Raw genomic sequence first — 115343 nt, forward strand, 5'->3', positions numbered from 1 at the left:
GGGCCGCGGACGCCCTTCGCCACCCGGACGACGTACGAGCGAAGGCGCATGCCGTGCGGGTACTCCTCGCCCGGCACCTGCTCCTGCACCGGCAGGATGGCCTCCAGCTTGCCGATGTCGACCAGGACGTTCTTCGGGTCGCGGCCCTGCTGGACGACACCGGTGACGATGTCGCCCTCACGGCCCGCGTACTCGCCGAGGGTCGCGTCGTCCTCGGCGTCGCGCAGCCGCTGCAGGATGACCTGCTTGGCGGTGGTGGCGGCGATCCGGCCGAAGTCGGACGGGGTGTCGTCGAACTCCTTGGGCTCCTGGCCCTCTTCGAGGTCCGCCGGGTCCTCCGTCGCCCACACCGTCACATGGCCGCTGTCGCGGTCCAGCTTCACGCGGGCGCGACGGAAGCTTCCTTCGGTGCGGTGGTAGGCGATGAGGAGGGCCGACTCGATCGCCTCGACCAGCAGGTCGAAGGAGATCTCCTTCTCCCGTACCAGACCCCGCAGGGCACTCATGTCGATGTCCACGGCTACGCCTCCTCCTCTTCCTTCATGTCCTTGTTGTCGTTGTCATTGCCGGTGTCACTGCCGCCGTCGCCGCCCTTACGACCGAACTCGACCTGGACCCGCGCCTTGGCGATGTCGGCGAAGGCGAGCCTGCGGGCGGTGGCCTTGCGGCCCTTCACTCCGGGCACTTCGAGGTCGAGGCCGTCCTCGTCCACGGCCAGGATCCGGGCGACGAGCTCGTCGCCATCGGTGAGCTGGAACTTCACCAGACGGTCCGTGGCGCGCACGTAGTGGCGGTGCTCGGTGAGGGCGCGCTCGGCGCCGGGGGTGCCGACCTCCAGGGTGTACTCCCCCTGGCCCATGGCGTCCGTCTCGTCGAGGGCGGCCGAGAGCGCGCGGCTCACATCGGCGATGGCGTCCAGATCGGCGCCGGTGTCGGAGTCTACGACCACGCGCAGCACACGCTTGCGCCCGACCGAGTCCACTGCGATCTCTTCGAGATCCAGGCCCTGGGAGCGTACGAGCGGTTCCAGCAGTTCTCGCAGCCTCTCGCTCTGGGTGGTGCTCATCCGGGTGACTCCTCGGCCGCGTGTGCTGTTGTGGGATCGTCGTGTGTCAGGTCAAAGGGTATCCGGTCCCGGAGGGTGTTGCCGTCCACCACGGGCCGCTCCGCACGCCCGGTGCGACGCGGACAGGACCGGGCACGATCCGGTTACGAGCCGATCGCACGTACGAGGACAGGGCGCAGGTACGGTGATCACCGGGCCCGCGCCCACCCCCGCCCGCCGTCCGAGTGCCCCGCCCTCCCTCTCGCCCCCGCCCTTCGTGCCCTCGCGGCCAACCTTTCCGAGGACGTCTGCCGTGCCGTCGTATCTCACCCCTTCGTGGTCCCGCCCGGGGCCGCGCCGAAGGAGCCTGCTGACCGGGGCCGCCGGCGCGGCCGGCACCACGCTGCTCGTCGGCTGCTCCGGCGACAGCGGCGACGGACGCCCGTCCGCCGCCGACAGGCTGCGCGCGCGTGCGGCGCGGGACAGCGCCGGGCTGCTGCGGCAGTACGACGCCGTGCTCGCGGCCCACGCCCCGCTCGCGGACCGGCTGCGGCCGCTGCGCGCGGAGGTGGCGCGGCACGAGAAGGCGTTCGGCGAGGACCGCGCGACGGCGTCTCCCCGGTCCCCCCAGTCCCCCGGACCTTCCCGGCCGCCCGCTCCCATCTCCGTCCCGGACGACCCGAAGGGCGCCCTGCGGTCCCTGGCGGCGGCCGAGCGGGAGCTGGCCGGGCGGCGCGGCAAGGAACTCCTCGACGCGCCCGCCGAACTCGCCCGGCTGTTCGCGTCGGTCGCGGCGGCGGGTGCCGCGCACGCCTACCTGCTGACGGAGGACGACAAGTGAGGACACCGAGCACACGGGCTCAGGCGGCCGCGGCCGCCGCCGTGCGCGGGTCGCAGGACGACCCGAAGGGCGGCTCGGACGACTCGAAGGACGAGCTGAAGGCGCTGCAGGCGGCGCTGCGGGCCGAGCACGCGGCCGTGTACGGCTACGGGGTCGTGGGCGGCCGGGTCGGTGACGCGCGCCGGGCGGAGGCCCGCACGGCCTACGACGCGCATCGCGCGCGCCGGGACGAGCTGCGGCGCGCGGTGCGCGAGGCCGGCGGCGAGCCGGAGCCCTCGGCGGCCGCGTACGCGCTGCCGTTCCCGGTGCCGGACTCGGCGGCGGCCGTGCGGCTCGCGGCGGAGCTGGAGGAACGGGTCGCCGGGGTCTACTCCGACCTGGTGCGGGCGGCCGTCGGGGCGCGGCGCGGGGCGGCGGCCGAGTCGCTGCGGGAGGCGGCGGTGCGGGCGGCGCGGTGGCGCGGCGGGAGCGTAGCCTTCCCTGGGCTCGCGGAGCGGTCCGCCGGGTCCGGCGGCGGCTCGGGGACCGGGGCGCCGCGGGAGTGACCGCGCGGCCCACGGCAGGGGTGAGCACGCCCCAGGCGTGAACACGCCCCAGGCGTGAACACGCCATCACGTACGTACGCATGCCTTCGGGCAGTAGGGACACGAACGCCTTCGGGCGGCCGGGAAGGGAACACCTCGCGCATGGCTTTCGAACCGCCGCCGCGCCTCGTCCGTGCGCTCGGCGAGACGCCGCGCGACGCCGCCACCGACGACTGGCTGCACCGTCTGCCCGATCTTGCCCAGGAGGCCGTGGCGCGGCGGGAGCTGACGGTCGAGCGGGTGCAGGTGCCCGGCGGGCGCAGCAGCCTCGTCGTGCTCGTGCGGACGCGGGAGGGTACGCCCGCGGTGCTCAAGCTGGTGCCGCCGCGGTCGCGGCCGGACAGCGAGCGGGCCGCGCTCGGGCACTGGGGCGGCCTTGGTGCCGCGCGGCTGCTGGACGCGACGGAGGGCGACGCTTCCGGCTCGTCCGCCGATGGCGCGCTGCTGATCGAGCGGTTGCAGCGCGATGTGTCCGTGCGGTCGTTGCCCGAGGCCAAGTCGATGCTGGAGGCGGCGGGGACGCTGCGGCGGCTGTGGGTGCCGCCGCCCGCGGGGCACCGCTTCGAGACCGTGGCGGAGCGGACGGGGCGGCAGGCCGAGGCGATGGCGGACCGCCCCGACCCGGATGCCGAGCCCCTCGTGGCGGCCGCGCTCGCCGCGCGCGAGGAACTCCTTGCTTCCGTGCCCGAGGGGGCGGAGGCCTTGCTGCACGGGACGTTCCGGCAGAGCAAGGTGCTCGCCGGGGAACGGATGCCGTGGCTGGCCGTGGGGCCCGATCCGGTGGTGGGTGAGTGCGCCTTCGATCTGGCGCGGCTCGTGCGGGACCGGGTGGAGGATCTGATCGCTTCGCCGTCGGGGGCGGGGGTTGCGCGGCGGCGCGTGAAGCGGCTTGCCGAGGCGCTGGAGGTGGATCAGGAGCGGTTGCGGGGGTGGACGTTGTTCCGGGCCGTGGAGTCCGGAGTACGGGCCCTGCGCGTGGGGCGGCCCCAGGACGCGGAGCTGCTCCTTGAGTTCGCGGGCTGGCTGTAGGCCCGCGTGGGACGCCCCAGGCCCGCCCCTTCCCGAAACTGGGGCTCCGCCCCAGACCCCGCTCCTCAAACGCCGGAGGGGCTGAAATTGTGCGGCTAAGTCTTAGCCCGTCCGGCGATTGAGGACGAGCCGCGAAGCGGCGATCAGCGGGGGTCCAGGGGGCGGCAGCCCTCTGGTACGGGAAGGGGCGGGACTGGGGAGCTCCCAGCCGGGTCCCCTACGCCGACAGGCGGGCGATTGCTTCCGCTGCCGGGAGTTCCTCGCGGGCACCCGTGCGCCGGTCCTTGAGCTCCAAGACCCCTTCGGCGGAGCGCCGCCCCGCGACGAGGATCTTCGGGACACCGATCAGCTCGGCGTCGGTGAACTTGACGCCGGGCGAGACCCCGGCCCGGTCGTCGACGAGCACCCGCACACCCGCGGCGTTCAACTTCTCGGCGACGTCGAGCGCCAGCTCGGTCTGCACGGCCTTGCCCGCGGCGACGACGTGCACGTCGGCCGGAGCGACCTCGGCGGGCCAGCACAGCCCCTGCTCGTCGGCGGACTGCTCCACCAGGGCGGCGACGGCGCGGGAGACCCCGATGCCGTACGAGCCCATGGTGACGCGGACGGGCTTGCCGTTCTGGCCGAGGACGTCGAGCTGGAAGGTGTCGGCGTACTTGCGGCCGAGCTGGAAGATGTGGCCGATCTCGATCGCGCGGTCCAGCTTCAGGCCGGCGCCGCAGGCGGGGCAGGGGTCGCCGGCCTCGACCACGACGACGTCCAGGTAGTCGTCGACCTCGAAGTCGCGGCCGCAGACGACGTTGCGCGCGTGCGTGTCGGCCTTGTTGGCGCCGGTGATCCAGGAGGTGCCGGGGGCGACGCGCGGGTCGGCGATGTAGCGGACCTTCTCCAGGCCCTGCGGGCCGACATAGCCGCGGACGAGGTCGTCGCGGCCCACGAAGTCCTCGGCGGTGACCAGTTCGACCGTGGCGGGCGCGAGGTGCTCGGCGAGCTTGCCGAGGTCGACCTCGCGGTCTCCGGGCACGCCCACGGCGACGATCTCGCCGTCGACCTTGACGAGGAGGTTCTTGAGGGTGGCGGAGGCCGGGACGCCCAGGTGCTCGGCGAGGGTCTCGATGGTGGGGGTGTCGGGGGTGTCCAGCTCCTCCACCGCGGAGTGATCATCGACGGACACCGGCTTCAGGGCGAAGGTCACGGCCTCGGTGTTGGCGGCGTACTCGCACTCCGGGCAGTCCACGAAGGTGTCCTCGCCCGCGGGCGCCGGCGCCAGGAACTCCTCGGACGCCGAGCCGCCCATGGCCCCGGACACGGCGGAGACGATGCGATAGTCCAGGCCGAGGCGCTCGAAGATGCGCTGGTAGGCGCCGCGGTGCAGGGCGTACGCCTCGGCAAGACCCTCGTCGGAGGTGTCGAAGGAGTACGAGTCCTTCATCTGGAACTCGCGGCCGCGCAGCACACCGGCGCGCGGGCGGGCCTCGTCGCGGTACTTGGTCTGGATCTGGTAGAGGATCACCGGCAGGTCCTTGTAGGACGAGCACTGGTCCTTGACGACCTGGGTGAAGATCTCCTCGTGGGTGGGGCCGAGGACGTAGTCGGAGCCCTTGCGGTCCTTCAGGCGGAACAGCAGGTCGCCGTACTCCTCGTAGCGCCCACTGGCCTCGTAGGGCTCCTTGGGCAGCAGGGCCGGGAGCAGGACCTCCTGGCCGCCGATGGCGTCCATCTCCTCGCGGACGACACGGGCGACGTTCTCGTAGACCTTCTTGCCGAGCGGCAGCCAGGTCCAGATGCCCGCGGCGGTGCGGCGTACGTAACCGGCGCGGACGAGCAGCTTGTGGTTGAGCGTCTCCGCGTCCGCCGGGTCGTCGCGCAGTGTCTTGACCATCAAACGGGACATGCGCTGGACCTGGGCCATGGTGATCTCCTGCGTCTTCCTGACGGGGGCGTCTCGTGCCGTGCATCGGCCTTCGGCCTCGTCCTCAAACGCCGGACGGGCTTTAACCCCTGCTGCTACGAAAGTGTGATGGCCGCAGGTTAGCCGGGGCACGCACGCACGTGGAAATCGATTCAGCCACCGGGCCGCCTGAGCGGCAGCGGGGCGCCCATCACGGCGTACGGCTTGGGGGCGCTCGGGAAGAGGACGCCGCGGGCCAGGTCGATGTAGCCGAGGGAGCGGTACAGGGCGCGGGCGGGGCTCTCGGTGTCGATGGCGGAGAGGATCGAGCGGGGCTCGGCCGCGGTGTCCGTGATGGTGGTGATGAGGGCGCGGCCGATGCCGCGGTTCTGGTAGCCGGGCCGCACGTGCAGCTCGGTGATCACGAAGGAGTCGTCGAGCCAGCCGTCCAGGCCCCAGCCGCGCAGATAGGGCTCGACGACCGTGGACCACCAGTGCCCGCGGTCGTTGGGCATGCCGTAGACGAAGCCGACGAGCCGCCCGTCGCGGGTGGTCGCGCCGAGCGCCCGCGCGCCGGGGTGGGTGAGGTGCCGCAGGACGATCTGGCGGCGCACGGCGATCTCGTCGTCGCTGAGCCCGAAGGCGAGGGCCTGCACGCGCAGCGCGTCGTCCACGCGCCCGGCCAGGTCGAGCGGCCCGATCACGACGTCGTCAGTCATGCGCGAACCCTACTTCGGAGCACGTCGCGGGCAGTACGGAGCGGACGCGGCGGGCGGGCGCGAGGGACTGGATCAAGACGCGCGCCGAAGCGGCGGCGGCCGGAACAGGAGCGGCACCCGTCAGAACAGGACGCTCATGAAAGCGCCGACCTCCTTGAAGCCCACCCGCCGGTAGGTGGCCCGTGCCGCCGTGTTGAAGTCGTTGACGTACAGGCTGACGACCGGCGCGACGTCCGCGAGGGCGTAGCGCAGGACGGCCGCCATGCCGGGGGCGGCGAGCCCCTGCCCCCGGTACTCGGGCGCCACCCACACGCCCTGGACCTGGCAGGCCCGGTCCGTGGCGGCGCCGATCTCGGCCTTGAAGACGACGCGGCCGTCGGCGTCGAGGCGGGCGAAGGAGCGCCCGGCGCCGACGAGTTCGGCGACCCGCGCCTGGTAGAGGAGCCCGCCGTCGCCGGCCAGCGGCGAGACGCCGACCTCCTCGGTGAACATGGCCACGCACGCCGGCATGATCGTCTCCATCTCGTCCTTGCGGACGCGGCGGACGTACGGATCGGGCGTGATGTCGTCGGGCAGCCGGTCGGTGACCATCAGCGGCTGCTGGCCGCGGACCTCGCGGGCCGGGCCCCAGGACGGTTCGAGCAGCCGCCACAGGAGGGCGGTCGGCTCGGCGGGGCCGACGATGGAGGAGCAGCGGCGGCCGGCTCTGCGGGCGCGGTCGGCGAAGCCGCGGACGGCGCGCGGGGTGGCGCAGATCGGGACGAGGTTGGCGCCCGCGTAGCAGAGGGACTCGAGCATGCCGTCCTCGTACCAGCCCCACAGCTCGCCGCCGAGCCGCCACGGGTCGAGGCCCGCGACGCGCACCCGGGCCGTGACGAAGGCGTTCGCGACCGGCTCGCGGTCGAGCACGGCGAGCGCTGCGTCCAGGTCACTCGGATCGAGGACCCTGGTGGTGGTCTGGGTCAACACGTGCGGGGGCCTCACCATACGGTCTGCTGATCTCCGCACTGTACCTGGCGAGGTTCCGCGATGCCGCCCGGTCGCGGTGGGCCACCGGGCGGCCGCGGCGGCCGGTCAGCGGCGGGACACGTGGCCGTGGCCGACCTGGATCTCGTCGATCTTGAGTTGGCGGTGGAAGTTCGGGGCGTCGGCCGCGGCCCAGGTGGTGGCCACGTCGAGCTTCAAGTAGCGGGTCCTGAGGCGGTCGCCGAGGTCAATGAAGCGGATGCCGCGGGCGCTCTCCAGGACCCCGGCTGTACCGTCTGCGAGCTGCCGCCACCGTTTCCCGTCGTCGCTCACGGACACCGTGTAGTCCTTGACGCGCGCGGAGTCCTCCGGCCTGCCGAAGGTCGAGCGGTTGTGGGTGGGCGACCACTCGCGCTGGTTGATGCCGAGGTGGGTGGCCTTCTTCCGGCTGCCGAGGTCGAGCGTGTACGAGGCGGGCAGCTTGCCCTTGTTGTCGGTGTACGTGGTGAAGTCGCCGTCGGTGAGGGCGGGTTCGCTCGCCTTGACGGACCCGGTGGGGTAGAAGCCCTCACGCCCGCCGGTGGTCTCGACCTTGAAGACGGTGTCGTACGCGTCCCAGTTCTTGACGGACCGGATGGTGAGGCGGCCGTCGCCCTGGGAGAACGGCAGGGGCTTGCCTGTGCGCAGGTCGGTGATCTTCTTGACGCGGTGGCCGTTGTCGCGCAGCCGGACCCGGTCGCCGGTGGCGGGCCGGGTGGTGACGTGGACGTACTGCGTGGTGGGCTTGGCGCGGCTGATGGTGACGTAGCCGTACGCGCCGTCGTTCCAGGCGCCGGGCTGCATCCCGCCGTACATGTAGCCGCCGCCTTCGACGCCGTGCAGGGACTCCCAAATGGGCGGCAGGTAGTCCTTCATGAAGTCGGTGAACTTCTGCTGCTGGGGCGGGAACCGGCCGTCGACCATGGCCTGGAGGTCCATCAGGGACTTGATGGACGTACCCGAATTGGCCACGTACCGGCCGACGTTGAGGCCGGTGTCGACCGGGCGGTCCTGGCCGTCGTACCACCAGGCGCCGGTGCTCGGCACCTTGTAGCAGGACTCGGTCAGGCGCGGCATGGGCGTCCAGACGGCCGAGGGCTGGTCGTAGGGCGGGGTCATGCCGGTCTTCTGCTCGTGGGACACCATGTCCATGATCGCGGTGTCCTCGTTGTTGTTGCTGAGCGTCATGTCGGGGCGCTGCTCGCGGATCTGCTCGTAGAGCTTGTGCTGCTCCCAGTACTCGTTGTCGTTGTCGATCCAGAAGCCGGACAGCTTGGGGTAGTTGTCCATGACCTCGAAGAAGTTGTCGTACGAGAACTCGCCGAAGCCTGGGCGCTGCGTGAGGTCGATGTCGCGGCCCTTGTGGGCGGAGTAGGCGGCCGAGTCGAGGGTCTCGACGCCCTGTTCGTCGTGCCACTTGGGGTCGTCGGTCATGTAGAGGATCGTCTTGACGCCCTTGGCCTCGCCCGCCTTGACGAGTTCGCCGAGGAAGTCGCGCTTCGTGGCGCAGGTGCCGGGGATCTTCGAGGGCCAGGGGCGGGCGTAGCCGAGCCGGGAGTGGAAGGTGGCGAGGACGATGTAGCTCGCCTTGAGCTTCTTGGCCTCGTCGACCCAGTAGTCGGGGGTCCAGCCGCCGTCGGTGACGGCCTTCTCCCATGCCGCGCAGTCGTAGTGCTTGGGGCTGGTGAACATGCCCCAGTGCAGGAAGAGTCCGGCGGTGGCGTTCTTGAGCATGGCTTGGCGGGGTGGGGCGGGGGGTAGCTGCGTGCGTTGGGCGGCGGTGCCTGTGCTGACTCCGGTGCCGGCGCCGGTGTGGGCACCGGTGGCGGCGCCGGTGGCGGCGCCGGTGCCGGCGAGGAGCAGGGACAGGGTTGCGACCCATAAGGCCCAGAGTCTGTGGCGGCGGGCGCGGGGGGTGGCGGTCATACGTGGACCTCGGTTCCATCGACCCAGTCATCGGATGAAACAGTGCGGGGTACGCCCTTTGGGGCGGGTGCCCGAACAAGGTCCTGCGATACATCGGAGCTGTCAAGGTGTTGTGCGGGTCGCCGGGGGCGGCAACTGTGCCGCCGCTGCGCGGCGGCTTCTCCCACCCACCCACCCGTGACTGTCGGCCCCGGCGGAACCCCAGGGCAACGGTCGGCCAACGAACTGTTGGACCCGCAGGAGGGGACGCCTAGATAGCCCCGGGGCCGGAGAACTGTGAACCCCGAGGGACGCCCAGGCAGCCCCCGGGCCGGGGACCTGTGGGACACGAGGCACGCCCAGGCAGCCCCCAGGCCGGGGAACTGCGGGACCCGGAAGAGGCCTAGGCGCGCCGGGACGGCCGAGCCCGGAGCCGCAGAACCGGAGAACGCCACCCACCTTTGGCCCACCCCACGTCCCACGGTCAGGGATGGGTGGGCGGGTGGGAGAAAAACCCCGAACCGAAGCCGCAGGCTCCCCGGCGCACGTCGCCCACCCTTGGCCCACCTCACGCCCCAGGGTCAGAGGATGGGTGGGCGGGTGGGAGAAAACCTGACGAGCCGCAGCCGTGGGACCCGGCGTACGCCACCCACCCTTGGCCCACCCCGCGCCCCGCGGTCAGGGATGGGTGGGCGGGTGGGAGAAAAACCCGCCGCGCCAGCGGCGGCACCCCCACGGCGGGAAAGCCGAACCCCCGCCCAAGGCCCAGGGGCCAGAACTAGCTGATCGTGACCTCGGGCTCGCCCGACATCACGCCGTCCTTCTCCATCTGTTCGGCGATCTTCATCGCCTCGTCGATCAGGGTCTCCACGATCTTCGACTCGGGCACCGTCTTGATCACCTCACCCTTGACGAAGATCTGCCCCTTGCCGTTGCCGGACGCGACACCCAGATCAGCCTCACGCGCCTCACCCGGCCCGTTCACCACACACCCCATCACGGCCACCCGCAACGGCACCTCCATGCCCTCCAGGCCCGCCGTCACCTCATCCGCCAGCTTGTACACATCCACCTGCGCCCGCCCGCACGACGGACACGACACGATCTCCAGACGGCGCTGGCGCAGATTCAGCGACTCCAGGATCTGGATACCGACCTTGACCTCCTCCGCCGGCGGAGCCGACAGCGACACCCGGATCGTGTCCCCGATGCCCTCACTCAGCAGCGCACCGAAGGCCACCGCGGACTTGATGGTGCCCTGGAACGCCGGACCGGCCTCCGTCACCCCCAGGTGCAGCGGGTAATCGCACGCGGCCGCCAGCTGCCGGTAGGCATTGACCATCACCACCGGGTCGTTGTGCTTCACCGAGATCTTGATGTCCCGGAAACCATGCTCCTCGAAGAGTGAGGCTTCCCAGAGGGCCGACTCGACCAGGGCCTCCGGCGTCGCCTTGCCGTACTTCGCCAGCAGCCGCTGATCCAGCGACCCCGCGTTCACCCCGATCCGGATCGGCGTCCCCGCCTCCGAGGCCGCCCGCGCGATCTCCTTCACCTTGTCGTCGAACTGCTTGATGTTGCCCGGATTCACCCGCACCGCCGCACACCCGGCATCGATCGCCGCGAACACATACTTCGGCTGGAAGTGAATATCCGCGATCACCGGAATCTGCGACTTCCGCGCAATCGTCGCCAACGCATCCGCATCATCCTGCGTCGGACACGCCACCCGCACGATCTGACAGCCCGACGCCGTCAACTCCGCGATCTGCTGCAACGTCGCCCCGATGTCCGACGTACGCGTCGTCGTCATCGACTGCACCGACACCGGCGCATCCCCGCCGACAGCCACCGAACCGACCTGGATCTTGCGGCTGACCCTGCGGTCGGCGAGCTTGGTCGGTACGGACGGGATTCCGAGAGAAACGGCAGTCATCTGGCGTGCATCCCCAAGGTGTGGATCAAGGTCCCGAGTTCGGCGGGCACCGGGCTTCGCGGCTTCGCTAGTACATCGCTCATTCGCGGGTTCGAGATTACGGCAACCCACCGGAAGCAAGCACATCACGCCCCGATGTCCACCCATTGGTGGGCGGGCCCGCACATACGCGGGCGGTCGGCCACACAGGGTGCCCGACCGCCGCAAACATCACGTGACTAGGAAATTCTCACCGGGTTAACCACATCCGCGATGAGCACCAGGATGGTGAAGCAGATGAAGATCCCGGCGACGACATAGGCGACGGGCATCAGCTTCGCCACGTCGAAGGGGCCGGGGTCCGGCCGCCGGAGCACCTTCGCCGCGTTGCGGCGCAGCGACTCCCACAGTGCACCCGCGATGTGCCCGCCGTCCAGCGGCAGCAGCGGCAACATGTTGAACAGGAACAACGAGAGATTGAACCCGGCGAGCAGGAACAGCATCATCGCGACCTGGTTCTGCGGCGGGATGTCCAGGGTGAACACCTCACCGCCGACGCGGGCCGCGCCGACGACGCCCATGGGCGAGTCCTGCTTGCGCTCGCCGTCGCCGAAGGCCGCGTTCCACAGGTCGGGGATCTTCGAGGGCAGCGCCACGATGGACTCGACGCCGTTCTCCATCATGTTGCCCATGCGGTCCACGGACTCGCCGAAGGACTGCTGGACGATGCCGGAGGCGGGCGTGAAGCCGAGGAAGCCGGCGTAGACGTACTTGCCCTCCACATAGCCGCCGTCGCCGTCGGTCTTGCTGACCTGGTTCTTGATCAGGTTCGCGTGCAGGTCGACGCGCTTGCCGTCGCGCTCCACGGTGATCGTGGCGGGGCCGATGGTCTCGCGGATCTTCGACTGCAGGACCGACCAGTCGCCGACGTCCTTGCCCTGGAAGGCGACGATCTTGTCGCCGGCCTTCAGGCCCGCGGCCTTGGCGGGCGCGGGCTTGTCGCCCTTCGCGCAGGTGTTGCGGTTCTGGCTCGCCTCGATCACGCAGTCGGAGACCTTGCCGACCGACGTCGTCTGCGTACTGATGCCGAAGGTCATCATCACGCCGAGGAAGATCACGACGGCCAGGATCAGGTTCATGAACGGCCCGGCGAACATCACGATCACGCGCTTCCAGGGCTTGCGCGTGTAGAACAGGCGGGTCTCGTCGCCCGGCTTGAGCTCCTCGAAGGCGGCGGAGCGCGCGTCCTCGATCATGCCGCGCCAGGGCGACGTGGAGCGTGCCTCTATTTTTCCGTCCGGGCCCGGCGGGAACATGCCGATCATGCGGATGTAGCCGCCGAGCGGGATGGCCTTGACGCCGTACTCGGTGTCGCCCTTCTTGCGCGAGAACAGGGTCGGGCCGAAGCCGACCATGTACTGGGGCACGCGGATGCCGAACATCTTCGCGGTCGACAGGTGGCCCAGCTCGTGCCAGGCGATCGAGAACAGCAGCCCGATCACGAAGACGACTATGCCGAGGATCATCATCAAGGTCGTCATGCACGAGCCTCCGCGGTCGTCTGGTTCCTCGTCGCCGCCGTCGCCGACGAGGTGGTCGTGGCCGTCAGTTCACGGGCCCGGGCGCGCGCCCAGGTCTCCGCTTCGAGGACGTCCGCCACGGTGAGCGAGGTTCCCGCGCGCGGTGTGCCGTGTTCGGCGACGACCTGGGTCACGGTCTCCATGATGCCGTTGAAGGGCAGCGCGCCCGCCAGGAAGGCGTCCACGCATTCCTCGTTGGCCGCATTGAACACCGCCGGGGCCGTGCCCGCGAGCTCCCCGACGTGCCGGGCGAGCCCGACCGAGGGGAACGCCTCGGTGTCGAGGGGGAAGAACTCCCAGGTCGAGGCCTTGGACCAGTCGAACGCGGGCGCCGCGTCGGGCACCCGCTCGGGCCAGCCGATGCCGATGGCGATGGGGCCGCGCATGTCCGGCGGGGTCGCCTGGGCGAGCGTGGAGCCGTCGGTGAACTCGACCATGGAGTGCACGTACGACTGCGGATGGACGACGACCTCGATGCGGTCGAAGGGGATGTCGTAGAGCAGGTGGGCCTCGATCACCTCCAGGCCCTTGTTGACGAGGGTCGCGGAGTTGACGGTGATGACGGGGCCCATCGCCCAGGTCGGGTGCGCGAGCGCGTCCTTGGGCGTGACGTCGGCCAGGTCGGCCTTCGTCCGGCCGCGGAACGGGCCGCCGGACGCGGTGACGACCAGCTTGCGGACGTCGGCGCGGGTGCCGGAGGCGAGTGCCTGGAAGAGCGCGGCGTGCTCGGAGTCGACCGGGATGATCTGGCCGGGCTTGGCCAGCGCCTTGACCAGCGGGCCGCCGACGATCAGCGACTCCTTGTTGGCGAGCGCGAGCGTGCGGCCCGCCTCCAGGGCGGCCAGCGTGGGGGCCAGGCCGATGGAGCCGGTGATGCCGTTGAGGACGGTGTGGCACGGCGACGCGGCGACCTGGGTGGCCGCGTCCGGGCCCGCGAGGATCTCCGGCAGCGGCTCCCCCGCCCCGTACTCCTCCCGCAGCGCCTCGCGCAGCGCCGGTACGACGTCCTCGCGGGCCACCGCGACGGTCCGCACCCGCAGCCGCCTGGCCTGCTCGGCGAGCAGCGCCGGGCGGCCGCCCGCGGCGGACAGGGCCGTGACGCGGAAGCGGTCGGGGTTGCGCAGGACGAGGTCGACGGCCTGCGTGCCGATCGAGCCCGTCGAGCCGAGGACGACGAGGTCCCGCGGGGCGTCTGTCGCGACGGGGTCGAAGACGAGGTGCGGGTCGGCGAGGGGTGCGGGGCTTTCGCTCATCCCTCCATTGTGGCCGCTGGCACCCCAGGATCCGACAGCGCCTCTCGGGCCTGTGCCCCGAACCCTCGCGGGGCGCCCCAGGCCCGCCCCTTCCCGAACCAAGGGGGCTTCGCCCCCCTGGCCCCCTTATCGGCGCTTCGCGCCTCGTCCTCAATCGCCGGACGGGCTAGAAGGGTGGGGGTCGCGGGTGGGTGGGACAGGCCCCCGCCGATCGCGCTTCGCGCCTCGTCCTCAATCGCCGGACGGGCTAGAAGGGTGGGGGTCGCGGGTGGGTGGGACAGGCCCCCGCCGATCGCCGCTTCGCGGCTCGTCCTCAAACGCCGGACGGGCTCAATAGCGGTGTCAGCGGATCGGGCGGTGTACGTTCTCCCGTCGCGCCGGGCCCGGTGTCGCGTCCGCGATCCATGGACCGTCCCCGCTCGGGTCGACGACACCCTGTTCCAGCCAGGTGTACGTGCCCGACAGGACGCCCTTGACGACCTTGCGGTCCAGGTCGTCGGTGTTGGTCCACAGGCGGCCGAAGAGTTCGTCGACGCGGATGCGGGACTGGCGGCAGAAGGCGTCGGCGAGCTGGTAGGCCTCGCGGCCGTACTCCTCGGTGGAGCGCAGGAGTTCGGCGCGTACGCAGGCCGCGCTCATCGCGAACAGTTCCGCCCCGATGTCGACGATCCGGCCGAGGAAGCCCTGCTTGGTCTCCATCCGGCCCTGCCAGCGCGACATCGCGTAGAACGTGGAGCGGGCCAGCTTGCGCGCCGCGCGCTCGGCGTACCGCAGATGAGCCGACAGGTCCGGGTGGCCCGGCGGGTTGAAGTCGGCGTACGAACGCGGGAGTTGACCCGGGCCGGCGACGAGCTTGGGCAGCCAGCGGGCGTAGAAGGCGCCCGCGGCGGCGCTGGCCCTGGCCTTGTCGGAGAGGGTCTTCTCCGGGTCGATCAGGTCCCCCGCGACCTTCAGGTGCGCGTCGACGGCCTCGCGGGCGATCAGCAGGTGCATGATCTCCGTCGAGCCCTCGAAGATGCGGTTGATGCGCAGGTCGCGCAGGACCTGCTCGGCGGGGACGGCGCGTTCGCCGCGCGCGGCGAGCGATTCGGCGGTCTCGAAGCCGCGGCCGCCGCGGATCTGTACGAGCTCGTCGGCCATCAGCCAGGCCATCTCGGAGCCGTACAGCTTGGCGAGGGCGGCCTCGATGCGGATGTCGTTGCGGTCCTCGTCGGCCATCTGGGAGGAGAGATCGAGGACCGCCTCCAAGGCGAAGGTCGTCGCCGCGATGAAGGAGATCTTCGCGCCGACCGCCTCGTGGTACGCGACGGGCTTGCCCCACTGCTCGCGCGCGCTCGACCACTCGCGGGCGATCTTCAGGCACCACTTGCCCGCGCCGACGCACATCGCGGGCAGCGAGAGCCGCCCGGTGTTGAGGGTGGTGAGCGCGATCTTCAGGCCCGCGCCCTCGGGGCCGATGCGGTTGGCGGCCGGGACGCGCACCCGGTGGAAGCGGGTCACGCCGTTCTCCAGGCCGCGCAGGCCCATGAAGGCGTTGCGGTTCTCCACGGTGACGCCCTCGGAGGCGGCCTCGACGACGAAGGCGGTGATGCCGCCCTTGTGGCCCTCCGACTTCGGCACCCGCGCCATGACCACGAGCAGGTCGGCGACCACCCCGTTGGTGGTCCACAGCTTCACGCCGTCCAGGACGTAGTCGTCGCCGTCCGGCACGGCCGCCGTCGCGAGGCGGGCCGGGTCGGAGCCGACGTCCGGCTCGGTGAGCAGGAACGCGGAGATGTCCGTGCGGGCGCAGCGCGGCAGGAAGGCGTCCTTCTGCTCCTGGGTGCCGAACAGCTTCAACGGCTGCGGTACGCCGATCGACTGATGGGCGGAGAGCAGCGCGCCGAGCGCCGGGTTGGCGGAGCCGACGAGCGCGAGCGCCTTGTTGTAGTACACCTGCGTGAGGCCGAGCCCGCCGTACTTGGTGTCGATCTTCATGCCGAGCGCGCCGAGTTCCTTGAGGCCGTTGATCACCTCGTCGGGGATCAGGGCCTCGCGTTCGATGCGCGCCGAGTCGATCTTCGTCTCGCAGAAGTCGCGCAGCTTGGCCAGGAACTCCTCGCCGCGCTGGGCGGCGTCGCCGGCGGGCAGCGGGTGCGGGTGGATCAGGTCGAGCCGGAAGCGCCCGAGGAACAGCTCCTTGGCGAAGCTGGGCTTGCGCCAGTCCTGCTCGCGGGCGGCCTCGGCGACCTGCCGGGCCTCGCGTTCGGAAACTGTGGGCTGTGTGGAGTGTGGTGCGGACAAGAGGCTCACCTCGCCGCGAGTCGGGATCATGGGACCGGATGGACCGGATGGTTACTCACCGGTGCTACTGGATCGTTGGTACCCGATTCCGGGCATTGTCACCAGCCTTCGCGCAGTTGTCATGTGCCTCGTGGCGCCGCGGCGGCCCGTGAGACGGGGGCATGCGAAACGGCCGGAGCCCCCGCACAGCGGGCTCCGGCCGTTCGACGTCGGGTGGTGCTGTTACAGCTCCAGGCCCGTGAGGACCATGACGCGCTCGTACGTGTAGTCGTCCATGGCGAAGCGGACGCCCTCGCGGCCGACGCCGGACTGCTTCACGCCGCCGTACGGCATCTGGTCGGCGCGGTAGGAGGGCGCGTCGCCGATGACGACGCCGCCGACCTCGAGGGCGCGGTGGGCGCGGAAGGCGGTCTGCAGGTCGTGGGTGAACACGCCTGCCTGGAGGCCGTACTTGGAGTCGTTGACGGCGTCGTACGCGGCCTGCTCGCCGTCGACCTTCGTCACCGTCATGACCGGGCCGAAGACCTCCTCGCAGGCGAGGGTGGTGTCGGCGGGCACGTCGGTGAGAACGGTCGGCGCGTACGCGGCGCCGTCGCGCTTGCCGCCGGTGAGGAGCTGGGCGCCGGCCCGCACGGCCTCGTCGACCCAGGACTCCACCCGCTTGGCCGCGTCCTCGCTGACGAGCGGGCCGACGTCGGTCTTCGGGTCGGAGGGGTCACCGGTGACCTGGCCCTCGACCGCCTTGACGATCTTCGGTACGAGCCGGTCGTACACGGACGCGTCGGCGATGACCCGCTGCACGGAGATGCAGGACTGGCCGCCCTGGTAGTTGGAGAAGGTCGCGACGCGCGCGGCGACCCAGTCGAGGTCGGCCTCGGAGGAGAAGTCGCCGAGGACGACGGCGGCGCCGTTGCCGCCCAGCTCCAGGGTGCAGTGCTTGCGCGGCACCGAGTCCATGATCGCGTAGCCGACCTTCTCGGAGCCGGTGAAGGAGACGACCGGCAGACGCTCGTCCTGGACCAGCGCGGGCATCTTGTCGTTGGCGACGGGCAGCACCGACCACGACCCGGCCGGGAGGTCGGTCTCCGCGAGCAGCTCGCCGATGAGGAGCCCGGACAGCGGGGTCGCCGGGGCGGGCTTGAGGATGATCGGCGTGCCGACGGCGATGGCCGGGGCGATCTTGTGGGCGCACAGGTTCAGCGGGAAGTTGAACGGCGCGATGCCGAGGACGACGCCCTTGGGGAAGCGGCGCGTGAAGGCGAGCCGGCCCTGGCCGCCGGCGTCGGTGTCCAGGCGCTGGGACTCGCCGCCGTTGAAGCGGCGGGCCTCCTCCGCGGCGAAGCGGAACACCGAGACGGCGCGGCCGACCTCGCCGCGCGCCCACTTGATCGGCTTGCCGTTCTCGGCGGAGATGAGCTGCGCGATCTCCTCGGTGCGCTCGACGAGCCTGCGGCTCACGTGGTCGAGGGCGGCGGCGCGGACGTGCGCCGGGGTCGCGGCGAACTCGTCGCGCACGGCGTGGGCGGCGGCGACGGCCTCCTCCACCTGGGCGTCGGTGGGCACGGCCGCCTTGCCGACGAGGCGCCCGTCCCAGGGCGAGGTGACGTCGAGCGTGGTCTCACCGGTGGTCTGGCGACCGGCGAGCCAGAAGGCGTGGATGGAAGTCATGAGAATCCCGGCCCTTCCGCGGAGGTTCGTTCTTCTTACGGATGTACGGGGTCCACCGTAGGGGTGGAGGTTTCTGCGGTGGGTTGTCCGAGTCGGCGTACTGGGCACCCCCGGCGCACCGGAATGTCAGGGCGCCACCTGATGGGGCTGCGCCCCTTTCCCCCCTTTTCGCCGCTCCGCGGCTCGTCCTCAAACGCCGGACGGGCTTTTTCCCCCCACCCACCCGCCCTTCCTAGGGCTGCGCCCCGGACACCCCCTAGCCCGTCCGGCGTTTGAGGACGAGGCCGTTCAGGCCGATGGCGGGGGTCCAGGGGGCGGCAGCCCCCTGGTTACGGGAAGGGGCGGGGCTGGGGCGCACCCGCGAGGGCCCCGCCCTCAGTCCGTCGGTGTCGACGTCGTCTTCAGGGCCAGCCACAGCTCCATGCGGACGTCCGGGTCGTCCAAGGAGCGGCCGAGGATTTCCTCGACGCGGCGCATGCGGTAGCGGAGGGTGTGGCGGTGCACGCCGAGGTCCGCGGCAGCGGCGTCCCACTGCCCGTGCCGCGAGAGCCACGCCCGCAGCGAGGCGACGAGGTCCCCGCGTCCGGTGGCGTCGTGCTCGCGAAGGGCGCGCAACAACCCGTCCGCGAAGGCCCGCACCGCGTCGTCCGCGAGCAGCGGCAGAACGGACCCGGCGGCCAGCTCCTCGTGCTCCACGAGGCACCGCCCGCGCCGCCGCGCCACGGACAGCGCCTGCTCGGCCTGCTTGTAGGCGGGGGCGGCGGCGATGGGCCCGGCGGGGGCGGAGAGCCCCATGAGCGGCCCGGGGTCCTCGGCCTGCTCACGGCCCTCGGCCCGCCCGGCGTCGACGTACGCGGCGTACTCCACGGCGGCCAGCTGCGCCGCGCCCCCGTCCGCGACGAGCAGCACGAGCCGCTCGCCGTAGGGCACGACGAGCAGCGCCTCGCCGAAGCGCGCCGCGGCCGACTCGACGGCGTCGACGAGCCCCGCCGACCAGGTGCCCTCGGCCGCCCCGGCCCCTTCGCCCGCGGCCTCCGCCGGGCCCGCCGACTCCGCGACGACCAGGCGGAACGGGGCGTCGAGCAGCCCGCCGTACAGATCACCGGCGACGGCCCGGGCGTGGTCCGGCTCCCCGGCGAGCAGCATCCGCAGGACGGCGGAGCCGATCCGCGCCTCCGCGGCCTGCAGCGAGCGCGACCGTTCGGTGGTGAGGGTGAGCAGGGCGATCGCGGAGTGCACCGCGTACCGCTCGGCGGTGCCGAGGGTCGAGGCCGTGCCGACGGCGAGCGCGGCGCGCGGCCGCCGCCCGGTGCCGAGGGTGTGCAGCTCGACCCGGTCGTCGGCGCCGGCCACGACGAGGCTGGAGGGCGCGGGGCGGTCCCGCAGCCGCTCGACGTCGGCGGTGAGCCGGGCGGCGCGGCGGGCGGCCCACTCGGGCGCCGTGGCGACGAGGGCGCCCGAGGCGTCGTACAGCGCGGCCCAGCCGTCGACCTGGGCGGCGAGCGCGCCGAGCAGCCCCTGCGCGCCGTCGCCGAGTGCCTGCTTGGTGAGCTCGCGCTGGGCGGCGAAGCCCGCGGTCACCGCGCGGTACTGGTCGGCGGCGATCGCCGCGGACACGGCCTTGCTGATGGCGAGGAAGGGCGTGCGGCGCGGCACCTCCAGGAGCGGAAGCCCCTCCGCCCGCGCCGCCTCGACCAGCGCCTCCGGGATGTCCGGGTAGTTCACGCCGACCGCGAAGCCGAGCCCGACGACGCCCGCGCCGACGAGCCGCTTCACATAGCGCCGCATCGCCTCCGGGTCCTCCACGTCCAGCCGCAGCGCGGTGATCAGGAGCAGCTCGCCGCCCTCCATGTACGGCACGGGGTCGGCGAGCTCGCTGACGTGGGCCCAGCGCACGGGGACGTCCAGGCGGTCCTCGCCCGCGCGCACGGTGAGCTTGAGCGCGGAGTGGTGGACGAGCGAGGCGAGCGTGGGCGGCATGGGACCTTCAGGTCGTGACGGCGGCGGAGTACGCCGGGTACGGCGGAGTCCGGTCGGCGAGGACCGGAGGGGCGGAGCGCGGGCGGACTTACGTGATCTTTTGGCCGCCGCGTATGACGGCTACCGTCAATTCTGCCTCACCGTACGGTCGCCACGGGCAGCTTGCAGAGTATGGACGGCAGCCTTTAACGCACGCCGTGGGCGCGCTCGCGGCGTCCTCGCGCCCCTTGGCTCACGCCCCCTCGGCTCACGCCCCTCTTGGCTCACGCCGCCTCGGCTCAGCCCCGCAGATCCACCAACAGCGGCGGCGCGTGCTCCCCCCGCACATCCGTCAGCGAAAGGACCGCGTGCCCCGGCGGCACCGCGTGCGCCAGTTCGGAGGCCGACCAGCGCTCCCGCTCGACCTGGCGGACGGTCACCGCGCGGGCGGTGGGCGCGCGGCCGGTGATCACGCGGCGCAGGATGTGCACGGCCTTGCCGGCCGGGGTCTCGGCGATGATCTGGCGGTCGGTGACGTCCCGTGCCTCCGTCCACTCCTTGCCCCAGACCTCCGCGAAGTCCTGGCCGTCCCACGGGGTGAGCCCGGACAGGGCCATGCGGCAGCCGACGGCGCCCAGCAGGGGCGTACGCAGCGGCCGCGGCGCGTCGTCGAGCGTACGCAGCGTCATCACGACCCCCGCGTTCGCGGACCGCAGGCGCTGGATGCGGCGGACCGCCTCTGGGGTCACCGTGCCGGTGGCGTCGTCGAGGACCAGGCAGGCGAACAGGGAGCGGTCCTCGCGCGCGGCGGCCGACGCGGTGAACTGCGCGAGCACGAGGCGCGCCAGGATCCGGGAGGCGTCCGCGTGCCCGCGTTCGGGCAGGTCGATGCGGACGCGCACGGGGTGGTCGAGGGCGCGCAGCGAGAACGGCGTGGACTGGCCCGAGGTGTCGAAGAACGCGGCGAACGCGGGCCGGTCGAGCAGCGCGATGCGGTCGGCGAGGACCGCGCCCGGGTCCCCCGGGTGGCCCAACTGCCGCTCGCGGGCGTCGAGTTCGCGCAGCATGGCCTCCTGCCCCGCCTCCTGGAGTGCCTTGCGGAGCTCGCCGAGCGGTCCGGGCACGCCGTCGAGCAGGGCGCGCAGTTCCGGTACGGAGGGGAAGCGGCCGTTGACCGCGTGGAACGGGCCGAGGAGCTGGGCGAGGACGGTCGTCGAGCGGCGGCTGTCGGCGCCGGGGTGCGGGTCGACGAGGTCGCCGACGAGGGCCTCGGCGAGCACGGCAGCGGCCTCGTCGGGGTCGGTCGTGCCGCCGTAGAGGTCGAGGTCGTACACGGAGTCCGGGTGCCCGACGCGCACCACCACGTCGTAGTCGTCGCCGGGTCCGAGGCCCGCGCCCGCCGCGCCCACCACGACGACCGCGGCGCGCCCGGCGAGGGCCTGCAGGCACAGCGCCTCGGCGAGCGGCCACACCACCGTGCCGGTCTTGCCGGACCCGGCGGGCCCGACCGCGAGCAGCGAGGTGCCGATCAGCTCGGGTCCGAGCGCGAGGCCCGTGCCCCGGTAGGCGTAGGGGTTGCGCGGATCGTCCACGGTCGTGCCGAGCCGGACCTGCGCGGTGGCCAGGTCGTGCGTCGCGCCCCGCTGGGGCAGGTCGCGGGCGCCCGAGGGATGCGGGCAGGCGGCGGCGCCGTCGCGGACGACGGCGTCGGTGAAGGCGGCGAGCGGGCTGTTGCCGGAGCGGACGGAGCGCCAGGCGCGGGCGATGCGGGCGACGTCGATGTCGCGCATCAGCCCGGCACGGGCATCGGCGGCGAGCCGGTCGGCGGCGGCGCCCGCGCCACCGGCGCGGAGCTTGGGCCACTCGGCGGGGTCGGCTTCGGGAACGGGCTGCGGCTCCGCACGCTCCGGACGACGCAGTCGCGGTGCGACGAAGCGGCGCCAGACCTCGTCCCAACGGCCGATCCGGCCTGCGCCGATCATGATGGCGAGCACGATCAGGAGGGTGTACCCGTCCCACACTACGAGGTTGACGATCTGGCTCTCGCTGGTGCGCCAGGAATCCGGCGTAAAGAGCTCAAGGGGGACGATCCACCAGCTGCCGAGGTATCCGTTGTTGAGCAGCGACCAGATCAGCCAGCCCACCAGGAACGCGATCAGGGCGCCGGTCAGCAGTTGCCGGGTGGGCACGACTTCCGGCTCCTGCTCGGGCCGCGGGGTGTGCCCGAAGCGCCAGACGCCGGGCGCCGCCTGCGGGCGCGGGGTGCGCAGCCAGGCGAGGAACGATTCGCCGTCGGTGCCGGGCGCCGCGCCGGGCGCCCGCGCCGGGCGCGGCGGCAGGGACACCGACTGCGCACCCTCGGCGGAGCCGCCAGGCGGCGGCGCCTGACGCGGCACCGGTGCGGCGTGCGTCCCGCGTGCGTCGTGCCTGCCGTCGGAAGTCATGGCCCTTGCCCCCTGACCTGCCCTGTCCAGTGGTTCGCGGCTCAATCTAGTGCCCGCGCCCCGCAGTTGTGCCGCGTGCACGCCGAACGCGCCACGCGGCCCGCGTGCCCCCGCCCGGCGAGCGGCCGTGACACGCCCCTGTTCACCGGTATGTCCACTCCGGACAACCGCCACGCGCAACATCTCCCCCGTGGAGCATGCCCGCCCCCCTTCCCCGCCCCTAACCTGCGGAGAAAAGCCAGAAGCGTCCGAAACGAGCGTCGGAGAAGGCGCGCGTCGCACGCGTCCGCACGAACCACCCCCAGGAGCCCTCATGACCGACCTTCCGCAGGAGCGCCGCGTCGTCACCGCCATCCCCGGGCCGAAGTCCCAGGAGCTGCAGGCCCGCCGTACCGCCGCGGTCGCCGGCGGCGTGGGCTCCGTGCTGCCCGTCTTCGCGGCCCGCGCCGGCGGCGGCATCATCGAGGACGTCGACGGCAACCGTCTGATCGACTTCGGCTCCGGCATCGCGGTGACGAGCGTCGGCGCCTCCGCCGAGGCCGTCGTGCGCCGGGCCTCCGCCCAGCTGCAGGACTTCACCCACACCTGTTTCATGGTCACTCCGTACGAGGGCTACGTGGCCGTCGCCGAGGCGCTCGCCGAGCTGACGCCGGGCGACCACGCCAAGAAGTCCGCGCTGTTCAACAGCGGCGCCGAGGCCGTCGAGAACGCCGTCAAGATCGCTCGCGCGTACACCAAGCGGCAGGCCGTCGTGGTCTTCGACCACGGCTACCACGGCCGCACCAACCTCACGATGGCGCTGACGGCGAAGAACATGCCGTACAAGCACGGCTTCGGCCCGTTCGCGCCCGAGGTCTACCGCGTCCCGGTGGCGTACGGCTACCGCTGGCCGACCGGCGCCGAGAACGCCGGACCCGAGGCCGCCGCCCAGGCCATCGACATGATCAGCAAGCAGGTCGGCGCCGACAACGTCGCCGCGATCATCATCGAGCCGGTGCTCGGCGAGGGCGGCTTCATCGAGCCCGCGAAGGGCTTCCTGCCTCAGATCGTGAAGTTCGCCAAGGACAACGGCATCGTCTTCGTCGCGGACGAGATCCAGTCCGGCTTCTGCCGCACCGGCCAGTGGTTCGCCTGCGAGGACGAGGGCATCGTCCCGGACCTGATCACGACGGCCAAGGGCATCGCGGGCGGCCTGCCGCTCGCCGCCGTCACCGGCCGCGCCGAGATCATGGACGCCGCGCACGCGGGCGGCCTGGGCGGCACCTACGGCGGCAACCCGGTGGCCTGCGCCGGCGCGCTCGGCGCCATCGAGACCATGAAGGAGCTCGACCTCAACGCCAGGGCGAAGAACATCGAGTCCGTCATGAAGGCCCGCCTGGCGGCGATCGCCGAGAAGTACGACATCGTCGGCGACATCCGCGGCCGCGGCGCGATGATCGCGATCGAGCTGGTCAAGGACCGCGCCACGAAGGAGCCGAACCCGGCGGCGACCGGCGCGCTCGCCAAGGCCTGCCACGCCCAGGGACTGCTGGTCCTGACCTGTGGCACCTACGGCAACGTGCTGCGCTTCCTGCCGCCGCTGGTCATCGGCGAGGAGCTCCTGAACGAGGGCCTGGACATCATCGAGGCCGCGTTCGGCGAGATCTGATCCAAGCCTGGCGGAATCCTGCCGGTCCCGCTGCCGGTCCCGCCGGGTCCCGCCGCCGGTCCTGCCGGATTCCGCCGGGTACGTCCCCCGCGTACCCGGCCTGTCTGGACCATTGGAGCGGGGATCAAGCTCCTGACGTGTGCGGACCTCACGCGGTGTGGAAGCCATGACCTGGGGTGACGGTCAGGGCCTGTGAAGAACGTGTGGGAGCCCCATGACGGCATGCCGTTCCGGCTGTTGGCCCTTCAACTCCTGACGTACGGTTTCTGCAGATGAGAGAAACACCCCGCTCACGGGAGACCGTGGGCGACACCGGGTCGGAGCCTCCCCAGCCCCGCCCTGGACGTGCCTTCGCGCACACACCTGGAGCCAATGGCTCCGGAACTCCTCACCGATCGGATGGCCGCCCGCCCCAAACCCCCCGGGGCGCGCGGCAGCCCGGTCATATCGGCCGCCTCGGAACTACCCCCCCTGTTCCGAGGCGGCCGACCACTTGGCTCATGCCGACCACCTGGCTGCTGCTCGGCAGCGTCCTCCTCTTCGCGCTGTGCACCTGGCAGGCGGCCGTCGACAGCCCGCTGCGCCACCTCGACGAACGCGCCGGCCGCGCCCTCACCGACAGCCGCCTGCCCGAAGCCGCCGCCGAACTCCTCGCGGACCTGGGCAACATGACGGTCGCGGTGCCGGTGCTCGCCCTGGTCGTCGCGTACACCGCCTGGCGGGCCCGCCGCGCCGGCGCCTTCCGCTGGTGGCTGCCGCCCCTGACCGCGGTCCTCGCGATGGTGGCCGTCCCGGTCCTCGTGGTCCCTCTGAAACTGGCCGTCGACCGCCCGGGTCCGCCCGGCACGGACGGCAGCGGCTACTACCCCTCGGGCCACACGGCCACTGCCACGATCGCCTACGGCGCGGCCGCCCTCCTCCTGCTCCCCCTGCTGACCGGCACCTACGCCCGCCGTGAACTGGTCATCGGCTGCGCCCTGTTGAACGTCGGCGTGGGCCTCGGCCTGGTCCGCAGCGGCTACCACTGGCCGCTGGACGTCCTCGGGAGCTGGTGCCTGGGCGGAATCCTGCTCCCTGTCATGGTGCTCGCCCGCGCGCGATACGGTCGGGAGCCGACCGAGGAGTGATCGCGGGATCACGGACAAGGGGGAACGCATGGCCGACGAGCCGGACCGGGTGGCCGTCACCTACGAGCGCGGGGACTACGCCCTCACCCGCTCCCCCGGCCACGTACTCCTGCCGGTCCACGGCCGCATGATCCACCACAACCCGGCCTGCCGCTACCTCACCGACTCCGGGACGCTGCCCCACTTCCCCGACCCCGACGGCCTGCTGTGGCGCCGCCTCATCGACTCCGCGCCCTCCCAGGACACCGCGGGCCGCGCCGCGTTCGCCAAGTCCATCGCCCTCACCGGCGGCAAGGGGCAACCGATCACAGGGGTGTGCGAGTGCGTGCTCATGCCCGTCTCGCCCACCCAGGCCGAGACGCTGCGGCCCTGGCCCCTGGACGAGGCTATCGCCGCCTTCGACCGGAAGCGGCACGCGCCGCTGCTCGCCGAGATGGCCGCCCAGGCCGAGGAGATCCGCCGGGCCTTCCCCTGGGAGGACTGGCCGACGCTGCCGCTGGAGCGGTTCGCGCTCGGGCTCGGCGACAGCGCGCAGACCAAGCCGTACTGCTACCTGGTGGAGTTCGGCACGAACGCGCTCGGCTCCATCGCGGGCGGCTCCGCGCGCAAGCACCTCATCTACTGGCGGAACCAGGACGGCAGTTGGTGGCACGACTCGCGGTACGCGAGCGCCGAGGAGGCCTGGGAGCAGGTGCGCGCCGGCATCGTCGAGGCGGTCACGGCCGCCCGCGAGGGCCGGATGGCCGACATCGACGCGATCGACGCGATCCGCTCGGGTCCGGCGCTTGTCGCCAAGACGCTGCGCGTGTACGCGCCCGAGGCGGCCCTCGCCCTCTACGCGCAGGGCTGGGTGCCGCACCTCGTCCAACGCCTGACCGGCGAGCCCGTGCCGAAGCTGGAGAGGTTCGCGCTGCAGGCCCGGCTCAAGGACGTCATCGACGCCGACGAGCGCTTCGCGGGCTGGTCGTACGACGAGGTCGTGACGTTCCTGTTCTGGTGGGCCGACCCGCACCGCACCCAGCAGATCGTCAAAATCGCCGCGGGCCGGGACGGGAGCCTGTGGGAGGCGTGCCGCGCGGGCGGCTACATCGCCGTCGGCTGGGACGAGGTCGGCGACCTGCGGGCGTACGCGGACAAGGACGAGTTCGCGGCCGCGTTCACGGCGGCGTACACCGAGCGCTACAACGGCCACCGGCCGAAGATCTCCGCGAAGGCCAACGAGGTGTGGAAGCTCCTGAGCCTGCGCCCCGGCGACCTCGTCGTCGCCAACACCGGCGCCAGCCAGGTGCTGAGCGTGGGCCGGGTGACGGACGAGGGCTATGTGTGGCGCGCGGACCTCGACGATCACCGGCACACCGTCGGTGTCGACTGGGACGACCGGTACGCCACACGCCTGGACGAGCCGGAGCGGTCCTGGGCGACCGTCACCGTCAAGGACGTGCCGGCCGCGCTGTGGACGAAGATCCGGCGCGCCAGGACCGCGGGACCGCGGGCGGACCGGGACGAGGCGGGGGCGGACGCCCTGCCGGAGGCCGCGGCGGCCGTCGCGCCGCAGCCTCTGGACGCCGAGCTGCGGACCGTCGCCGACGCCCTCGACCGGCGCGGCCAGGCCGTCCTGTTCGGCCCGCCCGGCACCGGCAAGACATACACCGCCCTGCGCTTCGCGGTGCGGTGGCTGGGCGAGCTGTCCGGCCTGCCGGACGTGGACGCGTACGCCGAGCCGGGCACACCGGCCTTCGGCGCGGCGCTCGACGCGCTCACGGCCGCCGGGCGTCTGACGACCGTGACGTTCCATCCGAGCTACGGGTACGAGGACTTCGTCGAGGGCTACCGGCCGGTGCGGGCGGGCGGCATCGACGGCCACGCGGGCGGGCTCGCCCTGGGCCTCACCGACGGCGTGTTCAAGCGCGTGTGCGCGGCCGCCGCGGCCGACCCGGGCCACCCCCACCTGGTCGTCGTGGACGAGCTGAACCGGGGCCATCTGCCCAAGATTCTCGGCGAGTTGGTGACCCTCCTGGAGAAGGACAAGCGGGGCCGCTCCGTCACGCTGCCGCTCAGCCAGGAACGCTTCACGATCCCGCCGAACGTGTACGTCATCGGCACCATGAACACCGCCGACCGCTCCATCCGCGCCCTGGACGCGGCCATCCGCCGCCGCTTCGCCTTCCTCGAACTCCTCCCGGACTCGGGGCCGTTGCAGGGCTGCCACGTCGAGCAGCTCCATCTGGCGGACCTGCTCGACGCCCTCAACCAGCGCATCCGCACCCACCTGGACCGCGAGAAGCAGATCGGGCACGCCTTCTTCCTGCCGGGCGGCGCGCCCGTCGACTCCGCCGCCGAGCTGGCCGCGATCGTCCGCAGCGAGATCCTGCCGCTGCTCCAGGAGTACGCGTACGACGACTACACCCTCCTCGCGGCCTTCCTGGGCGACGATCTCGTCGACTCCGGCACGCACACCCTGCGGGATCTGAGCGACGAGGGCCTGGTCGCGGCGCTGTACACGGAGCTCCAGGTCAAGGGCGGGTCGCAGTAGCGTGCCGCACCCATCGGGCAGCGCGCACAGACCCGTGGTGGCCGTGCGGGAGTACGGCACCGCGGTCGTCGACGGGGTCGAGCTCAGCGCCGCCGACCGCCGTCTGTGCGCCACCACCGCGCTCGCCGACCGGCTCTCCGTGCGCGAACTCGCGGGCGGGCGCCTGGAGTTGACGGCGTACCAGCACGTCGGGGTCATCCAGCTCGACGCCTGCGAGATCCGCGTCCGGCCCAAGCACCTGGGCGAGGACCTGGACGTCCTGCGGATGCTCACGTACGCCGCCGACGGCACCTGCCCGCCGCTGGACGCGCTCCGCACGGCCGCCGTGGGCGCCCCGAATCTGCGGGACCTGGTGGCGCTGCTCGTCACCGAGCACGCCGAGCGGCTGCTCGCACACGGCGTGCGCCGCGACTATGTGACGTTCGAGGAGGACCTGCCCTCGGTACGCGGACGGCTCCTCGTGGACCGTCAAGTGCTGCGCCACTACGGGCGGCTGGACCGGCTCGCCTGCCGTTTCGACGAGCACGACGCGGACATCCTCGACAACCGCCTGTGCGCGGCCGCCACCGACCTCGCCGCCCGCACGACCCGCGCCCCGGCCGTGCGGGCCAGGGCGCGGCGCGCGGCGGCGCAGTTCGCGCACCTCGCGCCGGGGCCGCTCGGCGACGTGCGGACGGCGCTCGCCGGGCTCGACCACCACCGGCACAACGTGCGCTACCGCGCCGCGCACCGCTGGGCCGCGCTGCTGCTCACCGGCGGCGGCATCGGGGACCTGTTCGCCACCGGGCCGCTGGCCTCGCGCGCGTTCCTCGTCGACATGAACGCCCTCTTCGAGTCCTTCACGACCCGGCTGCTCACGGACGCGGCGGCGGGCACCGGGTATGCCGTCCAGGACCAGTCCCGGCAGCGCGGCGTCCTGCACGACGAGCGCACCGGGTCGCCCTACAGCGAGGTCCGCCCGGACGTGATGATCACGGGCGCGGCCGTGCGCCTGCCGGTGGACGTCAAGTACAAGCTGTACGCCGCCGGCGCGCGCGGCGGGAAGCTGAGCACCGCCGACCTGTACCAGGCCTTCCTCTACGCGCACGCGCTCGCCCGGCAGCCGGAGGACCGCATGCCGACGTGTGTGCTCGTCCACCCCGGCGGGCCCGCGGCGCCCCGGGAGAGCGTCGCCGTGCGGCGGTGGGACGGCGCGACGTCGGCCCGGGTGCGGTCGCTGCCGCTGGATCTGCCGGGCGTGCTGCGGGAGTTGGGCGGGCCGGGGCGGGCGGAGGCGCTGGGGCGGGTGTGGGACCAGGTGCTGGCCTGACCCCACGCGTAGCCGTCGGCTAGCCGAAGTAGGCGTCGAAGTTCTTCGAGAACTCCCAGTTGTTGAAGCGGTCCCAGTTGATGGACCAGGTCATCAGGCCCTTCAGGGCGGGCCACTTGCCGTGGGGCTTGTAGGAGCCGCAGTTGGTGTTCTTGGTCAGGCAGTCCAGGGCCTTGTTGACCTCGCCCGTGGAGACGTGGCCGTTGCCCGCGTTCACCGAGGCGGGCATGCCGATGGCGATCTTCTCCGGGGGCAGCGGCGGGAAGACGTTGGCGGTGTTGCCCTTGACCGGGAAGCCGGCGAGCAGCATGTCGGTCATGGCGATGTGGAAGTCGGCGCCGCCCATCTGGTGGTACTGGTTGTCCAGGCCCATGATCGGGCCCGAGTTGTAGTCCTGGACGTGCAGCAGGGTGAGGTCGTCGCGCAGGGCGTGGATGACCGGGAGGTAGGCGCCCGCGCGCGGGTCGGCGCCCCACTGGCCGGGGCCGTAGTGCTGGTAGCCCAGCTGCACGAAGAACGTCTCCGGGGCCATGGTGAGCGTGAAGCCGGAGCCGTACTTGGCCTTGAGGGACTTCACGGCGGATATCAGGTTCACGATCACCGGGGTCGTGGGGTTCTTGAAGTCGGTGTCGTTGGCGTTCAGCGAGAGCGAGTGGCCCTCGAAGTCGATGTCGAGGCCGTCGAGGCCGTACTCGTCGATGATCGCGGAGGCCGACGAGACGAACGTGTCGCGGGCCTGCGTGGTGGTGAGCTGCACCTGTCCGTTCTGGCCGCCGATGGAGATGAGGACCTTCTTGCCCTGGGCCTGCTTGGCCTTGACGGCGGCCTTGAACTCGTCCTTGGTCTCGACGTTCGGGCACTCGGCTTTCGGGCAGAGGCTGAAGCGGATGTCGCCGGACGTGGCGGAGGTGGGCTCGCCGAAGGCCAGGTCGATGACGTCCCAGCTCGCGGGGACGTCGGCCAGGCGCGTGTAGCCGGAGCCGTTGGCGAAGCTCGCGTGCAGATAGCCGACGAGAGCGTGCGCGGGCAGCGCCTCGGCACGGGCCGGGGCGTCCTCGGGCCGCGGATCCGCCGCGCCGGGCGCGGCGAACAGGCCGGACGCCGCGAGCGCGAGAGCCGCCGCCGCGGTGAGAAGTCGGGGTCTGCGCAGGGCTGAGCCGAATCGTGAGCGGTCCACAACTGCCTCCGGCGGTGGGGGGATTGGGGAGGTGTTCGAGCGGGACGCGCTCAAGATGGTCCAGACCAATGCGGTTGTCAAGGTTTCGGGCAGCACCGCCTTCCGTCACGGAGGGCCCGTGACGGCACGCCGCTCACTCCTCTCCGCTTCCGGGGTCCGCACCGCTCCCGGTGCCCTCGGCGCCCTCGCCCTCGTCCCGCGCGAGGGACGCCGCCGCCTCGTGCATCGCGAGTTCCAGCAGGGCGGGGTCGACGAGCGTGCCGGATCCGTCGGGCGGGATCAGCCAGCGCACCCCGCCGGTGGACCGCCCGGGGAAGGGCACGACGATCCAGGTGCCGCGGCCCGCGCCGCGCACCCCCGTCCCCACCCACCGCGCGGCCGTCCCCGCGGGCACGAAGAACCCCATCCGGGAGTCGCCGAAGTCGGCGAGCACCGGACCCGGCCGGTCCACCACCCGGGTCAGCACGTCCAGCGTCGGGTAGCCCAGCTCGCCGGGCAGGATGAGCACGTCCCAGAGCCGGCCCGCGGGGAGCAGGGTGACCCCCAGGGGGTTGTGCTCCCACTCCCAGCGGCAGGCCTCCGGATCCGGCGCCACGGACACCAACCACTCAACCGCCGATTTAGGCCCCGAGCCCGTCATGGCACAACCTTCCTCTCGTGTGTCGCGGATACGCGTGTCACGAGGGAGAGGCGCCTTGGGGGCGAGCATTACGCGGGTTCGGCTACTGCGTGGTAGTGAAGCGGGTCACGCCGCGGAACGGGCGTACGCCGGTGGACTATGCCGCCGCTGCACAGGTCGCGTCCGTCGCGGGCGGCCGCCTCCACCGCCGCGACTGCCGCGTCAGCTGTCGAAGCCGAGTCCCATCCTGTCCATCGCCCGCAGCCAGACATTCCGCCGGCCGCCGTTCTCGTCGGCCCGCGCGAGCCCCCACTTGGTGAGCGTCACACCGGCCCAGGCGAACGGTTCGGGCGGGAACGGGAGCGGCTTGGAGCGGACCATCTCCAGCTCCGTGCGCTCCGTGCGCTCCCCCGCGAGCAGGTCCAGCATCACGTCGGCGCCGAACCGGGTGGCCCCGACACCGAGGCCCGTGTACCCGGCGGCGTACGCGACCCGATCCCCGTACGCCGTACCGAAGAACGCCGAGAAGCGCGAGCACGTGTCGATCGCGCCGCCCCACGCGTGCGTGAAGCGCAGCCCTTCCAACTGCGGGAAGCAGGTGAAGAAGTGCCCGGCGAGCTTGGCGTACGTCTCCGGGCGGTGGTCGTACTCGGCGCGCACCTTGCCGCCGAAGGGGTAGATCGCGTCGTACCCGCCCCACAGGATGCGGTTGTCCGCCGAGAGCCGGAAGTAGTGGAACTGGTTGGCCGCGTCGCCGAGGCCCTGGCGGTTCTGCCAGCCGATGGCGGCGAGCTGGTCCGGCTTGAGGGGCTCGGTCATGAGCGCGTAGTCGTACACCGGGACCGTGTACGGGCGCACGCGCTTGACCAGGGACGGGAAGACGTTCGTGCCGAGCGCGACCTGGCGGGCGAAGACCCGGCCGTAGGGCGTGCGGATCGCCATGCCGGCGCCGGGCGCGGCGAGTCGGAGGGCCGGGGTGTGTTCGTAGACGCGCACGCCGAGGTCGCGGCAGGCGCGCTTGAGGCCCCAGGCGAGCTTCGCCGGGTGCAGCATGGCGACGCCGTCGCGGTCGTAGAAGCCGCCGAGGAACGTGGGCGAGTTCACCTGCTTGCGCAGCTCGTCCTCGTCGAGCAGTTCGGTGCCGCCCGTGAGGCCGAGGGCGGCCATCTCCTCGTACATCTCGTGCAGTTCGGCGAGTTGGTGGGGCTGGGTGGCGACGTCGATCTCGCCGGTGCGCTCGAAGTCGCAGTCGATGCCATAGCGGGCGACGGCGGCCTCGATCCCGTCGAGGTTGCGGGCGCCGAGCTCCTCCAGCCGTGCGATCTCGTTCGGCCAGCGGGCCAGGCCGTTGGGCACGCCGTGGGTGAGGGAGGCGGCACAGAAGCCGCCGTTGCGGCCGGAGGCGGCCCAGCCGATCTCGCGGCCCTCGACGAGGACGACGTCACGGCCGGGGTCGCGTTCCTTGGCGATCAGGGCGGTCCACAGGCCGCTGTAGCCGCCGCCGACGACGAGCAGGTCGCAGTGCTCGTCGCCGACGAGGGCGGGTTCGGGGTCGGGCTTGCCGGGGTCGTCGAGCCAGAACGAGACCGGCTTGACTTCGGAGAGGGACTTGGTCCAGCGGCGGGTCATGGCGCCAGGGGCCATGATTTCCAACTCCTTCAGAGCTCTTACAGAGATTTCTTGGCGCGGCGCTTTCCGACGAGCATTCCTGCGAGTACGAGAACGACGGCGACGAGGAACATCGCCGTACCGATCACATTGATTTGAACGGGCGTACCCCGCTGCGCGGATCCCCAGACGAACATGGGGAACGTCACAGTCGATCCCGCGTTGAAGTTCGTGATGATGAAATCGTCGAAGGACAGCGCGAAGGCGAGCAGCGCGCCCGCCGCGATGCCGGGCGCCGCGATCGGCAGGGTGACCCGCAGGAACGTCTGCACCGGACCGGCGTAGAGGTCCTGGGCGGCCTGTTCCAGGCGCGGGTCCATGGACATCACGCGCGCCTTCACCGCCGTCACGACGAAGCTCAGGCAGAACATGATGTGCGCGATGAGGACGGTCCAGAAGCCCAGCTGCGCGCCCATGTTGAGGAACAGCGTGAGCAGCGAGGCGGCCATGACCACCTCGGGCATCGCCATCGGCAGGAAGATCAGCGAGTTGACGGCGCCGCGCGCCCGGAAGCGGTAGCGCACCAGCGCGAAGGCGATCATCGTGCCGAGCACGGTCGCGCCGAGCGTCGCCCAGAACGCGATCTGCAGGCTCAGCGACAGCGAGCCGCACATGTCGGCGACGCCGCAGGGATCTTTCCAGGCGTCCGTCGAGAACTCCTGCCAGGAGTAATTGAAACGGCCCTTCGGCTTGTTGAAGGAGAAGACCGTGACGACGACATTGGGGAGCAGGAGATAGGCGAGCGTGACGAGCCCGGCGAGGACGACGAGATTCCGGCGCAGCCAGCGGAAGAATGCCGAGATCGGAGAGAGAGCAGCCATCAGACGAGATCCTCCGTCCCCGACTTGCGGATGTAGAAGGTCACCATGAACAGGATCGCGGCCATCAGGATGAAGGACAGCGCGGCGGCCGTCGGGTAATCCAGGATCCGCAGGAACTGCGTCTGGATGACGTTGCCGACCATGCGCGTGTCGGTGGAGCCGAGCAGGTCGGCGTTGACGTAGTCGCCAGCCGCCGGGATGAAGGTGAGCAGCGTGCCGGAGACGACACCCGGCATGGACAGCGGGAACGTCACCTTGCGGAAGGTGGTGGAGGGCCGGGCGTAGAGGTCGCCCGCGGCCTCGTGCAGGCGGCTGTCGATGCGCTCCAGGGAGGTGTAGAGCGGCAGGATCATGAACGGCAGGAAGTTGTACGTCAGTCCGCAGATGACCGCGAGCGGGGTGGCGAGGACGCGGTCGCCGTCGGTGGCGCCGAGCCAGTTGGTGACGTCCAGGAGGTGCAGGCTGTTCAGGGCGCCGACGACCGGGCCGCCGTCGGCGAGGATCGTCTTCCACGCCAGCGTGCGGATGAGGAAGCTGGTGAAGAACGGCGCGATGACGAGGACCAGGATCAGATTGCGCCAGCGGCCCGCGCGGAACGCGATGAGGTAGGCCAGCGGGTAGCCGAGCAGCAGGCACAGGACCGTAGCGGCGCCCGCGTACAGGACCGAGCGCAGGAACTGCGGCCAGTAGTCGCCGAGCGCGTCCCAGTAGGTCGCGAAGTGCCAGGTGACCTTGTAGCCCTCTTCGAGGGAGCCGGTCTGCACGGACGTCGACGCCTGGTAGACCAGCGGCAGCGCGAAGAAGACGACGAGCCAGAGGATGCCGGGAAGCAGCAGCCAGTAGGGGACGAGCCGGCCGCGCTTGCGGGGCGGGCGCGCCGGGGGCGGGGCCTCGTCGGCGGGGGCCGGCGCCTTGGCGGGAGCGGTCACGCGTCCTCCTCGACCTTCTCGACGCCCGCTTCGGCGTCCTGGTCGGCGTCCAGGCCGAAGGTGTGCGCCGGGTTCCAGTGCAGGACGACGTCCGCGCCCGGGACGAGGCGGGGGTCGCGCTCGATGTTCTGCGCGTACACCTCGAAGGCGTCGCAGACGGGGCTGTTGACGACGTACTGCGTGGAGACGCCGATGAAGCTGGAGTCGGCGATGCGGCCGGTGATGCGGTTGCGGCCGTCGGGAATCGCGCCCGCGTCGTCGGCGTGCGTGAGCGAGATCTTCTCCGGGCGTACGCCGACGAGCACCGTGCCGCCGGTGGTGGCGGGCGCCGTACATCGCGCCTTGGGCAGCGTCAGCTTCCCGCCGCCCGCCTTGAGGACGATGTCGTCGCCGCTCACCTCCGCCACCTCGGCCGCTATGAAGTTCGACGTGCCGAGGAAGTTGGCGACGAACGTGGTGCGCGGGTTCTCGTAGAGGTCGGCGGGGGCGCCCTGCTGCTCGACGCGGCCGCCGTTCATCACAGCCACGGTGTCGGCCATCGTCATGGCCTCCTCCTGGTCGTGCGTGACGTGCACGAAGGTGATGCCGACCTCGGTCTGGATGCGCTTGAGCTCGAGCTGCATCTGGCGGCGCAGCTTGAGGTCGAGGGCGCCGAGCGGCTCGTCGAGGAGGAGCACCTTGGGGTGGTTGATGAGCGCGCGGGCCACGGCGACGCGCTGCTGCTGGCCGCCGGAGAGCTGGTGCGGCTTCTTGCGGGCCTGCTCGCCGAGCTGTACGAGGTCGAGCATCTCGCCGACCTGCTTCTTCACCGACTTGATGCCGCGCCGGCGCAGGCCGAAGGCGACGTTCTCGAAGATGTCGAGGTGCGGGAAGAGCGCGTACGACTGGAAGACCGTGTTCACCGGCCGCTTGTACGGCGGCAGCGCGGTGACGTCCTGTTCGCCGAGGCACACGGTGCCGCTGCTGGGCTCCTCCAGGCCGGCGATCATGCGCAGCGTGGTGGTCTTGCCGCAGCCGGAGGCGCCGAGCAGGGCGAAGAAGGAGCCCTGGGGCACGGTGAGATCGAGCGGGTGCACGGCGGTGAAGGAGCCGTAGGTCTTGCTGATGCCGCTGAGGCGTACGTCGCCGCCGTTTTCTGTAGCAGTCGTCATGTTGGCGTCCAGAGGAGGTCGAGGTGTACCGCTGTGGGCAGGGCGGGCGTCAGGAACCGGTGAGCTTCGCGAACTTCCCCTCGTACGCGGCCTCTTCCTTCGGGCTGAGGGAGCGGAACGCGTGGGACTTCGCGGCCATGGCCTTGTCGGGGATGATCAGCGGGTTGTCCGCCGCCTCGGGGTCGATCTTCGCCAGCTCGTCGCGGACGCCGTCCACGGGGCACACATAGTTGATGTAGGCGGCGAGGCGGGCCGCGGGCCCGGGCTCGTAGTAGTAGTCGATGAGCCGCTCGGCGTTGCGCTTGTGGCGCGCCTTGTTGGGGACCAGCAGGTTGTCCGTCGAGGTCAGGTAGCCGCTGTCCGGGATGGCGAACTCGATGTCGGGGTTGGAGAGTTTGAGCTGGACGACGTCCCCGGCCCAGGCCACGCACGCGGCGAGGTCGCCCTTGTCGAGGTCGGCGGTGTAGTCGTTGCCGGTGAAGCGGCGGATCTGCTTCTTGTCGACGGCCTTCTGCAGCCGCGCGACGGCCGCGTCGAAGTCGTCGTCGGAGAACTTCGCGGGGTCCTTGCCGAGGTCGAGCAGCACCATCCCCATGGAGTCGCGCATCTCGGACAGGAACCCCACCCGCCCCTTGAGCTTCGGCTCGTCCAGGAGCTGCGACACCGAGGTGATCTTCTCGCCGTCGGTCGCCTTCTTGTTGTACGCGATGACGGTGGAGATGCCGGTCCAGGGGTACGAGTAGGCGCGCCCGGGGTCCCAGTCGGGCGAGCGGAACTGGGCGGACAGGTTGGCGTAGGCGTGCGGCAGCTGGGCCGGGTCGAGCTTCTGCACCCAGCCGAAGCGGATCAGGCGGGCGGCGAGCCAGTCCGTGACGCAGATCAGGTCGCGGCCGGTGTCCTGCCCGGCGGCGAGCTGGGGTTTGATCTTCCCGAAGAACTCGTTGTTGTCGTTGATGTCCTCGGTGTACTTGACCTTGATCCCGGTGCGCGCGGTGAACGCGTCGAGGGTCGGGCGCCGCTCCTTCTTGTCGACGTCCATGTACTCGGTCCAGTTGGAGAAGTTGACGCGCTTCTCCTTGTCCGAGCGGTCGTCGGCGGCGATGCCGCCCTCGCCCTTGCCCGCCGCGGGGATGCCGCACGCGCTCAGGGCGCCGAGCCCGCCCGCGGCGAGCACGCCGCCGCCGGAGGCGCGCAGCAGCGAACGGCGGGTGAGCGCGGCCCGGCCGCTCCTCAGACTGCGGTGCATGGCGGCCAGTTGGGCCGGGGAGAGGCTGTCGGGCTCGTACTGCTCCATGCGCTTTTCTGCCCTTTCGGGAGGGTGGAGGGGCGGGTGCCGCCGGTCACGCGGCGCCCGCTTCCGTGTTGTCCACGGTTTCCACGGTCCGGCTATCGGTCCCCGAAGATCGTGCGGTGCCAGTCCTTCCTCGCCACCGCGGTGTTGTCGAACATGACGTGCTTGATCTGGGTGTACTCCTCGAAGGAGTAGGCGGACATGTCCTTGCCGTAGCCGGACGCCTTGTATCCGCCATGCGGCATCTCGCTGAGGATCGGGATGTGGTCGTTGACCCACACGCAGCCGGCCTTGATCTCGCGGGTCGCGCGGTTGGCGCGGAAGACATCCCGCGTCCAGGCGGAGGCGGCGAGCCCGTAGGGGGTGTCGTTGGCGAGCCGGATGCCCTCGGTGTCGGAGTCGAAGGGCAGCACGACGAGGACGGGGCCGAAGATCTCCGCCTGCACGGCCTCGCTGTCCTGCGCGGCGTCCGCGATGAGGGTGGGCCGGTAGAACGCCCCGGGGTGGTCGGGCGCCTCGCCGCCGGTGATCACGCGCGCGTAGGAGCGGGCCCGGTCGACGAAGGCGGCGACGCGGTCGCGGTGCGCGTGCGAGATGAGTGGGCCCAGGTCGGTGGCCGGGTCGAAGGGGTCGCCGAGCCGCACGGTCGCCATGAGGTCGGCGACGCCCGCCACGAAGGCGTCGTACAGGGGGCGCTGTACGTACGCGCGCGTGGCGGCCGTGCAGTCCTGGCCGGTGTTGATCAGGGCGCCCGCGACGGCGCCGTGCACGGCGGCCTCCAGGTCGGCGTCGTCGAACACGACGAAGGGCGCCTTGCCGCCGAGTTCCAGGTGGAGCCGCTTGACGGTGGCGGTGGCGACCTCGGCGACGCGCTTGCCCACTCCGGTGGACCCGGTGAAGGAGGTCATGACGACATCGGGGTGCCCGACGAGGTGCTCACCGGCGTCCCGGCCCGCCCCCGTGACGATGTTGACGACGCCGTCGGGGATCCCGGCCGCGGTGGCGGCCTGCGCGAACATCAGCGAGGTGAACGGCGTCAGCTCGGACGGCTTCAGGACGATGGTGTTGCCGGCCGCGATGGCCGGGAGCACCTTCCAGGCGGCCATCTGGAGCGGGTAGTTCCAGGGCGCGATGGAGCCGACGACGCCGATGGGTTCGCGGCGTACGTACGAGGTGTGGTCGCCGCCGTCGTACTCCCCCGCGGACTGGCCCTGGAGGTGGCGGGCCGCGCCCGCGAAGAAGGCGGTGTTGTCGACGGTCCCCGGCACGTCGAACTCGCGGCTCAGCTTGATCGGCTTGCCGCACTGCAGGGACTCCGCCTGCGCGAGGTCCTCGGCGCGGGCGGAGAGCTCCGCGGCGAAGCGGTGCATGGCGTCGGAGCGCTCACCGGGGCTCGCGGCCGACCAGCCGTCGTACGCGCACGCGGCGGCGGCGACGGCGGCGTCCACGTCCTTCGGGCCCGCGAGCTCGTAGGTGAGGACCTCGTCGCCCGTGGCCGGATCCACCACCGCGTGGGTGCGTCCCGAGGTGCCCTGGGTGAGGCGTCCCGCGATGTACTGGGCGCCGTCCGCGAAACGGTCCCGCGCCTGGAATGTGTGCATGACGCTCTCCTCCGCCGGCCGCCCCGTCCCGAGAGGGCCGGCGTAGTTCCAGATCGATTTGAGTGCCGATCCTGACAGGGGGTCGATGGTCCAGCAAGTGATTCCGTTGTTGCCTTTTGGTTACGCGACGGAATCTGTCGACCAGGTGTCGAGTCGGCCTTGAAATTGGGGGACGGAGTGTCAGTGGTGCGTGCCAGGGTGGCGTGCATGAACGACGAGGTGGGGACCGCGGAGGCGGACACGGCGGGGATTCGCTCGGTGGAGTCATTGGTGTCCGCGGTGCGGGCGGGGCGGCGGCTGAAGTATCTGTACTTCTGGGGGCACGCCCCGCGCCGTGACGGCACGCTCGGGGCGAGCTGTTTCAGCCAGTGGTGGCCCTCGCCGTTCACCTCCGACGGCGTCGTGTATGCCACGGCCGAGCACTGGATGATGGCCGAGAAGGCCCGCCTCTTCGGGGACGCGGAGGCCGAGCGGGCGGTGCTTTCGGCGCGGACGCCCGCCGAGGCGAAGCGGGCGGGGCGCCTTGTGCGGGGCTTCGATGAGGGTGTGTGGGCGCGGGAGCGGTTCCGTGTCGTCGTCGAGGGCTCAGTGCGGAAGTTCTCCTCGGACGAGGCGCTTCTTGCCTACCTCGTCGGTACGGGGGAGCGGGTGCTGGTCGAGGCGAGCCCCGTCGACCCCGTGTGGGGGGTCGGTCTCGCCGCCGACGATCCGCGCGTCGGGGATCCCGCGGGGTGGCGGGGGCTGAACCTCTTGGGGTTCGCGCTCATGGCTGCGCGGGAGCGGTTGCGCTGACGGTTCTGTCCTGGCCCGCCGCTCCGCGGCGGAAATCTCCCACCCGCCCGCCCGTTTACTGGCACAACGGGCTTCGGGCCGCAGCCGAGCCGCCCGCTGCCCGAACGCACCAGGCAGGCCGAGCTTCCGGTGCCACTTGAGCTTGTCCGGCGTCGACGGACTGGGTGGGTGGGTGGGTACGTGGCGCATACGGAGCACTCGCGCCACTGCCTGCGCCTGCTGCGGACGCTCCACTCGCACCGCTCCCGGCCCTGAGCGCCTGGCCCGCCCCCGCACCCCCCGCTCCCAGCCGTGGACAACTGACCCGACCCCGCACCCCCCGTTCCCAGCCGTGGACAACTGACCCGACCCCGCACCCCCCGTTCCCAGCCGTGGACAGCTGGCCCGACCCCGCACCCTCCGTTCCCTGCTATGGACAGCTGCGCCGACCCCGCACCCTCCGTTCCGCGCTGTGGGCAGCTGGGCCGCCAGGGGCGGCACGGGTGGGCACAGCCCAGGTCGGCGGTGCCGATACGGCGTGGGGAGGGGTGCGCCTCAGGCCAACGGTCACCGGCAATGTGTGGGGTGCCCAGGAACCCCCCGGAGGGGCGCGTCCTACGATGATCCTCGGCCCCCGCGGGGGCCACCCGATCAGCCGATCACACCGTGTTCCCGGGGAGGAACCCATGACCGACCACCGCACAACCCCCGCCGCCCAGGCGCAGACGCCCACGTTCATCGCAGGCCTGCCCAAGGCCGAACTCCACGTCCACCACGTCGGCTCAGCCTCCCCCCGCATCGTCTCGGCCCTGGCCGCCCGCCACCCCGACTCCAAGGTCCCCACGGACATAGAGGCGCTGGCGGACTACTTCACGTTCACGGACTTCGCCCACTTCATCCAGGTCTACCTCTCCGTGGTCGACCTGATCCGCACCCCGGACGACGTCCACCTCCTCACCTTCGAGGTGGCCCGCGAACTGGCCCGCCAGAACGTCCGCTACGCCGAGCTCACGCTCACCCCGTTCTCCTCCACCCGCCGAGGCATCGAGGAGCGCGCCTTCATGGCCGCCATCGAGGACGCCCGCAAGACCGCCGAGTCCGAGCTCGGCATCGTCCTGCGCTGGTGCTTCGACGTCCCCGGCGAGGCGGGCCTGGACGCGGCCGAGGAGACGGTGCGGCTGGCCACGACGGACGGCATCCGCCCGGAGGGCCTGGTGTCCTTCGGCCTCGGCGGCCCCGAAATCGGCGTACCCCGCCCGCAGTTCAAGCCGTACTTCGACCGCGCCATCGCCGCCGGCCTGCACTCGGTGCCGCACGCGGGCGAGACCACCGGCCCGGAGACGGTCTGGGACGCGCTCACGCATCTGCGCGCCGAGCGCATCGGGCACGGCACCAGTTCCGCCCAGGACCCCGAGCTCCTCGCCCACCTCGCGGAGCACGGCATCCCCCTGGAGGTCTGCCCCACCTCCAACATCGCCACCCGCGCGGTCAGGACCCTCGACGAGCACCCGATCAAGCAGTTCGTGGACGCGGGCGTCACCGTCACGATCAACTCCGACGACCCGCCGATGTTCGGCACGGACCTCAACAACGAGTACGCCGTCGCCGCCCGCCTCCTCGCCCTCGACGAGCGCGGCATCGCCGACCTCGCGAAGAACGCCGTCGAGGTGTCCTTCCTGGACGCGGCCGGCAAGGAGCGGATCAAGGCGGAGATCGACTCGTACACGGAGAACTGGCTGGCCTCCTGACGGAGACGGCACAAGCCCCCTGACCCGGAGGCGGCCCGGAAGCAGCACCTCCGGGCCGCCTCCGGCCACAATGGGCCCATGCGCACCGTGACCGCCGTGGCCCACCGAGGCGACCCCTACCGCGTCCGCGAGAACACCCTCCCCTCCCTGCGCTCGGCGCTCGACCGGGGCGCGGACGCGGTGGAGATCGACGTCCGCCTGACCCGTGACGACGTACCCGTGCTGCTGCACGACGCGAGCCTCGACCGGCTCTGGGAGCACGAGCGGCCGCTCGCCGCGCTGTCCGCGGACGAGGTGCACGGGCTGACCGGCGGCGGCGTGCCCACCCTCGAAGCGGCCCTCAAGGAAACGGCGGGACACCGCGTCCTCGTGGACCTGCCGGGGGCCACCCCCGCGGCCGTACGCACGATCGTCGGCGTCGTCGCCGACTGCGGGGCCGCCGACCGGACGTACTACTGCGCGGGCCCCGAAGCGATGCTTGCCGTGCGCGCCGCGGACCCGGCCGCGGAGATCTCCCTCACCTGGAAATCCCTCGCCCCGCCCCGCCCGGCGCTACTCGCCGCGATCGCCCCGCGCTGGCTCAACTACCGCTTCGGCCTGGTGAGTCGGGAGCTGGCCGACCGGGTGCACGCCGATGGGCTGCTGATCTCCGCATGGACCGCCGACACCCGCCGGACCATGCGTAAGCTCATCTCCCACGGGGTGGACTCGATCACCACCAACCGCGTGGACGCACTCGCCGCCGAGCTGTCCCGACGGCCCCGGCGGCAGGGTCAGCAGACGGGGAAGGAACCTCACGGGTGAGCGCACAGAACGCAGCAGACGAAGCAGGCGCGGCGAACGCACGGGACACGTACGACGGCACGAGCGACGGCACGAGCGACGGCACGAGCGACGGCACGAGCGACGGCACGAGCGACGGCACGAGCGACGGCACCAACAGAAGTACCGGCCGCATTCGCACCGACGTGGCGCACAACGCCCGCGTGTGGAACTACTGGCTGGGCGGCAAGGACAACTACCCGGTGGACCGCGCGGTCGGCGAGCAGGTCGTCGAGATGTTCCCCGGCATCGGCGAAGTGGCCCGCGCGGACCGGGCGTTCCTCGGCCGGGCGGTGTCCCACTTGGTGGGCGACGCGGGCATCCGTCAGTTGCTGGACATCGGCACCGGCCTGCCCACGGGCGACAACACCCACGAGGTGGCGCAGCGCCTCGCGCCCGAGGCCCGCGTCGTGTACGTCGACAACGACCCGATCGTCCTGGCCCACGCGCACGCGCTGCTCACCAGCTCGCCGGAGGGCGTGACCACGTACATCGACGAGGATGCCCGCAACGCGCGGCGGATCATAGAGACCGCCGCCGAGACGCTCGACTTCACGCGCCCGGTCGCCGTGATGCTGCTCGGCATCCTGAACTTCATCCCGGACACCGAGGAGTGCCGAGGGATCGTACGGACCCTCATGGACGCGGTGCCGTGCGGCAGTTACCTGGTCCTGACCCACCCCACCCTGGACGCCGACGTCGGCGGCGCTGGCAATCAGCCGGCCATGGACTTCTGGAACGCCAACGCGACGCCCCCGATCACCGGCCGCACCCGCGCGGAGTTCCTGTCCTTCCTGGAGGGCATGGAACTCCTGGAGCCGGGCGTCGAGTCCTGCTCCCGCTGGCGCTTCCCGGAGGCGGCCCCGGTCCCCCAGTTCGGTGCGGTGGGCCGCAAACCGTAAGCCCCGGCCCCGCCTGGTCCGCCCCCCGTTAGTCCGACTCCCCCGTCACCAGGCCGACCGGCGGCACGATCGCCTGCGCGTCCACGCCCGCGCCCACCCACAGCCCGATCAGCAGCGCGGCCGTCGCCTCCACCAGGCCGGCCCGGCCGAGCCCGCCCGCGTCGTACGGCTCGCAGCCGATGTCCCGCACCAGTTCGCGTACGACGTCCAGCGCGTCCTCGTCGTCGCCGCACACCGGCACCGCGAGCGGCCGCCCGCCGAACACGGGCGGCGCGAGGCGCCACACGCTCTCGTGGCACAGGTTGAACGCCTTCACCACGCGGGCGCCGGGCGCGGCGGCGGCGAGCCGTTCGGCGGCGGAAGGACCGCCCTCCGTCAGCAGCGCGAAGCCCGCCCCCACCGGATTGCCGCAGTCCACCAACACCCGCCCGCGCAGGGCGGCTTCGAGCCCGCGGACCACGTCGGCCCCGGCCTCGTACGGCAGCGCGGAGAGCACCGCGCCGTCCCCGAAGTCGGCCGCCGCGCGCAGCGAGCCGTGGCCCGCCGCGCCGATCCGCCCGGCGAGCGCCGCCGCACGGCCCTCGTCCCGCCCGCCGACGAACACCTCGTGCCCCGCGCGGACCCTCCCCCAAGCTCTTAATGAGCAGGGGGTACCCCCTCACCGCCCAGGGCGGCGGCCATGTCCCCGGTTCCAAGTACCCCTATACGCATGCGTGTTCCTGCCGTTCCTGTCGGTCGTCCGGCCCCGGCGGCCGGTACGGAACGACAGTAGAAAGGCGCTCGGGCACCGATCGGTAAGTCTCGGGGCACCATGGGGCTGTGACGTCTCACGAACCGACCGACCTGCTGGCCGACTGCCGGGCCCGCCTCGCCTTCGACCTGCTCGCCAACACCTGGAACCCCGTCGCGCTCTGGGCGCTGCGGCACGGCCCGATGCGCCCCCGCGAACTGCGGGGGCGCATCGGCGGCATCAGCCCCAAGATCCTGACGGAGACGCTGCGCCGCCTGGAGTACCACGGCCTGGTGATCCGGCACGCGTACGCCGAGTCGCCACCCCGCGTCGAGTACGGGCTCACCGCGCTCGGCCGGGCGCTGATCGCGCCGATCGAGACGCTCGCCGCCTGGGCCTACGAGCACGGGGACGAGGTCCTGGCGGCGCAGGACAGCGCCGACGCCCCTTAGGGGACTTCCCCGTCAACTCCCCCGAGAAGGACAGAGGTCACCCCGGAGCGAACCCCCGGGTCGGCCCCCCTCCTCAGTGACGATCCACCCCGCGCGCGCCTCCCGAAGGATGAGGTCTACACCAGACACTCACCCCTTCCCCGGAGCAGCCCATGCGCAGACGTTCCAGCACCTCCGCCGCGCTCGCCACCGCCCTGGCCCTCGGCATCACCGCCGCCGCCACGGCGCCCGCCCTCGCCGACGCGCCCCCGGCCGTCGCCACCCGCACCCCGGGCCCCGACGCCAAGGCCCTGCGGGCCGCGATCGCGGGGCTTCCGGACGCCGAGGCGACCGCCGCCCTGGTGCGGGTCGGCGGCAACAACGGGAAGTGGCGGGGCAGTTCGGGCGTGCGGGATGTGGTGTCGGGGCGCGCCGCCGATCCGGACGGGCGGTTCCGGGCCGGGTCCACCACGAAGGTGGTGACGGCGGCCGTCGTGCTGCAGCTCGCCGCCGAGGGCGAGGTCGACCTCGGCGCACCCGTGCAGCGCTACCTGCCGGACCTCTTCGCGCCGAACGCGGACGCCTTCCGGAAGCCCGTCTCCGTACGCCAACTCCTCAACCACACCAGCGGGTTGCGGCCGGGCCGCGCCACCGGCGAGACCTTCGCGGAGCTGTACGCGCACCGCTTCGAGACGCTCACCCCGCAGGAGGTCGCCGCCACGTCGATCGCGAAGGGACCCGCGTACGCCCCGGGCGTCAAGCAGGAGTACCTGGGCATCAACTACACGCTTCTCGGGCTGCTGATCGAGAAGGTCACGGGGCACACGTACGAGAGCGAGGCCACCCGGCGCGTCCTGAAGCGCGCGGGCATGCGGCACTCCTCCTTCCCCGGCACGGATCCGCGCATCCACGGCCCGCACAACCGCGGCTACCAGGCCGTGCGGGAGCCCGGCGGCGGGACGCGGCTGGTCGACGTCACCGAGTGGAACCAGCGGGACCGCTTCGCGGGCGGCGACATGATCTCCACGACAGCCGACCTGGAGCGGCTGACCATCGCGCTGTTCAGGGGCAGGATCGTGCCGAAGCCGCAGCTGGAGGAGATGTTCACGGTGCCGTCCGGCATCGAGGGCGCCACGATGAGCGCGGGGCTGCAGCGGCACGCCGCGCCCGACGGCCGGGTCGTCTGGCTCAAGACCGGCAGCCGGCACGGCTACAGCTCGATCATGGCCGCCAGCCGGAACCTGGACACCGTCCTCGTCTACTCCGTCAACTCCACCGACGCCAAGGGCGAGGACATGAACGCGGTGATCCAGCGCATCGTCGCGGCGGCGCTCAAGGTCGGCGGCTGACCGCCCGCCCGCGGGCCGGAGCCTTCGCGGGCCGGAGCCTTTGCGGGCCGGCGGTCATCCGGCCGCGGGCGGCGCGGCCTACGCGTTGGTCCCGGCGTCCACCGTGATCTCCGTCCCCGTGACGGTGCGCCCGCCCGGCCCCACCAGGTGGGCCACCGTCGCGGCGATGTCGTCCGCGTGCGAGTAGTGGCCGAGAGCGGAGAGGCCGCGCTGGAAGTCCGCCGAGCCGCCGTCGGCCGGGTTCATGTCCGTGTCCGTCGAGCCCGGGTGCACGGCGTTGACGGTGATGCCGCGGGGGCCGAACTCGCGGGCGAGGGCCTTGGTGAAGCCGCTCAGCGCGGACTTGCTCATCGAGTACAGGACGATGCCGGGGAACGGCGCCCGCAGCGCGAGGTTGCTGCCGATGCTCACGATGCGGCCGCCCTCCGGCAGGTGCGCCGACGCGGCCTGGGCACCCACGAACGCGGCGCGGGCGTGAATGGCGAGGACGCGGTCCAGCTCCTCCTGCGTGACCTCCTCGATGGGTCCTGACGGGAACACGCCCGCGTTGTTGACCAGAATGTCCAGGCCGCCCAGCTCGGCGGCCGTGCGCTCCACGGCGTCCCGCACCGCGCCCGCGTCCGCCGCGTCCGCCTCGATGGCAACCGCCCGCCGGCCCGCGGCCTCCACCTCGGCGACGACGGCCTGGGCCTTCGCCTTCCCGGCCGGGCTCACATAGGTGAACGCCACATCGGCCCCGTCCCGCGCCAGGCGCCGCACGATCGCCGCCCCGATTCCCCTGCTGCCGCCGGTCACCAGCGCTGCCTTGCCCAGGAGGTCCGTCATCCCCAGCCTCAAATCTCTCGCGTACGTCAGTCCCGCCGACTTCTGTGTCGATCGGCACAGAAACATTCACACAGGCGCATCCTCACGTCAAGGCCTATATTTGTCGGTCACTACAGAAATTCGTCGGGCACGGGACGAGGAGGTGGGAGCCGTGGCCACACGCGGTCGGCCCCGGGCGTTCGACCGGGACACGGCGCTGCGCCGGGCCATGGAGGTGTTCTGGAAGCAGGGGTACGAGGCCACGTCGATGACGGACCTCACCTCAGCGATGGGCATCGCCTCGCCCAGCCTGTACGCCGCGTTCGGCTCCAAGGAGAAGCTGTTCCGGGAGGCCGTCGCGCTGTACGACGCCACGGAGGGCGCGCCCATGGCCCGCGCGCTGACCGAACTCCCCTCCGCGCGGGCCGCGGTGGAGGCCGTGCTGCGCTACAACGCAAGTGCGTACGCCGACCGGGGCAGCCCGAGCGGCTGCATGATCGTGCTGGCCGCGACCAACTGCTCCCCCGCGAACGCGCCCGCCCAGGAATACCTCGCGACCTGGCGGCAGGCGGGCGCCGACATGATGGCCCGCCGCCTGGAGCAGGGCGTCGAGGAGGGCGAACTCCCCGCCGGCACGGACACGGAGGCGATGGCCGCCTTCTACACCACCGTCATCCAGGGCATGTCGTTGCGGGCCCGCGACGGGGCGAGCCGCGCGGACCTGGACAAGACGGTGGACCGGGCGATGGCGGCGTGGGAGGTCGTGGCCGCGCCGCCTCCACAGTGACCGCCGTGCCGCAGCCCGGCCACGGAACTACAGCCCGGCCGCGGAGCTACAACCCCGCCAGGGAGTTCCACCGCTTCGCGAACTCCGTGCGCTCCTTGGAGGTGATGTCCCGCGCGATCACGAGCCGCTTGCGCATCGCGTCGTCCGGGAAGATCAGCGGGTCCTCGGCGAGCGCCGCCAGTTCCTTGTCCTTGTTGGAGGCGAGGATGTCGCGGGCGGCGGGCACGGGGCAGACGTAGTTGACCCAGGCGGCCAGCTCGGCGGCGACCTCGGGCTCATAGTAGTAGTCGATCAGGCGCTCGGCGTTGGCCTTGTGGCGGGCGAGGTTGGGGATCATCAGGGACTCGGCCCACAGCTCGGCGCCCTCCTCAGGGACGACGAACTCGATGTCCGGGTCGTCGGCCTGGAGCTGGATGACGTCGCCGCTGTAGGCCTGGCAGGCGAGTACGTCGCCGCTGGAGAGGTCCTTGATGTAGTCGTTGCCGGTGAAGCGGCGGATGTGGTGGCTGTCGACGAGCTTCTCGACCCGGTCGCACATCCGGTGGAAGTCGTCCGCCGTCCACTGGGTGATGTCGACGCCGTCGCCCTGCATCAGCAGCCCGAAGGCCTCGTCGAGGCCGGACAGCAGGGTGACGCGGCCCTTGAGGTCGTCCGCCCACAGGTCCGAAACGTGCTTGATCTCGCGGCCGAGCCGCTTCTTGTTGTACGCGATGCCGGTGATCCCCGACTGCCAGGGGACGGTGAACTTGCGGCCCCGGTCGAAGTGGGGCGAGCGCAGCAGCGGGTCGAGGTGCTCGGTGACGTTCGGCTGGCGGGCGCGGTCCATCTCCTGGACCCAACCGAGGCGGACGAAGCGGGCGCACATCCAGTCGCTGATGACGATGAGGTCGCGGCCGGTCTCCTGATGGTTCATCAGGGACGGGCTGATCTTGCCGAAGAACTCGTCGTTGTCGTTGATCTCCTCCGTGTAGCGCACGTCGATGCCGGTGCGCTTCTCGAAGGCGTCGAGCGTGGGCCGCTTCGTCTTGTTCTTGTCGTCGGTGTCTATGTAGAGCGGCCAGTTGGCGAAGGCCAGCTTCCGGTCGGTGCGCGAGCGGTCGGCGGCGGCGCGTTCGTCCGGTGCGATGTACGCGGCGGGCACCCCGCAGCCGCTGGCGAGCGCGGCCACCCCGGCGGCGGTGGCACCGCCGCCGAGGGCACGCAGCAGGGACCGGCGGGACATGGGGGCGGAGGCCGTGGGGTTCGCTCGCACTGCTCTCGGGGCTCTCGGGTTCGCTCGCACCTCGGCAGCATGCACGCGCGCGTGGGGGCCGGGCAATGGACGGTGCGTCGGGGCGGGGGCGGCGCGGGGCGACATGCTGTCGGGGCGGGGGCGACGCCGCCTCCGCAGTCCGCGCAGTCCGGCGCTTCCGCCGCCTCAGCGTTCCGGCGCCAGCGCCCCCGCCAGGTCCGACGCCGTCACGCGCGTCAGCGGCGCCTCGTCGAGCGGCCCGGGGAAGAGCCGGTACGCCGTGCCGGACGCGGCGTGCTCCACCCCGGCCAGATCGCCGTGCACGAGGGCCACGAAGGCACACCGGCCCGCCAACTCCGGCTCCGCACACAGCACATCGGGCTCCCAAGCGTCCCTGATACGGACAGCGAAGTCGGCGCGCGGCTCGTCGGGCTCGCGGCGGTAGCCCCACAGGACGTGGCCGCGCCCGCGCACCAGCACGTCGCCGTCGGTGCGCGCGGCCGCCGTCCAGCAGGCCAGGTCCCAGAGCGTGGCGCGGCCGCCGGGCTCGAAGGTGTCGACCAGGTCGTGGCCTGCGCGGCCGAGCACCGAGCGGTAGCGCCAGACGTCGTGGGTGCCCTCGCCGGTGGCGAGCGTGAGGTCCGCCCACCAGGCGCGGCGCGAGCGCAGGTCCACGATCATCGGTACGCGCAGCGCGGCGTCGCCCGCGAGGTCGAAGCGCTGCCGGACGGTGCGCGGGTCGAAGACGGCCCGGTCCTTACGCTCCCCCGGCACGGCCATGAACCCGGCGAAGGCGTCCGGGAGTTGATCGAAGGGCACGTCGTTGTACGACAGGACGGCGGGCACGACGAAGCGCACCCCCGCCTTGGCGAGCCGCGGCAGGTCCAGGTCGAGGTACTCGGTGGCGCCGTGCGGGGCGGGCGCCGAGGTCAGGTCCCCCGAGTGCAGGGCGGCACGGCCCGCGTACTCGAGCTGGGTGTAGTCGCACAGCCCGACGAACCGCCACGCGTCGTCGTACAGCGCGACGGACAGATCGAGGTCGACCCGCACGCCCTTCGGCTGCAGCCAGTGCAGGAAGAGCCGAACGTGCTCGGTCTCCCCGGGCATGGCCAGCGAGCTGCCACGCGGCACGGAGACGAGCGAGACGGCGGAGGCCCGCTCGGCAAACGGCACGGGCAGATCCCCGAGCCCGGCATCGAGCACGGCGACGTCGTACGGCACGCCACCCTCACCGGTGCGGCAAGGTTTTAGCCCGTCCGGCGTTTGAGGACGAGCCGCGGAGCGGCGATACGGGGGTCCAGGGGGCAGAGCCCCCTGGTTACGGGAAGGGGCGGGATTGGGGAAGCCCCCGGCAGGGCCCACCGCCAGCCGCCGCACCGCCTCCGCCTCGATGAGTTCCGCGGCCCTCGACGCCACGCGGGGCGGCAGCGGCGGCCGGTGGTCGTCGACGGCGTAGGCCTTGGTGACGCGGCCGCGGGGGAAGAAGACGCGGCGGCCGCCGGGGCGGGCGCGCACCTTCATGCGGCCGTAAGCGCCGAGCAGCGCCCCCACCCCCGCCCGGGGCAGAGCGTCGGCCAGCGCCTCGGCCACCGGCTCGGGCAGCGTGGTCTCGCCCGAGCGGGCCAGCAACACGTCGAGACGGCGCAGCAGTTCGCCGGGGCGGGCGCGCAGCAGCGCGGCGGCGGCCGTGGTGTCCCAGCGGGCAAGGGCGGCCTCGACACGGCTCTGCCAGCCGGTGTGCCGCAGACGGTCCCCGTCCAGGCGGATGTCCTCGTGGCGGGCGGCCTCCGTGAGGAGTACGTCCGTGAGCGCCGGGTCGTCGAGACGGGTGCCGCGCAGCACGGCGAACGCGAGCGCCACGCGCGCGTGCCGCTCGGCCCGCTCGAAGGGGTGCAGGATCTCACCGACGCGCTTCCAGGCACCCGGGTACCGGGCGAAGTCCTCGCACAGGTGCCGCAGGTCGAACGTGCCCAGCAGAGCGAGCAGTTCGCGCCGCACCGGGCGGGAAAGCCCGCACAGCTTCGGCAGTGCGAGCAGGTCGGGGTCGCCACCGGAACGTACGACAAGGAGCCGCAGCACATCGGTGGCCGTGTCCGCGTACCGGGCGACGAGCGGCCGCGCCGCCGGGTCGTCCAGGAAGGGCGCGAGGGCCAGGGCCTTGCTCTCGCGCAGGGGAATCTCGTCCGGAAGCCATTCAAAGCCGCCGCCCCCGGCGCCGGGCGCCGAGTCCACCCCCGCCCCGCGCGCATGGACCCGCCCGAGCAGCAGCACCAAGTCGTCGTGGTCCTGCGGGTTCAGCGGCGTACGGCGGGCCAGCAGCGCCGCGAGTTCCGTGGCCGCGTCGTCGGGCGCGCCCAGGCCCAGCGCGCGCAGCACGGCGCCGCCGTCACCGGGCGGGGCGGCGGGGCTCCAGGTCACGGGGTCGATCCACGGGTCGGTCGGCCCGTCGGTGTCGTAACGGCTGTCGCAGACCGGGCAGGCGTACCAGACGCAGCACAGCTCGCAGCACCCCTCGATGGTCGCCACGCAGCCCTCGCAGAGCAGGTGCGCGCACGGCGCGAGCGCCCGGACGCGGCGCCCGGGCAGGCCGCAGGCCATGCAGGGCTGGTGCGGCTGGGCGGCGAGGTGGTCGAGGACGACGGTGGTGTACCGGTCGCGGGCGTGCTGGTACGGCACCACGTCCGGGAAGCGCGCGAACAGCGGCGCGTGCGTGCGGTCGGAGCCCATCAGGGCGTCGACGTCCGCGAGCAGCCGCATGCCGGTGACGGCGAGCTCGACGGCGGGCAGGGCCGTGAGCGCGCGGCGCAGCGGGGTGGTCAACAGATGCCCGCGGTCGGCGAGTTCGGCTTCGAGGACGACGACCGCGGCCCGCACGTCCACCGCACCGGCGTCCCCGGGCTCCCCGGCGCCTTCGGCGGCCCCGGCGACGTACACACTCTGGCGGCGGCGCAGCAGCAGCGCCGCGAGGTCATCGGCGGTCATCGGTCGGTCGTCCCATCCCCCATGAAGCAGCGAAGCGGGGGCGGAGAGTGCGTGCGCTACGGATCTTTTTGCAGAAGAAGGAAGAAGGAAGCACACGACGGGAGCCGCCCCCGCGTACGCAACGGTACGCGGGGGCGGCAATCACAGCACCCGAATTAGGCGCCCCGCCGGAACTCTCAACCGAGCGACGTCATCACGTGCTTGATGCGCGTGTAGTCGTCGAAGCCGTACGACGAGAGGTCCTTGCCGTAGCCGGACTTCTTGAAGCCGCCGTGCGGCATCTCCGCGACCAGCGGGATGTGGGTGTTGATCCACACGCAGCCGAAGTCGAGGGCCTTGGACAGCCGCATCGCGCGGGCGTGGTCCTTGGTCCACACCGAGGAGGCGAGGGCGTACTCCACGCCGTTCGCGTACTCGATGGCCTGGGCCTCCTCCGTGAAGGACTGCACGGTGATGACCGGGCCGAAGACCTCCTTCTGAATGATCTCGTCGTCCTGCTTGAGCCCGGAGACGACGGTCGGCGCGTAGAAGTAGCCCTTCTCGCCGACCCGCTGGCCGCCCGCCTCGACCTTGGCGTGCGCGGGCAGCCGCTCGATGAAGCCGGAGACCTGCGCGAGCTGGTTGGCGTTGTTGAGCGGACCGAACAGCACGTCCTCGTCGTCCGGCAGGCCGGTCTTGGTGTCGGCGGCGGCCTTGGCGAGCGCCGTCACGAACTCGTCGTGGATGGCCTCGTGCACGAGCACGCGCGTCGCCGCCGTACAGTCCTGGCCCGCGTTGAAGAAGCCCGCGACCGAGATGTCCTCGACGGCCTTGGCGATGTCCGTGTCCTCGAAGACCACGACGGGCGCCTTGCCGCCGAGCTCCAGGTGCACCCGCTTGAGGTCCTTGGACGCGGACTCGGCGACCTGCATGCCGGCCCGCACGGAGCCGGTGATGGAGGCCATCGCGGGCGTCGGGTGCTCGACCATCGCGCGGCCCGTGTCACGGTCGCCGCAGATGACGTTGAAGACGCCCGCGGGCACGATGGAGCCGATGATCTCGGCCATCAGGACGGTCGACGCGGGCGTCGTGTCCGACGGCTTCAGGACGACGGTGTTGCCCGCGGCGAGGGCCGGGGCGAACTTCCATACGCCCATCATCATGGGGTAGTTCCACGGGGCGACCTGCGCGCAGACACCGATCGGCTCACGCCGGACGATGGAGGTCAGACCCTCCATGTACTCACCGGCGGCGCGGCCTTCGAGCATCCGGGCCGCGCCCGCGAAGAAGCGGATCTGGTCGACCATGGGCGGGATCTCCTCGGACCGCGTGAGCCCGATCGGCTTGCCCGTGTTCTCGACCTCGGCCGCGATGAGTTCCTCGGCACGCTCCTCGAACGCGTCGGCGATCTTGAGGAGGTACTTCTGCCGCTCGGCGGGCACCAGGTCGCGCCAGGCCGGGAACGCGTCGGCCGCGGCCTTCATGGCCGCGTCGACGTCGGCCTGGCCCGACAGCGGTGCCACGGCATACGCCTCGCCGGTCGCCGGATTGATCACCTCGGTGGTCCGTCCGTCGGCCGCGTCCCGGAATTCTCCGTTGATGTAGTTGCGCAGACGGCGCAGCTCGGTGGTCACTGCCAAGCCCTCCTGTCCAGTGGATGAGACACCCACCCTAGTCGCTATACCGACGCTTTCAACATACCCAGCCGCCCAGAACTGCGAAATCCGTGCACCAAGACATCTCGTACAACGAAATTCATCGCTGATGCCTTGCGGAACAGACGAGACGTCGTGCACAGTGAAGCCGTGGCAAGTCGTAGCGCAGACCCCAGCAGCTCCCGCGGCGGGACGAATCCCTCGATCGACGCCGTCTCCCTGGCGATCATCGAGCAGCTCCAGGAGGACGGCCGCCGTCCGTACGCGGCGATCGGCAAGGCCGTCGGCCTCTCCGAAGCGGCCGTGCGGCAGCGGGTGCAGAAGCTGCTCGACCAGGGCGTGATGCAGATCGTCGCGGTCACGGACCCGCTCACCGTGGGCTTCCGGCGCCAGGCGATGGTCGGCATCGACGTCGAGGGTGACGTGGACCCGGTCGCGGACGCCGTGGCCGCCATGCCGGAGGCGGAGTACGTGGTGATGACCGCGGGCTCGCACGACCTCCTGGTGGAGATCGTCTGCGAGGACGACGACCACCTGCTCGAAGTCATCAACAAACGGATCCGCGCGCTCCCCGGCGTGCGCTCCACCGAGAGCTTCGTCTACCTCAAGCTCAAGAAGCAGACCTACATGTGGGGAACCCGATAGCCGTGAGCACCAAGGACCTCAGCCGAACCGCGTACGACCACCTGTGGATGCACTTCACCCGCATGTCGGCGTACGAGAACGCGCCCGTTCCCACCATCGTGCGTGGCGAAGGGACCTACATCTACGACGACAAGGGCAAGAAGTACCTCGACGGTCTCGCGGGCCTGTTCGTGGTCCAGGCAGGACACGGCCGCCAGGAGCTCGCCGATGTCGCCGCCAAGCAGGCCGCCGACCTCGCCTTCTTCCCCATCTGGTCGTACGCCCACCCCAAGGCCGTCGAACTGGCGGAACGTCTCGCCCAGTACGCGCCGGGCGATCTGAACAAGGTCTTCTTCACCACCGGCGGCGGCGAGGCCGTCGAGACCGCCTGGAAGCTGGCGAAGCAGTACCACAAGCTCACCGGCAACCACACGAAGTACAAGGTCATCTCGCGCGCGGTCGCCTACCACGGCACCCCCCAGGGCGCCCTGTCCATCACCGGACTCCCCGCCCTGAAGGCCCCGTTCGAGCCGCTCGTGCCGGGCGCCCACAAGGTCCCGAACACCAACATCTACCGCGCCCCGATCCACGGCGACGACCCCGAGGCCTTCGGCCGCTGGGCCGCCGACCAGATCGAACAGGAGATCCTCTTCGAGGGCCCCGAGACGGTCGCCGCCGTCTTCCTGGAGCCCGTGCAGAACGCGGGCGGCTGCTTCCCGCCCCCGCCCGGGTACTTCCAGCGGGTCCGCGAGATCTGCGACAAGTACGACGTGCTGCTCGTCTCCGACGAGGTCATCTGCGCCTTCGGCCGCCTCGGCACGATGTTCGCCTGCGACAAGTTCGGCTACGTCCCCGACATCATCACCTGCGCCAAGGGCATGACCTCGGGCTACTCCCCGATCGGCGCCGCGATCATCTCGGACCGCATCGCCGAGCCGTTCTACAAGGGCGACAACACCTTCCTGCACGGCTACACCTTCGGCGGCCACCCGGTCTCGGCCGCCGTCGGCCTCGCCAACCTCGACATCTTCGAGCGCGAGGGCCTCAACCAGCACGTGCTCGACAACGAGTCCGCGTTCCTGACCACCCTGCAGAAGCTGCACGACCTGCCGATAGTCGGCGACGTCCGCGGCAACGGCTTCTTCTACGGCATCGAGCTCGTCAAGGACAAGGCCACCAAGGAGTCCTTCACGGACGAGGAGTCGGAGCGCGTGCTCTACGGCTTCGTCTCCAAGAAGCTCTTCGAGTACGGCCTGTACTGCCGCGCCGACGACCGCGGCGACCCGGTCATCCAGCTCTCGCCGCCGCTGGTCTCGGACCAGTCGACGTTCGACGAGATCGAGGGCATCGTGCGGCAGGTCCTGACGGAGGCCTGGACCAAGATCTGATCCGCGCCCCGGCCCGTACGCGATCGCCGTACACGGCCAGGTGTGTCACCGCCGTACCCGGCCCGGGTGCGCCCATCCGAGTGAGATGGGCGGACCCGGGCCGCGTCCTTGTCCGGCGCCCGGCGCCGAATCCCTAGCGTGCCCAGTGACCGATCGGCCCAGCCTTCGTTCCCCCGTACGGGGGAGGCAATCTGATCTGAACCGAGGTGTACGCCATGGTGGCCCCGCCGGACAACGACGTGCTGTGGGCGCGAGCCCTGCACGTCACACTCAACGGCTCCCCCGCACTCACCGGTGTCTCGCTCGGTGTCCGCGAGCGCGAGATCCTCGCCGTCGGCGGCCCGCGCGGCAGCGGCAAGACCACGCTGCTGCGCTGTCTTTCGGGCCAGCTGCTGCCCCACCAGGGCGAGGTGTGGTTCAACTCCACGCCCGTGCACACCATGGGCCCGCTGGTGCGCGAGCGCCTGCGCCGCGACCGCTTCGGCTGGATCGACCCCCGGCCCCGGCTTGTACCGGAGCTGAACGCCTGGGAGAACGCCGCGCTCGGCCTGATGCTGCGCGGCGGCGCCCGCCGCCTCGCCCGCGTCGCCGCCCACGAGTGGCTGGAGCGCCTCGACATCGGCGACTGCGCCCGCAAGCGGCCGGGCGCCCTCACCCAGGCCGAGCGCCAGCGCGTCGCCATCGCCCGCGCCCTGGCCTGCACGCCGACCGTCCTCTTCGCCGACGAGCCCACCGCGCCGCTGCACCGCGCCGACCGCGCACACGTCCTTCGTACGCTGACGACGGCGGCCCGCTCGCACGACATCACCGTCGTCCTCGCCACCCACGACGCGGAGGTCGCCTCGCTCGCCGACCGCGCGGTGACGCTGCTGGACGGGCGGCGCGTGCACACGGTGCACCTGCCGGGCGACGACCTGATCCGCCCGGGGGCGGCAGAGGGCTCGAGCGGTGCTGCGGGGCACGGCGGTTCAGGGGGGTCTGGAGGAGCTGGAGGGACGGGAGGGGCCAGAGAGTCCAGAGGGCACAGAGAGCCCGGGGGGTCGGACGGGTCCAGAGGCTCTGACAGCACTGGCGCCACCACCGGCTCCGAGGGCACCACTGGCACCGGTACCACCACCGGCTCCGGCGGCCCCGGCGGCTCCGACGCGGAAGGCCGGGCCGCGTGCTCGCTCTCCGTCTAGCCCGCGGCTCCCGCCCCCTGGTCCAGCTGCGCAGGCTCCTTGTCGCCGCCGCGTCGGCCGGCACCGGCTTCCTGCTCCTGTGCACCCTGGCGTACGCGATGAGCCACCCGGCCTCCACCGGTTCCGTGCTCCGGCTCGCCTGGTGCGCCGCCCCCATCGCCGCCACCGTCTACTTCGCGGTCGCCGTGGCCCGCACCGACCCCGGCACCAAGCCGCGCCCCGGACTCGCGGCCATCGGGCTCGGCCCCGGACAGCTCATGGTCATCGCCGCCATGACCACGGCCGTGGCCTGCACGCTCGGCTCCATGGTGGCGCTGCTGCTCTTCCTGCACCTGCGCGGCGACCTGTCGGGCCTGCCGTTCGACGGCGCGGCGGCCGAACTGCTCGCCGCGGACCGGCCGTTGCCGCTCGCCGCCGCGCTGACACTGCTCGCGCTCGTGCCGCTCGCCGCGTCCGTCGCCGTCGCCGTCGTACTGCGCCCGCGCCCCGCCAAGCCCGGTGCCGCGCCCGACCCCGACGACCCCACGCCCCCGGCCGCCGCGCCGGGCGGCCTGCCCTGGGGCGTCGCACTGCTCGCGGCCGGGCTCGCCGCCGAGACGTACGCGAGCGGGGTCGACAACGGCTCGGGCCCGCGCATGCCCGGCGGGCTCGCCGGCAGCCCCGTCGGCGCCCTGGCCGGCTGGGGGCTCACCGCCCTCGGCCTCGCCCTCGCCGGGCCCGCGCTCACCCATCTGTGCGGACGGCTGCTGCAGGCGGTGCGGCCGGGAGCGCTGCGGCTGCTCGCGGGGCGCGTGCTCCAGCAGGAGGCGCGGCGGATCGGGCGGCCCCTCGGTGTGGTGTGCGCGGTGGCGTCGGGCGCGTACACGGCGAGCACGCTGTATGCCGACGCCGGCAGCCGCGGCTCGGACATCGGCCCGCTGACCACGCTCGGCGCTCTGCTCGTCGCGGGCTGCGCCCTGCTGACCCTGGCCACGGCCGCCGTCGAGGCCAAGCACGCGCGCGCCGACACCACGGCGGCGCTGCTGCGGCTCGGCGCGCCCGCGGCGCTGCTGCGGAGCTGCGTGGCGCTGCGCGCGGGGGCGCTGTTCGCGGTGTTCGGGCCCGTCACGTGGGTGGTGGCGGAGCTCGCCGCGATGCCGCTGACGCGCTGACGGCACACCGACAGCACGCCGACGAAGGCTCGTACGGAAACCCGCGCCAAAGCCCGTACGGAAACTCGTACGGAAAAAACTTCGCCGCGGCCGATGAGTTCCGGTCCGAGGGGCCGTCTAATCCTGCGTAAGACGCACACAGACGTTTACGCACGACACACGCACCCCACGGGAGACACACATGTACCAGCAGATGATCTTCGTGAACCTGGCCGTGAACGACGTCGAGGCCTCGCGGAAGTTCTTCACCGAGCTCGGTTACTCGATCAACAAGCAGTTCTCCACGGAGGACTGTGCCTGCGTCACGATCAGCGACACGATCGTCGCGATGATGCTCAGCAAGTCGCACTACCAGCAGTTCACCACCAAGGAGATCGCGGACGCCACCAAGACAAGCGAGGCACTGATCGGCCTCAGCGCCGAGAGCCGCACCGCGGTGGACGAGCTGGTCGACAAGGCGGTCGCGGCGGGCGGCACCGTCGGCAAGGTCCAGGACTACGGCTTCATGTACGGCCGCGCCTTCGACGACCTGGACGGCCACACCTGGGAGATCATCTGGATGGACCCGGCCCAGGTCGAGGGCTGAGCGTCAGGCACGTCCCAGGGGTGCATAGCATGGGCGGATGCTGCCCTCCGAAGCATCCGCCCAGCAGCCCGGCGACCGCGGGACCAAGGACCGCGAGATCGAGTCGCTCGCCGAGTTCGACGAGGTGATGGCGGTACGCGGCTCGCTCGCCGGATACCGCGTCCAGGCCGTCGACCTGACGGGCCGTACGGCCGCGCTGCTCACCGCGGACACCACGGACGCCGTGTTCCTCGGCTGCCCGATGGCGGAGGACGCCGCCGCCCGCGTCCGGGCCTCCGGCGCCCTGGTCTTCCCGCCCGTCCCGGGCCTGCCGTTCGACCCCTACCGCGCGCTCCTCTACACGCCCGGCGACCTGTTCGCGGGGCTGGAGGACGGCGGGTACGAGGCGACACCGGACGCCCGCGCCTACGCGTGGTTCCAGCAGACCAAGGCCGACGGCGACGTCTTCGCGTCGATGCTGCGCGCGGTGCACGACGACTCCATCTCCGACGCGCTCGACGAACTCCTGGCCGGGGCGCGGGTGGTGGGCGTCATGGGCGGTCACGCGATGGCGCGGGGCACGGAGGAGTACGCGGGTGCGGCGCGGCTCGGGCGGCAGCTCGCGCGCGCAGGGTTCACGGTGGCGACCGGGGGCGGTCCCGGGGCCATGGAGGCGGCGAACCTGGGGGCGTACGCCGCCGCGTACGACGACGAGATGCTCGACGAGGCGCTGGTCGTCCTCGCCAAGGCGCCCTCGTTCACGCCGTCGGTGACCGAGTGGGCGCGGGCCGCGTTCGCGGTGCGCGAGCGGTGGCCGTCCGGCGGTCCGTCCGTCGGCATCCCCACGTGGTTCTACGGCCACGAACCGCCGAACGCGTTCGCCGCGCACCTGGCCAAATACTTCGCCAACGCCACCCGCGAGGACGGGCTGCTCGCCCGGTCCAACGCGGGCGTCGTGTTCCTGCCGGGTGCCGCGGGCACCGTCCAGGAGATCTTCGACAACGCGACCCCCAACTACTACGAGTCCCGCGGCACCCCCACCCCCATGGTCCTGGTGAACACCCACCACTGGACCGACCACCTCCCTGCCTGGCCCCTCCTCCAGTCCCTGGCGACCAACCGCCCGATGGGGGCACGCATCGCGCTGGTGGGAGACGTAAGCGAGGCAGCAACGGCTTTGGCGGAGCTGGGCAGTCCGGCGTAGCCCCACGCACGGCGGGCAGCCCACCCACCCTCCGCCCACCCCCGCTGCGGGCAGCCCGGTTCGTGCCGCCACCTGCTGTGGGCTGCTGGACCGCATGAGCTGTCTGCTTCGCGCTGTGGGCAGCTGGGCCGCCAGGGGCGGCTCCCGACCCTCAAGGCAGCCCAGTCCGACGTCGCCTTTACGGCCGACAGTCACCCAAACGACGCCCGCTCCAGCCAGAACTCCAACAGCTCCCGATCCCCGAGCACCTCAACCCGCCCGGAGTCCAACCCCCGCCGCCGATAAAACGCCAGCAGAACCTCCGTAAGCGGCCCGCGAAGGGCGACGTCGGCCTTCTCGTGCCCCCGCCGCCACACGACCCCCTCCTCGGCCAACTCCACCACCCACTCCGCATCCACCGCGGCCCCCGCATCCACGGAGTGGAGATGAATGCTCCGCCCACCCCCACGCAACTCGCCCGCGTTGTCCGCCAAGTTGTTCCGCTGCACGTACTGCACGATCTCCAGCCACTCGTCGATCGCGTCAGCGGCAACCTCGGGCGCCACCTCGTACGGAACCCCCGCGGCGATCGCCGCGTCGGCCCGATGCACGGCCACCTCGTGCGTCATCCGCCGAGCCCAGAACTCGGCGGTGTGCTCCGCGGCCCACGTCCACACGGCCGTCTCGCCGGAGGCACCCCGCAGGGCCGCGTCCATCAGCTCCGCCGTCTCGGCGAGCCACGCGTCGAGCCCGGCGGGATCGTCGTCGCCGGGCCCCTCGATGCCCGGGACATCCGACTCGGGGATGTTCGCCTCCGCCCGCGTCCGCACATGCGCCTCGACCCACCGCACGGCACCGCCGGTGTGCCGGGCGAGCTGCCCGAGGGTCCATTCGGGACAGGTCGGCACGGTGACCGTCAGGTCGGCCCCTGTCAGGGTCTCCCTGAACAGCCCGAGCTGCCGGGCGACTTCTTCGCGGTACCGGTCGTATCCAAGTCTCGTCATGGCCGAACCATAGGTCGACACCCCCTGCCACGGCAGCCGGGATTCCGCCGCCACCGCCCGGAGGCCCCTCAGCCGAGCACCACCACGTCACCCGAGTCGAACGCGACCCCCACCGTCTCCCCCACAGCGGGCGCGTCCCGCAGCGCGCACGCCGCCTCGAGCTTCGGCCCGCCCTGCGGCTCCAGGCGCACGGCGACATGCGTGCCCCGGAACGTACGCGCCGTCACCACGCACGCGAGCCCCTCCCACGACCCCACGAGCCGCACCCCGGCGGGCCGCACGAGCAGCCGGCAGGCCCCCTGCCGGGTCCCGTCCGGCACCGGGATCTTGCCCCACACCGTGTCCGCGGCCTCGCCGGTGACGGTCGCGTCGACCACGTTGTCGAAGCCGAGGAAGCGCGCGACGAACTCGTCGGCCGGGTTCCGCCACACCTCAAGGGGCGTACCGGACTGGGCGATCCGCCCGTCCCGCATCACCACGACCCGGTCCGCGAGCGCGAACGCCTCGCCCTGGTCGTGCGTGACCGCGAGCACCGTCGTACCCAACTCGTCGAAGAGTTCCCGCAGTTCGACGACGAGGCGTTCCCGCAGTGAGCGATCGAGCTGGCCCAGGGGCTCGTCGAGCATCAGCAGCCGCGGCCGCGGCGCGAGCGCCCGGGCGAGCGCGACCCGCTGCTGCTCCCCGCCCGACAGCGAGGACACGGCCCGCTTCTGCGCGCCCGGCAGCCCCACCAGGTCGAGCAACTCGGCGACCCGCAGGGACTGTTCGGCGCGCGCGGCGCCGTGCATCCGCAGCCCGAAGGCGACGTTGCCCGCCACGTCCCGCTGCGGGAAGAGCTGATGGTCCTGGAACATCAGGCCGACGCCCCGCTTGTGCGCGGGCACCCCGACCTGGTCGCGCCCGCCGAGCACGATCCGCCCGCCGTCGAGCCCCTGCAGCCCGGCGACGGCCCGCAGCAGCGTCGACTTGCCGCTGCCGCTCGGCCCGAGCACGCACACGATCTCGTGCTCGGTGACATCGAGGCCCACAGAGTCGAGGGCGGCGCGGGCCCCGAACCGTACCGTCACGTCCTCAAGACGCAGCAGCGCCCCGGCCTGCCCGGCGCCCGGCGCGGCGTCCTGCGCGGCAGTCATCAGAACTCTCCCGTCGTACGTTCCGTACGCAACCGCTCCAGGAGCAACAGCGACACCGCGCACACCACCATCAGAATCGTCGAAAGGGCCATTGCCTGCCCGTAGTTGAGGTCCCCGGCGCGGCCGAGCAGCCGCGCCACCGCGACCGGCAGGGTGGGGTTGTCCGGCCGGGCGATGAACACCGTCGCGCCGAACTCGCCGAGCGACACCGCGAAGGCGAAGCCCGCCGCGATCAGCAGCGCCCGCCGGACCAGCGGGAAGTCGACCTCGCGCCAGGCCCGCAGCGGCGAGGCGCCGAGCACCGCCGCCGCCTCGCGCAGCCGTCCGTCGACCGCGCGCAGGACGGGCAGCATCGTGCGGACGACGAAGGGGACGCCCACCAGCGCCTGGGCCAGCGGCACCAGGATCCAGGACGCCCGCAGGTCGAGCGGCGGCTCGTCCAGGGCGATCAGGAAGCCGAAGCCGACGGTCACCGCGGACACGCCGAGCGGCAGCATGAGGAGCGCGTCGAACCCGCGCACGAGCCGTCCCGCGCGCCGGGTCAGCGCGGCCGCCGCGAGCCCGCCGATCACCACGGCGATGGCGGTGGCCACGACCGCGTACTGGAGCGAGTTCCCGATCGCGTCGACGGCCGGGACGAGGAACGCCCCGCCGTCGGTCGAGCGCAGCGTCTCGTAGTAGCGGAATCCGTAGCCGCCGGGCCCGTCGAACGAGCGCTGCACCAGCACGCCGAGCGGCAGCAGGATCAGCAGCGCGACGGTCAGGAGCACGAAGCCGAGCAGGCTCCACTGCCCGGCCCCGCGCGGCCGCCGCACCGTCGCCGACGCGTCCACCAGCTTCAGCGCGCTCTCGCGCCGGCGCACCGTCCAGGCGTGCACGGCGAGCACCCCGCCGACCGCCGCGAACTGCACGAGCGTGAGGACGGCGGCCGTCGGCAGGTCCAGGAGCTGGGCGGTCTGCCGGTAGATCTCGACTTCGAGCGTCGAGTACGCCGGGCCGCCGAGGATCTGTACGACGCCGAACGACGTGAACGTGAACAGGAAGACCATCAGCGCGGCCGCCGCGACGGCAGGTGCGAGCGCGGGCAGCGTGACCGTCCGCCAGGCGGTGAGCCGGGAGGCGCCGAGCATCCGCGCGGCCTCCTCCTGGCGCGGGTCGAGCCCTGACCAGAGCCCGCCGACGGTGCGCACGACGACGGCGTAGTTGAAGAAGACGTGCGCGAGCAGGATCGCCCACACCGTCGTGTCCAGGCGTACGCCCCACAGCTCGTCGAAGAGCCCGCCGCGCCCGATGAGGGCGAGGAAGGCCGTGCCGACGACGACGGTCGGCAGCACGAACGGCACGGTGACGACCGCCCGCAGCACCTGCTTGCCCCTGAAATCGAAGCGCGCGAAGACATACGCGCCGGGCAGCCCGATCAGCAGCGTGAGCGCCGTCGAGGCGAGCGCCTGCCAGGTGGTGAACCACAGGACCTGCTGGACGTCCGACTGGCCGACCACCTCGCCGATCCGGCCGAACTGCCAGCTCCCGTCCGCCTTCAGGCCGCGCCCGACGATCGCGGCGACCGGGTAGGCGAAGAAGACGGCGAAGAACGCGACGGGCAGGACCATGAGTCCGAGCCGCGCCGCGCTCCCGCGCCGGTCCCGCCGGGCACGGCCCCCGCGGTCACTACGTCCCGTACGTCCCTCAGGGGCCTTCCCGGAGCGGGGCTCGGCTACTTCAGAACGAGCGAGGTCCATGACTTGACCCACTGCTCACGGTTGTCGGCGATCTTCTTCGGGGCCATCGTCTGCGGCTTGTCGACCGTCACGCCGAACTTCCGGAACAGCTCGGGCGTCTGCGCTCCCTCGCGCACCGGGTTCACGAACATCTTCAGCGGCATGTCGTCCTGGAACTTCTTACTGATCATGAAGTCGAGGAGCGCCTTGCCGCCCTTCTCGTTCTTCGCGCCCTTCAGCAGGCCGGCGTACTCGATCTGCCGGAAGCAGGTGCCGGTGGCGACGCCCGTCGGGGCCTGCTTGGGCTGCGGCTCGGCGTAGAGCACCTCGACCGGCGGCGACGAGGCGTACGACACGACGAGCGGCCGGTCGCCCTTGGCCTTCTTGCCGCCGGCCGAGCCGGAGAACTCCTCGTTGTAGGCCTGCTCCCAGCCGTCGACGACCTTGACGCCGTTGGCCTTCAGCTTCTTCCAGTAGCCCTGCCAGCCGTCGTCGCCGTACTTCGCGGCCGTGCCGAGCACGAAGCCGAGGCCCGGAGAGGAGGTCGAGGCGTTCTCGGTGACGAGGAGGTTCTTGTACCGGGGCTTGATCAGGTCGTCGAAGGACTGCGGCGGCGCCAGCTTCTTGTCGGCGAAGTACTTCTTGTCGTAGTTCACGCAGATGTCGCCGGAGTCGATGGGCGTGACGCCCTTCTCGCCCCCGGCGGGCCGGTACTGCGGCAGGACCTGGTCCAGGCCCTTGGCCTCGTACGACTCGAAGACGCCGTTGTCGACCGCCCGGGAGAGCAGGGTGTTGTCGACGCCGAAGAACACGTCGCCCTGCGGGTTGCCCTTGGACAGGATCGCCTTGTTCACGGCCTGCCCGGCGTCGCCGTCCTCAAGAACACGGACCTTGTAGCCGAAGGTCTCCTCGAAGGCCTTCAACACGCCCTTGGAGACGTTGAAGGAGTCGTGCGTCACGAGGGTCACGGACTTGGCGTCCGACGCCTTCGACCCGTTGTCGGAGCCGCACGCGGTGACCACGACGAGCCCGAGGCCCACGGCGGCCGCCGTGACGGACGCCCTCTTCACCGACGCCCTCTTGATGGTGCTCACGAAAAACATCCTCCTGGAGTGACCAGGAAGAGACGCGGCCCTGCCCGGGACCGTCGGATCGGTGTCCCGGGCAGGGCGCAACAGCTTGAGTAGCGACCGAACTTCCTACCCAGAATGACCTGGGCGAGGTTCAGAGGGTCTGCGGCCGATACCGCACTCTCAGCGCTGTGGCGCTCCCCTGTCGGAATATGCAGATGTGGTTACGCCCGCAAGACTACCTCTCGGCCGCCGCGAGCTGGCCGCACGCCCCGTCGATCTCCTGGCCACGGGTGTCACGGATGGTGACCGGCACGCCGTGGGCGGCGATCGCCTCGACGAAGGCCTTCTCGTCCTCGGGCCGCGACGCCGTCCACTTCGAGCCGGGTGTCGGGTTCAGCGGGATGAGGTTGACGTGCACCGGCTTGCCCTTGAGCAGCCGCCCGAGCCGGTCGCCGCGCCATGCCTGGTCGTTGATGTCCCGGATCAGCGCGTACTCGATGGAGAGGCGGCGGCCGGACTTGGCCGCGTACTCCCAGCCGGCGTCCATGACCTCGCGGACCTTCCAGCGGGTGTTGACCGGGACGAGGGTGTCGCGCAGCTCGTCGTCGGGCGCGTGCAGCGAGATGGCGAGGCGGCACTTGAAGCCCTCGTCCGCGAACCGGTGGATGGCGGGCACCAGGCCGACGGTGGACACGGTGATGCCGCGCTGCGAGAGGCCGAGTCCGTCGGGCTCGGGGTCGGTCAGCCGACGGATGGCACCGACCACGCGGTTGTAGTTGGCGAGCGGCTCGCCCATGCCCATGAAGACGATGTTGGACAGCCGGGCCGCTCCGCCCGGGATCTCGCCGTCCCTGAGAGCCCGCATGCCGTCGACGATCTGGTGCACGATCTCAGCGGTGGACAGGTTCCGGTCCAGGCCCGCCTGGCCCGTCGCGCAGAACGGGCAGTTCATGCCGCATCCCGCCTGGGAGCTGATGCACATGGTGACCCGGTCCGGATAGCGCATCAGCACGGACTCCACCAGCGTGCCGTCGAACAGCCGCCACAGGGTCTTGCGGGTGGTGTCGTCGTCACAGCTGATGTGCCGCACCACCGACATCAGCTCCGGAAGCAGCGCCTCCTGGAGCTTGCCGCGCGCACCGGCCGGGATGTCCGTCCACTGCTCGGGCTGGTGGGCATACCGGGCGAAGTAGTGCTGCGAGAGCTGCTTGGCGCGGAACGGCTTCTCGCCGGTGGCGGCGACGGCTTCCTTCCGCTCGGCGGGCGTGAGGTCGGCGAGGTGCCGCGGCGGCTTCTTGGCTCCGCGGGGCGCGACAAACGTGAGTTCTCCGGGCTTGGGCATGGTCCTTCAAGTGTCGCAGACATACGAGAGAGGCCCGCCACCCTGTGGATAACGGACCCCTCGTACACAAAACCGCAGGTCAACCGCCCCAACCAAGCCCAGCGGCTCAGCCGGTGCCGACGAACGCCACAAACAACAACCACACCACCGGCGCCGTCGGCAGCAAGGAGTCCAGCCGGTCCATGCTGTATCGACATGCGGCTCCGCCGCGTGGCGCCGTGGCCAGGCAGCAGCGTGCCCATGCCACCCTCGACACCAGAGCCCGGCGACACCACCGCACAACACGCACCCACTCAAACAGCGAGATCAGCCAGTACCCACGAACGCCACAAACAACAACCACACCACCGGCGCCGTCGGCAGCAAGGAGTCCAGCCGGTCCATGATGCCGCCGTGGCCCGGCAGCAGCGTGCCCATGTCCTTGATGCCGAGGTCACGCTTGATCATCGACTCGCCGAGGTCGCCGAGCGTCGCGCTCGCCGCGACCGCGAGGCCGATGAGCAGGCCCTGCCACCAGATGCCGTCGTCGATCAGGAAGTGCATGCACAGCGCGCCCGCCGCCATCGCGAAGGAGACCGCGCCGAGCAGCCCTTCCCTGGTCTTCCCGGGGCTGATGCGCGGCGCCAGCTTGTGCTTGCCGAAGCGCCAGCCGATCGCGTACGCACCAGTGTCGCTGACCACGGTGAGCAGCAGGAAGACGAACACCCGCCAGGGACCGTCGTCCGCGGTCAGCATCAGCGCCACGAACGTCGCGAGGAAGGGGACGTAGAACGCCGCGAAGACACCCGCGGTGACGTCCTTCAGATAGCCCTCGGGAGGCTCGGTCATGCGCCAGACGAGCACCGCGAGAGCGGTCAGCGCCATCGCCACCCAGGCGCCCTCGGCCCCGCGGACGTACCCGGCGACGACCATCGCGGCGCCGCCCACGGCGAGCGGCACGAGCGGCGCCCTGATGCCCTTGCGCTCTTCGAGGCGCGAGGTCAGCTCCCAGAGGCCGACCACCACGGCGACCGCTATGACGCCGACGAAGACCGCCTTCTTGATGAAGAGCGACGCGAGGATCACCGCGCCGAGCCCCACGCCGACCCCTATGGCCGCCCCGAGGTCACGGCCCGCGCTCTTCTTCTGCGGGGCTGGGGCGGGCTGTGGTGCGCCGGTCATGGGCTCCTGCGGCTTCTGCGCGGGGGGTGCGGGGGGCGGCGCGGGCGGCGTCTCGTCACGGAACAGGGGGCCGCTCGGCTGAGCAGCCCCCCGGTCGTCGTCCTGGTGTCCGCCGCTCACGCTTGCGTCGGGAACGATGGGCATGGGCTGCGTCTCTGAAGGAGTCAGTGCATGCTGCGCATCGTATGCGGGACCCGCCGGGGCAGCACCCTGGACCGGTCCCTGGCCGGGTGCCCCCCAGTACCCGGCTCTGGACGGCGCCCCCCAGGAAGTGTCGTTCACGGAGTTCGGATTCCTCAGACCTAGATGGACGTCGAGCGGACTCGATCAGACCTCGAGCAGCTCGGCTTCCTTGTGCTTGAGCAGCTCGTCCACCTGAGCAACGTACTTCGACGTGAGGTCTTCGAGGTCCTTCTCGGCGCGGCGGCCCTCGTCCTCGCCGATGTCGCCGTCCTTGATCGCCTTGTCGAAGGCGTCCTTGGCCTTGCGACGGATCGAACGGATCGAGACCTTCGAGTCCTCGCCCTTGGTCTTGGCGACCTTGATGTACTCGCGGCGGCGCTCCTCGGTGAGCTCGGGGAACGTCACCCGGATGATGTTTCCGTCGTTGCTCGGGTTGACGCCCAGGTCCGAGTCGCGGATCGCCTGCTCGATGTTGCGCAGTGCGGTCTTGTCGAACGGGGTCACCACGGCCATGCGCGGCTCGGGCACCGAGAACGAGGCGAGCTGGTTGATCGGCGTCAGCGCGCCGTAGTAGTCGGCCACGATTTTGTTGAACATCGCCGGGTGGGCACGGCCCGTACGGATCGCGGCGAAGTCCTCCTTGGCGACCACGACGGCCTTCTCCATCTTCTCCTCGGCCTCGAGGAGGGTCTCTTCGATCACCACTTGCTCCTGCGTGTCTTGAGTAGGCCCGGCTTCCATGAATCGGCCGGCTGCGTCGCGTCTCTTTCCTGCACGGTGTCCGACCGGCAGGGCTTTGTCCATCCCCTCGATGAGGTCGGCCGACGGCGTCGTCGACCCCGACGAGGGACGTACTCGGCTCAGGCCCGGGAGTCCTGGTCGCCCACGAGTGTGCCGATCTTCTCACCCTTGACGGCCCGCGCGATATTGCCCTCGGCGAGCAGTTCGAAGACGAGGATGGGCAGCTTGTTGTCCCGGCACAGGGTGACGGCGGTGGCATCGGCGACCTTCAGGTCGCGGGTGATGACCTCGCCGTACCCGAGGGAGTCGAACTTCACCGCGTCCGGGTTGGTCTTGGGGTCCGAGTCGTAGACCCCGTCGACGCCGTTCTTGCCCATGAGCAGGGCTTCGGCGTCGATCTCCAGGGCCCGCTGGGCGGCGGTGGTGTCGGTGGAGAAGTACGGCATGCCCATACCGGCGCCGAAGATGACGACGCGGCCCTTCTCCAGGTGGCGCACGGCGCGCAGCGGGATGTACGGCTCCGCGACCTGCCCCATGGTGATGGCGGTCTGCACGCGGCAGCCGATGCCTTCCTTCTCCAGGAAGTCCTGCAGCGCCAGGCAGTTCATCACCGTGCCGAGCATGCCCATGTAGTCGGAGCGGGCCCGGTCCATGCCGCGCTGCTGGAGTTCGGCGCCGCGGAAGAAGTTGCCGCCGCCGATGACGACGGCGATCTGCGCGCCGTCACGCACGACGGCCGCGATCTCGCGGGCGATTTTGTGCACCACATCGGGGTCGACGCCGAGTCCGCCGCCTCCGGCGAACGCCTCGCCGGACAGCTTCAGCAGGAAGCGCCCGGCTACTTTGCCGTCGTCACTCTTGGTGTCGGCCTTGGTCATGGAGTTCTCCTTGTGGTGCACATACGAAGAGGCCATTGCCGGTGGGGTGGTGTTCTCCCATGCGCGGCAATGGCCTCCTCGTCAGATCTTGCGGTCGTCCGTCGCGTGCGAGGGTCCCGTCCTTCCGGGTTCCCCTCGGATACGCCGTCACGCCCGTCACGTACGCCGCTGCGTACGCGGGCGACCGCGCTAGACCCTAGCGGGGTCTAGCGTCGATCGTGGTACGGACTCAGATGCCGACCTTGATGCGCGAGAAGCGCTTCAGGGTGACACCGGCCTCCTGGAGGACCTTCTCGACGGACTTCTTGTTGTCGAGGGCGTACGGCTGGCCCAGGAGGGTGGCGTCCTTGAAGAAGCCGTTGAGGCGACCCTCGACGATCTTCGGCAGGGCGGCCTCGGGCTTGCCCTCGGCGCGGGTGGTCTCCTCGGCGACACGACGCTCGGCCTCGACGACCTCGGCCGGCACGTCCTCCTTGGAGAGGTACTTCGGCGCGAAGGCGGCGATGTGCTGGGCGACGCCCTTGGCGACCTCGGCGTTCTCCTTGTCCAGCTCGACGAGGACACCGATCTGCGGGGGCAGGTCGGGCATCGTGCGGTGCATGTACGCGAAGACGTAGCCGTCGGAGAACTGCGCGAAGCGGTCCAGGACGATCTTCTCGCCGAGGTTGGCGTTGGCCTCGTCGACGAACGCCTGGACCGTCTTGCCGGGCTCGATCTCGGACGCGAGCAGCGCCTCGACGTCGGCCGGGCTGGTCTTGGCGACGTGGGCGGCCAGTGCGTTCGCGACGGACTGGAACTTCTCGCCCTTGGCGACGAAGTCGGTCTCGCACTTGAGCTCGACGATGACGCCGGTGGAGTTGTCGTCGGCGATCAGGGAGACGACGGCGCCGTTCTCGGCGGAGCGGCCCTCGCGCTTGGCGACGCCCTTCTGGCCCTTGATGCGCAGGGCCTCGACGGCCTTGTCGACGTTGCCGTCGGCCTCGTCGAGCGCCTTCTTGCAGTCCATCATGCCGGCGCCCGTGAGCTCACGGAGCTTCTTGACGTCAGCGGCGGTGTAGTTCGCCATGATTCTCGAAAGTCTTTCTCGAAGTCGAAGATCTACGGGTGAACGGCGGGGGCCGTGCTTGTGGCACGGGCCCCCGCCGTCAGCAGCCGATGCTGCCCAAGCTCAACCGTCAGGCCTGCTCGGCGTCCGCGGCCGGAGCCTCGGGGGTCTCGTCGGCCGGCTTCTCGTCGGCCTTCGGGGCCTCGTCGGCCTTCGGAGCCTCGTCAGCCTTGGGGGCCTCGTCAGCCTTGGGGGCCTCGTCGGCCTTCGGGGCCTCGGGGGTCTCGTCGGCCTTCTTCTCGCCCTCGAGCAGGTCGCGCTCCCACTCGGCGAGCGGCTCGCCCGCGGCCTTCTCGCCCGGCTTCGAGTCACCGGTGGCGACGCCGGAGCGGGCGATGAGGCCCTCGGCGACGGCGTCGGCGATCACGCGGGTGAGCAGGGTGACGGAGCGGATCGCGTCGTCGTTGCCCGGGATCTTGTAGTCGACCTCGTCGGGGTCGCAGTTGGTGTCGAGGATCGCGACGACCGGGATGTTGAGCTTGCGCGCCTCGCCGACGGCGATGTGCTCCTTCTTGGTGTCCACGATCCAGACGGCGCTGGGCACCTTGGACATCTCGCGGATACCGCCGAGGGTCTTCTCCAGCTTGGCCTTCTCGCGGGAGAGGACGAGCAGCTCCTTCTTGGTGAGGCCGGAGGCGGCCACGTCCTCGAAGTCGATCTGCTCGAGCTCCTTGAGGCGCTGCAGACGCTTGTAGACGGTCGAGAAGTTCGTGAGCATGCCGCCCAGCCAGCGCTGGTTGACGTACGGCATGCCGACGCGGGTCGCCTGCTCGGCGATGGCCTCCTGCGCCTGCTTCTTCGTACCGACGAACATGACCGTGCCGCCGTGGGCGACGGTCTCCTTGACGAACTCGTAGGCGCGGTCGATGTACGACAGCGACTGGAGCAGGTCGATGATGTAGATGCCGTTGCGCTCCGTGAAGATGAAGCGCTTCATCTTCGGGTTCCAACGGCGGGTCTGGTGACCGAAGTGGACGCCGCTTTCCAGCAGCTCCCGCATCGTGACGACGGCCATGGCCGTACTCCTTGGTTTTCTCGGTTATGTCCTGACGCCCGGCGCGCGCCGTGCCACGTACTCGCGTACGGGACCGAAAGGCGCTGACACCATCGGCTGCGAGAGCCTGATGTCGGGGCGTGCGAAGTCGACCCGGTGACCCGGATCGCCACATGAAGTGTACGGGACCCGCGGGGCGCCGGGTGACGGCGCTGTCCACAACCGGCTGGTAGTCCACCGTTCCCGGCCATGATCCCCGCGGATCGGCGCCGGGCGGGACCGTTCTGGCATGACGTGTGAGCGACTGCCCCGGGTGCGGGGCGCGACGAATGTGGCGGTGTGGGTCCTGGTGCTGCTGGCGCTGGTCTGCGGGTCCGTGCGGGCGGCGGGACCGGGGCCGGCTGCGCCTGCGAGCCGCGCGCAGGCACCGGAGCCGCCACCGGGCGCGGCGGCCGCGGCGGCCCGGGGTCCGGTTCCGGTCGTCGGCGGCGTTTGGCCGGTGGCGGCGCGTCCGTGGGTGGTACGGGGATGGGAGCCGCCGGCCACGGAGTACGGCGCGGGTCACCGGGGCGTGGACCTGGCCGCGCCGCCGGGCTCCCCGGTCCGCGCGGTCGCCCCGGGGCGGGTGTCCTTCGCGGGGCGGGTGGCGGGCCGCGGGGTGGTCTCGGTGGAGCTGGCACGCACGGGGGACCCGCCCCTGCGCACGACCTACGAGCCGGTGCGGCCCACGGTCAGGAAGGGCGCGGAGGTGGCCACGGGCGACCCCCTCGGCACGGTCGAGCCAACGGCCCGCTTCCACTGCCCCACGGCATGCGTGCACTGGGGCCTCCTCCGGGAGGACACCTACCTGAACCCGTTGACCCTGCTCCCACCGTGGCTCCTGGGCCGAGCCCCGTCCCGCCTGCTGCCTCTGACGACCAACCGTCTGTAGGCAAACGTGCCACAGAGTTCGCTCCCGTCCCGGCTGTGGGCAGTCGTGCCGCACCCCCCACTCCCACTCCCGCTCCCGCTGTGGGCACGTGCTGCAGAGTGCGCCTTCCCGGCTGTGGGCAGTCGTGCCGCAGGGCGGCACGGGTGGGCACAGCCCCCGGTTCCGGGCACCCTGATGCCAACGCCGACCAAAGTCGCCCCCGGGCGCCCGACACCCACCCCAGGCCCCCGGCCAGACCTAGCCGCGCACGCCCCGCAGAGCCATGGCCACGGCAGCCTCCGTAATGGCCTCGGGCTCCTCGGCCACCCCCAGCTCGATCCGCCGGACCGCGGCGTCCACGATCCCCTGCAACAGCATCGCGGCGAGCCGCGGCTCCTGATGCCCCAGCGCCCCGAGCGCCTCCACGATCATGGCCACAAGACCACCGTGCGCGGCCCGGATCTTCTCCCGCGCCCCCGCGTCCAGCTCGCTCGCCGAGATCGCCACCACGGCCCGGTGCCGCCGGTCCCCGACCAGCGCGAGCTGCCGCCGCACGTACGCCTCGACCTGCGCCTCGGGCGAGTCCGCCGCTTCCATGGCCGCCGAGACCTCCGCCGCCCAGACGGGGAAGTCGACCTCGCACAGCTCTTCCACGACGGCCGCGCGCGAGCGGAAGTATTCATAGACGGACGAGCGCGCGAGTCCCGTGCGCTCGGCGAGGGCCGGGAACGTCAGCGCCTCCGTACCGCCTTCGGACAGCAGGGATCGCGCTGCGTCCAGCAGGGCGCCGCGCTGCATCGACCGGTGCTCGGCCACAGAGGCCGCTCGAATCCTTGGCACGGCTCCACTTTACGGACGAGGCGCCCGCCAGGGGAGCCCGCCAGGCAGGCATTCCTCCTGGCAGCGGCAGCGCCGGGGCACAGGGCGCGGCCGGAGGCAGGGACGATTCACCCGCGCACCGGCACCCTCACCGACCAAAACTGGCCAGCTTCGCCCGCAACTGCAGCACCGACTTCGTGTGGATCTGGCTCACGCGACTCTCCGTCACCCCGAGCACGTTGCCGATCTCGGCGAGCGTGAGGCCCTCGTAGTAGTACAGCGTGACGACGGTCTTCTCCCGCTCCGGCAGCGTATTGATCGCCCGCGCGAGGAGCCGCCGCAGCTCACGGTCCTCGGCGACCTCGACGGGATTGTCGGCCGCGGTGTCCTCGAGGGTGTCCATCAGGCTCAGCCGGTCGCCCTCACCGCCGACATGCAGCAGCTCCTCCAGGGCGACGACGTTCGCCAGCGACAACTGGCTGAAGACCGCGTGCAGTTCCTCCACCGGGATGCCCATCTCGGCGGCGACCTCGCCCTCGGACGGGGTGCGCCGCAGCCGCGCCTCCAGCGTGGCGTACGCCCGCTCCACGTTGCGCGCCTTCTGCCGCACGGACCGGGGGATCCAGTCCAGCGCCCGCAACTCGTCGATCATCGCGCCCCGGATCCGCGTGATCGCGTACGTCTCGAACTTGATCGAGCGCTCGATGTCGAACTTCTCGATCGCGTCGATGAGCCCGAAGACCCCGGACGACACGAAGTCCGCCTGCTCGACGTTGGGCGGCAGGCCGACGCTCACGCGACCCGCGACGTACTTCACGAGCGGCGAGTAGTGCAGGATCAACTGCTCGCGCAGCCGCCCGTCGCCCGTCGTCTTGTACGACCGCCACAGCTCGTCCAGCGACGTGGGAGCGGGTGGCCGCTCCCGCTCGCCGCTTCGGGCGGCTGGGGGAACTGCCGCCCGGTCGGACCCTGAGGTGTGCTGGGGCATGCGTCGCCTTGAGCCGTTCTGCCGTGAACTGGGGAAAGTTGCCGGAATCAGTGCGCTTGGGAGTGTGTGCGAAGTGAATGAGGTCGTCCGTCTGATGGCTTGTCCGCACCGGATCCATTGTGAGCGTAGCGTGACTGAAGTGTCGCAGAGTGCGAAGACTATGGGATCGCGCGTACGCAGATACGTTCCGCTTGACGCTCCACGGGATCACTTTCGTCGCGCTGCGTGACGGACGGGCCGCGCCAACTGCACGAATTCCCAAGGCCGTCGGGGTTCATCCGTCCGGCGCAACACTCACCGTCACGCCTCACCTCCACTCGGAAGGAGCGAGAGAATCGCCTGGCGTGTCAACTGCCAGCCGTCGCCGTGTCGTTCGACGAAGCCGAGCGAGCGAAGTTCGTACAGCCGGGCGACGGCGTCGTCCACGCTGGTGCCCGCCCCCCGTGCGATGTCCCGCGTCCCGGTGCTCCCGTGCGCCGGCAGGGCGGCCAGCACCCGGGCCGCGCCGGGGTGCAGCAGATCGCGCGGCACCACCGGGCCGCGCCGCGGCGGCGCCAGCTCCCCCATGTCCCCGACCAGCTCCACGATTTCGGCGGCGTCGCTGACCAGCACCCCGTCCCCGCGCAGCAGTTCGTGCACCCCCGCCGACAATCCGCTGGTGGCGGGCCCGGGCACCCCCATCGTGTGCCTCCCCAGGTCCTGGGCGCAGCGCGCCGTGACCAGGGCGCCGCTGCGGTAGGCAGCCTCCACGACGACGGTGCCGCGGGTGAGCGCCGCGATCACGCGGTTCCGCAGGATGAATCTGCTCGGCGTCGGGTGGTCGCCCGGCGGCAACTCCCCCACCACGAGCCCCTGTTCCGCGATCCGGCCGATCAACTGTGCGTGCCCCCGGGGATAGGGCCGGTCGACCCCGCACGCGAGCACCGCCACGGTGGCGCCGCCCGCGCCGAGGGCACCCCGGTGCGCGGCGCCGTCCACGCCGTACGCCCCGCCGGACATCACCACCCACCCGCGCTCCGCCAGCCCCGCGCCGAGACTAGCCGCCATGTGCGCCCCGTACTCCGTGCAGGCCCGGGCCCCCACGACCGCCACCGACCGCAGCGCCCAGATCCGCAGGGACGGCCGCCCCCGCACCCACAGCCCGACGGGCCGCGCGTCCCCCAGGTCGTCCAACTGCACCGGCCACTCGGCATCCCCGGGCACCACGAACCGCGCCCCGACCGCCCCGGCCGTCTCCAGATCCCGCACCGCCCGCACCCGCCCGGTCCGGGCCCGCAAGCCCTCCCACCGCTTCGCCGTGACCCCCGGCAGCCGCTCCTCGCCGTCGCCCTGCCCATGCCCCCCGACCAGCCGCCGCAGCACCTCGACGGCCCCCCACTCGCGCAGCCACCGCCCGCCCACGGCGTCCCCGGGCTCCAGCACCCGCGTCAGCGCGACGCGGGCGAGGCGGTCCTCGTCGAGGAGTGAGGGTGGGGGTGGGGGTGGGGCCGGACCCCGCTCCCCTTCCCCGCTCGCGTCCGCGCCCTCCCCGGTCACGTCCTCCCCTTCCCCGCTCACGTCCGCGCCCCCACCACCATGGGCAGCCCGCGCGGCACCCCGGTGCGCAGTTGGAGCGCCAGCGCCACGTCTCCCGCGTCCGGGCGGTCGTGGCCCGTCAGGTCGGCCACGGTCCACGCCACCCGCAGCACCCGGTCGAGGCCGCGGGCCGTGAGGAGGCCGCGCTCCAGGCCGTGTTCGGCCTCGGCCATGGACCCGGGGACGGCGTGCCACCGGGTGCGCAGCTCATGGCCCGGCACCTCGCTGTTGGTGCGCCAGGGGGTGCCCGCGAGGCGGGTGGCCGCGCGCTCCCGGGCGGCGCGTACGCGGTCGGCCACGACCTGTGTGGACTCTCCCCGCGCCCCCTGCGCCGTCAGTTCGGAGCGGGTGACGGCCTCCACATGGACCCTGAGGTCCACCCGGTCGAGGAGGGGGCCGGAGAGCCTGGCCTGGTAGCGGCGGATGGTGCTCGGGGAGCAGTCGCAGCTGTCGCCCGTCACGCTGAAGCGTCCGCACGGGCAGGGGTTCGCCGCGAGCAGCATCAAGAACCGCGAGGGCAGCCGCACCACGCCGGCGCTGCGGGCGATCACGACATACCCCGATTCCAGCGGCTGGCGCAGGGCGTCCAGCGCGTGGCTGCTGAACTCCGGCGCCTCGTCGAGAAAGAGCACCCCTCGATGAGCGAGGGAGACCGCCCCGGGCCGGGCGATCCCCTTGCCGCCGCCCACGAGCGACTGCATGGTCGCCGAGTGGTGCGGCGCACAGAACGGCGGGATGTCCACCAGCGGGTTGCCGGGCGGCAGCATGCCCGCGACCGAGTGGACGGCCGTCACCTCCAGGGACTCCGCCCTGGACAGCCGGGGCATGATGGCCGGCATCCGCTCGGCGAGCATGGTCTTGCCGGCGCCCGGCGGCCCTTGCAGGAACACATGGTGTCCACCTGCGGCCGCCACCTCCATCGCCGTGCGCGCCGAGGCCTGGCCGACCACGTCCGCCAGGTCCTGCTGCTGGTCGTGCTCCGAGGTCCCGAAGCCGCTCATGCCGGTGCCGAGCCCCGCACCGGGCAGGTTCAGGCCCGCCATCAGCGGGTCCGGGCGGCCGGCCTCGGCCGGATCCTCCTCCGGGACCGGTTCGTCGGTGAGGACCGCGATGAGCTGCCGGAGGCTGCGCACACCGAGGACGGACACCCCGGGCACCAGTGCGGCCTCCGCCGCCGTGCACTCCGGCACGACCACCTGCTCATAGCCGGCGTCCGCCGCCGCGAGGACGGCGGGCAGCACGCCGCGCACCGGCCGCACCCGGCCGTCGAGCCCCAGTTCGCCGATCATCACGATGTCGGCGAGGACACGGGGGTCGATCCGCTCCGCGGCACCGAGGACCGCGCAGGCCACGGCCAGGTCGAAACCGCTGCCGCCCTTCGGCACGGACGCGGGGCTCAGGCCGACCGTGAGCTTCTTCTGCGGCCACTCGCCACCGGAGTTGACCACCGCCGCCCTGACCCGGTCGCGGCTTTCCGTGAGGCTCTTGTCGGGCAGCCCCACCAGCGTGAACGCCGCGACGCCCGGTTCCAGATCGGCCTGCACCTCGACGACGACGCCGTCGACGCCGACCAGAGCCACCGAGCACGTACGCGCGAAGGCCATCAGGCCACCCCCCGCGCGTGCTCGACCACGGGCGCGCCGCGCTCGGGCACGACGACGCCCACCAGATCGATGCGCACGCCGCCCGGCGGCGCCCCGCCGTGTTCCTGGAGCCAGCGCTCGGCGAGGCCGCGCAATCGCTGGGCCTTGACGGGCGTGATCGCCGCCATCGGATGCTGGAAGGACGCCTCCCTGCGGGTCTTCACCTCGCAGACGACCAGGGCGTCACCGTCACGGGCGACGATGTCGATCTCGCCCGTCCTGCCGCCGCGCCAATTGCGGTCCAGGACCGTCATCCCGGCTTCGGCCAGCCGCCGTGCGGCCAGCTCCTCGCCGTACTTGCCGAGTGCACCCTGTGCGTTCATGTCGGCACCACCTCCGACACCCACGGTCACGCGGCGGGCCCCAGCTATTGGATCTTGGTGCGCTACTGGCGGGTTGTGGACAACCCTGTCCCCCGAACGGGGAAGCTCAGCCGCCCGGCAGCTCCAAATCGCTCTTGTTGAGCTCTTCGATGTTCACGTCCTTGAACGTGAGTACCCGTACCTGCTTGACGAACCGCGCCGGCCGGTACATGTCCCACACCCAGGCGTCCGCCATCGACACCTCGAAGAACACCTCACCCTGGACCGAGTGCACCTGCATCTCGTAGTCGTTGGTGAGGTAGAAGCGCCGCTCGGTCTCGATCACGTATTTGAACAGACCGACGACGTCTCGGTACTCCCGGTAGAGCTTCAGCTCCATCTCGGTCTCGTACTTCTCGAGGTCCTCGGCGCTCATGGCATGTTCCCCTTCAGCCGTGCGTCCCCCTATTGTGCGCCAGCCCCGGGAGCCCCTACACGATTTCCGTGTCGAGGGTCTGGGGCGCGCTCGGGGGACCCTCGTCGAGCAGCGTGCGCAGCAGCTCGGCGAGTCTGGTCGGATACACCGTCTCATGTGCCTGGGCGAGTTCCCGGCACGTCCACCAGCGTGCTCCGGCGACGCTGCGCCGCTCCAGGTCGGTCAGGCCCGTCGCACGCGTCGCCGTCTGCGCGGTTCGGGCCAGGTAGTACCACTCGTCCTGGTCCCAGCGCTCCCCGGCGAAGGGGAAGGAGCACACCCGGCGCCACAGGACGGGGCCCAGTTCGACCTCTGTGATTCCGGTCTCCTCGGCGAGCTCCCGCAGCGCGGCCTGCGCACGCGTCTCGTCACCCTCCAGGCCACCGCCCGGAGTGAACCACCAGTCGTCCGCCGGGTCGCCCGGCTCATGGCCGTGCAGCAGCAGGATCCGGTCCCGCTCGTCCAGCAGCACGACGCGCGCCACCTTCCGCAGCGGCCGTCCGGCCACCGCACCGGCCCCGGACCCGGCGGTTCCCGTCATGTCCTCAGCCGACACCGGCAGCCTCCGTGGTCCCACCGGCCCTGCCGCCCCCGCCGCCCGCGCCGCCCGCGCCTCCGGGCTGCCCGGCGCGCCGCCGTGCCCGCTTGGCGATCGGGCCGTACGCGGCACCCCCGAGGACCAGCACCGCGCCCACCACCACCGCGGTGAGCTGCCACCGCAGCGGCCCCGGGGCGGACGTGCCGCCGGGCAGGTCGTCGAAGGCGGTGGTGCGGTCGAGCATGCCGTCCAGCGGCCAGGCCACGGCGTCGACGCGGCCCTTCACCGCGCTGCGCGGCACCGTGCCGTGGTCGGCGTCCTCCAGATGCACGCTGGAGTCCATCGAGCCGCTGCGCTCGTCGCCGAGCAGGAACAGCCGGCCCTTGGGCACGGTCGTCTCCGGTATCCCGGTCGCCGCGGCCCCTCCTCCCTTGGGGAGATACGGTTCGTCGATCTGCTTGCCGTTGACGGTCAACTTGCCGTCGGTGCAGCAGGCGACCTTGTCTCCGCCGACGCCGACGACGCGCTTGACCATCGGCAGGTCGCCCCAGGTCCGCTGCCGGAAGACGACGACGTCGCCGCGGCGCACGTCGTCGCCGTCGATGCGCTGGGCGAGGACCCGGTCGCCCGCCCCGATGGTGGGCGTCATCGAGCCCGTGGGGACGGTGTACGGCTGGTAGACGAAGGCGCCCCAGACGAAGCCGCCGAGGAAGAGGACACAGCCGAGGGCCACGGCGATGCCCGACAGCGTGCTGCCGAGCCGTCCGTGGCCCTCGTCCGTACGACGTGTCGTGCTCATCCCAGTGCTCCCCCGGCTCGGAGACGACCCCGCGGCCCCTCGTACCGAGTATGCGAGCGGCGTACGACAGTGACGCGCGCCGTCGTCCGGGACGGGGGCCGTGGAAGATCGGTGATCTGGGACGGCAGACTACCCGGCGGTACCTCCGCCAGAAACCCTGGTGCCGCGGCCGGAATCCTGGCGTGCGGCCGCCCGTCGACGGCGCCACAGCACGATCGGCACGGCGCCCGCGAGGCCGAGGGCGGCCGGGGCCGCGCTCATCGCCTGGCCGATGCCGGGCTGGTCGAAGGTGTCCGGGACCGGGAGCGTTCCCCAGCGGGTGGGGGGCCAGGCGATCACGAAGGCGCGGCCCACGACGTTGTCGACGGGGACGGCGCCGCCGCCCGGCTGGTTCTGGTGATACCGGGAGTCCAGGGAGTTCTGCCGGTGGTCACCCATGACCCAGATTTTGCCCTTGGGAACCGTGACCTTGAACTGGCCGCCCTGGTCGTCGACCGTGCAGGGGGTGTTGCCCTCGAAGACGTAGTTCTTCTCGTTCAGCGCCTTGCCGTTGACCTTCACGGGGCCGGTGCCCTTGCACTCCACGGTGTCGCCGCCGACGGCGATGACGCGCTTGATGAGGTCCTTCTCGTCGGCGGACGGCATCAGGCCGATCCAGCCGAGGACCTTCTGCACCGCGTTCGGGTCAGGAGTGGGCTCGCCGTCCAGCCAGTGGCCCGGGTCCCTGAAGACCACGACCTCGCCGCGCTCGGGCTCGGAGCCGAACCACGGGGTCAGTTTGTCGACAAGCACCCGGTCGCCCTGCTGCAGCGTGTTCTGCATCGAGTCCGACGGGATCGAGAACGCCTGGACCAGGAAGGTCTTGATGACCAGGGCGAGGATCAGCGCGATGCCGATGAGGAGCGGCAGCTCCTTCCAGAAGGACTTGGGCTTCTTCTTGTCCTTCGCCGGCTTCGGCAGCTCGCCCTGTGGGCCCGGGACGCCGGTCTCGCCGGGGGCCGCCGGGCCGGGGGCCGCGGTGTCAGGGCCGGTGCTCATCCCGTCCGCCGCGGGTGCGGGTGCCGGCTCTGCGGAGTGCCCAGGCTGCTCCTCGGGCCCCTCGTGTCCGGATCGTGCGCCGACCGCCACATCCCCCACATCCACTCCTCAGTCCGTACCACTGCCTGCCCCGTGCGCGACGCAGGCCCACCACTCCCATAACGAGCGGGAGTTCCGCAGGGGTCGGGAGGCCGGTAATTCCGTTGCGATCGCCGGGGGCCACCCTATGCGACGCTCCTGTGGCAGTGTCCGACCCGGCGGGCGCGTCGGGCACGGACGCGTACGTGTCGGGCTCTTCCAGTTTGCGCCAGTGGCCGAGCGGCCAGGCGATGACGAGCGCGCGGCCCACCACCTCGTCCTCCGAGACGGTGCCGCTGAACTTCTCGTTCCGGTGGAACCGGGAGTCGGCGGAATCCGAGCGGTGGTCGCCCATGACGAACAGCCGTCCCTTGGGGACCTTCACCTCGAACTCGAACTGGGAGGGCTTGTCCCCGGGGTGGATGTACGGCTCGTCGAGCGGTACGCCGTTGACGGTGACCTTGTCGTTCTTGTCACAGCACTTCACGGTGTCGCCGCCGACGCCCACGACGCGCTTGATCAGGTCGCGCTCGTCGTCGGACGGGAGCAGCCCGATGAAGGTCAGGCCCTGCTTGATCTGCTTGACGACGACGGGGTCGTCCTTCTTCTTGCCGCGCTCCTCCTCCAGCCAGTTCCCGGGGTCCTTGAAGACGACGACGTCCCCGCGCTCGGGCTTGCTGCCGAACCACGGGGTGAGCTTGTCGACCAGGACGCGGTCGCCGATGCGGATCGTCTGCTCCATGGAGCCCGAGGGGATCACGAAGGCCTGCACCAGGAAGGTCTTCAGGACGAGGGCGATCAGCAGGGCGACGCCTATGAGGAGTGGTATCTCCTTGATCGCGGAGCGGCGCCTGCGGCGCTTGACCTTCTTCGCGAGCTTGCGGCGCTCGGCCCGGCCGGGAAGCACGGGGCCGGTGGTGGGACGCGTTCCGGTGGGCAGCCGGGTGTCGGCGGCGTGGGTGGCCTTCGCGCGGCCGCGATTACCCATGTGCGCCGCCGGGTGCCGGCACGCGCGCGTAGGCGTCGGGGCGCTTCAGGGAGGTCCAGCGGCCGAGCGGCCAGGCGATCCAGTCGGCCCTGCCGATGACGGAGTCGACGGGGATCATGCCGCCGCCGGGAGACCCCAGGTGGTCGCGGGAGTCGCTGGAGTCGCTGCGGTGGTCGCCGAGCAGGAAGAGGGTGTCGTCGGGCACGACGACGTCGAACGGCACCGTGGAGGGGGCGTCCCCGGGGAACAGATACGGCTCGTCGACGGGTTCGCCGTTCACCTTGATCCTCCCCCGTTTGTCGCAGCAGACCACCCGGTCGCCCCCCACGCCCGCGACCCGCTTCACGTAATCGGAGTCTCCGAAGTAGCCGCTGCCGTCGAAGACGACCGCGTCACCGCGCTGTGGGCCGGAACCGAAACGGTACGCCAACTTGTTGACGAGTACGCGGTCCCCGGGCCGGAACGCGGGCTCCATGGAGCCGCTGGGGATCGCGTACGGCTGCACCACGAAGGTGCTGAGCAGGAGCAGGACGGCCATGCACAGGAGGGCGGTCAGGGTGAGCCGGCCGCCGGGAATCCAGGCCACGAAGGACGCGAAAACGGAGCGCGACCGCTCCTCCGTGCCCTCCGTGTCCGGTGCGTCCGCGGCAGCGGGTCCGGACTCGGAGGAGGGGGAGGAGCGGTCGCGCTCCGTGTGCTGTGCTTCGGTGTCCATCGGGGCCAGATGCTATCCGGCCCCGCTGTGGACCCGCGCGTGAGCTCGACCCGAGGGCCGTGCGCGAGCTCAGCTCTCGCGCTTCTCCTTGATCTTCGCGGCCTTGCCGCGCAGGTCGCGCAGGTAGTACAGCTTTGCGCGGCGGACGTCACCCTTGGTGACGAGCTCGATCTTCTCGACGATCGGGGTGTGCACCGGGAAGGTGCGCTCGACGCCGACGGAGAACGAGACCTTGCGGACCGTGAAGGTCTCGCGGACACCGGCGCCCTGGCGGCGGATGACTACGCCCTTGAACTGCTGCACACGGGAGCGGTTGCCCTCGATGACGCGGACGTGGACGTTGACGGTGTCACCCGGGCGGAAGGCCGGGATGTCGCTGCGCAGCGACGCGGAGTCGACGGAGTCGAGCAGGTGAGACATGATCGTCTGCTTTCTTCGCTGATGCCACAGGTCATCAGCGGAACGTGGTGATGAGGTTTCGGTAGCTGATCGCGTCGGGCGGGCGTCGTTCCCCCTGTGGCAGGGGCGCAAGCTGGACGTACAGCAGCGGTCTATTCTTCCACGGCCTCGGGGTCTCGCCCAAATCGGCCGTCGGGCCCCGGCCGCCACCCCAGGATCGAGAGCATCTCGCGGTCCTTCTTGTCGAAGGCCGCGGGGTCGCAACGCTCAATGAGATCGGGCCTGTTGCGGGTGGTGCGCCGCAGCGCCTCGTCCCGCCGCCAGCGGGCGATCTTGCCGTGGTGGCCGCTGATCAGGACATCCGGAATGCCGTGACCGCGCCACTCCGGGGGCTTGGTGTAGACGGGTCCTTCGAGGAGATTGGCCATGGCTCCGGGCGCGAAGGAGTCGTCGCGGTGGGACTCGGCGTTGCCCAGGACACCGGGCAGGAGCCGGGCCACGGCCTCCGTGACGACCAGCACGGCGGCCTCGCCGCCCGCGAGGACGTAGTCGCCGATGGAGACCTCGTAGACGGGCATCCGGGTCGCGTACTCGTCGATGACGCGGCGGTCGATGCCCTCGTAGCGCGCGGGAGTGAAGACCAGCCAGGGGCGCTCGGAGAGCTCGACGGCGAGTTCCTGGGTGAAGGGGCGCCCGCTGGGCGTGGGGACGACGAGGACGGGCCCGTGAGCCCCTGCCTCGTATCCTTCGGCGAGCACGTCGTCGAGGGCGGCGCCCCAGGGCTCGGTCTTCATGACCATGCCCGGGCCGCCGCCGTACGGGGTGTCGTCGACCGTGTTGTGCCGGTCGTACGTCCACTCCCTGAGGTCGTGCACGTTGACGTCGAGCTGCCCACGCGCGCGTGCCTTGCCCACGAGGGAGACGTTCAGGGGTTCCAGGTACTCGGGAAAGATCGTGACGACGTCGAGCCGCATTACGCCTGGTCCTCCGGGGCCGCCTCGGCGTCACGCGCGGACGCGATCTCCGCGCGGTCGTCGATAAGACCGGGCGGCGGGTCGATGACGGCCCGCTGCTCCTCCAGGTCGATCTCGGTGACGATCTCCTCGACGAACGGGATCATCACCTCGCTGCCGTCGGGGCGCTCCACGATGAACAGGTCCTGCGAGGGCAGGTGGGAGATCTCGGTGATCCGGCCGACCTCGGCGCCGTCCTTGGTGACCACGTCGAGGTCCATCAGCTGGTGGTCGTAGAACTCGTCCGGGTCCTCCGGGAGCTCCTCCGGGTCGACCTCGGCGATCAGCAGCGTGTTGCGCAGCGCCTCGGCGCCCGTGCGGTCGCGTACGCCCGCGAAGCGCAGCAGCAGCCGTCCGCTGTGCACGCGGCCGGTCTCGATGGTCAGCGGCCCCACGCCCGCGGGGTCGGTGGCGAGCACGGCGCCGGGGGCGAGCCGGAGCTCCGGCTCGTCGGTGCGCACCTCGACGGTGACCTCGCCCTTGATGCCGTGGGCGCGGCCGATCCGCGCGACTACGAGCTGCACTGTGCTGTCTCTCCTGTCGACACTGTGGTGTGTCTGCCTGGTGGACTGTGGGCCTGGTGGACTGTGGCGTCTCCGCCTGGGTGACGCCTGGTGATACCTGGTGATGCCTGGCGATACGACTGCGGGCCGGGGACGGCTCTGGAGCCCTCCCCGGCCCGAGCCGGTGCTACGTGTGGTTCAGCGAACCTGGTCGACGTCGACGAGGTCGACGCGGACACCGCGGCCGCCGATGGCACCCACGACCGTCCGCAGTGCGCGTGCGGTGCGGCCGTTGCGGCCGATCACCTTGCCGAGGTCGTCCGGGTGGACCCGGACTTCAAGGACGCGCCCGCGGCGCAGGTTGCGCGAAGCGACCTGCACGTCGTCGGGATTGTCGACGATGCCCTTCACGAGGTGCTCGAGAGCCTCCTCGAGCATGCTCAGGCCTCGGTCGACTCGGCCGCGGACTCGGCCGGGGCCTCGTCCTTCTTCTCGGCCTTCTTCTTCTGGGTGATGGCCTCGCCCTTGGGCTCGCCGTCGACGTCCTTGGCCACGGCCTCGAAGAGGGCGCGGTGGTCCGCCTTCGGCTCCGGCTGCAGCAGCGGCGCCGGGGCCGGCAGGCCCTTGTGCTTCTGCCAGTCACCGGTGAGCTTCAGGATCGCGAGGACCGGCTCGGTCGGCTGGGCGCCGACGGACAGCCAGTACTGCGCACGCTCCGAGTTGACCTCGATGCGCGAGGGGTTCTGCACCGGGTGGTACAGACCGATCTCCTCGATGGCCCGGCCGTCACGGCGGGTACGGGAGTCGGCGACGACGATGCGGTAGTGAGGCGAACGGATCTTGCCCAGACGCTTCAGCTTGATCTTGACTGCCACGGGAGTGGGTTCTCCTGGTTTTGACGTGGTTGGGCACAGCGGGATGCCGCGTGGGGTTGCGGTACTCGAGGTGCCCGATGGACGCGTCAGCCGGAGGAGAGAGGGGTCCTGTGCGACTGTCGAGTACAGCTAGCCATTGTGCCACACCCTGGCGTGGGCGCCCTCAGCCGACCGTGCCCTCCACCGGCCCGGGCCCGACCCCTCATCGCGCTGGCGCGCTCGTCCTCAAGCTCCCCCAAGCTCTTAAGGAGCAGGGGGTACCCCCTCGACAGGCTGGAAATAGCCTGTCCGGCGCTTGAGGACGAGGCCGAAGGCCGATTCGGAAGGCAAGGGACAGAGACCACCCCCTGCGCAGGGGTCACCCCGCGCCCACGCCGACCACTTCCGGGATCCGGAAGGGCTTGCCGCAGCCGCCGCACATGATGGGCGCCTGGGCGAGCACCGACGGCACGACGCGGACGTTGCGCCCGCAGTCGCAGACCGCCTTCACGCGCACGCCGCCGCCGGAGGAGCCGTGCCGGGCGGCCGGGCCGCGGAAGGTGCGTGAGGTGTCCGCCGTGGTGGCGGCCGTGTGCGCCTTCAGGGCGCGCTGCAGCCGCTCGATGGTCGGGCGATAGCGCTTCTTCGCCTCGGGGTTGAGCGTGACCAGGGAGAAGCCGCTGCTCGGATGTGGCTCTTCCGGGTGGTCCAGGCCCAGCTCCTCGGCGATCGCGAGGAATCTGCGGTTGTGATAGCGGCCCGCGCGTGAGGTGTCGCGCACGCCGCGGGCGGCGGCGATGCCATGGACTGCTTCGTGGAGCAGTCGCTCGAAGGAGAGCTCGGCGCCGCAGGCGGACGACGACTCTCCGATCAGGGATTCGGGCGCGGCTAGGTCCGGCAGCTCGGAGTGGTGCCGCTGAATGTCGGCCCACGCCTGTGCCAGCTCTGCGGCGAGAACAGGTGGTGTCGTGCTCACGTCGTGACAACGAGCCGGGGTGCCTCCGGGTTCCATTCCGGGGCATCTCAAATAATTTGCACTTACCCGTCAGTTGCCGTTGATGCGTCCGGACGAGGGCGGGTGCGCTGATCTGCGGAGAAGCCTCGCAGCTCGTACCAAGCGTGTACGTAGCGGCGCGTACGCCCCGGCGCTTGGGTCAACTCCGTACGCCGGGGCCTGTGTTGCGGAGAACACCGGCCGTCACCTCGTGAAGGCGCCCCAGCGCCCTATCAGTGCCCTGTCAAGGCGACCGAGACCGGAATCCCGGGTCTCAGTAGGCGCGTGCCACGACAGCGACGTTACCGGGTGCGTCATCGGCGTCCGGCACCGCCCCGTCCTCCGCGACCAGACACCGTACGGTCACTCCGTGCTCGGCCAGCTTCGCCTCGCCCGCGGGGCCGAGCGCGGCCCAGGGCAGGCGTGCCCAGCCACCCGCGGCGGCGGCTTCGACGGCCTCGTCCGCGCTGGTCACGTCGCTCGTGCGGGATTCACGGCGGTCGCGGGCCTGGGTGAGCAGCAGCTCCTGGTCCTCTTCGAGGACGGTGGGCACCAGTGTGGTGAGGGCGTCGAGGGCGACGGGCTGCTTGCCGCCGGCGATGCGGCGTACGAGCATCGCGGTGCCGTTCGCCAGGTCGCGCGGGCCGATCTCGACGCGTACGGGGACGCCCTTGAGCTCCCAGTCGACGGCGCGGCGCCCGAAGGGGGTCTCCGTGCGGTCGTCGACCTGGACGCGCACGCCGGCCGCCGTCAGCCGCTCGCCGATCTCGCGCACCTCGGCGAGCACGGCGTCGTCGTCCTTGACCGCGAGGACGACGGCCTGCACGGGGGCGAGGCGCGGCGGGACGCGCAGGCCGTGGTCGTCGCCGTGCATCATCACCAGGGCGCCGACGAGGCGCGTCGTGGCTCCCCAGGAGGTCTGCCAGACCAGTTCCTGGGTGCCGTCCTTGGACAGGTACTGGGTGTGGAAGGCCCGGGCGAAGTTCTGCCCCAGCTCATGGCTGGTGCCGAGCTGGAGGGCCTTGCCGTCGCCCATCATGCCTTCGAGCGTGAGGGTGTTGACGGCGCCCGCGAAGCGCTCGGCCGCGGTCTTGCGGCCGAGCACGAAGTCCATGGCGAGGAAGTCCCGCATGAAGTCTCCGTAGACGTGCCGGTGGACGCGGGCGGCGAAGTCGCGCGCCTCCTCGTACGTCGCGTGCGCCGTGTGGCCCTCCTGCCACAGGAACTCCGACGTGCGCAGGAACAGCCTCGGCCGCAGCTCCCAACGGACCACGTTGGCCCACTGGTTGATCAGCAGCGGCAGATCGCGGTAGCTCTGCACCCACTTGGAGAAGTACTCGTTGACGATGGTCTCCGAAGTGGGCCGGACCACGACCGGCTCCTCCAGCTCCTTGCCGCCGCCGTGGGTGACGACGGCCAGCTCGGGGGCGAAGCCCTCGACGTGCTCCGCCTCGCGCGTGAGGTACGACTGCGGGATGAAGAGCGGGAAGTACGCGTTCTGGGTGCCCGTCTCCTTGATGCGCGCGTCCATGTCCTGCTGCATCCGCTCCCACAGGCCGTAGCCGTACGGCCGGATCACCATGGTGCCGCGCACCGGGCCGTTGTCGGCCAGCTCGGCCTTGGTGATCAGGTCCTGGTACCAGCGGGGGAAATCGTCCGCGCGGGGCGTGAGTACGGGTGCCTTTGCCATGGCGCGCATGGTACGTCCGAGCCGCCTGAAGGGCCGGAAATTTACGGTCCCAGGGGGCGCACGACGGTGGCACGCAAGCATTGCGCCACAACCCCTGGACGCAACGACGGATGCGGAGTTCCCTGGCATACGGGGGAAGTGTGAAGGCACGTCGTGGGGGCGGATGAACCCGTAGGAATCAGCTCGACAACTCTCGGCGGATTGGGGCGCTTTCGATGACACCTACGCTCGTGCACTCACACCTCCCGCGCGCGGGTGCTCCCCCACGTGTGGACCGGTGCGCACGCGCGCGTGACTGGGCGGAGATCCAGGAGAGGATGCTGGTCCCGCTCTATGAAGCGGTCTACGAACGGCTGGAGGTGGGCCGCGGCACGCGCCTGCTCGACCTGGGCTGCGGGTCCGGGCTCGCCCTGCTGATGGCCGCCTCGCGCGGGGCCTCGGTGACCGGCGTCGAGCCCTCGGCGCCCGAACGCCTGGCGCTCGCCCGTGAACGCCTCGCGCCCGACGCGTCCGCCGGAGCGCCCGTGCGGCCCGGCACCCGGCTGGTGGAGGGCCCGCCCGAGAGGGCCGCCGACCCGGAGACTCCCCCGTACACCGTGGTGACCGCTTTCCAGCCGATCGGGTGCGTGGCGGGCGACGCCGAGGGCCTGTCGGCACTCCTGGAGACGGCGTCGCCGCTCGCCGAGCGGGGCGCGCCCGTGGTCCTGGCCGGCTGGGGCCCACCGGAGCGCTGCACGACGTCCTCGGTGCTCCGGGTCGCCACGAAGCTCGCCGATCCGCTGCGCAGCACCCGCAGTTGGCGTGCCGCGTGCCGGGACGACCTGGAGGAGGTCGCCCACCGCGCGGGCCTCAAGCCGGACGGCTCGGGCCGCGTGGCATGCCCCTTCGGCTACGCCGACATGGACAGCGCCGTACGCGGCCTGCTCTCCACGGGCCTGTTCGACGCCGCAGTCGGCGCGACGGACCAGGCACAGGTCGACAAGGAACTGACAGAGGCCCTGCACCCACACCAACGCCACGACGGCACGGTGTGGATGCCCAACGTGTTCCGCTACTTGATCGCGCGCACTCCGTAGGGCGCCCCCGCGGCCCTCACGTCTCCTTCATGAGGCGGGGGATGCCGGCCACCCGGTAGGCGTCGGCCTCCTCCAGGGTCTCGTTTTGCAGGAGGGCCGTGGCCAGGGCGTCCAACTGGTCGCGGTGGTCGCGGAGTTGGCGGCAGGCGCTTTCGTAGCACTCGTCCACGATCCGGCGCATCTCGTGGTCGATGGTGTCTAGGGTGCCCGGCGCGGCGGCGAGGCCGTAGGGCTGTTGGGCTTCGTTCGGCAGGGCCGAGAGGCGGCCGACGCGCTCGCTCATGCCCCAGCGGGCGACCATGCCGCGCGCGATGTTGGTGACCTGCTCCAGGTCGTTCTCGGAGCCGGTCGTGATGACTCCGTAGACGACGTGTTCGGCTGCCATGCCGCCGAGGGCGCCGATGATGCGGCCGCGCAGATACTCCTCCGTGTACGCGTACCTGTCGGCGTCCGGGGTCGACAGGGTGACGCCGAGGGCGCGTCCGCGCGGCACGATGGTGATCTTGCGGACGGGGTCGGCGCCTGGTTGCAGCATGCCCAGCAGCGCGTGGCCGCTCTCGTGGTGGGCGGTGCGGCGGCGCTCCTCCTCGGGCATCACCAGGGGCCGCTCGGCGCCGAGCTGCACCTTCTCCAGGGCCTCGGAGAGGTCGGACTGGGTCACCTTCTTCTGCTTGCGCTTCACGGCGAGCAGGGCGGCCTCGTTGGCCAGGTTGGCGAGGTCGGCGCCGGTCATCCCCGGGGTCGTGCGGGCGACCTGGGCCAGGTCGACGCCGTCGGCGAGCGGGATGGCCCGGGTGTGGATCTTGAGGATGGCCTCGCGTCCGCCGCGGTCGGGCGGGGACACGCTCACGACCCGGTCGAAGCGGCCGGGCCGGGTCAGGGCGGGATCGAGGATGTCGGCGCGGTTGGTGGCCGCGATGACGATGACACCTTCCGAGCCGGAGAAACCATCCATCTCGGTGAGGATCTGGTTGAGGGTCTGCTCGCGCTCGTCGTGCCCGCCCATCCCGCTGCCGCCGCCCCGCGCCCGCCCGATGGTGTCGATCTCGTCGATGAAAATGATGGACGGCGCGACTTTCCGCGCCTCCGCGAAGAGCTCACGCACCCGCGACGCCCCCACACCCACGATCATCTCGATGAATTCCGAGGCGGAAGCCGAGAAGAAAGGCACCCCGGCCTCACCGGCGACGGCCCGCGCGAGCAAGGTCTTTCCTGTTCCGGGCGGCCCGGCGAGCAGCACACCGCCGGGCATCCGCGCCCCCATCTCCCAATAGGCGTCGGGATTCTTCAGGAAATCCACGACGTCGTTCAGCTCGCCCTCGACCTCGTCGATACCGGCGACGTCCTCGAAGGTCGTCCGCTTCTTGCCCGGCTCCAGCTCGACGGGCTTCGGCGGCTGCTTGCGCCCGAGCATGCCGCCCGCACCACCCATCCCCGAAGCCATGCGCCGCGCGATGAAGATCCACAGCACCACCAGCAGAAGCATGGGAGCGAGCGAGATCAGCAGGTTGGAGAGGAAGCTGCGCTGCTGCACCACCGGCTCCGCGGTGACCGTGACACCGTTCTTCGTCAGGTCGCCCCAGAGCTTGTCATCGGCGAAAGCGGGCCGCTGCGTCTTGAATTTGGTGTATTTGTCGCCCCCGTCCGGATCCTTCTGCTCCTTCTTGAGCTGCCCCTGAATCGCGTCGCCCTTGGAGTAGATCTTCGAGACGTTTCCGGAGTCGACCTGCTTGCTGAATTCGGTGTACGAGATGGTCGGCTCGTCGCCGTCGTTGAAGAAGGAAAGAACGAGGTTGGCGACGAGGAAGACGACCAGTGCCGTGAGGATCAGCCCGACCCAGCCACCCGGCGGCTTCCGCCTCGGCGGCGGCGTGGGCGCGGGCTCCGGAGCGCCTTCGGAGCGCCACGGCTGCTCGGGCTTCTGACGCGGCGGCACCGGGTTGCTCATATGCGGACGCTACGACACAAAAAGCCCACCGGCACCCGCTGCCAGAGACCCTCAGGGACCCCAGGCCCCCCACATACGCCTGGGGCGCCCCACCGGTCAGCGGGGCGCCCCAGGCGACGTACGAGACGTTCGAACCGTACTCAGCCCATGAACTTCTTGAACTCGTCCGGCAGCTCGAAGTCCTTGGCGTCCTGACCGGCCGGGAGCCCGAACGCGCCACCCGCCGCGGCATCCTCGGCCGCGGCACGCCGCGCGGCGGCCTCTTCCTCCTGCTGCTTGCGCTTCAGCGGGTTGCCGGAGCGCTGCTTGCCCTTGGCCTGCTTCTGCTTCTTCTTCTGCCGGCCGGGGCCACCGCCCGTGCCCGGCATCCCGGGCATCCCCGGCATGCCGCCGCCCTGGGCCATGCGGGACATCATCTTCCGGGCCTCGAAGAACCGCTCGACCAGGTTCTTCACGGCGCTGACCTCGACACCGGAACCCTTGGCGATACGCGCCCGCCGAGAGCCGTTGATGAGGGTCGGCTCCTGCCGCTCCGCGGGAGTCATCGACTTGATGATGGCGGCGGTCCGGTCGACGTCCCGCTCGTCCAGGTTGTTGATCTGGTCCTTGATCTGCCCCATACCGGGCAGCATCCCGAGCAGCTTGCTGATGCTGCCCATCTTCCTGACCTGCTCCATCTGGGCCAGGAAGTCGTCGAGCGTGAAGTCCTTGCCGCCCTTGCTGCTCGCCAGCTTGGAGGCCATCTTCTCGGCCTCTTGCTGCGTGAAGGTCTGCTCGGCCTTCTCGATGAGCGTGAGCATGTCGCCCATGCCGAGGATGCGGGACGCCATGCGGTCCGGATGGAACGCGTCGAAGTCGTCCAGCTTCTCGCCGTTGGAGGCGAACATGATCTGGCGGCCGGTGACGTGCGCGATGGACAGCGCGGCACCACCGCGGGCGTCGCCGTCGAGCTTGGAGAGCACGACGCCGTCGAAGCCGACGCCGTCGCGGAAGGCCTCCGCCGTGTTCACGGCGTCCTGACCGATCATCGCGTCGACGACGAACAGGACCTCGTCCGGGCTGACGGCATCGCGGATGTCCGCGGCCTGCTGCATCAGCTCCTGGTCGATGCCGAGGCGGCCCGCGGTGTCGACGACGACGACGTCGAACTGCTTGGTACGGGCGTACTCGACCGAGTCCTTGGCGACCTGCACCGGGTCGCCGACGCCGTTGCCCGGCTGCGGGGCGTAGATCCCGACGCCCGCGCGCTCGGCGACGACCGAGAGCTGGTTCACGGCGTTGGGGCGCTGCAGGTCACAGGCCACGAGCAGCGGCGAGTGCCCCTGGGCCTTCAGCCAGCGGCCGAGCTTGCCGGCGAGGGTGGTCTTACCGGCACCCTGCAGACCGGCCAGCATGATGACCGTCGGCGGCTGCTTGGCGAAGCGCAGGCGGCGCGTCTCGCCGCCGAGGATGCCGATGAGCTCCTCATTGACGATCTTGATGACCTGCTGGGCGGGGTTGAGCGCCGCGGAGACCTCGACGCCGGTCGCCCGCTCCTTGACCTGCTTGATGAACGCGCGCACCACGGGGAGGGCGACGTCCGCTTCCAGCAGGGCGATACGGATCTCGCGCGCCGTGGCGTCGATGTCCGCCTCGCTGAGGCGACCCTTGCCGCGGAGATTCTTGAATGTCGCTGCGAGGCGATCGGAAAGAGTGTCGAACACGGCGGTCGCGAATCCTCGGGATCGGGGGCGGGCGGACGGGTCGCCCTCCAGGGTATCTGCCTCGCGCCGGCATGGGCGCCCTCCGTCCCCACCTGGCCTCGGCAGGCCACGGCGCCCGTACGCCACGGCGCCGTGAGCCCGGCCCGAGCGAAGGAGCCGCCGAAGCCCTCACTCCCGCAACGCCGCCTCCACCCCCCGGACCACCCCGGCCGCCCGCTCGCCTGCCAGCGGCGCACCGTCCGCCCCCGTCACATAGAAGGCGTCCACGGCATTTGCCCCCAAAGTGGACACGTGCGCACTCCGCACCCGCACCCCGGCCGCCTCCAGCGCCCGCCCGATCCGGTGCAGCAGCCCCGGAGCGTCCTGGGCCCGCACCTCGATCACCGTCGCCCGCCGCGACCCCGCCGATGCCACGGTCACCCGGGGCGGCGGCGCCACCGTCCCACGCCGCCGCGGGTAGGCGGCGTCCCGCTCGGCGAGCCGGGCGGCGATGTCGAGGGACCCGTCGAGCGCCCGCACCAGATCGGCCCGCAACCGCGCGGCCTGCGGCAGGGACCCGTACTCGGCGGCGACCCGCCACTGCAGCAACAGCACGGAGCCGGGCATCCCCTCGGGCAGCTCCACCGCCCGCAGCTCCGCGGTCCGCACGGCAAGCCGGTGCAGGGCGAGCACCCCGGCGACGGCGGGCAGCACTCCGTCCTGCTCGGGCACGGCGACGAGCAGCTCCACACCGAGCGGCTCGGACTGCTCGGCCCCGGCGACGGACCCCGCGGCCCCGCCGGACCCGGGCGCTTCGGCCCCACCAATCGACCCCTCGGCCCCACCGGCCGCGCCCTCGGCCCCACCGGCCGACCCCCCGGCCCCACCGGACTCCGCCCGCAGCCCCAGAACCGGCGCCCCCGTCCGCACCGCCTCCACCGCGAGCCGCTCGTGCTCCGCCGACGCGGGCCCGTCCCGCTCCTCCAGGGCGTCCCCGCCGGACCCCGCGTCCCCGTCCAGCACGGCCGCGACCCGCTTCACCAGGTCCGCGACCAGCGACCCCCGCCACGACGACCACGCCGCGGGCCCGGTGGCCAGCGCGTCGGCCTCCGTGAGGGCGTGCAGCAGCTCCAGGGTGCCGGTCGAGCCGACGGCCTCGGCGACGGACTTCACGGTGGCGGGGTCGTCGAGGTCACGCCGCGTGGCGGTCTCGATCAGCAGCAGATGGTGGCGTACGAGACAGGCGAGGACCGCGACGTCCGCGCGGTCGAAGCCCACGCGCGCGGCCACGTCCCGGGCGATGATCTCGCCGGCGACGGAGTGGTCGCCGGGCCACCCCTTGCCGATGTCGTGCAGCAGGGCGGCGACGAGGAGCAGGTCAGGACGGCCGACGCGCCGCGTCAGCTCGGCGGCCCGCACGGCGGTCTCGACGAGGTGCCGGTCGACGGTCCAGGTGTGCACGGCGTTGCGCTGGGGGCGGCACCGCACCCGCTCCCAGTCGGGCAGCAGCCGCGTGATGAGGCCCTCGGCCTCCAGGGCCTCCCAGACCGGCACGGTGGGACGGCCGGCGCCGAGCAGCGTGACCAGTTGCTCCCGCGCCTCGGCGGGCCAGGGCGTGGGCAGCGGCCCGGCGGCGGCCGCCATCCGGCGCACGGCGTGCAGGGACAGCGGAAGACCGGCCTGCGCGGCGGCAGCGGCGGCCCGCAGCGGCAGCACGGGATCGCGCTCGGGCCGGGCGGCCCGCGCGAGCACGACCTCGCCGTCCTGCTCCACGACGCCCTCGGCCAGCGGCGACCGCTCGGCGGCGGTCACCGCGCCCCTGCCGCCGCCGAGCAGCCCCCGCAGCCGCGGCCGGGCCCGCCGCGCCCGCAGCACGCGCCCGACCTCGCGCCAGGTCACGTCGCCCGCGTACGCGACGGTGCGGGCCGCCTCGTACACCTGCCGGAGCAGGGTGTCGGCGTCGAGCAGGCCGAGTTCGGCGGCGACCTGGTCCTGTTCCTGGAGGGAGAGCCGGTCGGTGGCGCGCCCGGTGGTCAGGTGCAGTGCGTCGCGTACGTCGAGCAGGGCGCGGCGGGCCTCGGCCAGGCCCTCGCGGGGCGCGTCCGCGAGCCAGGAGGCGGCGACGGCCCGCAGCGCGGTGGCGTCCCGCAGGCCGCCCCGCGCCTCCTTCAGGTCGGGTTCGAGGAGGTGGCTCAACTCGCCCTGGCGCGCGGCCCGTTCCTCGCACAGCTCGCGCAGCTCGGGCAGCCGCTTGGGCGCCTGGTTGCGCCAGTCGGCGAGGACGGTGGTGCGCAGCCCGGCGGTGAGCCCCAGATCACCGGCGACGTGCCGCGCGTCGAGCAGCCCGAGCTGGACCTTCAGATCGTCGGCCGCCGTCTTGCGGGCCTCGCCCGGGGTGCGTACGGAGTGGTCGAGCGCGAGGCCGAGGTCCCAGACGGGGTACCAGATGCGGTCGGCGAGGGAGGCGATGGCGCCGGGGTCGGCGCCGCCGTCGTGGAGCAGGAGCAGGTCGAGGTCGCTGCGCGGGGAGAGTTCGCCGCGTCCGTAGCCGCCGACGGCGATCAGCGAGACGCCGCGCAGCTCGCCGGGTCCGGCGCCCAGGTCGGCGACGCCGGCGCCGAAGAGGCCGCTCAGCCAGCCGTCCGTGAGCTCGGCCAGGGCCGAACGGCGCGGCGGCCCGGACCGCGCCTCCTCCTGCAGGAGGCGCAGCCGGGCCGCCGCGTAGCCGCTGGGTCCGGAGTCTTCCGTCTCGTTCCGTACTTCCACGCTCGTCACCCGGCGGCTCCTGTTCTCTGTGGGACTACGGCGCGTACGCCACGCACAGCATGCGCGTTACAGGGCGTCCGGCCCGCGCTCACCGGTCCGTACCCGGACCGCCGTGTCGACCGGGACGCTCCACACCTTGCCGTCACCGATCTTGCCGGTGCGGGCCGCCTTGACGACGACTTCCACGAGCTGCTCGGCGTCGTCGTCCTCGACGAGCACCTCGATGCGGATCTTCGGTACGAGATCGACGGTGTACTCGGCGCCGCGGTAGACCTCGGTGTGACCGCGCTGCCGGCCGTAGCCGCTGGCCTCGGTGACGGTCAGGCCGTGCACCCCGAAGGCCTGGAGGGCTTCCTTGATCTCGTCGAGCCGGTGCGGCTTGACGACCGCGGTGATGAGCTTCATGCGTCCACCTTCTTGTTCTTCTGCGCCGACTGGGCACTCTCCTGGACCGGGCCCGGCACCGCGGTGGCGGTGCGCGGTGCGGAGCCGCCGCCCGCGCCGCTGAAGTCGTACGCGGTCTCGGCGTGCTGGACCTGGTCGATGCCGCCGACCTCCTCGTCCTCGTCGACCCGCATCCCGATCGTCTTGTCGATCAGGAAGGCGAGCACGGCGGAGGCGACGAGGGAGTACCCGAAGACGGCGCCGACGCCGGCTGCCTGCTTGCCCAACTGCTCCAGGCCACCACCGTAGAAGAGGCCCTGCGCCTTCGACTGGCCGCCGCCGGTGGCGAAGAGGCCGACGAGGAGCGAACCGACGACACCGCCGACCAGGTGGACGCCGACCACGTCGAGGGAGTCGTCGTAGCCGAACTTGAACTTCAGGCCGACGGCCAGGGCGCACAGCAGACCGGCGACGGCGCCGATGGCGATCGCGCCGAGCGGCGAGCAGGAGCCGCCGGACGGGGTGATGGCGACGAGGCCCGCGACCGCGCCGGAGGCGGCACCGAGGGTGGTGAACGCGCCGTGCCGGATCTTCTCGTACGCGAGCCAGGCGAGCATCGCGGCGGCCGTGGCGATCTGTGTGTTGATGAACATCAGCGCGCCGACGCCGTCGTCGTTGCCGAGCCAGGAGCCGGCGTTGAATCCGAACCAGCCGAACCACAGCAGACCGGCGCCGAGCATCACCAGGGGCAGGCTGTGCGGGCGCATCGGGTCCTTCTTGAAGCCGACGCGCTTGCCGATGACCAGGATCACGCCGAGGGCGGCGGCACCGGCGTTGATGTGCACGGCCGTTCCGCCGGCGAAGTCGATCACGCCGAGCTCGAAGGCCCAGCCGCCGGTCCCCCACACCCAGTGCGCGACCGGGAAGTACACAATCGTCGCCCAGAGCGCGACGAACAGGGCCCACGCGGTGAACTTGACGCGGTCCGCGAGCGCGCCGCTGATCAGCGCGGGCGTGATGATCGCGAACATCAGCTGGAACACGGCGAAGACGTAGACCGGGATCGTGTACCCGTCCCACAGCTGGTTGAGGCCGATTCCGCCGAGGCCGACGTAATCGCTCTCCCAGCCGAAGAGGCTGCCGTGGTCGGTGCCGAAGGCGACGGAGAAGCCGTAGAGCACCCACAGGATGGTGACGATGCCCAGGCTGATGAAGCTCATCATCAGCATGTTCAGGGTGCTCTTGACGCGGACCATGCCTCCGTAGAAGAAGGCGAGACCCGGCGTCATGAGCATCACCAGGGCGGAACAGATCAGCATGAACCCGGTGTTGGCGGCAGACCACTGCGGGGTGTCTGCGGCAAGCGTGATGCCTGGGGGCATCGGCGTCTCCTCGTCGTCGGATACGGCCCGTGCGGGCATCAGCCTCTGCGGTGCGAGGACGGTGGGCCGGTTATGCGGCACGAGGTTGGCGCAGCGCGGTTTCGGCCAGTGCCGCTCGATGTTTCGCGGCAGTGACGAAGAGGTCGTGCGTGTTACGCGTGGATGAACCGCGCGTCACCCGGAACCCGGGAGACATACCCTCCCGAATCCCCAGCCATCAATTGAGCAACCCCAACGGCGATCAGCCACCTCCGCGAGAGCGGCGCCGGTTCAGGCGCGAAAAGAAGCAAACCGGCCGCGGTGGCCATCCGGATGACCTGGCGTGGGGGGAGCCGAGTCGGGCTGTCGGGATGGGCCGGCCGCGGCCGGGGCGGGTGCGCGGTCTGCCGCCGGGGCAGTCCGCGGCGCGCGGGGAACCTCAGACGGCCTCCGCGGTTTCCGGCATGTCGACGGCGAGCTGGTCGGTCAGCCGGACCACTGCCGCGACGTCTCCGAAGTCGCGCAGGGCGTTGTCGACGGTCTTGCGCAGGCGGGTGTTGACCCGCTCGGAGCGCACCTTCTTGGCGATGTCCAGGGCCTCGCCGGCGAGCACCGTGCTCTGCTCGGGCTCGTTCTGGAGCAGGTGGACGGTGGCCATGCCGATCAGGTTCAGTGCGTACGAACGCTGGTGCTCGGGGTCCTTGCCGAAGAGCTCGACGGCGCGGCCCATGACGGGCTCGGCCAGCGAGGCATACGTGGGGCTACGACCGGCCACGTAGGCCAGATCGCGGTAGGAGTGGGCGTTCTCGCCGTTCAGCTCGGCTTCGGAGAAGAAGCGGATCCAGTCGGGCTCGGGCTCGTCCCAGTCGTCCGCGTCGGCGAAGGTGTCCTCGGCCATGCGGACGGCCCGCTTGCAGCGGCCGGGCTGGCCCATGCCCGCGTAGGCCCGGGCCTCCATCGCATACAGCATCGACTGGGTGCGCGGGCTTGAGCAGTCACGGCTGCCGTACTGCGCGAGGTGGATCAGTTCGAGGGCGTCGTCGGGGCGGCCGAGGTGGATCATCTGGCGGCTCATGCTGGACAGGACGTACGAACCGAGGGGCTTCTCGCCGGCCTCTTTGGCGGCGTGCAGGGCGAGCACGAAGTACTTCTGGGCGGTGGGCTGGAGGCCTACGTCGTAGCTCATCCAGCCGGCCAGTTCGGCCAGTTCGCCGGCGACCTTGAACAGGCGCTTCGCGGTGGCTTCGGGCTGGGGCTCCTGGAGCAGGTCGGTCACCTCGTGGAGCTGGCCGACGACGGCCTTGCGGCGCAGTCCGCCGCCGCACTGGGCGTCCCACTGGCGGAACATCACCGTCGTGGACTCCAGGAGCTCCAGCTCGGGTTTGGAGAGGCGGCCGGGGCGGCGCGGGGCGAGCTGCTGCGGCTCGGGCTCGGTGACCACCGGCGCGGAGGGCCCGGGCACGAGCCAGCGCTGCATGGGCTCGATGAGGGCGGGGCCCGCGGAGAGGGCGAGCGAGGTGCCGAGGAAGCCGCGCCGCGCGAGCATCAGGTCGCTGCGGCTGAACTCGCTGATGAGCGCGACCGTCTGGGGGCCCGTCCAGGGCAGGTCGACGCCGGAGACGGACGGGGAGCGGTGGGCGGCGCGCAGGCCGAGGTCCTCGACGGCGACGACGCAGCCGAAGCGCTCGGAGAAGAGCTCGGAGAGGATGCGCGGGATGGGCTCGCGTGGGTTCTCGCCGTCCAGCCAGCGGCGGACGCGTGAGGTGTCGGTGGAGATGTGGTGCGCGCCCAACTGGCGTGCCCTGCGGTTCACTTGGCGCGCCAGCTCGCCCTTCGACCAGCCGCTGCGCACGAACCAGGAACCGAGCATCTCATTGGGGCGCTTCTCAGCGTTCACACCGCTTCCGCTACTGCCGCCCACTGGAACGCCCCCATCCCTCAAGCCACTTGTTCGCGGTCCACGTCAAGCCCTAACAGAATGCCGCGTGTTGCGGCGCTCCGTCCGGAGAATGTCACCCTTCGAACGGGAAACCGACTTGCCTCCGGCATACCCACGGGTGCGCGAGCCTCCGGGTCGTGTACTGAAAGTAATCCTACGATCACCCCTCCGGCGAGGGAGAACACAGAAACGCCACCATTCGCCACCCCTTCGAATGAACTCCCGGCCCGCAGCACGCGATTCACTTGACACAGGACAACCGCGACCAACCAAAAGTGGGCGGAGTGAAGCACACAGGGGCGCGGGCCACGGAGTGCACCACCCGTAATGCCTCCGGGCGCCGGCATCTCCTGACGGCGGAAGACGGCGAAAGTCGGCGACAGTCGGCTTGAGACGTGCACAACGCGCTTCAGGGCAGAGAGTCACGATCCGATTCCGTCACGTAACCACCGCACACACGACCCGTTGGAGGGGGCATGGGCTTCACGATCGGCGGCATCCGGGGGACCAAAGAGCCCCGGGCCGGTGTCCGGGGAACGAAGGAAACAGACGGCGGGGCGCGGGGAACCAAAGAGGGCGGGACCAGAGAAGACAGCACCAAAGAGGGCAGCGCCAAAGAAGGCGGCATCCAAGAGGGCGGGACCACCAAGGACGGCGGAACGGGCGGAACGGGCGAAGCCAAAGAGGCGCGCGTGAACAAGGAGGCGAAAGAGCCGAGGGAGTCGCGATCCGCGTCCCGTCGGCGCTGTCGCGCGAGCGCGTCGGAGTGCACAGCCGTGGCCGAGTACACGGGACTGTGGGGCTGGGCCGCGGTGCCCGGCGCCCGCGCCCAGGACGGCCGCTGCTCCTGCGGCCGGGCCGACTGCCCGGCTCCCGGCGCCCACCCGCTGGACTTCGCCCCGGAGGTGCCCGCGGGTGCCACGCTCGACGAAGTGACCGAGGCCTGGGCGCAGTTCCCCGGCGCGGCGGTGATGCTGCCCGTCGGCCGGGCCTTCGACGTCATCGAGGTGGCCGAGACCGCGGGGCGCCGCGCGCTGGTGCGGCTCGAACGGATGGGCCTGCCGCTCGGCCCGGTGGCGGCCACGCCGGACGGCCGCACGCACTTCTTCGTCGCCCCCGGCGCCGCCGCCGAGCTCCCCCAGCTCCTCTACCGCATGGGCTGGGACGACGCCGCCCTCGACCTGCACGGCCTGGGCCCCGGCACGCACATCACCGCGCCGCCGTCCGACCGCGGCGGCCTCGGCCCGGTGCGCTGGCTGCGCTCCCCCGACCCGGACTCCGTGACGGGCCCGCCGCACGCCCGCCTCGTCCTCGGCACCCTGGCGTACGTGGCGCACCGGTCACCCGCGTAGCGCTCCGGCCGCGCGGGCGCACCACCCGCGCGCGGGAGGCCGCATGCGGAGCCGCATACGGAAGAGCCCCGCTCCCGGCTGCACCCCGGGGCGGGGCCCTTCTTTGCGGCTAAACCGCCGCCGCTCTCGCGGAGCTGGCTGATCACCGTCGTGGTATCTCAATCAATGGTTGCGGTGCCGGGTCGCGAAGAAGTCCCCGACCAGGGGAACAGTCAGTCGCCGATCAGCGCGTCCACGAACGCCTCGGGCTCGAACGGCGCGAGATCATCCGCTCCCTCGCCGAGCCCCACGAGCTTGACCGGCACGCCCAGCTCGCGCTGGACCGCGACCACGATGCCGCCCTTGGCGGTGCCGTCGAGCTTGGTGAGGACGATGCCCGTGATGTCGACGACCTCGGCGAAGACGCGGGCCTGCACCAGGCCGTTCTGGCCGGTCGTGGCGTCCAGGACGAGCAGGACCTCGTCCAGCGGCGCGTGCTTCTCCACGACGCGCTTGACCTTGCCGAGCTCGTCCATCAGGCCGGTCTTGGTGTGCAGGCGGCCCGCGGTGTCGATGAGGACGACGTCGGCGCCCTCGGTGATGCCCTCCTTGACCGCGTCGAAGGCGATCGACGCCGGGTCGCCGCCCTCGGGCCCGCGGACCGTGCGGGCGCCGACGCGCTCGCCCCAGGTCTGCAGCTGATCGGCGGCGGCGGCGCGGAAGGTGTCGGCGGCGCCGAGGACGACCGAGCGGCCGTCGGCCACCAGGACGCGGGCGAGCTTGCCGGTGGTGGTGGTCTTGCCGGTGCCGTTCACGCCGACGACCATCACGATGCCCGGGGTCTCCAGGCCGGACTCCGTCTTCACGGCGCGGTCGAAGTCGGTGCCGACGAGGTGCAGGAGCTCCTCGCGCAGCAGGGTGCGCAGCTCGTCGGGCGTGCGCGTGCCGAGCACCCGCACCCGCTCGCGCAGCCGCTCGACCAGCTCCTGGGTGGGGGCGACGCCGACGTCGGCGGTGAGGAGCGTGTCCTCGATCTCCTCCCAGGTGTCCTCGTCCAGGTGCTCGCGCGACAGGAGCGTGAGCAGGCCCTTGCCGAGGGCGTTCTGGGAGCGCGAGAGGCGGGCGCGCAGGCGCACCATGCGGCCCGCGGTGGGCTCGGGGGTCTCGATCTCGGGGGCCGGGGGCGCCGCGGGCGGCTCCTCCGTGACGACGGGCGCGGACGCCGACGGCTCGGCGACCGGCAGATCGACTTCCTCGATCGTGCGGCGCGCCTCGTCGCGCGGCGTCTCGGCCTCGTCGCCGACGTGCGGCTCGGCCGGCGGGGCGGTGATGGTGGGCGGGGTGGCGGGGGCCTTCGCCTCGGGCAGCCGCTTCTTCTTGCGGCTGCCGACGACGAGCCCGCCGATCGCACCGACCACGACCACGGCGATGACTACAGCAAGGATGACGATTTCCATAACCCACCCAGTATCAGTCATGGGCCCTTCGGGCACCGCCCTTGTGCTTTCCTCCAAAGGACATAGGCCACTAGCCGCCATTACTCGGACTAAAGTACGATGGAAGAGGCTGCGTCAACGCGCGTAGAGTCCCACCACAGATTCATCAGCTGCTCACCCAGCCATTCATCAGCTGGTCACCAGCGAACTCCCCCACCGGCCGGCGACGACGTCGACGCAAGCCGAGCGAGAGGCACGGAACCACCCCTCATGAGCACCACCGCCGAAACGGCCGAACACGAAGGCGCCCTGGAGACCCGCGGGTTGGAGCCCGTGCCGGACTCCGAGCGCCACGGCAGGACCCGTGAGCTGTTCCCCACGTGGGTGGCCGCCAACATCAGCGTTCTGCTCCTGACGATGGGCGCGGGCCTGATCGTCTCGAACGGCCTGAACTTCTGGCAGGTCCTGATCGTCGCCCTCGTCTCTCCCGTGCTGAGCTACGGCCTGGTGGGCCTCGTCTCCATCGCGGGCAAGCGCGGCGGTTCGCCGGGCATGACGCTCTCGCGCGCGGTCTTCGGCCAGCGCGGCAACCTCTTCCCCGGCTCGCTGATCTGGGTCGCCCGCTGGGGCTGGGAGACGATCAACGCGGTCACGGGTGCGTACGCGATCCTCACGGTCCTGGACATCTGCTTCGGCGTGAAGGCGAACACGGCCCTGAAGGTCGTCACGCTGCTCCTCTTCGTCGCCGCCACGTTCCTCATCTCGGGCCTCGGCCGCAAGGTCCTGCACGTGTGCAGCCAGTGGTCGACGTATCTGTTCGGCGCGTTCAGCATCCTCGTCCTGGTCTATCTCCTGACGGACACCGACTGGTCCAAGGTCTTCGACCAGCCCGCGGGCTCCACCGCGATGATGATCGCGGGCATCGGCACGATCGCCGCGGGCGGCATCAGCTGGGTGCCCACCGGGCCGGACTTCACCCGCTATCTGCCGCGCACGGCCGCGAGCAAGCCGCTGGTCGGCCACGCCGTCGGCGGTGCCGCCATCGTCGTGGTCCCCATGGTCCTGATGGGCGCCGTCATGGCGGTCTCCACGCCGAGCCTGTCCTCGGCGCAGGACCCGGTCGCCTTCCTCGGCGACCTGCTGCCGACCTGGATCGCCGTGCCGTACCTGATCATGGCCCTGATCGGCATGCTCCTGATCAACTCGATGTCGATGTACTCGGCGGGCTTCACCGCCATGACCCTCGGCATCAAGGTCCCGCGCGCGTGGGCGGTCAGCGTGAACGCGATCATCAGCCTGATCTTCGGCTATCTCCTGATGGTCGTGGCCACCAGCTTCATGGGCTCCTTCATCTCCTTCCTCACGCTGCTCGCGGTCGCCTTCTCCGCCTGGATCGGCGTCTTCGGCGTCGACATGTTCCGCAGGAAGACGTACGACGGCGAAGCCCTGATGGACACCAAGCGCACCAGTGCGTACTGGTACAAGGCGGGCTTCGCCTGGCAGGCCATGACGGCCTGGGCCACCGCGCTCGTCGTGGGCCTGCTCTTCACCAAGGTCGACTGGTTCAGCGGCCCGCTCGCCACGTCCTGGATCGGCCGCAACGGCCTCGGCTGGCTCGTCACGATCCTGGTCGCGGGCGTGCTGTACGCGGTCCTGCCGCGGCAGCCGCTCCCCGAGACCGCCCCGACGGCCGAGGCGACGGAGCCGGTCTCCGGCGTCGAGCCCGCCCCCGCCAAGGCGTGAGCGCCCCCGACCGCCGCCCGCCCCTGGTCATCTGACGCAGCGTCAGCTAACGTCCCCCTTCGCCGCACCCGGTCCGCTGCCCGCGGCTCACCGTCCCGGTGAAGGGGGACGTCTCCATGCCCGTCACAGTCGTACGTTTCAATCTCGTCGATCCCGCGGCCACGCCCGACACCCTCAGCGCCCGCTACCGGGCCGCCCTGGAGATGGCCGCGTACGCCGACGACCGCGGCGTGTCCACGATCCAGACCGAGGAGCACCACGGCGCCGCCAACAACTGGCTGCCCTCGCCGTTCGCCTTCGCCGGCGCGGTGTTCGGGGCGACGCGGAGGATCGCGGTGACCGTCTCGGCGGTCATCGGGCCGCTGCACGATCCGCTGCGCCTGGCCGAGGACATCGCCGTACTCGACCTACTGAGCGGCGGCCGGCTCGTCACGGTCGCGGGCATCGGCTACCGGCCCGAGGAGTACGCGGCCTTCGGAGTCGAGTGGAAGCGGCGCGGGAAGCTCCAGGACGAGCTCCTCGACACCCTCCTCAAGGCCTGGACCGGTGAGGAGTTCAGCCACCGCGGCCGCACCGTGCGCGTCACCCCGCGCCCGCACACCCGGCCGCACCCGCTGCTCCTGGTCGGCGGCTCCTCACGGGCGGCGGCCCGCCGCGCGGCCCGGTTCGGCCTGCCGTTCTTCCCGAGCGCGCATCTGCCGGAGCTGGAGACGTACTACGACGAGAAGCGCGCCGAGTACGGCACCGAGGGCTGGACGATGATGCCCGCCGCCGAGACCCCGCTCCTGCACCTCTCCGAAGACCCCGACCGCACCTGGGCCGAGCACGGCGAGCACTTCCTGCACGAGGCGCGCACCTATGCCTCCTGGCAGTCCAAGGACATCCGCTCGGCGGTTCGCTCGGCCGCCACCACGGTCGAGGGGCTGCGCGCCGAAGGCGTCTACCGCGTCCTGACGCCCGACGCGTGCGTGGCCCTCGCGGAGGGCGGGGCCAACCTCATCCTGCATCCGCTCGTCGGCGGGATGCCGGTCGACGAGGGGTGGCGGAGCCTGCACCTGTTCGGCGAAAACGTACTGCCCCGGCTCAAGGACTGACCTTGCGGTCCTCGAGCCGGGGCAGCCTTCCTCAAGAGGAGAGGGGCAGCGGGGGGTTTAGCCCATCTCCTCCAGGGTCTTGCCCTTCGTCTCCTTGACGAATTTGGCGACGAAGGGGATCGAGATCGCGGCGAAGGCGCCGTAGATGATGTACGAGCCGGTCAGGCTCCACTCCGACATGCTCGGGAAGGTCTTGGTGATCGCGAAGTTGGCGAGCCACTGCGCGGAGGCGGCCACGCCGAGCGCCGCGGCGCGGATCCGGTTCGGGAAGATCTCGCCGAGCAGGACCCAGACCACCACGCCCCAGGAGAGCGCGAAGAAGAGCACGAAGGCGTTGGCGGCGATGATCGCGACCAGGCCCTGGCCGTGCGGCAGCGAGACGTCGTCACCGGATCCGCTGCGGTACGAGAACGCCCAGGCCATGGTGAACAGGGCGAGGGCCATGCCGGTCGAGCCGATCAGGGCGAGCGGCCTGCGGCCGATCCGGTCGACGAAGATCATCGCGATGACCGTGCCGACGATGTTCACGATCGACGTCTCGAAGGAGTACAGGAACGAGCTGCTCGGGTCGTGGCCGATCGACTGCCAGAGCTGGTTCGAGTAGTAGAAGATCACGTTGATGCCGACGAGCTGCTGGAAGATCGACAGGAAGATGCCGATCCAGACGATCGGCAGGAAACCGAACCTGCCGCCCAGCAGGTCGCTGAACGTCGACTTGTGCTCGCGGCGCATGGCCAGCTCGATCTCGGCGGCGCGCGCGTCCACGTCGACCGCCGTGCCCTCGACCTCGGTGAGCACCTTCTTGGCCTCGGCCTCGCGGCCCACGGAGATCAGGAAGCGCGGGGACTCGGGGATCGCGAAGGACAGCAGGCCGTAGAGGACGGCCGGGACGACCATGACGCCGAGCATCCACTGCCAGGCCTCCAGGCCGGCCAGCTTGCCGCGCTGGTCGCCGTCCGCCATGTTCAGGATGCCCCAGTTGACCAGCTGGGAGACGGCGATGCCGACGACGATGGCGGCCTGCTGGAAGGAGGCCAGGCGGCCGCGGTAGGCGGGCGGCGCGACCTCGGCGATGTACGCCGGGCCGATCACCGAGGCCATGCCGATGCCGAGGCCGCCGATGAAGCGCCACATGGTCAGGTCCCACGCGGCGAACGGCAACGCGGAGCCGACGGCGCTGATCGCGAACAGGAACGAGGCGACCTGCATGACCCGGATGCGACCGATGCGGTCGGCGATGCGCCCCGCGATGGCGGCACCCACGGCGCAGCCGAGGAGGGCGGTGGCGATGATCCAGCCCAGCGTGTTGGCGTCGACGTCGAACCGGTGCTGGATCGCGACGGTCGCGCCGTTGATCACCGAGCTGTCGTAGCCGAACAGGAATCCGCCCATGGCGGCGGCCGCCGTGATGAAGATGACATGGCCGAGATGGTCCGGGCGGGCCTCCCTGGCCCCGGGCTGCGGCGGCTGCACTGTGCTGGTCACGTGAACTCCTCGGGCCACCGGCTGCGTTGCCGGGGGTGGGGGTGAGAGCCCTTCAAGTGGCGCACAACTTCACGCCGCCCACCACCTGAAGGTAAAAGCAACGTTGCAGAGACTATGCCTTCAAGTTGCGAAGTCAATAGCTCGTTAACTGTGAATTTGGAGACCGTAAGGAGTCACCCTGCGTTCAAGATCTGAACACAGGGTGAGCCGGATGAGTGAACCGGGCGGAGCGAAGCCCGCTACGGTACGAAGCGCCCCGTCAGGGGCGCGGGGCTGTATCGACATGCGGCTCCGCCGCGGGGCGCGACAAGCCCCCACCGGCCCGCGGGATCAACACCGCACATCCGGCGATGCGCTTTAGCGGAGCCGCTGGCTGATCACCTTGGAGACGCCGTCGCCCTGCATGGACACGCCGTACAGCGCGTCCGCGACCTCCATCGTCCGCTTCTGGTGCGTGATCACGATGAGCTGCGAGGCCTCCTGCAGCTCCTGCATGATCCGGATGAGCCGCTGCAGGTTGGTGTCGTCGAGCGCCGCCTCGACCTCGTCCATCACATAGAACGGGCTGGGCCGCGCCTTGAAGATCGACACGAGCAGCGCCACGGCCGTCAGCGACCGCTCGCCGCCGGACAGCAGCGAGAGCCGCTTGACCTTCTTGCCGGGCGGCCGGGCCTCGACGTCGACGCCCGTGGTGAGCATGTTGTCGGGATCGGTCAGGATCAGCCGTCCCTCACCACCCGGGAAGAGCCTGCTGAAGACCCCTTCGAACTCCCGCGCCGTGTCCCGGTACGCCTCGGTGAAGACCTGCTCGACGCGCTCGTCGACCTCCTTCACCACCTGGAGGAGGTCCGCCCGCGTCTTCTTCAGGTCCTCCAGCTGCTCGCTGAGGAACTTGTGACGTTCCTCCAGAGCGGCGAACTCCTCCAGCGCCAGCGGATTGACCTTCCCGAGCTGCTGGTACGCCCGTTCGGCTGACTTGAGGCGCTTCTCCTGCTCACCGCGGACGTAGGGCACCGGCTTGTTGCGCGGGTGTTCAGGGTCTTCGGGCAGTTCCTCGCCCTCGGCGGGGGGCGAGGGCGGCACGAGCTGGTCGGGCCCGTATTCGGAGACGAGCCCCGCGGGTTCCACACCGAGTTCCTCCAGCGCCTTGGTCTCCAGCTGCTCGATCCGCAGCCGCTTCTCCGCGCCGAGTACCTCGCCCCGGTGGACCGAATCCGTCAGCTTGTCCAGCTCCGCCTTGAGATCGCGCCCCTGGTTCCGCTCGGCGACCAGCTCCCGCTCACGCACCTCCTTGGCCCGCTCGGCGGCCACCCGCTCGTGCTCCGCCCGTACGAGGGAGACCTCGACGTGGGCGAGGAGCTGGCGGGCCCCGGAGGCCACGGCCTCGGCGACGGCGGCCTCGTGGCGAAGCCGGGCCCTGCGCTGTTCGGCACGCGCGCGTGCCTCGCGTTCGGCGCGGGCGGCGCGGTCGAGGGAGTCGGCACGCCCGGCGAGCCCCTTCACCCGCTCCTCGTGCGTACGCACCTGGAGCCGGGCCTCCATCTCGGTCTGGCGGGCGTTGGCACCGTCGGCGGCGAGCCGGTCGCGGGCGCCGGTGTCGGGCTCCTCCTCGGCGGGCGCCTCCTCGGCCACGGCGAGCCGCTCGGCCAGCTCCTCGACCTCCAACTGGGCCTTCTCCAGGGCGTCCTGGGCCTTGGCGGCAGCGGCGGCGGACCGCTCGGCCTCACCGGCGGCGCCACGCGCCTGCCCCGCGAGCGAGCCGAGCCGCTGCGCGACGGACGACTTCTCCCGGTCGGCGGCGCGCCGCCGCTCCCCCAGCTCCTCGACGAGCGCGGCACACTCCTTGCGCCGCTCCCCGGCCCGCTCCTGCGCCACGGCCAACTCCTCGCAGTGCACACCGAGTTCGGCGAGCTCGGCCGCCGCCTCGTCGACGGAGGCCTGCACTTCGAGGAGGCTGGGCGCACCCGCGGACCCGCCCTGCGCGAAGTGCGCCCCGAGCAGATCGCCCTCGGCGGTGACCGCCGTCAGCTCCGGGTGCGCGTACACCAGATCCTCGGCGTCCTCCAATGTCCCGACCACGACGACGCCACGCAGCAGCCGCCGCACGGCGGGCATCAACTCGACCGGTCCACGTACGAGTTCGGCGGCACGCGGGGGCCCGTCACCACGCGAATCCGGTGGTACGTCGCCGAGGTCCCCGCCCCCGTCAGCCCCCGCCAGCATCAGTGCGGCCCGGCCCGCGTCCTGCTTGCGCAGCAGGCGGATCGCTTCTGCGGCGGATGCGGGCGTGGACACGGCGATGGCGTCGGCCGCCGCGCCGAACGCCGCCGCCACCGGCACCTCGAATCCCGGTGCCACGGAGAGGAGTTCGGCGGCGGGGCCGAGCAGTCCGGTGAGCCGGTCCTTGGCGGCGAGGAGCGCGCCGGAGCCGTCCTTGCGGCGCAGTCCGAGGGCGAGGGCGTCGTGCCGGGCGGCGACGGCGGCCCGCTTCCGCTCGGCCGCGGTGGCCGCCTCGCGCGCGGCGGTCAGCTCGGCTTCGGCGTCCGCGAGGGCCCGGCGGGCCTCTTCGTGCCGCTCCCCGAGCTCCGCGTCGCCCGCGTCCAGGCCGTCGACCTCCGCCTTGAGCTGTTCGTACTCCTCCTGCGCGGTGACCGCGCGCTCCTGCGCCTCGTCGCGGGCGACGGCGAGCCGGTCGATCTCGGCCTGCGCGGAGGCGGCCCGTGAGCGGGCCGCGTTGACCTGCCCGCCGAGCCGCGCGAGGCCTTCGCGGCGGTCGGCGATGGCCCGGGCCACTTCCTTCAGGCGCCGCTCCTCGGCGGCCAGTTCGCGCTCCAGGTCGGCGCGGTGGGCGACGGTGTCGTCGAGGGCGTGCTGCGCGGCTTCGAGGGCGGCTTCGAGCTCGGCCTCCTGTTCGCGGATGCGCGCGGCCTCCCGCTCCATGTCCTCGGGGTCGCGCCCGCGCCGCTCCTCGGCGGGCGCCGAGCGCGCGCTCTGCACCCGGGCGTCGGCGAGCGAGATCGTGCCGCGCACCCGCTCGGCGAGCTGCGACAGCTCGTACCAGGTCTGCTGGGCCCGCTGCAGGCGTGGGCTGAGCCGCCGCACCTCGTCCTCCAGGGCCGCCTCGCGCTGGAGCGCCGTCTTCAGCTCGGCCTCGGCGGCCTCCTTGCGCGCCTTGAGCGCGGCCTCGTCGGCGACTTCCGCGTTCAGGGCCTGACGCATCCGTACGAGGTCGTCGGCGAGCAGCCTGAGGCGGGCGTCGCGCAGGTCGGCCTGGATGACGGCGGCACGCCGGGCGACGGCGGCCTGTCGGCCGAGCGGCTTGAGCTGGCGGCGCAGTTCGTCCGTGAGGTCCTGGACGCGGGCGAGGTTGGCCTGCATCGCGTCGAGCTTCCGCAGCGCCTTCTCCTTGCGCTTGCGGTGCTTGAGGACGCCCGCGGCCTCCTCGATGAAGGCGCGGCGGCCCATCGGGTCGGCGTGCAGGACGGAGTCGAGCTGGCCCTGGCCGACGATGACGTGCATCTCACGGCCGATGCCGGAGTCGGAGAGGAGTTCCTGGATGTCGAGCAGCCGACACGTATCACCATTGATCTGGTATTCGCTGCCGCCATTGCGGAACATGATCCGCGTGATGGTCACTTCGGCGTACTCGATCGGCAGGGCACCGTCGGAATTGTCGATGGTGAGGGAGACCTCGGCGCGGCCGAGCGGGGGCCGGCCGGTCGTCCCGGCGAAGATGACGTCCTCCATCTTGCCGCCGCGCAGCGACTTGGCGCCCTGTTCGCCCATGACCCAGCTCAGCGCGTCCACGACATTGGACTTGCCGGAGCCGTTCGGTCCGACGACGCAGGTGATGCCCGGCTCGAACTTCAGCGTCGTGGCCGACGCGAAGGATTTGAAACCACGCAGTGTCAGGGCCTTGAGGTGCACGCCGCGTGACTCTACCTTTCGCCGGGAGTTCACCGAGGAACGTGCGAGCAGTTTCACGGAGGAAGGTGCAGGGCACATCAGGTGTAAGGCCCGCACGGGCACGGGGAGCGGAAAGAAAGAAGGGACGCCGAAGCGTCCCTTGCGGATCTCGCGGATCTATTCGATCAAGCAGATCTCTCTGTTCAGCGGCTTATCACGGGCAAGCCTGCCCACGCGTGGCAGGACGGTCCGTTGCCGGGCTCGGGGTGTGCGTGGGTCAGGTGAGCGCAGGCTCCGCCTGGGGTACGTCGATGCTCTCGAGGAGCGAGTCGTGAGAAGCGGCAGCCGCCAGCGCGTCGTTCTCGGCCTGGATCCTGACGAGCTCGGATTCCAGGTCCTGGACGCGCTGCTGGAGCCGTCGCATCTCGGCGAGGAGTCGCGGGTCGCTGCCGCCGACGTAACCGAGAAGCGCCTTTGCCATGATGGATGGTCCTCCACACTGAGTGACCGACCGAATCGGTGTGGGTCGTGAGGGAATCGCACCCGCGGTGCTTGGCACTCTTCTGTTCTTGCTGGGTGTTACTTGGCCGTTCTCACATGCCAAACAGCTAAGGTGCGCGGGGCTTCCAGAGTCTCACCAAAAAGTTTGACGGTCAACACGATCACGCCCCGTATTGGCGAGCGGCCCGGGGGCGCGCGGCGGTGAAACCTGCGGCGCTGCCTCGGCGGCGGGGCCCTGGGGGCGTATAGATCATCGTTACTCGCGGAGCCTGCCACGGCAAGTGCTTCTTGGCAACCACCAGGCCTTTCCTGCCCCGGGCGGGTGCCGCAGCCACACCCGCCCCCGCCCGGCGGGGGTCCGCGGAGCGGTGCCGGATCAGCGAATCGCGAACGAGTCGTAGCCGCCGCGGGGCGTGTCCCAGATCTCAGTCACACCGTCGACGCGGCCGGGTGTGTCGCCCTCGCGCAGCCAGTCGAGGAGCTGCCGGCAGCTCGCGCGCGGGCCCTCGGCGACGACCTGCACGCGGCCGTCGTCGAGATTGAGAGCAAAGCCACTCACGTCTCCGATCTCCAGCGCCTTGGCCCGCGTGAACCAGCGGAATCCCACGCCCTGTACACGGCCGCGCACCCAGGCGGTGAGCCGGACTTCTTCGTTCATAAGGTGCACGCTAACCGGCCAATTGCCCAGGGAGCACTTCGCCCCCTTGCGCCATCGCGTACAGTCGCGACTCGACGAGCCTCACCCGTATGGGTGAGTCACGTTGACCGTCAGGACGACGCCGGGGCCGACACCGGGCGTCTGGACGAAAGGCCAGAAGATGGGACGCCACCGACGCTCCGGCGGCGGCCGCGCCGCCACCGGCCGCGCCGATCATTCCACGGCTCCCGACGCGCACGAGGGCCACCCCGACGCGTACGACGGAACCCAGGGGCTCGACGTATACGTCACGTACCCCTCCGACCGCTCCGAGCCGCGGCGTGCGACGTCGCACCGGCGCGGGCGCCGCGCCTCCACGCCCGTGCGCACCGGGCTGCTCGGGGTGTCCGCGGCCGTGGCGATGGGCGCTGTCGCGGTCGCCTCCGGCCTGGTGCCCGGCGGTGACAACTACTCGCTGGGCGGCGGCAACGAACCCGGCGCCATCCGCACGGCCGGCTCCCCGTCCGGGCTCGACGTCCAGGGCGGCGACGAAGGCAGCGCCGACCGCGACCGGGCCACGCCCAGCCGCGGCACCGGCCGCGCCGACGCCCCGGCCCCGGCCCCGACGCCCTCCGAGTCGAGCGGCAAGCCCTCGGCGAAACCGTCCGACAAGCCCTCGCCCACGCCGTCGAAGCCGCAGTCCGGCACGGGCACCGGCGACAAGGCCGGGAGCGGCGGGCGCGACGGGAACACGGAGAAGCCCGGAAACCCGGGCGACGCCGACAGCGGGGACAAGGGCGCGGGCGAGAAGAAGCCGACGCCCACCCCGAGTCGTACGGCGACCGAGAAGCCGAAGCCGCAGCCCCCTGCCGAGACGCCCGCCGACGGCGAGAACGCGGCCGAGGCCGAGGTGCTCTCGCTGGTCAACCAGGAGCGGGCCAAGGCGGGCTGCCGCCCGGTCCGTGCCGACGCCGGACTCGCCGCGCTGGCCGGGGACTTCAGCGACGACATGGCCAAGCGCGGCTTCTTCGCGCACACCGACCCGGACGGCGCGACGCCGTGGGACCGTGCCGAGAAGGTCGGCATCACAGACCTCGGCGGCGAGAACATCGCCCGTGGCCAGGCCAACGCCCAGTCCGTCATGGACGCCTGGATGAGCAGCCCCGGCCACCGCGCGAACATCCTCAACTGCGACTACCAGACCCTGGGCGTCGGCGCGCACTTCGCGCCGGGCGGCCCGTGGTGGACGCAGGACTTCGGCTTCTGAGCCGCTGACTCCCGGCCGGGCTCAGGCCGCTGACTCCCCGTCCGGGCTCAGGCCGCGACGGCGGCCCGGCCGGCCGCGACGACGCGCGCGGTCTCGGTGACGCGGCGGCCGAGGTGTTCGGCCGTGGCGATGTCCGCCTTGTGCACGGCCTCCGGGCCCTCGTCGGAGTTGGTCTGGGCGGCAGCGCCGGAGAAGAAGCCGAGGCGGTTGAGGTCGTTCTCGGAGGCCTCGCTGGAGTTCCAGCCGGGGAGCAGGCCGAGGCTGACCCAGTGCATGCCCTGCTGGGCGGCCAGCGTCTGGAAGTACTGCAGGGTGTGCAGCTTGTCACCGCTCTTGGACGCGGAGTTGGTGAAGCCCGCGGCGAGCTTGTCCTGCCAGGCACGGGTGAACCAGCGCTTCGACGTGGCCTCCGCGAAGACGTGGAAGGCGCCCGAGGCGGTGCCCATGTAGGTGGGCGAGCCGAAGACGATGGCGTCCGCCGCGTCGAGCAGCTCCCACTCGGCTTCGGTGATCTCGTCGACCTTGATCAGGTGCGTACTGGCACCGGCTTCCTCGGCACCGGTGCGGACGGCTTCCGCGACGACGGTGGTGTGGCCGAATCCGGAGTGGTAGGCGATGGCGACGACGGGGCTGGGCATGGTGGACGTACTCCTTGGACGGAGGGGACGGGGCAGCGCGGAACCGGCCGAAGGCGGACCGGTAGGACCGGCCCTCAGCGATGACAAAAGGAAAGCACTAACTTCTGGTTAGTGCAACCCGATGGTTAGCGCTGCGGGAGAGTACGCTGTCCTCATGGACTCCCTCGCACGCACCGAGAACGCCTCCGAAGCCGAGGAGGCGGAGCTGGCGTACAACGTGTTCGCGCGCAGCTGCCCGTCGCGGTCCACGCTGGAGCACGTCACCGGGCGATGGGGCGCGCTGACGCTCGGGGCGCTGCACGACGGCACGTTCCGGTTCAACGAGCTGCGCCGCCGGGTCGACGGCGTGAGCGAGAAGATGCTGTCGCAGACGCTGCACGCGCTGGAGCGCGACGGCCTGGTGCACCGTGACGCGCAGCCGACCAATCCGCCGCGCGTGGACTACCGGCTGACCCCGCTGGGAGAGCAGATCGCCGAGCGCCTGCTGGCACTCATCCACTTCGTGGAGGGCAGCCAGGACGAGGTGAAGGCGGCCCAGCAGCGTTACGACGCCCTCGGCGGGCGCTGACAGCGCGGGCAGAAGTAGCTGGAGCGGTTCATCCAGGGGCGCCGCCGCATGGGGGTGCCGCAGCGCCGGCAGGGCTCGTCCTCACGCCCGTAGGCGTCCAGGGACCGGTCGAAGTACCCCGACTCGCCGTTCACGTTGACGTAGAGGCTGTCGAAGCTGGTGCCGCCGACGGAGAGGGCGGCGTTCATCACGTCCCGTACGTGGCCGAGGAGTTGGGTCGTTCGGGGGCGGGTGAAGGTGGCCGTCGGGCGCTCGTAGTGCAGCCGGGCGCGCCACAGCGCCTCGTCGGCGTAGATGTTGCCGACGCCGCTGATGAGGGACTGGTTGAGCAGTGCGCGCTTGATGGTGGTGCGGCTGCGGCGCAGGGCCTGGTGGAAGGCCTCGTCGTCGAAGAGCGGGTCGAGCGGGTCGCGGGCGATGTGCGCGATGACGTCCGGCAGGCCGTCCGGGGTGTTGTCGTGCAGCGAGAGCCCGCCGAAGGTCCGCTGGTCGACGAAGCGCAGCTCGGTGCCGGGCGCGGCGCCGCCGGCCGCGTCCTCGAAGCGCACCCGGATCCTCAAGTGCTTCTCGTCCGGGGCCTGTTGGGTCTTGACGAGGAGCTGGCCGCTCATGCCGAGGTGGGCGAGCACGGACGTGCCGGTGTCCGCCACCGGCAGCCACAGGTACTTGCCGCGGCGCATGGGCGCGCCGAAGGCGTGGCCCTTGAGCCGGTGTGCGAAGTCGTCGGCGCCCGCGAGATGGCGCCGGACGGCGCGCGGGTGCAGCACCTGCACGTCGGCCACAGTCCGACCGCCGACCCAGCGTTCGAGCCCACGCCGGACGACCTCGACCTCGGGCAGCTCGGGCATGTCTCCTCCGGGGAACCTGGGAAAAGCCCGTCCGGCGTTTGAGGACGAGGCCGCAAGGCCGATTAAGGGCGGGCGGTGGGAACTCCGCCGCGAAGCGACGGAAAGAGAAACCAGGGCACCCGCCGCAGCCGATAGAACCGACCGCGACGGGCGCCCAGGAAAACGTGCCGTCAGGCAGACGCGGCATCCGGGGCAGAGGGAGCCTCAGGGGCACCCTCGGCCTCAGAAACCGCAGAGGCAGCCGCCGCTGCCGCGGCCCGCTCATCCGCCGCGGAGCGGATGGCACGCCACGCGGACTCCGCGGCCTGCTGCTCCGCTTCCTTTTTGCTGCGGCCGGTGCCGGTGCCGTACGAGACGCCTCCGACGCGGGCGGCAGCAGTAAAGGTCTTCTCGTGGTCCGGGCCGCTCTCCGTGACGAGATACTCGGGCACGCCGAGGTTCTCCGTCGCGGTGAGCTCCTGGAGGCTGGTCTTCCAGTCCAGGCCCGCGCCGAGGTTCGAGGATTTCTCGATGAGCGGGTCGAAGAGCCGGTGCACCAGCTCGCTCGCCGCTTCCAGACCCCGGTCCAGATAGACCGCGCCGATCACCGCTTCCAGGGTGTCGGCGAGGATGGACGCCTTGTCCCGGCCGCCCGTGCCCTCTTCGCCCCGGCCGAGCCGGATGAAGGAGCCGAGGTCGAGCCCGCGGCCCACCTCCGCAAGCGCACGCGAGTTGACCACCGCGGCCCGCAGCTTGGCCAGTTGGCCTTCGGGCAGGTCGGGGTGGGTGCGGTACAGCGTGTCCGTGACCACGAGGCCGAGCACGGAGTCCCCGAGGAACTCCAGCCGCTCGTTCGTGGGCAGGCCGCCGTTCTCGTACGCGTACGAACGGTGGGTGAGCGCACGCACCAGAAGGGCGGACTCGAGCTGATACCCGAGCCGCCCTTCCAGAAGCGTGTGGGACGAGGCCGCGTTGTTGCTGTCTGCCATCTTGGCGTCTTCCGCCTTCTTTGGGCTAGACACAGCGCCTCTCACCAGCCGCTCAGACCTCGAGGACCTGGCGCTTGTTGTAGGTGCCGCAAGCGGGGCACGCGATGTGCTGCAGCTTGGGCTCGTGGCAGCGCTCGCACGCAACCAGGGTGGGGACCGCAGCCTTCCACTGCGACCGGCGGTGGCGCGTGTTGCTGCGCGACATCTTCCGCTTCGGAACAGCCACGGCTACTTCTCCTGCTTCTCGTCGGCGTGCGCTGATCGAGGCGCGCCGCCGCTCATCTCGTCCTTCTCGCCGTCCTGGATGGTGCCAGCGAGTCCTTGCAGTGCCGCCCAACGGATGTCGACGGCATCATGGTGGTGGTCCGGGTCGTCCGCGAGCCGCACTCCGCACTCGGAGCACAGGCCCTGACAGTCTTCCTGGCACACCGGCTGCATCGGCAGTGCGAGCACCACCGCATCACGCAGCACCGGCTCGAGGTCGAACATGCCGTCCTCGAGGAAGAGCCTGTCCTCGTCTTCCTCGGCGTCGTCGGCCGGTTCCGCTGCGCGGCCCCGGTCGTCGGCGTCAGGGTACGAGAACATCTCCTGGAAGTCCGCTGCGAGCGCGAGCTCCAGCGGCTCCAGACACCTTACGCACTCCCCCTCGGCCGATGCACGGGCGGTGCCTGTGACAAGCACCCCTTCCATGACCGACTCCAGCCGGATCTCCAGCTCGACCGGAGCGCCTTCCGGCACCCCGATGACCCCTTCGACGCCGAACGGAGCCGGCGAACCGGGGGCGTCGATCGTGCGGGTCACCCGCTGCATGGCACCAGGACGCCGACCCAGCTCGTGTGTGTCGAACACAAGCGGGTTCCGGTGGTCGAGGCGCGTGCTCAGGGGTTTTCCTGCTTTCGAATCCTGGGAGTTTGGCAAGCGGACCGCCGCGCCGGTGCCGCAGATCTGCGGTGGGAACGGGCAGCCCGGATCGCGGACATACGCGCGACCGAAGAGCCAGGATACTGGACCTTTCGCTCACGGCCCAATCGGGGCTAAGCGCTTCGCTGGATGTGCGGTGCGAACCTGCGGGCCGTCAGTGGCTGGTCGCGCAGTTCCCCGCGCCCCTTCAGGGCGCAGCCGAACCGCAGCCGACTTCACCAGGGCTGCTTAACGGCCCTGCTCGTACTGCCGCAGTTGCTCCGCGCTGATCATCTGGGTGTCGAAGAGGCTGGTCTCGTCGAGCACGGCGGGCGCGGGGCTCTGCTGGCCGTAGCCCTGGTGCTGCGGCTCCTGCTGGGGGGCCGGCGGCTGGTTCGGGTCGTAGCCCTGCTGCTGGTACGCGTAGGGGTCCTGCTGGTACGCGTACGGATCCTGCTGGCCGTAGGGCTGCTGATAGGCGTACGGATCGGGCCCGCCGTACGGGGTCTGGCCGCCGTACTGGTCCGCGCCCTGGGCGTAGGGGTCCTGGGTGCCCCCTCCGTACTGGTCCTGCTGCTGGTACGCGTACGGGTCCGGCTCGGTCTGCGGGCGCGGGGGTGTGTACGGCTGCTGGGCGGGGATCGGCGGGGGGCTCTGCGGCTGCGGGCGCTCGGGGGTCTCGGCGAGGTCCGCGAGGTAGTCGGCGTCCGAGGTGTGTTCCCTGGTCTGCGCGCCGAGCTCGCTCAGTTCGTCGGCGGGGGCGCGGCCGTGCAGGGTCTGGCGGCCGCGGCCGACGGCCTCCAGGGTCTTGGCGAGCACGGCCTCGAAGGCGCCGAGCTTCACGTCCACGTAGGCGTCGGCGTTGCGGCGCAGGGTCTCGGGGTCGTGGCTGCGCTCGGGGGCGTCCTCGTCCTCGTACCCCTGCTCGTCCACGCCG

General features: G+C 71.4%; 96 protein-coding genes and 2 pseudogenes (2 of these 98 cut by a window edge). 27 read left to right on the forward strand and 71 right to left on the reverse strand.

The features are described from left to right. A protein-coding gene (gene nusA / locus AC0KTA_RS09790) for a transcription termination factor NusA (RefSeq protein WP_481054730.1) crosses the window boundary here: on the reverse strand, positions 1-518 show its 5' portion. It extends 490 nt beyond the left edge of the window; only the first 518 of its 1008 coding nucleotides appear in the window; the start codon lies at positions 516-518; its stop codon lies off the left edge, out of view. Positions 519-520: 2 nt separating this feature from the next. Continuing rightward, positions 521-1066, reverse strand: a complete 546-nt coding sequence (gene rimP, locus AC0KTA_RS09795) for a ribosome maturation factor RimP (protein WP_481054731.1) — start codon at positions 1064-1066, stop codon at positions 521-523. A 292-nt stretch (positions 1067-1358) separates the two neighbouring features. Between rimP and AC0KTA_RS09800 the strand changes: the two genes are divergently transcribed. The 3 genes from AC0KTA_RS09800 to AC0KTA_RS09810 all read left to right on the forward strand — a co-directional run bounded on the left by AC0KTA_RS09800 (position 1359) and on the right by AC0KTA_RS09810 (position 3499). After that, positions 1359-1886: a hypothetical protein gene (locus AC0KTA_RS09800; protein WP_481054732.1), complete on the forward strand. Its 528-nt coding sequence runs from the start codon at positions 1359-1361 to the stop codon at positions 1884-1886. Between the two features lie 41 nt (positions 1887-1927). Beyond that, a complete protein-coding gene (locus AC0KTA_RS09805) occupies positions 1928-2431 on the forward strand; it encodes a ferritin-like domain-containing protein (protein WP_481056370.1) in 504 nt (167 codons plus the stop codon). Between the two features lie 141 nt (positions 2432-2572). Further along, positions 2573-3499 carry an aminoglycoside phosphotransferase family protein gene (locus tag AC0KTA_RS09810; protein ID WP_481054733.1) on the forward strand — a complete coding sequence of 309 codons (927 nt, stop codon included), beginning with the start codon at positions 2573-2575 and terminating at the stop codon, positions 3497-3499. A gap of 217 nt (positions 3500-3716) precedes the next feature. Here AC0KTA_RS09810 and AC0KTA_RS09815 read toward each other — a convergent pair whose 3' ends face one another. From AC0KTA_RS09815 to AC0KTA_RS09865, 11 genes are all read right to left on the reverse strand, one after another. Further along, on the reverse strand, positions 3717-5411 hold the full coding sequence (locus AC0KTA_RS09815) for a proline--tRNA ligase (protein WP_481054734.1): 1695 nt from the start codon (positions 5409-5411) through the stop codon (positions 3717-3719). A 152-nt stretch (positions 5412-5563) separates the two neighbouring features. After that, positions 5564-6109, reverse strand: coding sequence for a GNAT family N-acetyltransferase (locus AC0KTA_RS09820; protein WP_481054735.1), 546 nt, complete (start codon positions 6107-6109; stop codon positions 5564-5566). Between the two features lie 120 nt (positions 6110-6229). Further along, entirely contained in the window at positions 6230-7078 is an 849-nt protein-coding gene (locus AC0KTA_RS09825; RefSeq protein WP_481054736.1) for a GNAT family N-acetyltransferase, read from the reverse strand. A gap of 105 nt (positions 7079-7183) precedes the next feature. Then, complete coding sequence (locus AC0KTA_RS09830) at positions 7184-9040, reverse strand: alpha-L-fucosidase (protein WP_481054737.1); 1857 nt, start codon at positions 9038-9040, stop codon at positions 7184-7186. 757 nt (positions 9041-9797) lie between these two features. Next, positions 9798-10952 carry a flavodoxin-dependent (E)-4-hydroxy-3-methylbut-2-enyl-diphosphate synthase gene (ispG, locus tag AC0KTA_RS09835; protein ID WP_481054738.1) on the reverse strand — a complete coding sequence of 385 codons (1155 nt, stop codon included), beginning with the start codon at positions 10950-10952 and terminating at the stop codon, positions 9798-9800. A 218-nt stretch (positions 10953-11170) separates the two neighbouring features. Then, positions 11171-12472, reverse strand: a complete 1302-nt coding sequence (locus AC0KTA_RS09840; RefSeq protein WP_481054739.1) for a M50 family metallopeptidase — start codon at positions 12470-12472, stop codon at positions 11171-11173. Continuing rightward, positions 12469-13764: a 1-deoxy-D-xylulose-5-phosphate reductoisomerase gene (gene dxr / locus AC0KTA_RS09845; RefSeq protein WP_481054740.1), complete on the reverse strand. Its 1296-nt coding sequence runs from the start codon at positions 13762-13764 to the stop codon at positions 12469-12471. Before dxr ends, AC0KTA_RS09840 begins: the two co-directional genes overlap by 4 nt. 342 nt (positions 13765-14106) lie before the next feature. Continuing rightward, positions 14107-16077, reverse strand: a complete 1971-nt coding sequence (locus AC0KTA_RS09850) for an acyl-CoA dehydrogenase family protein (protein WP_481054741.1) — start codon at positions 16075-16077, stop codon at positions 14107-14109. Positions 16078-16269: 192 nt separating this feature from the next. Next, entirely contained in the window at positions 16270-17715 is a 1446-nt protein-coding gene (locus AC0KTA_RS09855) for an aldehyde dehydrogenase family protein (RefSeq protein WP_481054742.1), read from the reverse strand. Between the two features lie 375 nt (positions 17716-18090). Then, positions 18091-19695 carry a PucR family transcriptional regulator gene (locus AC0KTA_RS09860; protein ID WP_481054743.1) on the reverse strand — a complete coding sequence of 535 codons (1605 nt, stop codon included), beginning with the start codon at positions 19693-19695 and terminating at the stop codon, positions 18091-18093. A 278-nt stretch (positions 19696-19973) separates the two neighbouring features. Further along, positions 19974-22118, reverse strand: a complete 2145-nt coding sequence (locus AC0KTA_RS09865) for an ATP-binding protein (protein WP_481054744.1) — start codon at positions 22116-22118, stop codon at positions 19974-19976. 313 nt (positions 22119-22431) lie between these two features. On the opposite strand from AC0KTA_RS09865, the gene gabT reads away from it, so the two are divergent. From gabT to AC0KTA_RS09885, 4 genes are all read left to right on the forward strand, one after another. After that, a complete protein-coding gene (gene gabT / locus AC0KTA_RS09870; RefSeq protein ID WP_481054745.1) occupies positions 22432-23766 on the forward strand; it encodes a 4-aminobutyrate--2-oxoglutarate transaminase in 1335 nt (444 codons plus the stop codon). Between the two features lie 500 nt (positions 23767-24266). Next, entirely contained in the window at positions 24267-24893 is a 627-nt protein-coding gene (locus tag AC0KTA_RS09875) for a phosphatase PAP2 family protein (RefSeq protein ID WP_481054746.1), read from the forward strand. Between the two features lie 28 nt (positions 24894-24921). After that, positions 24922-27426, forward strand: a complete 2505-nt coding sequence (locus AC0KTA_RS09880; RefSeq protein ID WP_481054747.1) for an McrB family protein — start codon at positions 24922-24924, stop codon at positions 27424-27426. A 1-nt stretch (position 27427) separates the two neighbouring features. Continuing rightward, complete coding sequence (locus AC0KTA_RS09885; protein WP_481054748.1) at positions 27428-28735, forward strand: McrC family protein; 1308 nt, start codon at positions 27428-27430, stop codon at positions 28733-28735. Between the two features lie 19 nt (positions 28736-28754). On the opposite strand, the pseudogene AC0KTA_RS09890 reads toward AC0KTA_RS09885, so the two are convergent. The 8 genes and pseudogenes from AC0KTA_RS09890 to AC0KTA_RS09925 all read right to left on the reverse strand — a co-directional run. After that, positions 28755-29765 (reverse strand): annotated as a pseudogene (locus AC0KTA_RS09890) (chitinase); the annotation flags it as partial. Between the two features lie 280 nt (positions 29766-30045). Then, positions 30046-30552, reverse strand: a complete 507-nt coding sequence (locus tag AC0KTA_RS09895; RefSeq protein ID WP_481054749.1) for a hypothetical protein — start codon at positions 30550-30552, stop codon at positions 30046-30048. Between the two features lie 201 nt (positions 30553-30753). Beyond that, positions 30754-32175 carry an NAD(P)/FAD-dependent oxidoreductase gene (locus AC0KTA_RS09900; RefSeq protein ID WP_481054750.1) on the reverse strand — a complete coding sequence of 474 codons (1422 nt, stop codon included), beginning with the start codon at positions 32173-32175 and terminating at the stop codon, positions 30754-30756. A gap of 23 nt (positions 32176-32198) precedes the next feature. Beyond that, positions 32199-33020 carry an ABC transporter permease gene (locus AC0KTA_RS09905; RefSeq protein ID WP_481054751.1) on the reverse strand — a complete coding sequence of 274 codons (822 nt, stop codon included), beginning with the start codon at positions 33018-33020 and terminating at the stop codon, positions 32199-32201. Further along, positions 33020-33949 (reverse strand): ABC transporter permease, encoded by a 930-nt coding sequence (locus AC0KTA_RS09910; protein WP_481054752.1) that lies wholly within the window; start codon positions 33947-33949, stop codon positions 33020-33022. The genes AC0KTA_RS09905 and AC0KTA_RS09910 overlap by 1 nt, the downstream gene beginning before the upstream one ends. Then, positions 33946-35100 carry an ABC transporter ATP-binding protein gene (locus tag AC0KTA_RS09915; RefSeq protein WP_481054753.1) on the reverse strand — a complete coding sequence of 385 codons (1155 nt, stop codon included), beginning with the start codon at positions 35098-35100 and terminating at the stop codon, positions 33946-33948. The genes AC0KTA_RS09910 and AC0KTA_RS09915 overlap by 4 nt, the downstream gene beginning before the upstream one ends. Before the next feature lie 49 nt (positions 35101-35149). Next, a complete protein-coding gene (locus tag AC0KTA_RS09920; protein ID WP_481054754.1) occupies positions 35150-36394 on the reverse strand; it encodes a polyamine ABC transporter substrate-binding protein in 1245 nt (414 codons plus the stop codon). Positions 36395-36486: 92 nt separating this feature from the next. Then, positions 36487-37992: a gamma-aminobutyraldehyde dehydrogenase gene (locus AC0KTA_RS09925; protein WP_481054755.1), complete on the reverse strand. Its 1506-nt coding sequence runs from the start codon at positions 37990-37992 to the stop codon at positions 36487-36489. A 207-nt stretch (positions 37993-38199) separates the two neighbouring features. Here AC0KTA_RS09925 and AC0KTA_RS09930 point away from each other — a divergent pair, with 207 nt between their 5' ends. The 4 genes from AC0KTA_RS09930 to AC0KTA_RS09945 all read left to right on the forward strand — a co-directional run bounded on the left by AC0KTA_RS09930 (position 38200) and on the right by AC0KTA_RS09945 (position 42235). Further along, the gene (locus AC0KTA_RS09930) at positions 38200-38784 is read left to right on the forward strand and encodes an NADAR family protein (protein ID WP_481054756.1); all 585 of its coding nucleotides are present in this window, start codon (positions 38200-38202) and stop codon (positions 38782-38784) included. 665 nt (positions 38785-39449) lie between these two features. Beyond that, positions 39450-40511, forward strand: coding sequence for an adenosine deaminase (locus AC0KTA_RS09935; protein ID WP_481054757.1), 1062 nt, complete (start codon positions 39450-39452; stop codon positions 40509-40511). A 78-nt stretch (positions 40512-40589) separates the two neighbouring features. Further along, complete coding sequence (locus tag AC0KTA_RS09940) at positions 40590-41315, forward strand: glycerophosphodiester phosphodiesterase (protein ID WP_481054758.1); 726 nt, start codon at positions 40590-40592, stop codon at positions 41313-41315. Between the two features lie 152 nt (positions 41316-41467). Beyond that, complete coding sequence (locus tag AC0KTA_RS09945; protein WP_481056371.1) at positions 41468-42235, forward strand: SAM-dependent methyltransferase; 768 nt, start codon at positions 41468-41470, stop codon at positions 42233-42235. 28 nt (positions 42236-42263) lie between these two features. Here the strand turns inward: AC0KTA_RS09945 and AC0KTA_RS09950 are convergent. Then, positions 42264-42946, reverse strand: a pseudogene (locus tag AC0KTA_RS09950) (NADPH-dependent F420 reductase). 108 nt (positions 42947-43054) lie between these two features. On the opposite strand from AC0KTA_RS09950, the gene AC0KTA_RS09955 reads away from it, so the two are divergent. Beyond that, positions 43055-43417, forward strand: a complete 363-nt coding sequence (locus AC0KTA_RS09955; protein ID WP_481054759.1) for a winged helix-turn-helix transcriptional regulator — start codon at positions 43055-43057, stop codon at positions 43415-43417. Positions 43418-43569: 152 nt separating this feature from the next. Next, positions 43570-44745 carry a serine hydrolase domain-containing protein gene (locus AC0KTA_RS09960; protein ID WP_481054760.1) on the forward strand — a complete coding sequence of 392 codons (1176 nt, stop codon included), beginning with the start codon at positions 43570-43572 and terminating at the stop codon, positions 44743-44745. Positions 44746-44823: 78 nt separating this feature from the next. On the opposite strand, the gene AC0KTA_RS09965 is transcribed toward AC0KTA_RS09960, so the two are convergent. Next, positions 44824-45570 (reverse strand): SDR family NAD(P)-dependent oxidoreductase, encoded by a 747-nt coding sequence (locus AC0KTA_RS09965; RefSeq protein ID WP_481054761.1) that lies wholly within the window; start codon positions 45568-45570, stop codon positions 44824-44826. A 151-nt stretch (positions 45571-45721) separates the two neighbouring features. Here AC0KTA_RS09965 and AC0KTA_RS09970 point away from each other — a divergent pair, with 151 nt between their 5' ends. Continuing rightward, the gene (locus AC0KTA_RS09970; protein WP_481054762.1) at positions 45722-46336 is read left to right on the forward strand and encodes a TetR/AcrR family transcriptional regulator; all 615 of its coding nucleotides are present in this window, start codon (positions 45722-45724) and stop codon (positions 46334-46336) included. Positions 46337-46382: 46 nt separating this feature from the next. On the opposite strand, the gene AC0KTA_RS09975 is transcribed toward AC0KTA_RS09970, so the two are convergent. The 3 genes from AC0KTA_RS09975 to AC0KTA_RS09985 form a co-directional block, all read right to left on the reverse strand. After that, complete coding sequence (locus AC0KTA_RS09975; protein ID WP_481054763.1) at positions 46383-47558, reverse strand: polyamine ABC transporter substrate-binding protein; 1176 nt, start codon at positions 47556-47558, stop codon at positions 46383-46385. A gap of 195 nt (positions 47559-47753) precedes the next feature. Next, positions 47754-50549 carry a hypothetical protein gene (locus AC0KTA_RS09980; RefSeq protein ID WP_481054764.1) on the reverse strand — a complete coding sequence of 932 codons (2796 nt, stop codon included), beginning with the start codon at positions 50547-50549 and terminating at the stop codon, positions 47754-47756. A 176-nt stretch (positions 50550-50725) separates the two neighbouring features. Then, positions 50726-52162, reverse strand: a complete 1437-nt coding sequence (locus tag AC0KTA_RS09985; RefSeq protein ID WP_481054765.1) for a gamma-aminobutyraldehyde dehydrogenase — start codon at positions 52160-52162, stop codon at positions 50726-50728. A 156-nt stretch (positions 52163-52318) separates the two neighbouring features. Between AC0KTA_RS09985 and AC0KTA_RS09990 the strand changes: the two genes are divergently transcribed. From AC0KTA_RS09990 to AC0KTA_RS10015, 6 genes are all read left to right on the forward strand, one after another. After that, the gene (locus tag AC0KTA_RS09990) at positions 52319-52828 is read left to right on the forward strand and encodes an Lrp/AsnC family transcriptional regulator (protein ID WP_481054766.1); all 510 of its coding nucleotides are present in this window, start codon (positions 52319-52321) and stop codon (positions 52826-52828) included. Further along, entirely contained in the window at positions 52813-54195 is a 1383-nt protein-coding gene (locus AC0KTA_RS09995; protein ID WP_481054767.1) for an aspartate aminotransferase family protein, read from the forward strand. Before AC0KTA_RS09990 ends, AC0KTA_RS09995 begins: the two co-directional genes overlap by 16 nt. Before the next feature lie 215 nt (positions 54196-54410). Then, positions 54411-55376 (forward strand): ABC transporter ATP-binding protein, encoded by a 966-nt coding sequence (locus tag AC0KTA_RS10000; RefSeq protein WP_481054768.1) that lies wholly within the window; start codon positions 54411-54413, stop codon positions 55374-55376. Further along, positions 55358-56527 (forward strand): hypothetical protein, encoded by a 1170-nt coding sequence (locus AC0KTA_RS10005; RefSeq protein ID WP_481054769.1) that lies wholly within the window; start codon positions 55358-55360, stop codon positions 56525-56527. The genes AC0KTA_RS10000 and AC0KTA_RS10005 overlap by 19 nt, the downstream gene beginning before the upstream one ends. Before the next feature lie 181 nt (positions 56528-56708). Further along, positions 56709-57113: a VOC family protein gene (locus AC0KTA_RS10010; protein ID WP_481054770.1), complete on the forward strand. Its 405-nt coding sequence runs from the start codon at positions 56709-56711 to the stop codon at positions 57111-57113. A gap of 37 nt (positions 57114-57150) precedes the next feature. After that, positions 57151-58296 (forward strand): LOG family protein, encoded by a 1146-nt coding sequence (locus AC0KTA_RS10015; protein ID WP_481054771.1) that lies wholly within the window; start codon positions 57151-57153, stop codon positions 58294-58296. Positions 58297-58487: 191 nt separating this feature from the next. On the opposite strand, the gene AC0KTA_RS10020 is transcribed toward AC0KTA_RS10015, so the two are convergent. From AC0KTA_RS10020 to rpsB, 10 genes are all read right to left on the reverse strand, one after another. Beyond that, positions 58488-59279 (reverse strand): maleylpyruvate isomerase family mycothiol-dependent enzyme, encoded by a 792-nt coding sequence (locus tag AC0KTA_RS10020; protein WP_481054772.1) that lies wholly within the window; start codon positions 59277-59279, stop codon positions 58488-58490. Positions 59280-59347: 68 nt separating this feature from the next. After that, the gene (locus AC0KTA_RS10025) at positions 59348-60412 is read right to left on the reverse strand and encodes an ABC transporter ATP-binding protein (RefSeq protein WP_481054773.1); all 1065 of its coding nucleotides are present in this window, start codon (positions 60410-60412) and stop codon (positions 59348-59350) included. Next, positions 60412-62022, reverse strand: coding sequence for an ABC transporter permease (locus tag AC0KTA_RS10030; RefSeq protein ID WP_481054774.1), 1611 nt, complete (start codon positions 62020-62022; stop codon positions 60412-60414). The genes AC0KTA_RS10025 and AC0KTA_RS10030 overlap by 1 nt, the downstream gene beginning before the upstream one ends. 104 nt (positions 62023-62126) lie before the next feature. Next, positions 62127-63233 (reverse strand): thiamine ABC transporter substrate-binding protein, encoded by a 1107-nt coding sequence (locus AC0KTA_RS10035; protein ID WP_481054775.1) that lies wholly within the window; start codon positions 63231-63233, stop codon positions 62127-62129. Positions 63234-63438: 205 nt separating this feature from the next. Further along, a complete protein-coding gene (gene rlmN / locus AC0KTA_RS10040) occupies positions 63439-64545 on the reverse strand; it encodes a dual-specificity RNA methyltransferase RlmN (protein ID WP_481054776.1) in 1107 nt (368 codons plus the stop codon). Positions 64546-64851: 306 nt separating this feature from the next. Further along, entirely contained in the window at positions 64852-65988 is a 1137-nt protein-coding gene (locus AC0KTA_RS10045) for a phosphatidate cytidylyltransferase (RefSeq protein WP_481054777.1), read from the reverse strand. Positions 65989-66033: 45 nt separating this feature from the next. Further along, positions 66034-66591: a ribosome recycling factor gene (gene frr, locus AC0KTA_RS10050; RefSeq protein WP_481054778.1), complete on the reverse strand. Its 558-nt coding sequence runs from the start codon at positions 66589-66591 to the stop codon at positions 66034-66036. 158 nt (positions 66592-66749) lie between these two features. Continuing rightward, complete coding sequence (pyrH, locus tag AC0KTA_RS10055; protein WP_189736944.1) at positions 66750-67508, reverse strand: UMP kinase; 759 nt, start codon at positions 67506-67508, stop codon at positions 66750-66752. Positions 67509-67737: 229 nt separating this feature from the next. Then, positions 67738-68574, reverse strand: a complete 837-nt coding sequence (gene tsf, locus AC0KTA_RS10060) for a translation elongation factor Ts (protein ID WP_481054779.1) — start codon at positions 68572-68574, stop codon at positions 67738-67740. A gap of 109 nt (positions 68575-68683) precedes the next feature. Further along, positions 68684-69628, reverse strand: coding sequence for a 30S ribosomal protein S2 (rpsB, locus tag AC0KTA_RS10065; protein ID WP_481054780.1), 945 nt, complete (start codon positions 69626-69628; stop codon positions 68684-68686). A 268-nt stretch (positions 69629-69896) separates the two neighbouring features. Between rpsB and AC0KTA_RS10070 the strand changes: the two genes are divergently transcribed. Further along, positions 69897-70538 carry a peptidoglycan DD-metalloendopeptidase family protein gene (locus tag AC0KTA_RS10070; RefSeq protein ID WP_481054781.1) on the forward strand — a complete coding sequence of 214 codons (642 nt, stop codon included), beginning with the start codon at positions 69897-69899 and terminating at the stop codon, positions 70536-70538. Between the two features lie 237 nt (positions 70539-70775). Here the strand turns inward: AC0KTA_RS10070 and AC0KTA_RS10075 are convergent, their stop codons facing one another. The 18 genes from AC0KTA_RS10075 to proS form a co-directional block, all read right to left on the reverse strand. Continuing rightward, complete coding sequence (locus tag AC0KTA_RS10075) at positions 70776-71333, reverse strand: TetR/AcrR family transcriptional regulator (protein ID WP_481056372.1); 558 nt, start codon at positions 71331-71333, stop codon at positions 70776-70778. Between the two features lie 151 nt (positions 71334-71484). After that, on the reverse strand, positions 71485-72324 hold the full coding sequence (whiG, locus tag AC0KTA_RS10080) for an RNA polymerase sigma factor WhiG (protein WP_016638790.1): 840 nt from the start codon (positions 72322-72324) through the stop codon (positions 71485-71487). A 300-nt stretch (positions 72325-72624) separates the two neighbouring features. Then, positions 72625-73881, reverse strand: coding sequence for a DNA-processing protein DprA (gene dprA / locus AC0KTA_RS10085; protein WP_481054782.1), 1257 nt, complete (start codon positions 73879-73881; stop codon positions 72625-72627). Further along, positions 73878-75503, reverse strand: coding sequence for a YifB family Mg chelatase-like AAA ATPase (locus tag AC0KTA_RS10090; protein ID WP_481054783.1), 1626 nt, complete (start codon positions 75501-75503; stop codon positions 73878-73880). Before AC0KTA_RS10090 ends, dprA begins: the two co-directional genes overlap by 4 nt. After that, positions 75503-75895 carry a YraN family protein gene (locus AC0KTA_RS10095; RefSeq protein WP_204327999.1) on the reverse strand — a complete coding sequence of 131 codons (393 nt, stop codon included), beginning with the start codon at positions 75893-75895 and terminating at the stop codon, positions 75503-75505. Before AC0KTA_RS10095 ends, AC0KTA_RS10090 begins: the two co-directional genes overlap by 1 nt. A 76-nt stretch (positions 75896-75971) precedes the next feature. Beyond that, positions 75972-76280 (reverse strand): DUF2469 domain-containing protein, encoded by a 309-nt coding sequence (locus AC0KTA_RS10100; RefSeq protein WP_003965949.1) that lies wholly within the window; start codon positions 76278-76280, stop codon positions 75972-75974. Between the two features lie 55 nt (positions 76281-76335). Beyond that, positions 76336-76860, reverse strand: coding sequence for an NUDIX hydrolase (locus AC0KTA_RS10105; protein WP_481054784.1), 525 nt, complete (start codon positions 76858-76860; stop codon positions 76336-76338). A gap of 4 nt (positions 76861-76864) precedes the next feature. Then, positions 76865-77656 (reverse strand): signal peptidase I, encoded by a 792-nt coding sequence (gene lepB, locus AC0KTA_RS10110; RefSeq protein WP_481054785.1) that lies wholly within the window; start codon positions 77654-77656, stop codon positions 76865-76867. Between the two features lie 129 nt (positions 77657-77785). Then, complete coding sequence (lepB, locus tag AC0KTA_RS10115) at positions 77786-78694, reverse strand: signal peptidase I (RefSeq protein WP_481054786.1); 909 nt, start codon at positions 78692-78694, stop codon at positions 77786-77788. Continuing rightward, the gene (lepB, locus tag AC0KTA_RS10120) at positions 78678-79760 is read right to left on the reverse strand and encodes a signal peptidase I (protein WP_481054787.1); all 1083 of its coding nucleotides are present in this window, start codon (positions 79758-79760) and stop codon (positions 78678-78680) included. The genes lepB (AC0KTA_RS10115) and lepB (AC0KTA_RS10120) overlap by 17 nt, the downstream gene beginning before the upstream one ends. Then, positions 79753-80475 (reverse strand): signal peptidase I, encoded by a 723-nt coding sequence (gene lepB, locus AC0KTA_RS10125; protein ID WP_481054788.1) that lies wholly within the window; start codon positions 80473-80475, stop codon positions 79753-79755. Before lepB (AC0KTA_RS10125) ends, lepB (AC0KTA_RS10120) begins: the two co-directional genes overlap by 8 nt. 69 nt (positions 80476-80544) lie before the next feature. Then, the gene (gene rplS / locus AC0KTA_RS10130; RefSeq protein ID WP_081237419.1) at positions 80545-80895 is read right to left on the reverse strand and encodes a 50S ribosomal protein L19; all 351 of its coding nucleotides are present in this window, start codon (positions 80893-80895) and stop codon (positions 80545-80547) included. A gap of 131 nt (positions 80896-81026) precedes the next feature. After that, positions 81027-81848, reverse strand: a complete 822-nt coding sequence (gene trmD, locus AC0KTA_RS10135; RefSeq protein ID WP_481054789.1) for a tRNA (guanosine(37)-N1)-methyltransferase TrmD — start codon at positions 81846-81848, stop codon at positions 81027-81029. Next, the gene (gene rimM, locus AC0KTA_RS10140; protein ID WP_481054790.1) at positions 81848-82411 is read right to left on the reverse strand and encodes a ribosome maturation factor RimM; all 564 of its coding nucleotides are present in this window, start codon (positions 82409-82411) and stop codon (positions 81848-81850) included. Before rimM ends, trmD begins: the two co-directional genes overlap by 1 nt. Positions 82412-82588: 177 nt before the next feature. Next, a complete protein-coding gene (locus tag AC0KTA_RS10145; protein WP_014176063.1) occupies positions 82589-82828 on the reverse strand; it encodes an RNA-binding protein in 240 nt (79 codons plus the stop codon). Between the two features lie 2 nt (positions 82829-82830). Next, positions 82831-83265: a 30S ribosomal protein S16 gene (rpsP, locus tag AC0KTA_RS10150; protein ID WP_189736922.1), complete on the reverse strand. Its 435-nt coding sequence runs from the start codon at positions 83263-83265 to the stop codon at positions 82831-82833. Positions 83266-83623: 358 nt separating this feature from the next. Beyond that, a complete protein-coding gene (locus tag AC0KTA_RS10155; RefSeq protein ID WP_016638803.1) occupies positions 83624-84220 on the reverse strand; it encodes a hypothetical protein in 597 nt (198 codons plus the stop codon). Positions 84221-84512: 292 nt separating this feature from the next. After that, positions 84513-85928 (reverse strand): proline--tRNA ligase, encoded by a 1416-nt coding sequence (gene proS, locus AC0KTA_RS10160; protein WP_481054791.1) that lies wholly within the window; start codon positions 85926-85928, stop codon positions 84513-84515. Between the two features lie 215 nt (positions 85929-86143). Between proS and AC0KTA_RS10165 the strand changes: the two genes are divergently transcribed. Continuing rightward, positions 86144-87004 carry a class I SAM-dependent methyltransferase gene (locus tag AC0KTA_RS10165; protein WP_481054792.1) on the forward strand — a complete coding sequence of 287 codons (861 nt, stop codon included), beginning with the start codon at positions 86144-86146 and terminating at the stop codon, positions 87002-87004. A 16-nt stretch (positions 87005-87020) separates the two neighbouring features. Here AC0KTA_RS10165 and ftsH read toward each other — a convergent pair whose 3' ends face one another. The 6 genes from ftsH to nsdA all read right to left on the reverse strand — a co-directional run bounded on the left by ftsH (position 87021) and on the right by nsdA (position 97066). Next, the gene (ftsH, locus tag AC0KTA_RS10170; protein WP_481054793.1) at positions 87021-88952 is read right to left on the reverse strand and encodes an ATP-dependent zinc metalloprotease FtsH; all 1932 of its coding nucleotides are present in this window, start codon (positions 88950-88952) and stop codon (positions 87021-87023) included. Positions 88953-89092: 140 nt separating this feature from the next. After that, complete coding sequence (gene ffh, locus AC0KTA_RS10175) at positions 89093-90655, reverse strand: signal recognition particle protein (protein WP_481054794.1); 1563 nt, start codon at positions 90653-90655, stop codon at positions 89093-89095. 168 nt (positions 90656-90823) lie between these two features. Beyond that, positions 90824-93409, reverse strand: coding sequence for a [protein-PII] uridylyltransferase (locus AC0KTA_RS10180; protein WP_481054795.1), 2586 nt, complete (start codon positions 93407-93409; stop codon positions 90824-90826). A 57-nt stretch (positions 93410-93466) separates the two neighbouring features. Next, positions 93467-93805: a P-II family nitrogen regulator gene (locus tag AC0KTA_RS10185; RefSeq protein ID WP_282544024.1), complete on the reverse strand. Its 339-nt coding sequence runs from the start codon at positions 93803-93805 to the stop codon at positions 93467-93469. Continuing rightward, entirely contained in the window at positions 93802-95166 is a 1365-nt protein-coding gene (locus tag AC0KTA_RS10190; protein ID WP_481054796.1) for an ammonium transporter, read from the reverse strand. The genes AC0KTA_RS10185 and AC0KTA_RS10190 overlap by 4 nt, the downstream gene beginning before the upstream one ends. Before the next feature lie 418 nt (positions 95167-95584). Continuing rightward, positions 95585-97066, reverse strand: coding sequence for a transcriptional repressor NsdA (gene nsdA / locus AC0KTA_RS10195; protein WP_481054797.1), 1482 nt, complete (start codon positions 97064-97066; stop codon positions 95585-95587). A gap of 710 nt (positions 97067-97776) precedes the next feature. On the opposite strand from nsdA, the gene AC0KTA_RS10200 reads away from it, so the two are divergent. Beyond that, positions 97777-98436 carry a bifunctional DNA primase/polymerase gene (locus AC0KTA_RS10200; protein WP_481054798.1) on the forward strand — a complete coding sequence of 220 codons (660 nt, stop codon included), beginning with the start codon at positions 97777-97779 and terminating at the stop codon, positions 98434-98436. A 212-nt stretch (positions 98437-98648) separates the two neighbouring features. Here the strand turns inward: AC0KTA_RS10200 and ftsY are convergent, their stop codons facing one another. Continuing rightward, positions 98649-99872, reverse strand: coding sequence for a signal recognition particle-docking protein FtsY (gene ftsY, locus AC0KTA_RS10205; RefSeq protein ID WP_481054799.1), 1224 nt, complete (start codon positions 99870-99872; stop codon positions 98649-98651). 249 nt (positions 99873-100121) lie between these two features. On the opposite strand from ftsY, the gene AC0KTA_RS10210 reads away from it, so the two are divergent. Both AC0KTA_RS10210 and AC0KTA_RS10215 read left to right on the forward strand, forming a co-directional pair. Then, entirely contained in the window at positions 100122-101594 is a 1473-nt protein-coding gene (locus AC0KTA_RS10210) for a purine-cytosine permease family protein (RefSeq protein ID WP_481054800.1), read from the forward strand. A 116-nt stretch (positions 101595-101710) separates the two neighbouring features. Then, positions 101711-102688, forward strand: a complete 978-nt coding sequence (locus AC0KTA_RS10215; RefSeq protein ID WP_481054801.1) for an LLM class flavin-dependent oxidoreductase — start codon at positions 101711-101713, stop codon at positions 102686-102688. Positions 102689-102745: 57 nt separating this feature from the next. Here the strand turns inward: AC0KTA_RS10215 and AC0KTA_RS10220 are convergent, their stop codons facing one another. The 4 genes from AC0KTA_RS10220 to AC0KTA_RS10235 form a co-directional block, all read right to left on the reverse strand. Beyond that, entirely contained in the window at positions 102746-104173 is a 1428-nt protein-coding gene (locus AC0KTA_RS10220; RefSeq protein WP_481054802.1) for a sugar porter family MFS transporter, read from the reverse strand. Positions 104174-104530: 357 nt separating this feature from the next. Beyond that, positions 104531-108100, reverse strand: a complete 3570-nt coding sequence (gene smc, locus AC0KTA_RS10225; protein WP_481054803.1) for a chromosome segregation protein SMC — start codon at positions 108098-108100, stop codon at positions 104531-104533. Between the two features lie 256 nt (positions 108101-108356). After that, complete coding sequence (locus AC0KTA_RS10230) at positions 108357-108560, reverse strand: hypothetical protein (RefSeq protein WP_016640148.1); 204 nt, start codon at positions 108558-108560, stop codon at positions 108357-108359. A gap of 396 nt (positions 108561-108956) precedes the next feature. After that, positions 108957-109238: an acylphosphatase gene (locus tag AC0KTA_RS10235; RefSeq protein ID WP_481054804.1), complete on the reverse strand. Its 282-nt coding sequence runs from the start codon at positions 109236-109238 to the stop codon at positions 108957-108959. A gap of 160 nt (positions 109239-109398) precedes the next feature. Here AC0KTA_RS10235 and AC0KTA_RS10240 point away from each other — a divergent pair, with 160 nt between their 5' ends. Beyond that, on the forward strand, positions 109399-110484 hold the full coding sequence (locus AC0KTA_RS10240) for a CAP domain-containing protein (RefSeq protein WP_481054805.1): 1086 nt from the start codon (positions 109399-109401) through the stop codon (positions 110482-110484). A gap of 47 nt (positions 110485-110531) precedes the next feature. Here AC0KTA_RS10240 and AC0KTA_RS10245 read toward each other — a convergent pair whose 3' ends face one another. Continuing rightward, entirely contained in the window at positions 110532-111122 is a 591-nt protein-coding gene (locus tag AC0KTA_RS10245; protein WP_481054806.1) for a flavodoxin family protein, read from the reverse strand. A gap of 154 nt (positions 111123-111276) precedes the next feature. Between AC0KTA_RS10245 and AC0KTA_RS10250 the strand changes: the two genes are divergently transcribed. Beyond that, positions 111277-111690 carry a winged helix-turn-helix transcriptional regulator gene (locus AC0KTA_RS10250; protein ID WP_481054807.1) on the forward strand — a complete coding sequence of 138 codons (414 nt, stop codon included), beginning with the start codon at positions 111277-111279 and terminating at the stop codon, positions 111688-111690. On the opposite strand, the gene mutM is transcribed toward AC0KTA_RS10250, so the two are convergent. The 5 genes from mutM to AC0KTA_RS10275 form a co-directional block, all read right to left on the reverse strand. Next, positions 111666-112538: a bifunctional DNA-formamidopyrimidine glycosylase/DNA-(apurinic or apyrimidinic site) lyase gene (mutM, locus tag AC0KTA_RS10255; protein WP_481054808.1), complete on the reverse strand. Its 873-nt coding sequence runs from the start codon at positions 112536-112538 to the stop codon at positions 111666-111668. The genes AC0KTA_RS10250 and mutM overlap by 25 nt on opposite strands. Before the next feature lie 170 nt (positions 112539-112708). Then, positions 112709-113551: a ribonuclease III gene (gene rnc / locus AC0KTA_RS10260; protein WP_481054809.1), complete on the reverse strand. Its 843-nt coding sequence runs from the start codon at positions 113549-113551 to the stop codon at positions 112709-112711. A gap of 7 nt (positions 113552-113558) precedes the next feature. Next, a complete protein-coding gene (rpmF, locus tag AC0KTA_RS10265) occupies positions 113559-113732 on the reverse strand; it encodes a 50S ribosomal protein L32 (RefSeq protein WP_006139588.1) in 174 nt (57 codons plus the stop codon). A 2-nt stretch (positions 113733-113734) separates the two neighbouring features. After that, complete coding sequence (locus AC0KTA_RS10270; protein ID WP_481056373.1) at positions 113735-114388, reverse strand: YceD family protein; 654 nt, start codon at positions 114386-114388, stop codon at positions 113735-113737. A 267-nt stretch (positions 114389-114655) separates the two neighbouring features. Beyond that, a protein-coding gene (locus AC0KTA_RS10275) for a cell division initiation protein (protein WP_481054810.1) crosses the window boundary here: on the reverse strand, positions 114656-115343 show its 3' portion. Its footprint extends 446 nt past the window's final position; only the last 688 of its 1134 coding nucleotides appear in the window; its start codon lies off the right edge, out of view — the gene reads right to left on this strand; its stop codon occupies positions 114656-114658.

This window comes from Streptomyces sp. Y309 (genome assembly GCF_056712025.1).

What these genes read in the sequence shown, in the direction of transcription:
- AC0KTA_RS10025 (WP_481054773.1), bottom strand. Translation starts at nt 60,412, where the DNA reads ATGACTGCCGCGCAGGACGCCGCGCCGGGCGCCGGGCAGGCCGGGGCG.
- AC0KTA_RS09830 (WP_481054737.1), bottom strand. Translation starts at nt 9,040, where the DNA reads ATGACCGCCACCCCCCGCGCCCGCCGCCACAGACTCTGGGCCTTATGG.
- AC0KTA_RS10230 (WP_016640148.1), bottom strand. Translation starts at nt 108,560, where the DNA reads ATGGCAAAGGCGCTTCTCGGTTACGTCGGCGGCAGCGACCCGCGACTC.
- AC0KTA_RS10235 (WP_481054804.1), bottom strand. Translation starts at nt 109,238, where the DNA reads ATGAACGAAGAAGTCCGGCTCACCGCCTGGGTGCGCGGCCGTGTACAG.
- AC0KTA_RS09930 (WP_481054756.1), top strand. Translation starts at nt 38,200, where the DNA reads ATGAACGACGAGGTGGGGACCGCGGAGGCGGACACGGCGGGGATTCGC.
- AC0KTA_RS09820 (WP_481054735.1), bottom strand. Translation starts at nt 6,109, where the DNA reads ATGACTGACGACGTCGTGATCGGGCCGCTCGACCTGGCCGGGCGCGTG.
- AC0KTA_RS10100 (WP_003965949.1), bottom strand. Translation starts at nt 76,280, where the DNA reads ATGAGCGCCGAGGACCTCGAGAAGTACGAGACCGAGATGGAGCTGAAG.
- AC0KTA_RS10090 (WP_481054783.1), bottom strand. Translation starts at nt 75,503, where the DNA reads ATGGCCTTCGCGCGTACGTGCTCGGTGGCTCTGGTCGGCGTCGACGGC.
- AC0KTA_RS09860 (WP_481054743.1), bottom strand. Translation starts at nt 19,695, where the DNA reads ATGCCGCCCACGCTCGCCTCGCTCGTCCACCACTCCGCGCTCAAGCTC.
- ftsY (WP_481054799.1), bottom strand. Translation starts at nt 99,872, where the DNA reads ATGGAAATCGTCATCCTTGCTGTAGTCATCGCCGTGGTCGTGGTCGGT.
- AC0KTA_RS10210 (WP_481054800.1), top strand. Translation starts at nt 100,122, where the DNA reads ATGAGCACCACCGCCGAAACGGCCGAACACGAAGGCGCCCTGGAGACC.
- AC0KTA_RS10035 (WP_481054775.1), bottom strand. Translation starts at nt 63,233, where the DNA reads ATGTTTTTCGTGAGCACCATCAAGAGGGCGTCGGTGAAGAGGGCGTCC.
- trmD (WP_481054789.1), bottom strand. Translation starts at nt 81,848, where the DNA reads ATGCGGCTCGACGTCGTCACGATCTTTCCCGAGTACCTGGAACCCCTG.
- AC0KTA_RS09865 (WP_481054744.1), bottom strand. Translation starts at nt 22,118, where the DNA reads ATGACTTCCGACGGCAGGCACGACGCACGCGGGACGCACGCCGCACCG.
- rplS (WP_081237419.1), bottom strand. Translation starts at nt 80,895, where the DNA reads ATGTCTCACCTGCTCGACTCCGTCGACTCCGCGTCGCTGCGCAGCGAC.
- AC0KTA_RS09905 (WP_481054751.1), bottom strand. Translation starts at nt 33,020, where the DNA reads ATGGCTGCTCTCTCTCCGATCTCGGCATTCTTCCGCTGGCTGCGCCGG.
- whiG (WP_016638790.1), bottom strand. Translation starts at nt 72,324, where the DNA reads ATGCCCCAGCACACCTCAGGGTCCGACCGGGCGGCAGTTCCCCCAGCC.
- AC0KTA_RS10240 (WP_481054805.1), top strand. Translation starts at nt 109,399, where the DNA reads ATGGGACGCCACCGACGCTCCGGCGGCGGCCGCGCCGCCACCGGCCGC.
- AC0KTA_RS10030 (WP_481054774.1), bottom strand. Translation starts at nt 62,022, where the DNA reads ATGGTCCTGCCCGTCGCGTTCTTCGCCGTCTTCTTCGCCTACCCGGTC.
- AC0KTA_RS09840 (WP_481054739.1), bottom strand. Translation starts at nt 12,472, where the DNA reads ATGACGACCTTGATGATGATCCTCGGCATAGTCGTCTTCGTGATCGGG.
- AC0KTA_RS09850 (WP_481054741.1), bottom strand. Translation starts at nt 16,077, where the DNA reads ATGATCCCGACTCGCGGCGAGGTGAGCCTCTTGTCCGCACCACACTCC.
- pyrH (WP_189736944.1), bottom strand. Translation starts at nt 67,508, where the DNA reads ATGACCAAGGCCGACACCAAGAGTGACGACGGCAAAGTAGCCGGGCGC.
- AC0KTA_RS10215 (WP_481054801.1), top strand. Translation starts at nt 101,711, where the DNA reads ATGCCCGTCACAGTCGTACGTTTCAATCTCGTCGATCCCGCGGCCACG.
- ispG (WP_481054738.1), bottom strand. Translation starts at nt 10,952, where the DNA reads ATGACTGCCGTTTCTCTCGGAATCCCGTCCGTACCGACCAAGCTCGCC.
- AC0KTA_RS09875 (WP_481054746.1), top strand. Translation starts at nt 24,267, where the DNA reads ATGCCGACCACCTGGCTGCTGCTCGGCAGCGTCCTCCTCTTCGCGCTG.
- gabT (WP_481054745.1), top strand. Translation starts at nt 22,432, where the DNA reads ATGACCGACCTTCCGCAGGAGCGCCGCGTCGTCACCGCCATCCCCGGG.
- AC0KTA_RS09940 (WP_481054758.1), top strand. Translation starts at nt 40,590, where the DNA reads ATGCGCACCGTGACCGCCGTGGCCCACCGAGGCGACCCCTACCGCGTC.
- rpsB (WP_481054780.1), bottom strand. Translation starts at nt 69,628, where the DNA reads ATGGCCGTCGTCACGATGCGGGAGCTGCTGGAAAGCGGCGTCCACTTC.
- lepB (WP_481054788.1), bottom strand. Translation starts at nt 80,475, where the DNA reads ATGGACACCGAAGCACAGCACACGGAGCGCGACCGCTCCTCCCCCTCC.
- rlmN (WP_481054776.1), bottom strand. Translation starts at nt 64,545, where the DNA reads ATGCCCAAGCCCGGAGAACTCACGTTTGTCGCGCCCCGCGGAGCCAAG.
- lepB (WP_481054785.1), bottom strand. Translation starts at nt 77,656, where the DNA reads ATGAGCACGACACGTCGTACGGACGAGGGCCACGGACGGCTCGGCAGC.
- AC0KTA_RS09965 (WP_481054761.1), bottom strand. Translation starts at nt 45,570, where the DNA reads ATGACGGACCTCCTGGGCAAGGCAGCGCTGGTGACCGGCGGCAGCAGG.
- AC0KTA_RS09855 (WP_481054742.1), bottom strand. Translation starts at nt 17,715, where the DNA reads ATGACTTCCATCCACGCCTTCTGGCTCGCCGGTCGCCAGACCACCGGT.
- AC0KTA_RS09900 (WP_481054750.1), bottom strand. Translation starts at nt 32,175, where the DNA reads ATGGCCCCTGGCGCCATGACCCGCCGCTGGACCAAGTCCCTCTCCGAA.
- AC0KTA_RS10010 (WP_481054770.1), top strand. Translation starts at nt 56,709, where the DNA reads ATGTACCAGCAGATGATCTTCGTGAACCTGGCCGTGAACGACGTCGAG.
- AC0KTA_RS09980 (WP_481054764.1), bottom strand. Translation starts at nt 50,549, where the DNA reads ATGACCGCCGATGACCTCGCGGCGCTGCTGCTGCGCCGCCGCCAGAGT.
- AC0KTA_RS10070 (WP_481054781.1), top strand. Translation starts at nt 69,897, where the DNA reads ATGACGTGTGAGCGACTGCCCCGGGTGCGGGGCGCGACGAATGTGGCG.
- AC0KTA_RS10190 (WP_481054796.1), bottom strand. Translation starts at nt 95,166, where the DNA reads ATGCCCCCAGGCATCACGCTTGCCGCAGACACCCCGCAGTGGTCTGCC.
- tsf (WP_481054779.1), bottom strand. Translation starts at nt 68,574, where the DNA reads ATGGCGAACTACACCGCCGCTGACGTCAAGAAGCTCCGTGAGCTCACG.
- AC0KTA_RS09925 (WP_481054755.1), bottom strand. Translation starts at nt 37,992, where the DNA reads ATGCACACATTCCAGGCGCGGGACCGTTTCGCGGACGGCGCCCAGTAC.
- ftsH (WP_481054793.1), bottom strand. Translation starts at nt 88,952, where the DNA reads ATGAGCAACCCGGTGCCGCCGCGTCAGAAGCCCGAGCAGCCGTGGCGC.
- AC0KTA_RS10020 (WP_481054772.1), bottom strand. Translation starts at nt 59,279, where the DNA reads ATGACGAGACTTGGATACGACCGGTACCGCGAAGAAGTCGCCCGGCAG.
- AC0KTA_RS09895 (WP_481054749.1), bottom strand. Translation starts at nt 30,552, where the DNA reads ATGACGGGCTCGGGGCCTAAATCGGCGGTTGAGTGGTTGGTGTCCGTG.
- AC0KTA_RS09975 (WP_481054763.1), bottom strand. Translation starts at nt 47,558, where the DNA reads ATGTCCCGCCGGTCCCTGCTGCGTGCCCTCGGCGGCGGTGCCACCGCC.
- AC0KTA_RS10145 (WP_014176063.1), bottom strand. Translation starts at nt 82,828, where the DNA reads ATGCTCGAGGAGGCTCTCGAGCACCTCGTGAAGGGCATCGTCGACAAT.
- rimP (WP_481054731.1), bottom strand. Translation starts at nt 1,066, where the DNA reads ATGAGCACCACCCAGAGCGAGAGGCTGCGAGAACTGCTGGAACCGCTC.
- lepB (WP_481054787.1), bottom strand. Translation starts at nt 79,760, where the DNA reads ATGGGTAATCGCGGCCGCGCGAAGGCCACCCACGCCGCCGACACCCGG.
- AC0KTA_RS09815 (WP_481054734.1), bottom strand. Translation starts at nt 5,411, where the DNA reads ATGGCCCAGGTCCAGCGCATGTCCCGTTTGATGGTCAAGACACTGCGC.
- lepB (WP_481054786.1), bottom strand. Translation starts at nt 78,694, where the DNA reads ATGAGCACCGGCCCTGACACCGCGGCCCCCGGCCCGGCGGCCCCCGGC.
- AC0KTA_RS10185 (WP_282544024.1), bottom strand. Translation starts at nt 93,805, where the DNA reads ATGAAGCTCATCACCGCGGTCGTCAAGCCGCACCGGCTCGACGAGATC.
- AC0KTA_RS09915 (WP_481054753.1), bottom strand. Translation starts at nt 35,100, where the DNA reads ATGACGACTGCTACAGAAAACGGCGGCGACGTACGCCTCAGCGGCATC.
- AC0KTA_RS10245 (WP_481054806.1), bottom strand. Translation starts at nt 111,122, where the DNA reads ATGCCCAGCCCCGTCGTCGCCATCGCCTACCACTCCGGATTCGGCCAC.
- AC0KTA_RS10015 (WP_481054771.1), top strand. Translation starts at nt 57,151, where the DNA reads ATGCTGCCCTCCGAAGCATCCGCCCAGCAGCCCGGCGACCGCGGGACC.
- AC0KTA_RS09810 (WP_481054733.1), top strand. Translation starts at nt 2,573, where the DNA reads ATGGCTTTCGAACCGCCGCCGCGCCTCGTCCGTGCGCTCGGCGAGACG.
- AC0KTA_RS09880 (WP_481054747.1), top strand. Translation starts at nt 24,922, where the DNA reads ATGGCCGACGAGCCGGACCGGGTGGCCGTCACCTACGAGCGCGGGGAC.
- AC0KTA_RS10000 (WP_481054768.1), top strand. Translation starts at nt 54,411, where the DNA reads ATGGTGGCCCCGCCGGACAACGACGTGCTGTGGGCGCGAGCCCTGCAC.
- AC0KTA_RS10250 (WP_481054807.1), top strand. Translation starts at nt 111,277, where the DNA reads ATGGACTCCCTCGCACGCACCGAGAACGCCTCCGAAGCCGAGGAGGCG.
- AC0KTA_RS10105 (WP_481054784.1), bottom strand. Translation starts at nt 76,860, where the DNA reads ATGACGGGAACCGCCGGGTCCGGGGCCGGTGCGGTGGCCGGACGGCCG.
- mutM (WP_481054808.1), bottom strand. Translation starts at nt 112,538, where the DNA reads ATGCCCGAGCTGCCCGAGGTCGAGGTCGTCCGGCGTGGGCTCGAACGC.
- AC0KTA_RS09920 (WP_481054754.1), bottom strand. Translation starts at nt 36,394, where the DNA reads ATGGAGCAGTACGAGCCCGACAGCCTCTCCCCGGCCCAACTGGCCGCC.
- proS (WP_481054791.1), bottom strand. Translation starts at nt 85,928, where the DNA reads ATGGCAAAGGCACCCGTACTCACGCCCCGCGCGGACGATTTCCCCCGC.
- AC0KTA_RS09960 (WP_481054760.1), top strand. Translation starts at nt 43,570, where the DNA reads ATGCGCAGACGTTCCAGCACCTCCGCCGCGCTCGCCACCGCCCTGGCC.
- AC0KTA_RS10165 (WP_481054792.1), top strand. Translation starts at nt 86,144, where the DNA reads ATGACACCTACGCTCGTGCACTCACACCTCCCGCGCGCGGGTGCTCCC.
- AC0KTA_RS09935 (WP_481054757.1), top strand. Translation starts at nt 39,450, where the DNA reads ATGACCGACCACCGCACAACCCCCGCCGCCCAGGCGCAGACGCCCACG.
- dxr (WP_481054740.1), bottom strand. Translation starts at nt 13,764, where the DNA reads ATGAGCGAAAGCCCCGCACCCCTCGCCGACCCGCACCTCGTCTTCGAC.